Annotated in this window: 88 protein-coding genes, 1 other RNA gene and 3 pseudogenes (1 of these 92 running past the window's edge); 56 read left to right on the forward strand and 36 right to left on the reverse strand. The window is 68.7% G+C overall.

Annotation, left to right across the window (positions count from 1 at the left end; genetic code table 11):
- Nucleotides 1-136 precede the first annotated feature (136 nt).
- A complete protein-coding gene (locus Q0937_RS08790; protein ID WP_299302528.1) occupies nucleotides 137-1,054 on the forward strand; it encodes a M23 family metallopeptidase in 918 nt (305 codons plus the stop codon).
- Nucleotides 1,055-1,209: 155 nt separating this feature from the next.
- Here Q0937_RS08790 and Q0937_RS08795 read toward each other — a convergent pair whose 3' ends face one another.
- Nucleotides 1,210-2,256, reverse strand: a complete 1,047-nt coding sequence (locus tag Q0937_RS08795; RefSeq protein WP_299302531.1) for a hypothetical protein — start codon at nucleotides 2,254-2,256, stop codon at nucleotides 1,210-1,212.
- 440 nt (nucleotides 2,257-2,696) lie between these two features.
- Between Q0937_RS08795 and Q0937_RS08800 the strand changes: the two genes are divergently transcribed.
- From Q0937_RS08800 to Q0937_RS08830, 7 genes are all read left to right on the forward strand, one after another.
- The gene (locus tag Q0937_RS08800) at nucleotides 2,697-3,950 is read left to right on the forward strand and encodes a glycosyltransferase (protein WP_299302533.1); all 1,254 of its coding nucleotides are present in this window, start codon (nucleotides 2,697-2,699) and stop codon (nucleotides 3,948-3,950) included.
- A 34-nt stretch (nucleotides 3,951-3,984) separates the two neighbouring features.
- The gene (locus tag Q0937_RS08805; protein ID WP_299302535.1) at nucleotides 3,985-5,697 is read left to right on the forward strand and encodes a heparinase II/III family protein; all 1,713 of its coding nucleotides are present in this window, start codon (nucleotides 3,985-3,987) and stop codon (nucleotides 5,695-5,697) included.
- A 261-nt stretch (nucleotides 5,698-5,958) separates the two neighbouring features.
- Entirely contained in the window at nucleotides 5,959-7,212 is a 1,254-nt protein-coding gene (gene wecC / locus Q0937_RS08810; RefSeq protein ID WP_299302538.1) for a UDP-N-acetyl-D-mannosamine dehydrogenase, read from the forward strand.
- 271 nt (nucleotides 7,213-7,483) lie between these two features.
- Nucleotides 7,484-12,178, forward strand: a complete 4,695-nt coding sequence (locus Q0937_RS08815) for a glycosyltransferase (protein WP_299302541.1) — start codon at nucleotides 7,484-7,486, stop codon at nucleotides 12,176-12,178.
- A gap of 44 nt (nucleotides 12,179-12,222) precedes the next feature.
- Nucleotides 12,223-13,956, forward strand: coding sequence for a heparinase II/III family protein (locus Q0937_RS08820; RefSeq protein ID WP_299302544.1), 1,734 nt, complete (start codon nucleotides 12,223-12,225; stop codon nucleotides 13,954-13,956).
- Nucleotides 13,957-13,999: 43 nt separating this feature from the next.
- Nucleotides 14,000-15,835, forward strand: coding sequence for a hypothetical protein (locus Q0937_RS08825; RefSeq protein WP_299302547.1), 1,836 nt, complete (start codon nucleotides 14,000-14,002; stop codon nucleotides 15,833-15,835).
- Nucleotides 15,835-17,535, forward strand: a complete 1,701-nt coding sequence (locus Q0937_RS08830; RefSeq protein WP_299302550.1) for a DUF6270 domain-containing protein — start codon at nucleotides 15,835-15,837, stop codon at nucleotides 17,533-17,535. The genes Q0937_RS08825 and Q0937_RS08830 overlap by 1 nt, the downstream gene beginning before the upstream one ends.
- Before the next feature lie 145 nt (nucleotides 17,536-17,680).
- Here Q0937_RS08830 and Q0937_RS08835 read toward each other — a convergent pair whose 3' ends face one another.
- Nucleotides 17,681-18,445 carry a hypothetical protein gene (locus tag Q0937_RS08835; RefSeq protein WP_299302553.1) on the reverse strand — a complete coding sequence of 255 codons (765 nt, stop codon included), beginning with the start codon at nucleotides 18,443-18,445 and terminating at the stop codon, nucleotides 17,681-17,683.
- 445 nt (nucleotides 18,446-18,890) lie between these two features.
- Between Q0937_RS08835 and Q0937_RS08840 the strand changes: the two genes are divergently transcribed.
- From Q0937_RS08840 to Q0937_RS18010, 4 genes are all read left to right on the forward strand, one after another.
- Complete coding sequence (locus tag Q0937_RS08840; RefSeq protein ID WP_299302555.1) at nucleotides 18,891-20,957, forward strand: hypothetical protein; 2,067 nt, start codon at nucleotides 18,891-18,893, stop codon at nucleotides 20,955-20,957.
- 584 nt (nucleotides 20,958-21,541) lie between these two features.
- Nucleotides 21,542-23,431 (forward strand): FkbM family methyltransferase, encoded by a 1,890-nt coding sequence (locus Q0937_RS08845; RefSeq protein WP_299302558.1) that lies wholly within the window; start codon nucleotides 21,542-21,544, stop codon nucleotides 23,429-23,431.
- 2 nt (nucleotides 23,432-23,433) lie between these two features.
- The gene (locus Q0937_RS08850; protein ID WP_299302561.1) at nucleotides 23,434-26,724 is read left to right on the forward strand and encodes a glycosyltransferase; all 3,291 of its coding nucleotides are present in this window, start codon (nucleotides 23,434-23,436) and stop codon (nucleotides 26,722-26,724) included.
- A 73-nt stretch (nucleotides 26,725-26,797) separates the two neighbouring features.
- The gene (locus Q0937_RS18010; protein WP_363323220.1) at nucleotides 26,798-27,382 is read left to right on the forward strand and encodes a hypothetical protein; all 585 of its coding nucleotides are present in this window, start codon (nucleotides 26,798-26,800) and stop codon (nucleotides 27,380-27,382) included.
- 100 nt (nucleotides 27,383-27,482) lie between these two features.
- On the opposite strand, the gene Q0937_RS08860 is transcribed toward Q0937_RS18010, so the two are convergent.
- From Q0937_RS08860 to Q0937_RS08900, 9 genes are all read right to left on the reverse strand, one after another.
- On the reverse strand, nucleotides 27,483-29,180 hold the full coding sequence (locus tag Q0937_RS08860; protein WP_299302567.1) for a heparinase II/III family protein: 1,698 nt from the start codon (nucleotides 29,178-29,180) through the stop codon (nucleotides 27,483-27,485).
- A gap of 46 nt (nucleotides 29,181-29,226) precedes the next feature.
- Nucleotides 29,227-31,200 carry a DUF6270 domain-containing protein gene (locus Q0937_RS08865; protein WP_299302570.1) on the reverse strand — a complete coding sequence of 658 codons (1,974 nt, stop codon included), beginning with the start codon at nucleotides 31,198-31,200 and terminating at the stop codon, nucleotides 29,227-29,229.
- A gap of 19 nt (nucleotides 31,201-31,219) precedes the next feature.
- On the reverse strand, nucleotides 31,220-32,368 hold the full coding sequence (gene wecB, locus Q0937_RS08870) for a non-hydrolyzing UDP-N-acetylglucosamine 2-epimerase (RefSeq protein WP_299302573.1): 1,149 nt from the start codon (nucleotides 32,366-32,368) through the stop codon (nucleotides 31,220-31,222).
- Between the two features lie 11 nt (nucleotides 32,369-32,379).
- A complete protein-coding gene (locus tag Q0937_RS08875) occupies nucleotides 32,380-33,471 on the reverse strand; it encodes an ABC transporter ATP-binding protein (RefSeq protein ID WP_299302576.1) in 1,092 nt (363 codons plus the stop codon).
- Nucleotides 33,452-34,261 (reverse strand): ABC transporter permease, encoded by an 810-nt coding sequence (locus tag Q0937_RS08880; protein ID WP_299302579.1) that lies wholly within the window; start codon nucleotides 34,259-34,261, stop codon nucleotides 33,452-33,454. The genes Q0937_RS08875 and Q0937_RS08880 overlap by 20 nt, the downstream gene beginning before the upstream one ends.
- A gap of 76 nt (nucleotides 34,262-34,337) precedes the next feature.
- A complete protein-coding gene (locus tag Q0937_RS08885) occupies nucleotides 34,338-36,146 on the reverse strand; it encodes a glycosyltransferase (protein WP_299302582.1) in 1,809 nt (602 codons plus the stop codon).
- Between the two features lie 151 nt (nucleotides 36,147-36,297).
- Complete coding sequence (locus Q0937_RS08890; RefSeq protein WP_299302585.1) at nucleotides 36,298-37,107, reverse strand: ABC transporter ATP-binding protein; 810 nt, start codon at nucleotides 37,105-37,107, stop codon at nucleotides 36,298-36,300.
- Complete coding sequence (locus tag Q0937_RS08895) at nucleotides 37,104-38,192, reverse strand: ABC transporter substrate-binding protein (protein ID WP_299302588.1); 1,089 nt, start codon at nucleotides 38,190-38,192, stop codon at nucleotides 37,104-37,106. Before Q0937_RS08895 ends, Q0937_RS08890 begins: the two co-directional genes overlap by 4 nt.
- A gap of 5 nt (nucleotides 38,193-38,197) precedes the next feature.
- On the reverse strand, nucleotides 38,198-38,941 hold the full coding sequence (locus Q0937_RS08900) for an ABC transporter permease (protein WP_299302591.1): 744 nt from the start codon (nucleotides 38,939-38,941) through the stop codon (nucleotides 38,198-38,200).
- A 3-nt stretch (nucleotides 38,942-38,944) separates the two neighbouring features.
- Here Q0937_RS08900 and Q0937_RS08905 point away from each other — a divergent pair, with 3 nt between their 5' ends.
- The 3 genes from Q0937_RS08905 to Q0937_RS08915 all read left to right on the forward strand — a co-directional run bounded on the left by Q0937_RS08905 (nucleotide 38,945) and on the right by Q0937_RS08915 (nucleotide 41,414).
- Complete coding sequence (locus Q0937_RS08905) at nucleotides 38,945-40,357, forward strand: amidohydrolase (RefSeq protein ID WP_299302594.1); 1,413 nt, start codon at nucleotides 38,945-38,947, stop codon at nucleotides 40,355-40,357.
- A 281-nt stretch (nucleotides 40,358-40,638) separates the two neighbouring features.
- Nucleotides 40,639-40,764, forward strand: coding sequence for a hypothetical protein (locus Q0937_RS08910; RefSeq protein ID WP_299302597.1), 126 nt, complete (start codon nucleotides 40,639-40,641; stop codon nucleotides 40,762-40,764).
- Complete coding sequence (locus Q0937_RS08915; protein WP_299302599.1) at nucleotides 40,764-41,414, forward strand: DUF6338 family protein; 651 nt, start codon at nucleotides 40,764-40,766, stop codon at nucleotides 41,412-41,414. Before Q0937_RS08910 ends, Q0937_RS08915 begins: the two co-directional genes overlap by 1 nt.
- Nucleotides 41,415-41,427: 13 nt before the next feature.
- Here the strand turns inward: Q0937_RS08915 and arr are convergent, their stop codons facing one another.
- On the reverse strand, nucleotides 41,428-41,853 hold the full coding sequence (gene arr / locus Q0937_RS08920; protein WP_299302602.1) for an NAD(+)--rifampin ADP-ribosyltransferase: 426 nt from the start codon (nucleotides 41,851-41,853) through the stop codon (nucleotides 41,428-41,430).
- Nucleotides 41,854-42,002: 149 nt separating this feature from the next.
- On the opposite strand from arr, the gene Q0937_RS08925 reads away from it, so the two are divergent.
- From Q0937_RS08925 to Q0937_RS08935, 3 genes are all read left to right on the forward strand, one after another.
- On the forward strand, nucleotides 42,003-42,722 hold the full coding sequence (locus Q0937_RS08925; protein WP_299302605.1) for a hypothetical protein: 720 nt from the start codon (nucleotides 42,003-42,005) through the stop codon (nucleotides 42,720-42,722).
- A 766-nt stretch (nucleotides 42,723-43,488) separates the two neighbouring features.
- On the forward strand, nucleotides 43,489-45,756 hold the full coding sequence (locus tag Q0937_RS08930) for a LuxR C-terminal-related transcriptional regulator (protein ID WP_299302608.1): 2,268 nt from the start codon (nucleotides 43,489-43,491) through the stop codon (nucleotides 45,754-45,756).
- Nucleotides 45,757-45,768: 12 nt separating this feature from the next.
- The gene (locus tag Q0937_RS08935) at nucleotides 45,769-47,025 is read left to right on the forward strand and encodes an MFS transporter (RefSeq protein WP_299302611.1); all 1,257 of its coding nucleotides are present in this window, start codon (nucleotides 45,769-45,771) and stop codon (nucleotides 47,023-47,025) included.
- Nucleotides 47,026-47,119: 94 nt separating this feature from the next.
- Here Q0937_RS08935 and Q0937_RS08940 read toward each other — a convergent pair whose 3' ends face one another.
- Nucleotides 47,120-47,359, reverse strand: coding sequence for a hypothetical protein (locus tag Q0937_RS08940; RefSeq protein WP_299302614.1), 240 nt, complete (start codon nucleotides 47,357-47,359; stop codon nucleotides 47,120-47,122).
- Nucleotides 47,360-47,733: 374 nt separating this feature from the next.
- On the opposite strand from Q0937_RS08940, the gene Q0937_RS08945 reads away from it, so the two are divergent.
- Nucleotides 47,734-48,216, forward strand: coding sequence for a DUF4383 domain-containing protein (locus Q0937_RS08945; RefSeq protein WP_299302617.1), 483 nt, complete (start codon nucleotides 47,734-47,736; stop codon nucleotides 48,214-48,216).
- Nucleotides 48,217-48,331: 115 nt separating this feature from the next.
- Here Q0937_RS08945 and Q0937_RS08950 read toward each other — a convergent pair whose 3' ends face one another.
- Together Q0937_RS08950 and Q0937_RS08955 are read right to left on the reverse strand one after the other, a co-directional pair.
- Nucleotides 48,332-48,568, reverse strand: a complete 237-nt coding sequence (locus tag Q0937_RS08950) for an acyl carrier protein (protein WP_299302620.1) — start codon at nucleotides 48,566-48,568, stop codon at nucleotides 48,332-48,334.
- Between the two features lie 113 nt (nucleotides 48,569-48,681).
- Nucleotides 48,682-48,972: a stress protein gene (locus tag Q0937_RS08955; protein ID WP_299302623.1), complete on the reverse strand. Its 291-nt coding sequence runs from the start codon at nucleotides 48,970-48,972 to the stop codon at nucleotides 48,682-48,684.
- Between the two features lie 245 nt (nucleotides 48,973-49,217).
- Between Q0937_RS08955 and Q0937_RS08960 the strand changes: the two genes are divergently transcribed.
- The 10 genes and pseudogenes from Q0937_RS08960 to Q0937_RS09005 all read left to right on the forward strand — a co-directional run bounded on the left by Q0937_RS08960 (nucleotide 49,218) and on the right by Q0937_RS09005 (nucleotide 58,769).
- Nucleotides 49,218-49,523: a hypothetical protein gene (locus tag Q0937_RS08960; RefSeq protein WP_299302626.1), complete on the forward strand. Its 306-nt coding sequence runs from the start codon at nucleotides 49,218-49,220 to the stop codon at nucleotides 49,521-49,523.
- Between the two features lie 246 nt (nucleotides 49,524-49,769).
- Nucleotides 49,770-51,548, forward strand: a complete 1,779-nt coding sequence (locus Q0937_RS08965; RefSeq protein WP_299302629.1) for a thiamine pyrophosphate-requiring protein — start codon at nucleotides 49,770-49,772, stop codon at nucleotides 51,546-51,548.
- Nucleotides 51,532-52,176 carry a hypothetical protein gene (locus Q0937_RS08970; protein ID WP_299302632.1) on the forward strand — a complete coding sequence of 215 codons (645 nt, stop codon included), beginning with the start codon at nucleotides 51,532-51,534 and terminating at the stop codon, nucleotides 52,174-52,176. The genes Q0937_RS08965 and Q0937_RS08970 overlap by 17 nt, the downstream gene beginning before the upstream one ends.
- A gap of 8 nt (nucleotides 52,177-52,184) precedes the next feature.
- Nucleotides 52,185-52,466: a hypothetical protein gene (locus tag Q0937_RS08975; protein WP_299302635.1), complete on the forward strand. Its 282-nt coding sequence runs from the start codon at nucleotides 52,185-52,187 to the stop codon at nucleotides 52,464-52,466.
- 352 nt (nucleotides 52,467-52,818) lie between these two features.
- Entirely contained in the window at nucleotides 52,819-53,307 is a 489-nt protein-coding gene (locus tag Q0937_RS08980) for a DUF4383 domain-containing protein (protein ID WP_299302637.1), read from the forward strand.
- A 118-nt stretch (nucleotides 53,308-53,425) separates the two neighbouring features.
- Nucleotides 53,426-54,307 carry a manganese catalase family protein gene (locus Q0937_RS08985; RefSeq protein WP_299302640.1) on the forward strand — a complete coding sequence of 294 codons (882 nt, stop codon included), beginning with the start codon at nucleotides 53,426-53,428 and terminating at the stop codon, nucleotides 54,305-54,307.
- 85 nt (nucleotides 54,308-54,392) lie between these two features.
- Complete coding sequence (locus Q0937_RS08990) at nucleotides 54,393-54,635, forward strand: hypothetical protein (RefSeq protein WP_299302643.1); 243 nt, start codon at nucleotides 54,393-54,395, stop codon at nucleotides 54,633-54,635.
- 221 nt (nucleotides 54,636-54,856) lie between these two features.
- A complete protein-coding gene (locus tag Q0937_RS08995) occupies nucleotides 54,857-55,723 on the forward strand; it encodes a YqjF family protein (protein WP_299302646.1) in 867 nt (288 codons plus the stop codon).
- A 213-nt stretch (nucleotides 55,724-55,936) separates the two neighbouring features.
- Nucleotides 55,937-58,290, forward strand: a pseudogene (locus Q0937_RS09000) (nitrate reductase).
- A complete protein-coding gene (locus tag Q0937_RS09005) occupies nucleotides 58,287-58,769 on the forward strand; it encodes a hypothetical protein (protein ID WP_299302649.1) in 483 nt (160 codons plus the stop codon). Before Q0937_RS09000 ends, Q0937_RS09005 begins: the two are co-directional and overlap by 4 nt.
- Before the next feature lie 46 nt (nucleotides 58,770-58,815).
- Here Q0937_RS09005 and Q0937_RS09010 read toward each other — a convergent pair whose 3' ends face one another.
- Complete coding sequence (locus Q0937_RS09010; protein ID WP_299302652.1) at nucleotides 58,816-59,523, reverse strand: GAF and ANTAR domain-containing protein; 708 nt, start codon at nucleotides 59,521-59,523, stop codon at nucleotides 58,816-58,818.
- Between the two features lie 279 nt (nucleotides 59,524-59,802).
- Between Q0937_RS09010 and Q0937_RS09015 the strand changes: the two genes are divergently transcribed.
- The 4 genes from Q0937_RS09015 (at nucleotide 59,803) to Q0937_RS09030 (ending at nucleotide 62,429) form a co-directional block, all read left to right on the forward strand.
- A complete protein-coding gene (locus Q0937_RS09015) occupies nucleotides 59,803-60,585 on the forward strand; it encodes an ANTAR domain-containing protein (RefSeq protein WP_299302655.1) in 783 nt (260 codons plus the stop codon).
- A complete protein-coding gene (locus Q0937_RS09020; RefSeq protein WP_299302658.1) occupies nucleotides 60,582-61,277 on the forward strand; it encodes a GAF and ANTAR domain-containing protein in 696 nt (231 codons plus the stop codon). Before Q0937_RS09015 ends, Q0937_RS09020 begins: the two co-directional genes overlap by 4 nt.
- Before the next feature lie 148 nt (nucleotides 61,278-61,425).
- Nucleotides 61,426-61,743: a hypothetical protein gene (locus Q0937_RS09025; protein WP_299302661.1), complete on the forward strand. Its 318-nt coding sequence runs from the start codon at nucleotides 61,426-61,428 to the stop codon at nucleotides 61,741-61,743.
- The gene (locus Q0937_RS09030) at nucleotides 61,740-62,429 is read left to right on the forward strand and encodes a TetR/AcrR family transcriptional regulator (protein WP_299302663.1); all 690 of its coding nucleotides are present in this window, start codon (nucleotides 61,740-61,742) and stop codon (nucleotides 62,427-62,429) included. Before Q0937_RS09025 ends, Q0937_RS09030 begins: the two co-directional genes overlap by 4 nt.
- A gap of 21 nt (nucleotides 62,430-62,450) precedes the next feature.
- On the opposite strand, the gene Q0937_RS09035 is transcribed toward Q0937_RS09030, so the two are convergent.
- Nucleotides 62,451-63,290, reverse strand: coding sequence for a sugar nucleotide-binding protein (locus tag Q0937_RS09035; RefSeq protein WP_299302666.1), 840 nt, complete (start codon nucleotides 63,288-63,290; stop codon nucleotides 62,451-62,453).
- On the reverse strand, nucleotides 63,287-63,487 hold the full coding sequence (locus tag Q0937_RS09040) for a hypothetical protein (RefSeq protein ID WP_299303204.1): 201 nt from the start codon (nucleotides 63,485-63,487) through the stop codon (nucleotides 63,287-63,289). Before Q0937_RS09040 ends, Q0937_RS09035 begins: the two co-directional genes overlap by 4 nt.
- Nucleotides 63,488-63,625: 138 nt before the next feature.
- On the opposite strand from Q0937_RS09040, the gene Q0937_RS09045 reads away from it, so the two are divergent.
- The 7 genes and pseudogenes from Q0937_RS09045 (at nucleotide 63,626) to Q0937_RS18015 (ending at nucleotide 70,753) form a co-directional block, all read left to right on the forward strand.
- Complete coding sequence (locus Q0937_RS09045; protein ID WP_299302669.1) at nucleotides 63,626-64,900, forward strand: AI-2E family transporter; 1,275 nt, start codon at nucleotides 63,626-63,628, stop codon at nucleotides 64,898-64,900.
- A gap of 298 nt (nucleotides 64,901-65,198) precedes the next feature.
- A complete protein-coding gene (locus Q0937_RS09050) occupies nucleotides 65,199-65,930 on the forward strand; it encodes a CoA transferase subunit A (RefSeq protein WP_299302672.1) in 732 nt (243 codons plus the stop codon).
- Nucleotide 65,931: 1 nt separating this feature from the next.
- Entirely contained in the window at nucleotides 65,932-66,573 is a 642-nt protein-coding gene (locus Q0937_RS09055; protein WP_299302675.1) for a CoA transferase subunit B, read from the forward strand.
- A gap of 144 nt (nucleotides 66,574-66,717) precedes the next feature.
- Nucleotides 66,718-67,833 (forward strand): annotated as a pseudogene (locus Q0937_RS09060) (thiolase family protein); the annotation flags it as partial.
- 379 nt (nucleotides 67,834-68,212) lie between these two features.
- Nucleotides 68,213-68,731, forward strand: a complete 519-nt coding sequence (locus Q0937_RS09065; RefSeq protein WP_299302677.1) for a gamma carbonic anhydrase family protein — start codon at nucleotides 68,213-68,215, stop codon at nucleotides 68,729-68,731.
- Nucleotides 68,732-69,442: 711 nt separating this feature from the next.
- Nucleotides 69,443-70,555, forward strand: a complete 1,113-nt coding sequence (locus Q0937_RS09070) for an adenosine deaminase (protein WP_299302680.1) — start codon at nucleotides 69,443-69,445, stop codon at nucleotides 70,553-70,555.
- Nucleotides 70,556-70,603: 48 nt separating this feature from the next.
- The gene (locus Q0937_RS18015; protein ID WP_363323221.1) at nucleotides 70,604-70,753 is read left to right on the forward strand and encodes a KUP/HAK/KT family potassium transporter; all 150 of its coding nucleotides are present in this window, start codon (nucleotides 70,604-70,606) and stop codon (nucleotides 70,751-70,753) included.
- Here the strand turns inward: Q0937_RS18015 and Q0937_RS09075 are convergent.
- The 5 genes from Q0937_RS09075 to Q0937_RS09095 form a co-directional block, all read right to left on the reverse strand.
- Nucleotides 70,717-72,003, reverse strand: coding sequence for a glycosyltransferase family 4 protein (locus tag Q0937_RS09075; protein WP_299302683.1), 1,287 nt, complete (start codon nucleotides 72,001-72,003; stop codon nucleotides 70,717-70,719). The genes Q0937_RS18015 and Q0937_RS09075 overlap by 37 nt on opposite strands.
- Entirely contained in the window at nucleotides 72,000-72,605 is a 606-nt protein-coding gene (locus tag Q0937_RS09080; RefSeq protein ID WP_299302686.1) for a PRC-barrel domain-containing protein, read from the reverse strand. Before Q0937_RS09080 ends, Q0937_RS09075 begins: the two co-directional genes overlap by 4 nt.
- A 373-nt stretch (nucleotides 72,606-72,978) precedes the next feature.
- Nucleotides 72,979-73,869: a TetR/AcrR family transcriptional regulator gene (locus tag Q0937_RS09085; protein WP_299302689.1), complete on the reverse strand. Its 891-nt coding sequence runs from the start codon at nucleotides 73,867-73,869 to the stop codon at nucleotides 72,979-72,981.
- A gap of 21 nt (nucleotides 73,870-73,890) precedes the next feature.
- Entirely contained in the window at nucleotides 73,891-75,003 is a 1,113-nt protein-coding gene (locus tag Q0937_RS09090; protein WP_299302692.1) for an aspartate-semialdehyde dehydrogenase, read from the reverse strand.
- Nucleotides 75,000-76,382, reverse strand: a complete 1,383-nt coding sequence (locus tag Q0937_RS09095; RefSeq protein WP_299302695.1) for an aspartate kinase — start codon at nucleotides 76,380-76,382, stop codon at nucleotides 75,000-75,002. The genes Q0937_RS09090 and Q0937_RS09095 overlap by 4 nt, the downstream gene beginning before the upstream one ends.
- An 831-nt stretch (nucleotides 76,383-77,213) precedes the next feature.
- Between Q0937_RS09095 and Q0937_RS09100 the strand changes: the two genes are divergently transcribed.
- Entirely contained in the window at nucleotides 77,214-78,401 is a 1,188-nt protein-coding gene (locus Q0937_RS09100; RefSeq protein WP_299302698.1) for a hypothetical protein, read from the forward strand.
- A 91-nt stretch (nucleotides 78,402-78,492) separates the two neighbouring features.
- On the opposite strand, the gene Q0937_RS09105 is transcribed toward Q0937_RS09100, so the two are convergent.
- A complete protein-coding gene (locus Q0937_RS09105; RefSeq protein ID WP_299302701.1) occupies nucleotides 78,493-80,073 on the reverse strand; it encodes a mannitol dehydrogenase family protein in 1,581 nt (526 codons plus the stop codon).
- Between the two features lie 38 nt (nucleotides 80,074-80,111).
- Between Q0937_RS09105 and Q0937_RS09110 the strand changes: the two are divergent.
- A pseudogene (locus tag Q0937_RS09110) lies at nucleotides 80,112-80,300 on the forward strand (ABC transporter permease subunit); the annotation flags it as partial.
- 118 nt (nucleotides 80,301-80,418) lie between these two features.
- Here Q0937_RS09110 and Q0937_RS09115 read toward each other — a convergent pair.
- Entirely contained in the window at nucleotides 80,419-82,929 is a 2,511-nt protein-coding gene (locus tag Q0937_RS09115; protein ID WP_299302703.1) for an NAD(+) synthase, read from the reverse strand.
- A 284-nt stretch (nucleotides 82,930-83,213) separates the two neighbouring features.
- Here Q0937_RS09115 and Q0937_RS09120 point away from each other — a divergent pair, with 284 nt between their 5' ends.
- The 5 genes from Q0937_RS09120 to Q0937_RS09140 all read left to right on the forward strand — a co-directional run bounded on the left by Q0937_RS09120 (nucleotide 83,214) and on the right by Q0937_RS09140 (nucleotide 89,158).
- Complete coding sequence (locus tag Q0937_RS09120) at nucleotides 83,214-84,077, forward strand: carbohydrate ABC transporter permease (protein WP_299302706.1); 864 nt, start codon at nucleotides 83,214-83,216, stop codon at nucleotides 84,075-84,077.
- A 14-nt stretch (nucleotides 84,078-84,091) separates the two neighbouring features.
- Nucleotides 84,092-85,063, forward strand: coding sequence for a carbohydrate ABC transporter permease (locus Q0937_RS09125; RefSeq protein ID WP_299302709.1), 972 nt, complete (start codon nucleotides 84,092-84,094; stop codon nucleotides 85,061-85,063).
- Between the two features lie 102 nt (nucleotides 85,064-85,165).
- Nucleotides 85,166-86,524, forward strand: coding sequence for an extracellular solute-binding protein (locus tag Q0937_RS09130; RefSeq protein ID WP_299302711.1), 1,359 nt, complete (start codon nucleotides 85,166-85,168; stop codon nucleotides 86,522-86,524).
- 436 nt (nucleotides 86,525-86,960) lie between these two features.
- The gene (locus Q0937_RS09135; RefSeq protein ID WP_299302714.1) at nucleotides 86,961-87,884 is read left to right on the forward strand and encodes an ABC transporter ATP-binding protein; all 924 of its coding nucleotides are present in this window, start codon (nucleotides 86,961-86,963) and stop codon (nucleotides 87,882-87,884) included.
- Entirely contained in the window at nucleotides 87,884-89,158 is a 1,275-nt protein-coding gene (locus Q0937_RS09140) for an ABC transporter permease (RefSeq protein ID WP_299302717.1), read from the forward strand. The genes Q0937_RS09135 and Q0937_RS09140 overlap by 1 nt, the downstream gene beginning before the upstream one ends.
- Before the next feature lie 35 nt (nucleotides 89,159-89,193).
- Here Q0937_RS09140 and Q0937_RS09145 read toward each other — a convergent pair whose 3' ends face one another.
- Both Q0937_RS09145 and recR read right to left on the reverse strand, forming a co-directional pair.
- On the reverse strand, nucleotides 89,194-90,894 hold the full coding sequence (locus Q0937_RS09145) for a hypothetical protein (protein WP_299302720.1): 1,701 nt from the start codon (nucleotides 90,892-90,894) through the stop codon (nucleotides 89,194-89,196).
- Between the two features lie 18 nt (nucleotides 90,895-90,912).
- Nucleotides 90,913-91,506 (reverse strand): recombination mediator RecR, encoded by a 594-nt coding sequence (recR, locus tag Q0937_RS09150; RefSeq protein ID WP_299302723.1) that lies wholly within the window; start codon nucleotides 91,504-91,506, stop codon nucleotides 90,913-90,915.
- Between the two features lie 174 nt (nucleotides 91,507-91,680).
- Here recR and Q0937_RS09155 point away from each other — a divergent pair, with 174 nt between their 5' ends.
- On the forward strand, nucleotides 91,681-92,211 hold the full coding sequence (locus tag Q0937_RS09155) for a transcriptional regulator (protein WP_299302726.1): 531 nt from the start codon (nucleotides 91,681-91,683) through the stop codon (nucleotides 92,209-92,211).
- 107 nt (nucleotides 92,212-92,318) lie between these two features.
- Here the strand turns inward: Q0937_RS09155 and Q0937_RS09160 are convergent, their stop codons facing one another.
- Together Q0937_RS09160 and Q0937_RS09165 are read right to left on the reverse strand one after the other, a co-directional pair.
- Nucleotides 92,319-95,831, reverse strand: a complete 3,513-nt coding sequence (locus Q0937_RS09160; RefSeq protein WP_299302728.1) for a DNA polymerase III subunit gamma and tau — start codon at nucleotides 95,829-95,831, stop codon at nucleotides 92,319-92,321.
- 32 nt (nucleotides 95,832-95,863) lie between these two features.
- Nucleotides 95,864-97,246: a hypothetical protein gene (locus Q0937_RS09165; RefSeq protein WP_299302732.1), complete on the reverse strand. Its 1,383-nt coding sequence runs from the start codon at nucleotides 97,244-97,246 to the stop codon at nucleotides 95,864-95,866.
- A 150-nt stretch (nucleotides 97,247-97,396) separates the two neighbouring features.
- Between Q0937_RS09165 and Q0937_RS09170 the strand changes: the two genes are divergently transcribed.
- The 3 genes from Q0937_RS09170 to Q0937_RS09180 all read left to right on the forward strand — a co-directional run bounded on the left by Q0937_RS09170 (nucleotide 97,397) and on the right by Q0937_RS09180 (nucleotide 101,119).
- Nucleotides 97,397-97,819, forward strand: a complete 423-nt coding sequence (locus tag Q0937_RS09170; RefSeq protein WP_299302735.1) for a VOC family protein — start codon at nucleotides 97,397-97,399, stop codon at nucleotides 97,817-97,819.
- Nucleotides 97,820-97,906: 87 nt separating this feature from the next.
- Entirely contained in the window at nucleotides 97,907-99,400 is a 1,494-nt protein-coding gene (locus Q0937_RS09175; protein ID WP_299302737.1) for a dicarboxylate/amino acid:cation symporter, read from the forward strand.
- A gap of 396 nt (nucleotides 99,401-99,796) precedes the next feature.
- The gene (locus Q0937_RS09180; RefSeq protein WP_299302740.1) at nucleotides 99,797-101,119 is read left to right on the forward strand and encodes an MFS transporter; all 1,323 of its coding nucleotides are present in this window, start codon (nucleotides 99,797-99,799) and stop codon (nucleotides 101,117-101,119) included.
- Between the two features lie 32 nt (nucleotides 101,120-101,151).
- Here Q0937_RS09180 and Q0937_RS09185 read toward each other — a convergent pair whose 3' ends face one another.
- Together Q0937_RS09185 and ffs are read right to left on the reverse strand one after the other, a co-directional pair.
- On the reverse strand, nucleotides 101,152-102,546 hold the full coding sequence (locus tag Q0937_RS09185) for a TIGR01777 family oxidoreductase (protein WP_299302743.1): 1,395 nt from the start codon (nucleotides 102,544-102,546) through the stop codon (nucleotides 101,152-101,154).
- Nucleotides 102,547-102,798: 252 nt separating this feature from the next.
- An RNA gene (gene ffs, locus Q0937_RS09190) (signal recognition particle sRNA small type) lies at nucleotides 102,799-102,895 on the reverse strand.
- 303 nt (nucleotides 102,896-103,198) lie between these two features.
- Between ffs and Q0937_RS09195 the strand changes: the two genes are divergently transcribed.
- A complete protein-coding gene (locus Q0937_RS09195) occupies nucleotides 103,199-104,770 on the forward strand; it encodes a sodium:alanine symporter family protein (RefSeq protein WP_299302746.1) in 1,572 nt (523 codons plus the stop codon).
- A 95-nt stretch (nucleotides 104,771-104,865) separates the two neighbouring features.
- On the opposite strand, the gene Q0937_RS09200 is transcribed toward Q0937_RS09195, so the two are convergent.
- Nucleotides 104,866-105,870, reverse strand: a complete 1,005-nt coding sequence (locus tag Q0937_RS09200) for an aldo/keto reductase family protein (protein WP_299302749.1) — start codon at nucleotides 105,868-105,870, stop codon at nucleotides 104,866-104,868.
- A gap of 209 nt (nucleotides 105,871-106,079) precedes the next feature.
- Here Q0937_RS09200 and Q0937_RS09205 point away from each other — a divergent pair, with 209 nt between their 5' ends.
- Entirely contained in the window at nucleotides 106,080-106,511 is a 432-nt protein-coding gene (locus Q0937_RS09205; protein ID WP_299303196.1) for a DUF779 domain-containing protein, read from the forward strand.
- The gene (locus Q0937_RS09210; RefSeq protein ID WP_299302752.1) at nucleotides 106,495-106,761 is read left to right on the forward strand and encodes a hypothetical protein; all 267 of its coding nucleotides are present in this window, start codon (nucleotides 106,495-106,497) and stop codon (nucleotides 106,759-106,761) included. Before Q0937_RS09205 ends, Q0937_RS09210 begins: the two co-directional genes overlap by 17 nt.
- 76 nt (nucleotides 106,762-106,837) lie before the next feature.
- Here Q0937_RS09210 and Q0937_RS09215 read toward each other — a convergent pair whose 3' ends face one another.
- Entirely contained in the window at nucleotides 106,838-107,677 is an 840-nt protein-coding gene (locus tag Q0937_RS09215) for a hypothetical protein (RefSeq protein WP_299302755.1), read from the reverse strand.
- A gap of 452 nt (nucleotides 107,678-108,129) precedes the next feature.
- Between Q0937_RS09215 and Q0937_RS09220 the strand changes: the two genes are divergently transcribed.
- Nucleotides 108,130-108,699: a dihydrofolate reductase family protein gene (locus tag Q0937_RS09220; RefSeq protein WP_299302758.1), complete on the forward strand. Its 570-nt coding sequence runs from the start codon at nucleotides 108,130-108,132 to the stop codon at nucleotides 108,697-108,699.
- 240 nt (nucleotides 108,700-108,939) lie between these two features.
- A complete protein-coding gene (locus Q0937_RS09225) occupies nucleotides 108,940-110,316 on the forward strand; it encodes an NAD-dependent succinate-semialdehyde dehydrogenase (protein ID WP_299302761.1) in 1,377 nt (458 codons plus the stop codon).
- Between the two features lie 47 nt (nucleotides 110,317-110,363).
- Here the strand turns inward: Q0937_RS09225 and Q0937_RS09230 are convergent, their stop codons facing one another.
- The 3 genes from Q0937_RS09230 to Q0937_RS09240 all read right to left on the reverse strand — a co-directional run.
- Nucleotides 110,364-111,530, reverse strand: a complete 1,167-nt coding sequence (locus Q0937_RS09230; RefSeq protein WP_299302764.1) for an FAD-dependent oxidoreductase — start codon at nucleotides 111,528-111,530, stop codon at nucleotides 110,364-110,366.
- A gap of 199 nt (nucleotides 111,531-111,729) precedes the next feature.
- Nucleotides 111,730-113,733: an ABC transporter ATP-binding protein gene (locus Q0937_RS09235; RefSeq protein WP_299303198.1), complete on the reverse strand. Its 2,004-nt coding sequence runs from the start codon at nucleotides 113,731-113,733 to the stop codon at nucleotides 111,730-111,732.
- 143 nt (nucleotides 113,734-113,876) lie between these two features.
- Nucleotides 113,877-115,343, reverse strand: partial view of an ABC transporter ATP-binding protein gene (locus Q0937_RS09240; RefSeq protein WP_299302767.1) — the 3' portion only. The gene runs 297 nt beyond the window's last position; 1,467 of the gene's 1,764 nt are visible here — the last part of the coding sequence; the start codon falls outside the window, past its right edge — the gene reads right to left on this strand; it ends in the stop codon at nucleotides 113,877-113,879.

Raw genomic sequence — 115,343 nt, forward strand, 5'->3', positions numbered from 1 at the left:
CAGCACCACCCATCGTGCCGGTCAGGGACCCGTTCCTTCATCCCCGCTCCGTGACTACAACGTCATGACCCGCAACAGCTAGGTCTGCGGCACGTACGGTGCAGGGAGCCCGCTCTTCTCGTGACAAGGAACCCCTGTGGCTCTTCTGCTCCGCCTCTCCGGTCCCGCGATCGGGCTCGGCGCGGTGCTGATCATCGTGACCGTCTCCTTCGGTCATGGGATCGGGCCGCTGTACCTGGCGGGCGTTTCGCTGCTGGTGCTGGGGATGGCGGGGCAGGTGCTCCGGGCCCGGCGCCAGCGCCCGACCGAGGAGCGGGATCCGCTGCTGATCGGGACGCCCGTCACCGGGCGGTGGCGGGGCCTGAACTCCCCCGCCTCGAAGGTCCCCTCGCACATGCACGGCCTCGCCCAGACCTACGCCCTCGACATCACGCACGAGCCGCCCGGCGCCCCGCCGCGGGCGATGGACTGGCTGTGGCCGCAGATGCGCCGCCCGCAGGAGTTCCCGTCCTTCGGCCGGCCCGTGCTCGCTCCCTTCGACGGCGTGGTGGTCGCGGCGCGAGGGACGAGCCGGGACCATCGCACGCGCCTGTCCCCGCTGGGGCTGATCGTCATGCCCCTCGAGGGCTTCGTGCGCAGCCTGGGCGCGCCCCGGCATTTGCTGGGCAACCATGTGCTGCTGCGCGCGGACGCCGACAGCGCCAGCAGGGCAGCGGGGGCCGACGGGCCGGCGGGTGGGCCGGCGGACGGCTCGGCCGGCGACAGCACACCAGACGCCAGCACGCCCGCCGACACTGTGATCGCCGTGCTGGCGCACCTGCGTAGCGGCTCGCTGCAGGTGGCGCCCGGCGAGCGGGTGGTCGCGGGGCAGCAGATCGCCGAGTGCGGGAACTCCGGCAACTCCTCGGACCCGCACGTGCACTTCCAGCTGATGGACGGCCCGGACATCACCACGGCGCACGGCCTGCCGTTCGAGTGGGAGTACCTCGGCGAGGACGGTGCCCCGAGGCGCGGGGTGCCGGCGAACGAGGAGCTGTTCGACGCGAGAGGCTGACTCCCCTCACCGCCCGCGGGCGAGCTGCTGATCCCGAGGCTCCACGCCGAGATCGCGGCAGAGCACGGGGCGCAGCGGGAGGTTCTCTTTGGGATCTGAGCCGAGGGATGCGGCCGAGGGACGCGGCCGACGGACGTGGAGGAGGAACGCCGGCGCTACTCCCCCACTCCGACGAGCGACGAGTTCGAACGATGCACGACCACCGGCGCGGGCCCCTCGTTGTGCACGCTCACACTCAACCGCACGATCTCTCCGCACGGATCCTGGCGCAGCGACTCGACGAGCTCGAGCGACAGCATCCGGTGATGCCTCCAGATATCGATGTGGTCCGGCGTCGTCGACTCGGTGCCCAGGACACCACACACCGCTCCGCTCGCATCGACCAGCGCAGCCTGCAACTCGGCGCTGACGGTGCTGCCGTCCTCATCGAGGGTGGCTTCCGAGCACCAGGCGCGACCGTCTTCGCGGGAGCCATTGAGGCCGGTGCAGGCGGTCAGGTGGAGCGTGGTGAGTGCCTGCAGCTCATCCTCATCAGCGGCCTCCAAGGGCAAGTCCACCGTCATGACCACTTCGTCGGCTCCGACGGCGATGGTGCGGGGAAGCCCCTCCTCCGAGTTCTCGAGCGCCTCCCCGTCCACGGGTTCGGCGCGCCAGGTGCCCTCGATTTGGAAGGTGGTGCCATCGGAGGCGACGTCATCGTAGGGGGCGGAGGCCTTGATGCTGCAGTCGATCGCGCCGTCCTCGGGCACGCTGATGATCCCCTGATTGCGGTACGTCGTCTTTTCGCCGGTGAGCATGTTCTGGGTGCCGCCCACGGAGATACCGGGACCGCCCGCCTGTGGTGAGCAGCTCAGCGTGATACCCAAGTACATGGAGCGGCCGCCGCTGCCCTCAGGTTTCATGCTTTCGAGGTCCATGGTCACCACGTAGGTGGCGCCGGTCTCTGCCCAGAAGGTGTTCTGCGCGAAGCGGGTCTCCTCGGGCACGGTGAGCGTGGCGTCGTCCACGGTGGAGACGGGGGCGAGGGGAAAGGGCGGCGGCGTGACCGGAGCAACCGACGGTTCCGGAGCGGTCTGCAAGGCGCCGTCTCCCTCACGGTTCAGCATCACAGCGAGAACCACCAGGAGCGCCACCACGAGGAGTCCTCCGAGGAAGTGCCGAACCCGGCGGCGACCTGCGGCGTGCGGGTCGACCTCGGTCATGGCCATCCTTCGGGGAGTCTGGGCTGCTGGCCCGTGCCACAGTACTGGGGCGCATGCTCGCGAGCGACGTCGAGGCGCTCACGATGCCCTCTAAGATGAGCGCCAGCCCATTCCCACCTCGGAGGTCCGCTGTGCCCGTCCCGTTATCCAAGAGCATTGCGTCTCTCCGCAAAGCCTTCTGGCATTTCCGGCATGGTGGTGCCGCACAGGTCAAGCTCTGGTGGAGCCGTGAAGATTCGACGAAGCTGGCCTCATTCCGCAAGGGTCTCTGGCATCTTCGTCATGGCGGCATCTCGGGGTTCCGCACCTGGCGAAGCCGTCAGTCCACGCGGCGCGCACAGCCGTCGGGAGCGGAGGGAGAGCGGTCGGGAGCGAACGCGAGCTCGGGATCTGGAGTCCGCAACTCCGACCTGGCACGTGAGGGGTTCCCCTTCCCCGAGATGCGCCCCGAGCCGGAGTACGCACCGCGGCAGGACCACGTGCTGTACATGCTGCACAACGCCCTCCCCCACCACTCCGGTGGCTATGCGACCCGCACGCACGGTCTGCTCACCGAGCTGAACCGTGCTGGCTGGGATGTGGACGGCGTGACGCGCCTGGGCTACCCCTATGACATGCCGAAGATGGCGGATGTCCCCGATCTGCCGCTCCACGAGCGCGTGGGCGACGTCGACTACCACCACCTGCTCACGGGTCGCCAGATCGAGAAGAAGAACCCGATGTTCGACTACACCGAGCGGTACACGGAGGCATTGCTCCCTCTCGCCCGGGCGGAGCGCGCGGCGATCCTCCACGGGGCCTCGAACCATTGGAACGGTCTGGCCGCGGTGAAGGCCGGCCGCGTCCTCGGGATCCCGTCGGTCTACGAGGTGCGCGGGCTGTGGGAGGTCACCCGAGCATCGCGAGATCCCGAATGGGGTCGCAGCGACCAGTACAAGTACCTCGCACGGATGGAGGCGGACACCGCTCGGGGCGCCACTCGGGTACTCGCGATCACCGAGGCGCTCAAGGCCGAGCTGGTGGACCGCGGCGTCGACGCCGACAAGATCACCCTCGTCCCCAACGGCGTGGACTCCGAGCGCTTCACCCCCATCCCCCGCGACGAGGAGCTCGCCGCTCAGCTCGGGGTCACTGGCAGGACAGTGATCGGCTATGTGGGCACCGTCGTGGACTACGAGGGCCTGGACCTCCTGCTGGACGCCGCCCGCGCGCTGCGCCGGACCCGCGAGGACTTCCATGTCCTGATCATCGGTGACGGCGCCAAGCTCGAGGAGCTGAAGCACCGAGCCGCAGCTGATGAGCTCGACGATGTTGTCACCTTCACCGGGCGGGTGCCGCACGAGGACGTGGAGCGCTACTACTCGATCATCGACATCACCCCGTTCCCCCGCCTCCCGCTGCCGGTGTCCGAGATGGTCTCCCCCCTGAAGCCCTTCGAGGCGATGGCGATGGGAAAGGCAGTGGTCGCCTCCGACGTGGCTGCGCTGGCTGAGATCGTCACCCCAGGAGTGAATGGTCTGCTGCATGAGAAGGGCAGTGCCGAGTCGTTGACCGAACAGCTCTCGACCTTGCTCGACCAGCGGGACCAGGTCCAGCTGCTCGGCGAGCGGGCCCGTCACTGGGTCGTGGAGAACCGCGACTGGCGGCAGCTCTCGGCGCGAATCGCCGAGGTCTACTCCGAGGTGACCCGCTGAACATCTCGATGCTCCTTCGACGGACGGCTGGCCGATGACTCTTGATCTACTCGCGGCGACCCGCCAGGACTTCGTCACCTCGTTCCGCCCGGCAGATGTGAAGCAGCTGCTCGCTGGGCGACTTCATATGTCACCCCATCCGGCGTGGACCCTCCCAGAGGAGCCCACCTGGAAAGAGGACCCGTTCACAGACAGGAACTGGACCTTCCAGTACCACATGCTCCGTTGGTTGGACCCGCTGCGTCGCGCCGCGGCGAAGGGTGACCAGCGGGCGTACGCGATGTGGTGGCGATGGACAAAGGACTGGGTGGAGAAGAACCCTCGTTCAGCACCTCAGTCGCCATGGGCCTGGACTGACATGTCCGACGGGATCCGCGCGCAGCAGCTCTGCCTCGCCTCTCCACTGATCGCGAAGCAGGACCCACAGCAGCTGGGGTGGCTCGAAGCCGCGATCCGTGACCATGCCGAGCACCTCGCCGACCCGAAGTTCATGGGAAACGCGAACCATGCCCTGCACCAGCAGGAATCGCTCTTCGTCTGTGGCCGCGTGCTGGGAGACGAAGACTTGTGGACGCTCGCCGCCGACCGCATGAGCGCTCTTCTGCACGAGCAGTATGACGAGCAGGGCGTCAATGCCGAGGGCGCCGTCGCGTATCACTACAACAACTACCTGTGGTGGGAGCGTGCGCTCAAGCGCTTCGATGCGGAACGGATGCCCCGCCCAGATGGCGCGGACCGTCACCTCCATGCCCCCGAGGAGATCGCCCACGCCACACGGCCCGACGGGACGCTGGTCTCCATCGGGGACACCGATCTTCAGAATCCGAAGATGATCGAGAGCCCGTTCACAGCGTTCGTGACGACCAACGGCAGATCAGGCACCGCTCCCAAGGACCGGGTGAAGGTCTATGACGCGGGCTACGTGTTCGGTCGCAGCGGCTGGGGCACTCGATCGAGACCCTACGCCGACCAGGCCTTCTACTCTCTCCGCTTCGGACCGTCGCGCCGAGTGCACGGTCACCCCGACGGAACGTCTCTCACCTATTCGGCAAGCGGCGTGAACTGGATTGTCGATCCCGGGAAGTACCAGTACGACAAGAGCGCAGCGCGTGCCCACTTCACGTCTCGCGCCGCCCACTCCGTGCTCACGATTGAGAACCGCAAGGTCTTCAAGAACGCCGATGTCCAGCTGATACGCCAGTTGACCACGTCCCGGATCCACGACTTCCTCCTCGAGGACAACAGCTTCTCCGGCGTCGAGCTGCGCCGCCGGGTCCTCTTCTCCGTCACCGGGGAGTACCTCGTCGTCATCGACCACGTGGCATCGAAGCGAAAGGTGACCGGGACCCAGCGTTGGCAGCTGGGCCCGACTGTCGATACGACGTTGGGGGACCACCGAGTCGAGCTCGCCTCGGGCGATCGCCGCGGGGCTCTGTGGTTCGACCAGGAACCACTCGAACTGTCGACGGTCACCGCTCAGGATGAGCCGTTCGATGGGTTCGTCTCGACCGGGTGGAAGAAGATGGCGCCGGCGACGGCCGTCCTGGCTCGACGCTCCGGCACGGAACTCCGCTTCATCACCGTGCTCGCTGCTGGCCCGGGCGGCACACCGACTGTCGAGCCCGTGCCCTTCGGCCAACCTGACTGGATCTGCTTGGATATTGATACCGGCAGGCTCCGCGAACGGATCCTGATCTCCCCGACGGCGGCGTCCTTCCCCGCCGTCCCGTCGATCACGCGGCTGTGAGACGACATGACACGGTCAACGGGTCGCGCGCCAGGTATCCAGTGGGCAAGCTCAGAAATGACCGTCCCTCGGGAGAGCGCGTTTCCTGCGGAAACGCGAAGGAACCCCCATTCCACGGTTACCTCGCAGTCATTTTTTGTGCAGGTGTCGCGATGATGTTGTCTAGATGACAATCGACCCGCTCCAGGCCGCCCGGGTACGTCCGCAAGATACGGTGCTCTGGTCAAGCCCTGTCCCCACCCTCATGTCCAGGAGTTCACGATGAGCCCGAACGCTCCCCTCGATACCGTCAGCGTCATCGGCCTCGGCTATATCGGCCTGCCGACAGCCGCAGTCCTCGCGCAGGCAGGCAAGACGGTCATCGGGGTCGACGTGAAGCAGTGGAACGTCGATGCGATCAACGCGGGCACCGTCCCCTTCGTCGAGGAAGGACTCGAGACCGTCGTCGCAGGAGTCGTCGCTCAGGGCAAGCTCTCTGCACAGCTGGAGACGCCGAAGGCTGATGCGTACATCGTCTCTGTGCCCACCCCGTTCAAGGGTGACCATGACGCGGACCTCTCCTACATCGAGGCTGCCGCTCGCGGGATCGCCCCTCAGCTCTCCGGTGGTGAACTGGTGGTCCTCGAATCCACCGCCCCTCCCGGAGCGACCGAGCACATGGCCCAGGTGATCCTCGATGCCAGGCCCGAATTCACCCTCGAGCCGAATCTCACCAACTCCCTCTACTTCTCACACGCCCCTGAACGGGTTCTCCCCGGTCGCATCATGATCGAGATGGTCGAGAACGATCGCATCATCGGCGGCATGACCAAGGAAGCCGCGGAGATGAACCGCGAGCTCTACGCGAGCTTCTGCCGCGGCGAGCTGCTGCTCACGGATGCGAAGACGGCAGAGATGGCGAAGCTGACCGAAAACGCCTTCCGCGACGTGAACATCGCCTTCGCCAATGAGCTGTCGATCATCGCTGATCGTCAGGGCATTGACGTGTGGGAGCTCATCGAGCTCGCCAACCACCACCCCCGCGTGAACATCCTCCAGCCCGGCCCGGGCGTGGGTGGACACTGCATCGCCGTGGATCCGTGGTTCATCGTCTCTGCTGAGCGCGAGCACTCCAATCTCATCCGCACGGCCCGCGAGGTCAACGACTCCAAGCCCGAGCTCGTGATCGAGAAGGTGCTCGAGAAGGCTGACCGCTTCAAGAACCCGACCGTCGCGGCCCTCGGCATTGCGTTCAAGGCCAACATCGACGATCTGCGCGAGTCCCCGAGCCGCAACATCGCCGGGGCTCTCGCCGAGAAGCTCACCGATGGCACCGTTCTCGTCGTGGAGCCGAATGTGGATGAGCTCCCCGCTGAGCTCGCCGCGAAGGACAACGTCGAATTGACCGAGCTCAGCTCCGCCCTCGAGCGCGCTGACATCGTGCTGCTGATGGTGGATCACACTCCCTTCAAGGAGGTCGACCGCGATCTCCTCAAGGAGAAGATCGTCATCGACACCAAGGGCCTGTGGCGCTGACTGCCACCGCTCCTCCGCGGCCCGCCCCTGCCTCAAATTGATGCGGTCTCCGCGCATCGTGGGGCAGTGGTGTGCCCCGCTGCCTGCAAAGCGCCGCTCTGCAACTTTGAGCGCTGTCACTTGCGGTCCTCCGATGCACTGTCAGCCTGGACAGTAGATTCAGACCTATCGCGCTCTGCTCACGAGACCTGAGGCCTCGGACGATGCGTCCGATCATCGGCCGCTGACGCCTGCCCTTCCCACCGCTCCCTGGACTGATACGGAACGAGTCATGAACTACGACGAGACCCGCCCTGACGATGAGATTCAGCTCCTCCGCGCCCAGGAAGCGATGTCCGATCCGGTCTCCTTCCTCCGTCGTTTCGAAGAACTCGCCGCTCACGACCGCCGCCAGAGGCAGCAGATCAAGACTCTGGAGACGCAGCTCAAGTCCGCTGCGAAGACGGCGGAGACTGCCACGCAGCAGAAGGTGACGATTCGTCGGCTCGAGCAGAAGCTGCAGAAGCTCGAGCAGATGCATCGCACCAAGCGGGACGAGCTCCTGGAGCGACTGACAGACGCACAGAAACGACACGTGGAGAGCGTGCGGGAGAGCCGACGGCTTCGTGAGGACCTCGAGCGGGTGCGCGGGTCACGGACATTCCGCGTCGGCAAGGCCGTGCTGAGCCCCACCAAGATCTTCCGCGGATCTGCGGCGGCACCGGTCGAGGACCAGCCTCCGGAGCTGCTGCCCGCGACGGCTGTGGGCGATGCAGCACTCATGCCTGCGTCTGAGGCGATGGCGCCTGGGGCTCCGCAGCCTGCTGTCATCGAGGCTGCTGACCAGCAAACCACTTCGCCACGGGCCGAGATCGTTGCGCAAACCCCGCAAGTTACGTCTCCCTCGATTCCCGCCGAGGCACCGGCAGCGGAGGAACCCGCGTGTGAGTCCAAGCTCCCGGTGGGTCAGCGCGATCTGGAGACCCTGCGCCATGAATTCACGGTCAATCCGGATCCGGTGACCTTCTATCGGGTCCTGAACCGCAGCTGGTACGGGCACGGCATGATCGACGAGCCCGCGCAGCTGATCCTCGATCACCCCGAACTCGTCGATGCGCTCGCTGAGCGGGAGCGGTCGATCACCGACCGAATCCTCGGCGACCATCGGCTCCGCCATGTCGGCGTCCCGGTGCCTCCACGCACGGAGGGGATCGCCTACCTGCCCGAGCCCGAGCGGGTCATGTACTGCGTGCACTCCACTCCGGCGTTCAACTCCAACGGGTATTCAACGCGCACCCGCGGCGTCGCGAACGGGTTCCACCATTCAGGCACCGACGTGCGCGTCGTCGCACGCGCCGGCTATCCATGGGATACCCGCGCCGATGTGCCCAAGCCCGCCGCGGCGCGCACGGTGCGCACCCTCGATGAGGTGCCGTACGTGCATCTCCCCGGCACCGGTCTCGGCACCGTCCCCATGGATCGCTATCTCATCGAAGCCGCCGATGCTTTCACCCGCGAAGCACTGCTCCAGCGCCCGTCAGTGATCCAGGCCGCGTCGAACTACCGGACCGCGATGCCCGCCCTGATCGCAGCCCGACGGGTCGGCGTTCCCTTCGTCTACGAGATCCGCGGCTTCTGGGAGATGTCGCAGGCTGCGGATAAGCCGGCGTGGGACGGCAGCGAGCAGTACCGCACCATCGAGCAGCTCGAGACTCAGCTCGCAGGGGAAGCGGATCACCTTCTCGCGATCACCCGCCAGGTGAAGGACGAGCTCCTGCGCCGAGGGATCCCCGAGCACAAGATCACCGTCGCCCCCAACGCTGTGAACACGGACGAGTTCGTGCCGCTCCCCAAGGACGCCACCTACGCGAAGTCCCGGAAGATCCGCACTGACGTCCCGGTGATCGGCTTCGCCGGAAGCATGGTCGGGTACGAAGGTCTCGCCACCCTCCTCGAGGCGTCCTCCACCCTCTCGAGCCAGGGCGTGGAGCATCAGGTGGTCATCGCCGGCTCCGGCCCGGCGGATAAGGACCTGCGTGCGCTGCGCGCAGAGCTCGGCGCGCAGGACGTCATGTTCGTAGGGCGGCGTCCGATCGAGGAGATGCCGCGCCTGCTGAGCACCTTCGACATCGTGCCGTTGCCTCGCCTCTCCCTGCCGGTGACCGAGATGGTGTCGCCGCTCAAGCCGCTCGAGGCGTTCTCCACCATGAAGGCGGTGCTGCTGTCCGATGTGGCGCCGCATCGGGACCTCGCCGGGGAGGCAGAAGGCCGGGCACGACTGTTCCGAGCTGGCGATGCGGAGTCCCTCGCCGACGCTCTCGCGGAGATGATCTCCGATGCGGATGCACGGCGGGACCTGGGACGTTCGGCCCGTCTCTGGGTCCTCGACGAGCGCACCTGGACCACCGTCGCCCGCACGATGAGCAGTGCTCACCGCTCGGGCGTTGCCGACCATGCGGCCTCGGTCGCGCCGATGAGCGTTGGCCTCGGCGACGTCACGATCGGCCTCATCGCCGATGAGTTCACCACCAAGTCGATCTCCGCCTCGGTGAACACCGTCGCCATCGACCGTGAACGTTGGCTCGCCCAGCTCGAGCAGGATCCGGTCGATCTCGTGCTGGTCGAATCCGCCTGGTCCGGGAACAACGGGCAGTGGCATCGTGCCGTGGGCGCGTACGAGCCCCATGAGCATCAGGACATTCAGGATCTGCTCGGCTACTGCCGCGAGAACGGGATCCCGACCGCCTTCTGGAACAAGGAGGATCCGATCCACTTCCAGCGGTTCGAGGCGACCGCTGCGCTGTGCGATCACGTGTTCACCACCGATGGCGGAATCATCGGCCGGTACCTGGCCACCCCGGGCTCAGTCGCACGCACTGTCTCCTCGATGCCGTTCTACGCGCAGCCCGCGATCCACAACCCGCTGCCCACCGAGCGCCCCTACCGCCACACGGTCGCCTACGCGGGCACCTATTACGGTGACCGGTACAAGGAACGCTCACGGGATCTCTACCGCATGCTGGAGGTCGCAGCAGGGTTCGGACTCACGATCTATGACCGGCAGGCCGCCTTCCCGGACTCCCCCTACAAGTTCCCGCCGGAGTTCGCCCGCTTCAGCGACGGGGCGCTGCCCTACGACGAGGTGATCGATTCCTACAAGTCTCACCTCGCCCATCTCAACGGCAACTCGGTGATGAACTCCCCCTCGATGTTCTCGCGGCGCGTGGTCGAGATCGCCGCGTGCGGCGGCATCGCACTCTCCGGCCCGGGCCGCGGCGTCGAGGAGACCTTCGGCGGGCTCATCCCCACCTCGAAGGACGCCCTGTTCTGGCGTGCCCTCCTCCACTCGTGGTCCACGGATCCGGTGGCGCGGGTGCGCGAGGCCTGGCGGCAGATGCGGGCTGTGCACCGTTCACACACAGTGCTGACTGCGATGACGCTGCTGCTGCGCACAGCCGGGGTACCGGTACGGGCACCACAGCTCGACGACTACGCCGTGGTGCTCACCGCGAGCTCGGCCGAGCTCATCGACGGGATCCTCTCGCAGTCGTACCGCCCGCGTGAGGTGTTCGTCCCCGGCGGCCCTTCCGAGACCACGCTGCGGCTGGAGGATGCCGGGATCACCGTTCGCGACTCCTCCGAGGCAGGCCAGTCGAGCTCTCGCTGGATCGGGCTGATGGATGCTCCGCTCCCCCGCACCTGGTTCGAGGATCTGCTCCTGTCCACCCGCTTCGGGACCTGGGCCCGCATCGACACGGAGAGTGCCGGCGCTGATTCCGTGGGCCGCACCCTCGCCGCGCCCGGCAGCTCGGAAGGCTCCGCCACGGGACTGGTGGCCACAGAGATCTCGAACGGATATCCCACGGTGGAGGCGGCATTGCGTGCTCGCGCCGAGGATGCCGTCACGCTCCTGGTGGCCTCGCCCCGCGCAGAGGAGCTCACCGTCCACGCCGCAGCGGACAGCCCGGCGTTGGACGCTCCCCCCGTCGCGCCCCAGACGATCATCGTGGCAGGCCACGACCTGAAGTTCGCCGGGCCGCTGATCGATGCCCTCACATCTGCTGGCCATACGGTGCTGATCGACCAGTGGGAGAGCCACACCCATCACGACGAAGAGCGCTCTCTCGAGCTGCTGGCCCAGGCCGACACCGTCTTCTGCGAATGGGGGCTCGGCAATGCCATCTGGTACTCGAAGCATGTGCGACCCCAGCAGCGGCTCGTCGTGCGGGTGCACTCCCAGGAGCTGTTCCGCCCCTATCTGAGCCGGGTCGATCACTCCCACGTGGACCGTTATATCTTCGTGGGAGAGCTGATCCGCCGCGCGGCGGTGCAGGGGCACGGGGTGCCGGCGGCGAAGACTCAGCTGGTCCCGAATTTCGTGCGCACCGAGGACTTCCACCTCGAGAAGCACGCTGGCGCTGCCAAGACCATCGGGTTCGTGGGCATCGTCCCCCGTGCCAAGCGGCTGGACCTCGCAGTGGATGTGCTCGCGAAGCTCCTCGAGGAAGATCCGGAGTACCGCCTGGTGATCAAGGGGCGGCGCCCGGAGGAGTTCCCCTGGATGGTGAACCGCCCGGAGGAGATGGACTGGTATCGCCTGCAGTACTCCCGTATCGAGGAGATCAACGCCGCTCATCCGGGGGCGGTCATCTTCGACCCGCAAGGTGATGACATGGCCGAGTGGTATCGGAAGATCGGGATCGCGCTCTCGGTCTCGGACTTCGAGTCGTTCCACCTGACCATCGCCGATGGCGCCGCCTCCGGAGCACTCCCTGCCTCGCTGGCCTGGGCAGGAAGCGACTTCCTGTACCCACGGGAGTGGCTGAGCGCCACGATCGACGAGACGGTCGCGTCGATCCGAGCACGCCAGGACCTGGTGCGCAGCGAGCGTGAGGAGATCGTGAAGCGGTATGCGATGAACGCCTCGATGCCCGCACTTCTGGACGCCCTCGGCGCAGCTGATGCACAGACAGGGCATTCCTCATGAACGGCACGGATCCCGCGGCTCCCACCCGGCGCTTCTCTCGCGAGATGGCCACGCACCTCGCCTTCGGCGCGCCCTTCGCACCGACATCTCAGGATGCGCAGAAGGTCGCTGCCCTGGTCGCCGGAACTCTTGACCTCCCGCCGAACAAGTCCTGGAAGATGCCGGCGGAGATCACCTGGTACGAGAATCCGTTCAAGGAGCCGAACTGGGTCGCCCAGTTCCACATGCTCCGCTGGATCGATCCATTGCGCCGGCAGGCGGAGAAGGGGAATGTCGCCCTCCTCGACCTCTGGCTGCGTATCGCGGAAGGATGGATCGAGAAGAACCCTCCAGGTCGGGGACGCGCCAACTATTCCTGGGCCGACATGATCGAAGCTGCGCGGGCCATGACGTTCGCCTTCGCCCTCCCCGTGCTCGAGGACCATCACCCGGAGAAGCTGCCGATCTTCCTCGACTCGCTGGAGCAGCACGGTGAGTGGCTGGCGGAGGAGAAGCACATCCGCACCGGCAATCACGCGCTGCAGCAGCACCAGGGACTCCTGGTCATCGGGGCCGTGCTGGAGCGCCCGGAATGGGTCGAGCTGGCGGTGCAGCGAGCAGAGCAGATGCTCCATGAGTCGTATGACGATCAGGGGATCAACGAAGAGGGAGCAGTCCAGTACCACCAGATCAACTTCCTCTGGTGGAACGGCCTCGGGAAGCGGGTGCAGATCGCGACCGGCTCCACCCCGGACGCTTTCCAGCGGGTGGCCAAGGCTCCGCTCGCGATGGCCCATGCCACTCGCCCGGACGGCAGGTACGAGCTGATCGGTGACACCGAGGAGTTCACCCCTCGCGCGCTCGGCCATCCGGCGATCGACTACGTGAGCAGCGCAGGCACCAAGGGCATCCCCCCGTTGGACAGGGTGGCGGTGTTCGACTCGGGCTACGCCTACGGACGCTCCACCTGGGGGGACGCCCGCCAGCGGTTCAAGGACGCCTCCTTCTACAGCCTCCGATTCGGGCCCCAGAACAGGATCCACGGGCACGCCGACGGGATGGCGCTCACGCTGTGGGCCGGGGGCGAATCGCTGCTCGTCGACTCGGGAAAGTACGCGTACGACGCGAAGGATCCCTACCGGGCCCATCTGCTGAGCCGCGAGGCCCATAACTCGCTCTCGATCGCCGATGCTGAGTATGACAAGACCGCCGCCGTAGAACTGGTCACCTCGAGCACGCACGACGACTTCGAGCATTACCGCTTCGACGATCACGGCTATGCGGGCGTGCACCTCACACGGAACGTGCTCGTCTCGCTGCGCTGGCAGGTCGCGGTGCTGGTCGACTCGTTCACTGCCGACCGTGACGTCACGATGAGCCAGTGGTGGCACCTCTCCCCCGAGGCGAGCCACCGGCGCGAGGACCCTGCCATCATCGCCCGCACTCCGACCAACGAGCTTCGCCTCGCCTGGCTCGAAGACACCACCTCCCGGATCACCCGCGGCACGAAAAACCCCTACCAGGGCTGGTTCTCACCGACCTGGCGCAAGCTCGAGGAGACCCGCACCATCGAGGCGACAGCATCAGGGCGGTCGGGCCGCCTCATCACGGGGCTGAGCTTCTCCACTGCCGCTGCTCCTCGCTCCTTCAAGATCACGGCGGCTGATGAGCAGGAAGGCCTGCTCCTTCGCATGCAGCGTGGAGATAGTCAGATATTCACCGCGCTCGTCCAGGACTCTGCCGCAGCACTCACCCTCGGGGACCACACCGCGCCCGATATCGCGCTGGCCCTGAGATAATCGTTCACCCCTCCTGCGCCGCAGGGACCTCTGAGGAGTATTGATGCGTCTTTTCGTCGGAATTCGGACCAAGAACGATGTTCCTCGTTCCGAACGCGGTCCTCTGCGTGATGCTGTCCGTGCGGCGCAGGCCGCACTCGCTGCCGTGCAGCCATGGCCGGAGGAGAATACGACGCAGGATCTCCGCTGGATCCCCGGCGAGGGGAAGGTCGCCACGCTCTTCCGCTCCAACGAGGAGCCGCCCATCCCCGAACGGGAAGGGTGGATCGGAAACAAGGCACGCATCTGGTCCTGGTCGGGGATCATGGGCAGCGACCTGCATGCCGGCCTGAAAGCATCGAAAGCGGACTCCGTCGACGATGTCGCCGTCTGGTCGGGCATCGGCAGCTTCGCCCTGCTCGGCGCGACACCGGACACCCTGGTGGCCTTCACCAACCAGCATCGCTCCGAGGGGCTGTACTGGATCTCCACTCCCACGGCCGTGGTGGTCTCGAACTCCGCGGCCCTCCTGGCCGTCATGCGCGGCAATGGGACTCCGGAGTACAGCCGTATCGGCACTGCGGCGTTCCTCATGCATGGCCTGCCGTTCGCGGATGCGACGCCGTTCGCCGGAGTGCGCACGCTCGAGGCCGCAGCCAAGCTGATCTTGGACGACCGCACCGATGCCCGGATCGAGTTCGACGAGGTGGAGCAGGATGCCGCTGCCATCGACGTCCACGCCACAGCGGAGAAGATCGCAACGGGCCTCGTCGAATACGCGCGCATCCTCGCCGCCGGGTCCGGGGAGGTTGCTGCAGCGATCACCGGAGGCAAGGACAGCCGCTTGGTCGTCTCCACCCTGCATGCCGCCGGCATCGACTTCTCGACCTATACGAATGGGTTGCCCGAGAGCGGCGAATCAGCCGTGGGGACGCGTGTCACCGAAGCACTGGGCGTGGAGCACACGCTGCACACGCCGCCCGTGCGACGATCGGCCAGCGGGAAGTCGATCTTCGAGGCACGCCCGGAGGCCCAGGCATGGGCAACGCTGCGCTCCACCGGAGGTATGGGCAATGCCTTCACCGTGCTCCCGGACCCGTCTCGCGCGCATCTGTCCGTCACGGCGAAGACCAACTTCGGTGGTCAGGGTGGCGAGATCATCCGCGGGGGCTTCGCTCGGGAGCTTCCCACCGATCCGAGCAGCAGCGACGCCTTCACGGCGTTGACCTCGCGCTGGTTCAACAACAGGGACCTGCTCACTCCGCTTGCAGCCGAAGCCGTCATTGCTGACGTGCAGGAGCACCTGGACATCGCAGATCGCGACCCGGTCCAGGCCGCGTTCCTCGCCTATGTCACCAACCGCACCGGCCGCTGGCTCTCGACCATGCGACATGGAGAGTCCGTGACGGCATCGCACACGACCTTGCTGATCAACAATCAGATGATCCGCCAGCTGCGTTCGCTGCCCTCCTCGATGCTCCTCGGGGAACGGATCGCCCACGAGGTGATGTCGATCCTGGCTCCCGAGATCGTGGACCTGCCGTTCTTCCGGGATCGCTGGGCGTTCGAGAAGAACGGACCGGACGCGACGTACAAGCCCGAGAGCTGGGACGAGCGTGCGCCGTACACCGCGCACGATCAGCCCCGCGCGAACTTCAATTGGCGCGTCGCGTACAGCCAGCCGCTGAGCGCGTACTTCAAGCAGTTCGTCCTCTCCAAAGAATCGACTCTGCTCGATGACATCATCGATCGTGCCGCAGTGAGCGCGATGTTCGACGGCAAGAAGTACCGCGCACCCGCCGCCTGGGCGCTGTTCTCCGCGAAGTTCATGGCGAACGATCAGTGGTTGAGCACGGCCGCTCCCCAGGGTCAGATGATCGAGATCGAGGTTCCTTCCTGATGAGTTCCGAGTCCGAGACCACCTCCGCCGCTGAAGGTGACGACTCCGCGGCCCCGACGAATGTCTTCATCTGGGGAAGCTGCGTCAGCCGAGACACCTTCGGTTTCCTGCCCGAAGAATTCACCCTGACGCGATACGTCGCCAGGCAGTCGCTCATCAGCGCGGGCACGAATGCGAATTCTGTCCGCTCGCAGATCACGGATCCGGCGTCGAAGTTCCAGGCACGGATGATCCTCGGCGATCTCACGGGAGATCTGTACCGATCGCTCGAGCAGCATGCTGCGGAGACCGACATCGTGCTGGTGGATCTCGTCGACGAGCGCGGTGGAGTCATCGATTTCGGCGACGCCTATGCGACGAAGCTCAGCGAGTTCTGGGGTGCCGGCGGGCGTGATGCGTCACGCGGCGCGTCGCAGTTCCCCTTCGGCAGCGACGAGCACTTCGCACTCTGGCAGGAAGGGGCACGACGATTCGTCGGCGCGCTACGCGCCGCGGAGCTGCTGCCCCGCACACTTGTGCTCCACGCGCCGTGGGCCAGCGAGTTCGACACCGGCGAGCAGCTCGAGATCCAGAGCTGGATGAAGGACCCCGCCACCGCGAACCAGGAGTACACCCGGTACGTCACCTTCCTCCGCGATTGCGGACTGCAGGTGTCCGAGCTCCCCCCCGAACTTGCGAAGACCTCCAAGGACCACCAGTGGGGCCCCAGCCCGTTCCACTATCAGAACAGCGCCTACGAGTACTTCGCGAACGCCATCACCTCGGTGGCCAGCTCGGCTGCGGAGACCGCTCGACGAGAGCCATCCCCACGCCGCGACACGTCCGCGTGGGGCGATGGCGACTTCACCGATGTCTCCTCTCCGAGCGAGATTCCCGAGACGCTGCCGGAGTCGATCTATCTGACGATCTGGCACAACGGCTTCCCCCTGGACCTCTACGTCGAAAATCTCGGTGCTCCGACCACCCTGGTGAGCTTCCATGCGGCGCTCGGTGGATCCGGTCTCAAGCCGCCCATCTTCACGGGCCGCGCCATCAGCGCGGGCAGCGGGATGAACAGGATCTTCGTCTCGGATCCCGGGCTGCTCGCGGCAGACGACCTCGGCCTGGCCTGGTACCTGGGCACGAACTCGCTCAACCTCACCGCACTGCTCACAGAGGTGATCCGCGAGCTCCAGTCACGTATGAGCGCTAAGCACCTGGCGTTCTTCGGAATGTCCGGGGGAGGTTTCGCAGCGCTGAACTACTCTCTCGAGTTCCCGGGATCCCTCGCCATTCCCGTGAATCCGCAGACCCGCATCCTCGACTACGCCGAGATCCACTGGGATGCCATGGCTCGAGCGTGCTTCGGAGCGACGGACGTTGCGCAGTCCCGTGCGGCCCTGGAGTCCCATCCGCGGGCGGACCAGCGCACGCTGTACGCAGCTGGATTCGCCAACTCAGTGATCTACGTGCAGAACACCGCCGACGCGCACGTCTCCACGCAGCTCCTCCCGTGGTTCGAGGCCATCGGATGGCGGGAGAACGCCATGGTGCTCTTCGGCGACTGGGGGACAGGGCATGTCCCGCCCCCGGCTGCTGTGCTCAAACAGCTGCTCGCCACCATTGCCGCAGCAGACGGTGATTGGACTGCGCTGGCAAACACGTGGCGAGCTAGTGCACACCCGACGCGTGAGCTCGTGAAAGAGCGGACCGGGCGGTAATCACCGCTCGCCATGCCTGCAACGCCGGGAGCATCTCCCGGGACGCACGCATGCCCGACCACTGCAACGCCAACGGCGATGGGTGAGAACAGTCAGCCACCGCTGCTGCAGGCGTGATTCCCGGTAGGGGGCGGAACCAGCAAGATCACGGTCGATCGAGCGCTTCACGGATGAGGACTGTTGCGACGTCCTTGGCCAGCACCTGATGCCCCTGCGTAGCAGCGGTGATCACAAGCTCCGCCCGCGTCTTGCCGTAGTGCGGATGCTCACGCACTTGACCGATCAATGCGAGCTGTTCCTGAAACGACTTGTCGAGCTCGTTGGTGACGATCGTGAACGACGGGATATGGCCTTCATGGAGAAACCTTTCCCAGACGTCTACGCGTTCCGGATGCACCGCGTGCAGATCTCCGACCGACCCGTGAAGGACATGCTCCTCCACCTTCTTGATCGCGCCGGGGAACCAGCGTCGGAAGTCGATCTGAGGAACCTCCACGACAGCGCGGGAGTGCGTCACCGCTGCAGCACAGAGTGCGGCGAACCCTCCGAGAGATGAGCCGTAGAAGACGACACGGTCAAGCGGGACACGTCGCTGTTCTGCTTCCGCGGCGACGACCTCCGCGATCGCACGAATCGAATCTCGCTGGGCGTCGAGGTACCACGCGCCATCAGGAATGGTGCTTTTACGCAATGCCGGGTCAGCGAAAGCGAGGACGTGACTCTCAGGCCATGCCGTCGCCCAGGACCAGCGATGGAACGCCGGGAACCGGCGGTCCTCACGACCAGGGACGAGCGCATTCGACATCAGGACGACCATGCTGCCCGTCTGATCGTTCATCGACATGAAGTCAATGTCGAGACCGCTGCTTGTCGTCGTCGTTTCGTACGGCAGATGGGGCTGGGTTGTCACGCTCGAATCGTAGACGAAAGAAACTCAGGTAGGCCAAAGGCTGGCGTCACCTCCCCCGTCAAATGCGTGACGTAGGCCTTTTCACAACGACTGCCGGTGCCGAGTCATGCCGATCGTCAGCTCCATCCGCTCCTAGATGAGAGCCCTTGGCCGATCCCGTGCGCAGATCCGGATGGCACTCCGCGAAGTACCCCTGGAGTGGGCACCGAACTGGCCGTGGCTGCGGCACGAGACACTGGCCACAGGCGGGACAGAAGCGCCCAAGCATGTCCGCATTCGCTCACTACGCTCAGCCGTACGATCGAAGAATCCTCAAGCTCAGAAGGGGCCACCAGTGGACGATGAGCGCCGGCAGGGGCCACGCCGCCTCCCCTCTCGCCGTGCTCTCCTGACCGCTGGCGCAGTTGTCGGCGGAGGCGCTATCGCTGGCACCGTCGTCTCCCTTATGCAAAGCCAGCGCAGCCAGGACGACTCCTCGACACCGGCGGCCCCTGCACCATCGACCGCCACCGCCACTCCTTGGGCACCTCGTGACGAGCGCTTCCTGGCAACGCTGCAGGAGTCAAAGGGAGCTCTGTCGATTGCGCGAGAGTACCGTGGCGCGTTCCCTTCGATGAAGGTCCGTGATGTACTCCCACTGGGCGGGCTTGGTCAGGCAGACGCGCCATGGACGGCCGCTTCCATCATCGGGCCGTCGCATCAGCTCCAGATCACTCGTTCCGGTGAGTCCTCGCCGCATCTCCTGCTGGACATCCCGTTGGACCCACCTGCAGAGATCTTGTCGATGGCGTGGGACCCGGCGGCACGCACGCTGTATCTCTCGGCGCGCGGAACGCTCTGGGCCTGGAGATACTCGGCACCGAAAACGATCGAACCTCTCGTCGACATCCCTGGAGCGACGGCGCTGTACGAACTCCTGATCGATCCTCAGGGACTGATCTGGGGCGGGACGTTCCCCTTGGGAGCGGTCTTCTCAGTGGACCCAGCCACGAAGTCCGTCCACGTCTCCTCACAATTCGCCAGCGACTCCGAGTACGTCAGGCGGCTGACGATGGACGCCAAAGGACAGCTGTGGGCGGGCACTGGCGCCCTCAATCCCAGAATCTTCATGTTCCCCCGCACGGCGACCGCGTCGAGGATCGAGATACCGCTTCCAGAGCCGCTCGAGAGCGGGTTCATCACGGCGATCCGTGCTGGAACATCCAAGGTGCGCGTGACCACGGACGGCCGGCCCGACGTCTTCGAGCTGAATTCGAACTCCCGAACCTGGACTCGCAAATTCAGAGCCTCTGGCTGGGTCCGTACACCGTCGTCCACCATCCTCCACGACGACACCTACTACATGGCTCAGGGCACCGATTTGATCGCTTACCGCGGCGATGGCACCGCCAAGGTTGCCGAAGTCGCCACCGCCGTTGGCGCGACGCTGCACCTCTCCGATTCGGGACCCCTCCTCTCCGCGGCAACAACCGACGGCTTCTCGCTCTCACCGATACCGGAGGCTTCGGAGCGCGGCGAGCAGCCGGCCGACGTAAGTCTCGAGCCCGGGCGGTTCAAGGTGCAGAGCATCCTCGCGCCCACGGACTCCACCCTCTACGTCGGCGGGTTCATGGGGACTGGGATCGCCGGGATCGATCCCGATTCGGATGCGCGATGGCACTCCCCTGATGCTCTCGACATCGTCCATCAGGTCGAGAACATGATCAGCGTCGGAGCTGATCGTCTGTACCTCGGAACTTATAGCTGGGCCGATGTCATCAGCTGCGACACCCGCCGTCGGGACGACGTCTCGAGCTACGAGCGGATCGCCCGGTTCAGCACCAATTACGACCAGTCCCGGCCCTTCGGGCTGGCGACGAACTCGAGCAGCCTGTTCGTCGGGACCGTTCCGAACTACGGGCGTTCCGGGGGAATCCTTGCGAAGATCGACACCCAATCGAACACTCCCGAGTGGGTGCTCGACGGAGGCGGCAAGGGGTTCGTCGAAGGACACTCGATCGTCGGACTCGTGGCGGATGACGAACACGTCTACGGAACGACGTCGGTGCGGAACGGATCTGGCCTGGACGACACGGCCGGGCCTGCCCAGATCTTCATGCTGGACATCGCCGCCAAGAAGAAGATCTGGCAAACATCGCCGATCCCGAGCACTGGCGCGCTCTACACGCCGAAGCTCGTCGCCGGCTGGCTCCTCGTCGCCGATCTCGAGGGAATCAACATCATCGATCCTCGTACCGGCCTGCTCGAAGCGAAACATCAGATCAGCCCTGTCCTGAACTCCTCACAGCGCCCCGGCTGGAACTCGGCATCGCTCGAGATCATGGGCGATGGACACCAGGTCGCGCACTGCGCTGGTGGGACCGTCACGATCGCGGACTTCATCACGGGTGCGAGCTCACGGGTGGAACACGGTGGAGAGCAGGACGACAAGCTCGGGCCCAGGATCGCAGCGTCCCCCACCGGACGACTCTTCGCCGCGCGGGGTGCCGATGTAGTGGAAATCAGTCTCTAAGCATCGATCCACCGATGGGCTGGGTGCGGATGGTTGGCGCAAAAAAATAAGAATGCCCTTTTAGACAGGAAGGACATAATTTACATAAGACTCATATCGCCCACTCAAAAATGGCCTATCACAGATGCAGCTCTCTCCACTCCGGAATTTCCGAATTCTAGTATGACAGTGCGTCGAGAACGCATTGAGGGTCGTCGGGGAGGTCGGGCTCGGCGGGGATCCGCTGGCAGGAGAGGTTGGCGGTGATGTTCTGCAACGGGCGCGAAGTACGGATGATCTTGCAGATACTGAGCCCGTCCCTGCCCTTGCCTCTTGCAGAGGATGAACGACTTCAGCACCGCCCATCATGCTGGCCAAGAACCCGTCCCCCCATCACCAATCGGTGACCGCAAATTCATGCCCCTCAACGCCTAGACGTGCATCAGCCCATGTCGTCCTCTAAGCGGGCATCACACACCCCGGAGTCCCTGAACCGCTACCATCGAAACCGCATCCCTGGCAGTTGCGCGTTCTAGCTCTGACCAACGCACCTTCACCAGCCGCATCCCACCGGCTACGACACCCTTTCCTGGAGGTTCTCTCCGTTGGACTCCACATCCTCGTCGACAACGAGCCTCACCAACATTGAGGTCGACGGCACGACGTACTCGATCGACCTTCCGTTCGCGGGTACGGACCACATCCAGGGATCGATCCGGTCGACAGGGTCGCCTTATGAGCTTCAGATGCTTCGTGCCATGGCGGCCACCCTCAGTGAGGGCGACCTCGTCCTGGACGTGGGGGCCAACATCGGGAACCACACCCTGTTTCTCGCGACCGTCTGCGGAGCAGAAATAGTCGCGTACGAGCCGGACTCTCGACTGACCGAGGCACTGACAAGGTCGGTACAGGCCAACAGCCTGGGAGAGCGCGTCACCGTCCGCGCGGTCGCCGTGGCGGAAACGGCTGGCGAACTCGTCTTGGTCGACGACGTAGAAGGCAACCTCGGGGGACAGCACCTCGTCGCCGATTCGGATGCCAAAGGGCAACTTGTCCCTGTGGTTCGCCTGGACGACGAGATGCCAGACAGCACGGTGCGTGCTATGAAGATCGATGTCGAAGGCTTCGAGCTGAACGTCCTAGAGGGTGCACGAGAACTGATCGAACGTGATCACCCAGATCTGTGGATCGAATGCCTGGATGCCGATCACTACCGAAGCATCTCTGCGAAGATCGCACCGCAGGGATACCGATTCAACGGAGTTTTCAATCCGTCGCCGACGTACCACTTCGTCTATGATCTGCATCCGAGTGCGGAGAACGTCACCGCCGCAGTGGATCGGGCGGTTGAGAGGTTCTACGCCGATCACGCTTTGTTCGTGAACACCCGCGAATCGCTCCTGGCTGCGAACACAAAGTATCGAACCGTGACACAGCAGTACGTGGATCTCAGGGACCGCTTGTTCGACGAAGGCCAGGCGGGGCCGACTGTCGAAACGTCGAGTCTGGTCGCACTGCGCCAGGCCGAGGAGCGCTCCGCCGAGCTGCAGGTCCAGCTCACTCATCTTCTTGACGAGAAGCGTCGAATCATCGAGAAGAGTCGGGATCTGGAGGAGAGTCTCGCGGACGAAGCACGTCGGCTCCGGGTTGAGAAGAAGCGTCTCACCCGCATCGCTCGCCGCCGTGCCCGTCGTACCCGAGAGCGGCACCAGGCGGAGGTCGCCACCGTCACCGCCGCGGTCAACCAGCTTGCTGCAGATCTCACGGATGCGACTGCCGCCGGAGAATCCAGCGCAAAGGAACGGCTGGAAGCAGACCAGCGATCCAAGGAGCTTGCCCGCCTCGCAGCGCACAAAGACCGCCAGATAGCGGACCTGACCGAGAAGCATTCGCGGTATCGCGCCGACTTCAATTTCCTACGTGATCACATTTCCCGCACAGACTTCGCTCTTGAGCAGGTCGAAGCGAATCTCGAAGAGCAGACGGAGAAGTGCGCGGACTTGGAGGGGAGCCTCGAGAGCACGCAGAAATCACTAGCGGACTCCACCCGCCGCGTCTCCGATCTCGAAAAGAGAGGTGCGACTCTGATAAGGGCACGGGATACGCAGATCAAACTTGCGGAATCCCACGCCCATAGAGCTCTTTCAGAGACCGTTGAGAGGGAAGCTCTTCAGGGAGAGCTCGCGTCAGCCAAGAATCAGCAGCGCATCCTCACCCGGGCACGAGACGCCCAACGCAGCATGGTCGATGAACTCCGCGAAACCCTTGCTGAGCGCGACGACGCGCTTCAGCGGACGTCTGAAGAGGGGGCCGGCCACCGCGCACGTGCTGATGCTTTGGAGGTCAAGTTGGCGGAGGCAAGTACTGCACTGAGCCAGCTCCGGGGAAGTCGCACGTACCGTGCGGGGAAGGCATGGCGGGATGCGGCGACCTGGAGCGGATTCTGGTTACTGGTGCCGCGACTAATGAAGATCGCCTTCGAGAGGAGCCACTGACGATGACCGCTTCCACCAGGATCAGTGATCGGCCCGAGCCTGTCACACCCCTAGACATCACGGCCCGCCGCCGCGAGGGCGCGACTGTGCCCACCCGTCGGCGCACTGGCCGGGCCGGGCATCTCGTCGTTGCCTGCATCCTTGACGAGTTCTCGTTCGCGGCATTTTCCGGTGAGGTCGACCTCGCCCCCTTGACCATGAAGAACTGGCAGGTGGAGCTGACCGCTGCGCAGCCGGACCTTCTTCTTGTCGAGTCGGCGTGGCGGGGCCACCGCCAGAAGTGGTGGAACACCGTGCATCACCACGGCCCCGAACTGACGGGGATCATCCGCTGGTGCCAGGACCGCGGGATCCCGACCGCCTTCTGGAACAAAGAGGATCCGGTCCACTTCAACACGTTCCTCACCACAGCGGGCATGTTCGATGCGGTCTTCACGACGGACCTCGACTGCGTCCCGTTGTATAAGAAAGAGCTGGGGCACGACAACGTCCATTTCCTCCCGTTCGCGGCACAGACCGCCGAGTCCAATCCACTCGAGGTGTTTGACCGTGTGGAGGGCTGCGCATTCGCCGGCGCGTACTACGAGAAGTACCCCGAGCGACTCGCTGATCTCGCCGAACTCTCCACGGAGCTCGCCGCCGAGGGACGTCGATTCGACATCTACGACCGCAACCACGGCTCGGACATGCCGGGGTATATGTTCCCCGAGGAGTACCAGGCGTACATCGTGGGCGGCGCCCTCACCCCGGACTTACTGGACATCCCCTACAAGGGATACACCTCCAACCTCAACCTCAACTCTGTCAAGCAGTCGCAGTCGATGTTCGCCCGGCGCGTCTTCGAACTCATGGCATCGAACACCCTCGTGGTCAGCAACTTCTCGCGCGGCCTTCGCCTGATGTTCGGCGACCTAGCAATCACCACGGACTCCGGTGCGGGGATGAGGCGTCGCCTTCGAGCGATCGAGGACGAACCCAATGGAGGCGAGCGCCTGCGAGCAATGGCACTGAGGAAAGTGCATGAAGAGCACACCTATGCCGATCGGCTTGCCCTAGTCGCTGAGAAAGCGGGGATCGATCTCGGGCACAGCGACACTGAGAAGATCGGCCTGATCGCAGTGATCAGGGAAGACTCAGATATCTCTCGTGCCGAACGTGTGGTTGATGATCAGACGTTCCGCAACCTTCATCTCGTCCTTCTCCGTCCAGGCGCTAATCTCGACGAAGACGATGGGACCGACACAGTCCCCAGCGTCAGTGATGCCCTAAGCGTCCTTCAATCAGCGGGCTGCACGGCGATCGGCGTCCTTGATCCGCGTGACCACTACGGGACGAACTACGTCCTCGACCTCGTCCACGTGCTCCGCTGGGCTGATGTGCCAGCTGCGGGTCACTACGAGTACTTCAGTTCTCACAGCGACGGGGATCAATCCTCAAAACGTCACCACCCAGGGGCCGCGTATAGCGCACAACTCGACCTCTCGTTCTCGCGGTCCTTGGTTCGGACGGAATGCATCGCCGGTTGGACCGATGGCCAGCCCGAGTTGCTCCACCCCGAATTCACGGGACCAGGTCTCGCTGTTGGAACGGCCGAATATTTTCAGGACGGGGCAAACGCAGATGCCGCAACTCTAGCGCCCTGTCTTCCGCTCGAGATCGACACCGGCATGCCGCTCCGAGTTCTGCGTGACTTCGCGGATCAGCAGACTATCGACCAGTCTGAGAAGTCAACAGGAGCAACGCTGGATGTCGCGGCCCTCCTCGGCTCGATGACCCCGAGCTCGAAGGTCGAGGTAAACACCGATGACGAGGGACGACTCATCATCACCAGCGACATCGAGACGGGCAGCCACGCCTACGTCCTCTTCCAAGAGGACCTCCCCCGGGAAGTACTCCCCCCGTGCGAAACAGCGACGCTGTACCTCGACGCTCCGCCCGGCCTCGACCTTCTCCTCGTCATCTACTACATGGATGACGATGGGAAGCGCCTTTCCCACAGCTTCGTCCGTCCGCGGATGAACAATGATCTCGCGATACCACGCGGTGTCTCAACCATCCGTTTTGGCCTACGGATTTCTGGTCCTGGATCCACCGTGATCAAGAACGTCTTCACTGAGCGCTACGAACGTCCACGTCAGCCGCTCTTAACCCGCTCTCGGACAATAGTGGCGACCAACGTCTACCCATCTTACGAAAACCTGTACCGAAACGGATTTATCCATTCGCGCACGCGCTCCTATTTGGACACCGGCCATAGGACCGACGTCCTCCGAGTAGGGCCTTATCCGGACACCTCTTTCGCCGAGTTCGAGGACATCGACACTGCCTGGATCGATGCCGAGACATTTGACCGGACGCTTTCGCGAGGCATCGCCGATCGTGTTCTCGTGCATTTCCTCGATCAAGGGATCTGGCAGGCGGTGAAAAGTCACCCAGAGATCGGCCAAGTAATTGTGTGGATTCACGGTGCCGAGGTGCAACCGTGGTGGCGCCGGGAGTATAACTACTCGACGCCCGAGGAGCTTGAAGCGGCCAAGCCAGCATCAGACGCACGCTTGGCTTTCTGGCAGGAGGTCTTCACCGAGCTTCCCGACAATTTCCACTTCGTCTTCGTATCCCAGTACTTCGCGGACGAAGTCTTCGAGGACGTAGGCATCACGCTCGACAAAGCCCGGTACTCGATCATCCACAACCCGATCGACACCGACATCTTCACCTACGCGACGAAGCCCCTGGCGCAGAACCGCAAGGTTCTGACTATCCGCCCCTACGCCTCGGCCAAGTACGCAAACGACCTAAGCGTCGCGGCCATCCTCGAACTGAAGGATCGACCCGGTTTCAGTGAAATCGACTTTCGGGTTATCGGTGACGGTGCCCTTTTCGACGAGATCCTCGACCCCTTGCGGGACTTGCCGAATGTGAAGATCGAGCGGGGCTTCCTCACCCACTCGGAGATCGCTGAAATTCACAAGGAGTACGGGATTTTCCTGACACCTACTCGAATGGATGCCCAGGGCGTGTCCCGCGATGAAGCGATGTCCTCAGGGCTGGTCCCGATCACCAGTGCGGTGGCAGCCATTCCAGAATTCGTCGATGAGGAATGCGGGTTCCTCGCCCCGCCCGAGGACCACATTGGCCTGGCAGACGCGATCTGGGCAATCGCGCAGGACGGCAATTTGTTTGAACGACTCTCGAAAGCCGCAGCGCGCCGCGTGCGTGAACAGACAGCCTCATCGGTCATCCTCCCCTTGGAGCTGTCTCTGATCTTCGGAGACACCGCTGCTGGCCGCTGAAGAGCCCCCGAACTTCTAGACCAGAGAGAACCCCATGGATTCACCTGACGCGTCAATCTACTTGGACCCGTCGATGCATGCCCGCTATGGGCGACTTCTCGCTACTCCTCTGCTTAGCGACCTCTCCCGCGTCGCAAACCTCACCGCCGAGAACCTATACCGCTACGGGCGACAGTCACTTGACGAAGGTGACGTCGCGGCGTCGTCTCAATGCGAGATCCTGAACCGCATCCTGAACAACTGCAGGATAAGTTCGTCCTGCCGGATTGGTGAAGGGACTTCGATCGCATATGGAGGAATTGGCGTCCTTATCCACAGCAAAAGTTCCATTGGTAGACACTGCACCATTGGCTCGAATGTCACCGTAGGTGGTGCATCGACGATCGGTGATCATGTGTATGTCAGCACGGGGGCGCGAATCATAGGGGACGGCATCAGTATCGGAGACTTTTGCATCATAGGTGCCAACGCCGTGGTCACTAAGGACGTTCCGCCGTGCAGCGTCGTCGGTGGGGTGCCCGCACGCCTGCTCAAGCGGCTGGACCGCAGCAATGTCGGCCCGTACATGGGATATCTGCTCGGGTCCAAGAGAGCGGCTCATGACTACCACGACACGTTCAGGTCGGCTTTCACCACGGCCTCCGCGCCTGGCGTGTGAGCCGTCGAGCCTCTCAAGGACTAAATTGGAGATGCTCGGGCCACCCGGTCGGGTGCTTCCGGGCGGCCCTCACGAGGCGTCAATCACTCCACCGGGCCTTTCAGACAGTTGTCACGATGATCCTTCCTTCGGCAGCCATCTTCATCCGGTACCGCACGTCTCCTCCCGCATAGATCACGGCCTGGTCCCCTGAGCTCTCGCCAGTGATATTCCCAGTCGAGAGCAATGTCAGGAACGTCGCGACGTTTCCCCGCTGGCGGAAGCGGACCACCTCCGCCGGCCTCCTGTCGTCCGGAGCTCGCGATTCCCAGCCGTCGATGAGCGGATCTACCTGACCGCGGAGAAAGTCTCCCCGCTCGGCACCCAGCAGCTCTTGTATCTCCATCCGGGTGCTACCGACAGTTGCTCGGAAGGTCGAAGCCGGTGAGTCATCGTCGGTGACGGCATCGGAGTTGATCAGCCAGCGTTGCACCGCTGTGGCATGCGCTCCCAGAACCACGTGATCGTAGATGGCGAGTGCGTGCTCGGCCCTCAGGTAGACGAGGGTGCGGGTCCTAAGCACCTCCTCGTACGGACGGTCCTGCACGGAGTACAGGCTCCATGCAGAGGATGCTGAGTACTCGAGAAGTGTGCACGGAGCGTCCCGAATGAAGTCTCCAGCACCTTCGACGAGGACCATACTGTGTCCACGTTCCGACTTCTCGGCCGTATGCTGCGCGCGATCTCCGTACCCACCGAAGGCTGCATCGATCACAAGAGGTGAACCTCCGGAGAAGTAAGTAACGGAGGACTGATCGACGTGGCCGTGGTCCATCTCGGACTTCCCGGGTCCGAAGCGGAGGCTGAAGAAGGTCTCCTCCTCGAAGGGTGTCTGCCCGCCCCAACCGGAACGGCCGAACACCCATCCTCGATCGAAGATGATCTCCTTGCGCGGTGGTACGGCACCTTGCGCACCCTTCGTCGCTGCCCACGTGCTGATTCCCTCGGCATTGAACGCGGCGACCGGCGACGTATCGCCGATAGGCACATATCGTCCATCCGGCTGGGTCGCATACGTCAGGAATTCAGGGATCGCCTGGTATCGAAGGATCTCCTTCGGGACCGGAAGGTTCTGCAGTTCTGCGTTCCACTTCAGTTGGCGGAGTAGGCGCAGGACATAGAACGAATATCCGACAGCCTGCTCGGCTGTAGCGCCTTGTTCATCCACCATCACCATGGCGCTCTTAGCTGCTCGAGTCATCGCGAAGCGACCCCAGTCTTCACGCCCGTGAAGTCCGGCAAGTGCAAGGAGCCCCAGGTCCTGGTCGAGGCCGTGATTATGCCCGAGCTCATACACATCCTCTCGCATGAGCTCTTCGGCATGTGCTTCCACCAGAGCGTCCTGCCACTCCCCTCGAGGAAGATTGACCCAGGCGATCAGCTGGGCGCGCAGACCAACGCAATGTCCCCGCCAGCTGTATGGCGATGGTTCGATCTCGCGGTCCGCATGCGATGCCCACCAGTCCTCAATAAAGGAATGTGCGAGCAATACGCGTTCTCTAACGGGGCCCGTCTCGGCAGTCACCGTCGCATTCACCAGCGAGTAGAGCGGCTGGAAGCTGTGTAGCGCCCACCGCCAGGTGTTGTCCAGTGGATTGACCGACCAGTCGATGGGCCACTCGAACTCGACGCGGGGGTAGTGGTAGAAATCGAAACTGCCCTGCAACAGCCCGACTGCCGTGTCCACTTGCCTCGGAGCGCTATCCCGCGCCCCGAACGGCCCCAGCGCGACGGCACCTTCTTCAAGCTTCTGAGTCACACGATCACTTCTTTCAAGTCCTCACACTGCGACGGTTAACAGCAGATCAACGAGCCATGTATTCATCTTCGAATGCGTCGAATATGCTCGCAATTGTCCTCTCGTAAAACGGATCGGCGTAATGGAAGGGGGCTGCCCCCCAACGGTGCCCAGCGCTTGCCACCAAAAGATTTGAGGGATACTCGATCCAGCGAACCGGGAATTCCGAAACAATGCGGTAGAGTCTCCGGAGGCCCGAGTTCGCCTCAGCGATCCGCTGCTGATCGGGAAGCAGCTCTCCATCCTCTTTCACATGAGCCCAAAATACCTTGGAGACCAAAATGTTCCCTGGATCTACGACCTCTGTAAATCGTTGGAATCCACGCCGAAATCGACGGACATGAGCGTCGCTTCCCGGGGCGTCTCGAACAAGTCGGAAAAGATCGGCGTCACAGCGCTGCAGTTCTGGGGAGCCCGTGACCACGGAGCCCCCGACGTGAATCTGGGAAAAGCGCTCATCAATAAGGTCAACCAGAACTATTCCGTCACGATGCTCAAAAAGCTTTCGCTCGAGTGTCTTCTGCCAATCTCCCTGGACCATCCTCTGCTGGAACTTGGATGGATTTTTCTCAAGATCGGGCATCTCTCGATCGGGCACGGGCTCGAAGGAACTCGCGAAGCTAGATCGAGCAACATAGTCCGCGATGTCGGGAACGCCTGGGAGGTTGAAGGCGTCCCGCGAGACACAGCTCCCAATGATAAAGACTCCTACGGCGCCGTTTGCCCTCTGACGTGCCCCTACAGCCACTGGCAAATCAGCCGCTCGGGCAGTCCCGTCACAGATCAACCGCCCAAAGCCGTCCCTCGCTGTGGCGTAGACGCTATGCAGCCGACGGTTCGGGAAAGTAATGACCGGTCTATGCTGCGCTCCGGCCCCTACCCTATTGCCGTCAACATCGCGTCCGGAGACGTTGTAGAGAACGTCGCTCGGCCACCCTCGCGATGCGTGCATGCCAGTGAGCTGCAAGTGGACCCTCGATCCCCCACCCTGCTCGGAGAGATCGATGGACAGCTCTGTACCCCCGCTGCCTGCTTCGGCCAGTTCCAGGCGAGGAAGAGCCGGGGGTGCTGTGTGATCCCACAGGCCGGCGTTCTCGGCCGCAGCAATCAGGTTCTGCTTCGATGTGGCCGATCCGGTCAGCTGCTCGATCAGTCGATGCAGGATGTTCTGAGGGGGAACAGCGTGTCCGACGCCGTAGTTGGCGATGAACACCTGGAGCGCCGAACGCTCATACACTCCGTTGCTTGCGTCTTGAAAGTCCTGGTCCTGAAGGAATCCCAGAAGATGGTCCTTGACGTGCCAGTCGCCGAGGTTTTGCAGGTACACCAGGGTTTTGTCGTCACCGATACGCGGAACTTTCCACAGAAGCTCTGCGGGCTCCTCGGCATCAGTGACCGAGCCGTCTTCGACAGCCATCCCGAGGCCTTTGACCATGTAGTCCCGGACCGTTTCCTTGACATATCTGCGTATGTCCCACTGCGAGTTCCACACGAGTGCACGAGCCGGCCGTGACGAAAGGGCAAGCGTAATAAGAGATGCGAAACCTCCGCCGGAACCGCCTACGAAGAGGATCTCCCGACTTAACCTCTCCGAGAGCGCGTCCGCAATCCGCGCTACCGACGATTGGACAGAATCGCCCGATCTTCCCGTATACCACGCAAGTGGGAAGTCATCGCTCTCCGAAAGCACAGGATCCGAAACGGCTATCCACGGCATTCCGAGGGCCGCAGACATCCGCTCGCCTGAGAAATAGGGAGGTCGTGTTTCTTCTCGGTGAGGAAGGGCGCCCGAAAAGTACATGGGAACAGCAGCGAGATCACCGGCGTCGCGAAGCCCTCGGTGCACGATCTCCAACCGATGCCCTGATGGAAGTGCTATTGAATTGATCGCATCGTCGAGCGTGAGGTCACGCAAGAAGATGTCTATCGTCCCCCACTCGACGACCGGGAGGTCAATCCGCGAGTAGTCACTGCTTAGCATGAGCGCGGCCCCTTGCTGATCAGTCGCCGAAGTCGACGGGACGCGCTTCTCCCGAGAACTTCCACTTGATTGCTCCGAGGGTGCGCTCGGCGGCGGCACCGTCCCCGTAGGGGTTCACAGCGTTCGCCATGCCGGCGTAGGCCTCCGCCGAGTCGAGCAGGAGCGAGACCTCGTCGACCAGACGCTGCTTGTGCGTACCGATGAGCTTCACCGTACCTGCGACCACAGCTTCGGGCCGCTCAGTGTTTTCACGCATGACCAGCACAGGTTTGCCGAGGCTCGGTGCCTCTTCCTGCACGCCGCCGGAGTCGGTGAGCACCACGTCAGCAAGACTCAGCATCTGCGTGAATTCTGCATAGGCGAGCGGTTCGATGAGGAACACGCTGTCTAGTCCCTCGACGGAAGGTGCGATGGCAGCTCGGACCTTCGGGTTCTTGTGAATCGGGAACACCACTGTGATATCCGGGTACTTCTGTGCCAGCTCGGCCACCGCCTGGCCGATGCCTTCCATGGCGGCTCCGAGGTTTTCGCGCCGGTGGGCCGTGACCAGGAGAATGCGGCCCGCGGTCCCGCCTTCCTTCGCGGCACGGAGGGACTCGAGCCGGGGATCCTCGAACGGAACGCGCAAACTCTTAGTAGCGAACATGAGCGTGTCGATCACGCTGTTGCCGGTGATGACGATGTCGTTCTCGCTGACATCTTCGCGGGTGAGGTTTCCCTTGCTGGTCGAGGTGGGTGCAAGGTGCAGCGCTGCGATCTGGCTGGTCAGCTTCCGGTTCGCCTCTTCGGGGAACGGTGAATTGATATCACCGGAGCGAAGACCGGCCTCGAGGTGGATCACCGGGATCTGCCGGTTGAACGACGCAATGGCTGCGCCCATCACCGTCGAAGTATCGCCCTGGACGATCACCGCGTCCGGGTTCTCCTCGGCGAGGATCTCGTCGATACCCGAGATCACCTTCGCAACGATGGTATTGAGAGACTGTCCGGCGCTCATGATGTTCATGTCGTGGTCCGGCACGATCCCGAACATCGTGTTGACCTGGTCGAGCATCTCGCGATGCTGCCCCGTCACCACGGTGATGCTTTCGAGTTCTGGATCGGCCTCGATCGCCTTGATGATCGGGGCGACCTTGATCGCCTCGGGGCGTGTGCCGTAGATGGTCATGATGCGGAGTGTCATGAGTGCCGTCCTCGTTTGTCGGTGGTGGGTGTGGTGGCAGGTGCAGGTCTGGTGGCGGCACGGCGTCCACGGGGTTGCAGTGTGCCGGGGAAGCTCTGTGCGCGCATTTGTAGCTCGAAGATCGAGGTGAATGGGTCGGGCTCGAGCTCCGGGACGTTATCTGGTGCGACGGGAGCGTGATCTTCCGGGAGAGTGAGTGCAGAGGCTGCCCGCTGTGCCTCACCGTGCTCGATCGCTTCACGGAGAATGGCCATTGCCTCGTCCTCGCGATCGCGTGCCATGCGATACGTGAAGGAGCGATACATGGCGGAGACCTCCTTCGTGTCCCCGTCCATCACGACCCGGCCCCTCTCCATCCAGATCACGCGAGAGCACACGTTCTCGATCGCGCGCGGTGCGTGGTTCACCATGAACACGGTGCCGGCATCCTCCAGGAGCTCGTCCATCTTGGATTTAGAGCGTTTGGAAAACGTCGCGTCACCAGTGGAGAGCGCCTCGTCGACCATCAGGATCCTGGGCTGTGCCATCACGGAAATCGCGAACTTGAGGCGAGAGGACATACCGGACGAGTACGTACGCATCGGCAGGTCCACGGCCTCACCGAGCGCGGAGAGCTCGGCCGCCTGCGGCACCAGCTCTTCCGCCTTCTCCGGAGTCATCCCGAGCGCCAGGAAGCCTAGCTTTATGTTCTCGGCGCCGGTGAGGTCGCTCATCAGCGCGGCACTCACACCTAGCAGTTGGGGCCTTGCGCTGGTGTAGATCGATCCGGATGTCGGCGGCTCCACGCCAGCAAGCATTCGCAGCAAGGTGGATTTCCCGGAGCCATTTCGGCCGATGATCCCCACGAATTCGCCTTCGCGCACCAGCAGGTCCACGCCCCGCACGGCGGAGACGGAGACCATAGAGCGACGGGGGGCGAGCCTGCCGAGAAGGCCGGACCGCGGTGCACGATCGGTGCGCGGCACCTTGTAGCGCATGCGCACCCGGTGAGCGACGACCGTCAGCGGCGACTCCTCCGGGGCAACCCACAAGGTGTCGTGATGGTCGTCGTCCTCGGCCAGAGCCGGATCAGCCGAGTTCTCGGCCATAACTCTCCTCCGCTCGCCAGAAGTAGATGAAACCGACCACCAGGATCCCGACCGCCGACACTATCGAGATGATCCATGCCCGCAGATCGGGTACCTGTCCGTCCAGCAGAACCGTGCGCATCATGTCGATGATCTGGTACAGAGGATTGAGGGTCACAATGCTCAACGCGGTCTCGTTGTCCAAGAAGCGCTCGATCGGGAACATGACGCCGGAGCCGTACATCAGGAATCGGCTCACTACGGCGAGCACATTTGCCATGTCTGGAACATGGAATCCGATTCGTGCAGTGATGAGCATGAGTCCCAGATTCAGCACCGCTTGGATCAGGAAGATTGGGATGACCAGCACCCAGGAGATCTGTGGGAGGGCGAATGGGGGAATCACCATGATGGCGAAGCACATCACCATCGTCGTGAAGACAGCGGTCATCGTCGCCTGCAGGACGGCTGAGATCGGAATCGACGCCCGCGGGAATGTGAAGGCCTTGATCATCGCCTTGTTGCTGCGCAGAAGGCCCGTCCCGGAGGTGATCGACGTGGCCGTCGAGCGGTACAGCAGGATTCCGATGATCAGGAAGGCAGGGAAGTTCTCCATCCCCTTGCCGATCTTCAGCACCAGCCCGAAGATGACGAAGTAGAACGCCGCGTCGATGAGCGGGCGGAGGAAGAGCCACACGTTCCCTAGATGCATTCGGGAGTTCTGGGTCGAGGCACGGTGTCGCGAGTCGTACCAGATGAAGTGACGGCGCTGCCAGAGCTGCTGGAGGTACTCCCCCAGCGAGGGGCGCACTCCGATCCGCGCGAGTCCGCTCGGGTCGAGACCCTTTGCCTCGAGCGCGCGTTTCACCTCGGAGGTGCTCTTCACCTCATTCACCACTGCGGTTCTCCTCGGCCTTCTGGTGCGACACATTCGTGTACACCTGCTCATATCGTCTCACCAATGCACTCCAGGTACGTTCTCGGGCCATGCGCTGACCCTCGACGGAGTGACGCACACGAAGTTCGCCGTCGGCCGCCAGACCGGCGATCTCCTCGGCGAGCTGCTCCGCAGAGCCGGCCTTGATGAGAGTCGCGTGGAGAGCACCGTCCGGTCCCGTGACGGTCTCCCGCAGGGCAGGCAGGTCGCTGAGTATCACCGGGCGTCCGAGGGCGAGCGCCTCGACCGGCTTCTGCGGAGTGACCGAGCGGGAGACGGCGCGGTCCAGGCGGGGCACGGTCACCACATCGAGCGACTCGACCCAGCGTCGCGCCTCAGCAGCCGGAACGCGTCCAGGAAGGTGCACACGATCCCGGATCCCGAGCTCCCGAGCGAGCTCGGCGAGGCCGGGGGCGGCTACGCCGTCTCCCACAAGGACCACGTGAAGCCGCTCCCGAAGTTCACGATCGGTCTCGGGGCTGTGCAGCAGCTGGCCAACGGCGCGGAGCACGGTCTCGAAGCCTTCATAGTCCACCAAGGCGCTCACCGCGCCCACGGCAAACGCTTCGTCAGGCAGATCCAGGCCCACACGACGTCGAGCTTCGGCAACCGCGAGGTGGTCCGTCAACAGACTCTCGTCGACCCCATTGGGGACCAGAGTGATGCGCGCGGGGTCCACGCCGCGCTCGATGAGCTGCTCTGCCATGGTGGCGCTCAGCGTCACCACCGCCGAGGCCGCGGCCGCCAGCTCCCCCTCTCGCGCGCGCACCAGCCGTACCTTCTCCGAGGCCTCGGCCGCGGCGCGCGCCTGTTCAGTGTGGCGGGCAGCGATCCAGGTCTGCTCCATCAGCCCGCGAACCTCCAGCACCCATGGGATGCCGGTCGCCTCACTGACCGCCTGGGCCACCATCGCGTTGCGGTAGTCGGTGGTGGCATGGAGGACATGGGGGCGCAGCTCACGCACGATGTTGAGTGCGGCTACGACCTCCTGCTCGAGGCGCCGCTGGGGGGTCGCACCGAGCGAGGCCGGCAGAGTGCGGCGGTACTCGACTCCGTCAATTCCGTCGGAGTCCCTGGCAAGCACCTTTCCGATCATGACCGGGTAGCCGGTGCGGGTGAGCGCCACGGAGCGCACGCCGCTGTCGGCCAGGGTTCGCAGGATCCGGTGGGTGCGCAGGGAGTACCCGGACTGGGTGTGAGGCAAGGAATTGGTGATCAGGTGCAGTACCCGCAGGCCCTCGCCCTCGGTACGACCCGGGCTCAGGGCAACGTGCCCTTCGGGGATCGCTAGTCGGTGACCGGGCTGCAGGAGGTCCAACTCGCTGCGCAGGCGTCGCGCGTAGGCGGAGGATCCCTGGCCGGCGGCCTCGAGGATCCCGACGGCCTCACTCATCTCACCGCGCGACCAGGCGGAGCGCGCACGGGTGGCCGCAGGCGCCTGGTCGGAGAGCAGCTCTGGCCGGTCGAGAAGCACGGAGACCTCTCCATGAAGAGTGGAGCGGGAGTGAGGGTCCGCGGCAAGTCGACGCTGGGCGTCGGCGGTTTCCCCCGCCATGAAGGCACCGAGCGCCGAAGCGCCGGCGAGACCAGGCAGAGTAGCGGCGATGGTGCGTAGCCACTTCCCGGCCCGCACTCGGGTCGCGAACGGCAGCCGTCGGCTGACCTGCACCACGAGCAGAGCGGGATCATCCATCGCATGCTGGACTGCGGACTGGAGCAGGAGGCGCGCGTTGAGCGCCACGCGTCGTGTGCTGGGCACGGGCCCCCGCTCGGTCAGGGATCGACCGGTCGGCCGATGCATTCCCGCGATCTTAGCGAGACCTGGAAGAAGTGTGTCATTGGGCTGCGGGGGACGTGACGTTCGTACCTTCCGCCGCAGCTGTGCGTCGATCGCACCTCAGCCCCCGCTTTCAGTGCTCGATCGCCCCGGCGACCCTCTCCCGCAGCTCGATGAACTCCGGCAGTCGCCGCATCTCCTCACCGAGCACCCGGCCAGCCTGCGAAGAGAGCGTGACCTCTTGGTCCAGCACTACTCTCCCTGGCCGCGCGCTCATCACGAGGACGCGGTCGCCGAGGAACACCGCCTCGTCGACGTCATGGGTGATGAAGAAGACTGTGCGGTGCTGCTTCCGCTGGATGCTCAGCAGGTCCGCCTGCAGCCGGGCCCGGGTGATGGCATCCAGTGCGCCGAACGGTTCATCCATGAGGATCACGTCGGTCTCGTTGGCGAGCACGCGGGCGATCTGGGCGCGCTGCTGCATGCCGCCGGAGAGCTCGTACGGCTTCGCTTCGCCGAAGTCGCCGAGCCCTACCAGGTCCAGGTACTCCTGGGCCTTCTGTGAGCGTTCCTTCTTGCCCACCTTGCGCATCCGCATGCCCAGCGCCACGTTCTCGCGTACGGAGAACCAGGGGAACAGGTTCGGCTGCTGGAAGACCACGCCCCGTTCGGCGCCGGGCTCGGTGATGTCTTGCCCGCGGTACCGGGCGGTGCCGCCGGTGGGTTCGAGGAAACCGGCAATGATCTTCAGCAAGGTCGTCTTGCCACATCCGGACGGGCCTACGACGCACACGAACTGCCCTTGGGGGATGGTCAGGTCCGTCTCGGCGAGCGCGTGCACCACGTCCCCGGAATCGGTGACGAAGCGCTGCGAGACGCCGTCGAGTGAGACGACGGCGGAGTCGGCGGCGGAGTCGACGGAGTCGATGGCGGTGCGGTTCACGGGGTTACCCCCTCGATCGCGTCGCCGTAGGGCATCTCGCGGTAGGCGCTGCCCTCGGCGAGGGCGTCGATCCCGTCCTGGGATACGAGGAACTCCGCAGTGCTGGTCAGGGCTGTGGCGAGCCCGTCGCCGCCGAAGTAGTCCGCGCCGGCCTGCTCTTCGAGTGTGGGATAGATGTACCCGTCCAGCAGGTCCTGCGCGTCCTCCTGCTCCACACCAAGTTGGACGGCGATGGAGGTCGCGGCGAGTTCGGGCTCCTCGTTGAGCAGGCGCGTGCCCTCGGCCTGCACGAGGGTCCACATCCGCATGAACTCGGGATTCGCGGTGATGAAAGCATCGGTGCCCGCGATGAGGTCGAAGGTCGGAGCGCCCAGCCCGGCGCTGTCCTCGCTGGAGAGGATGGTGTGCCCCTGCTCGGCCAGGAGTTCGCTGAGGGTGGGTTCCCAGACCCACGCGGCGTCGATCTCATCGCGTTGCCAGGCCGCCAGGATCGCGTCGGTCGCAAGGTTGATGACGCCGACGTCATCGCTGAGGCCCTCCTCGCCCAGTGCAGTGAGCAGTGAGTAGTGCGCCGTCGAGCCGAAGGGCACGCCGATGGTCCTGCCGGACATGTCGGCGAGTGACTCAATGTTCGGATCCTTGACGACCAGCGACTCCGCGTCCCCAATCACGTCGCTGATCCAGATCACCTTGAGATCCTTGGACAACGGCGGGGAGGCTGCCTTCACCACTGGGCTCGATCCCACTTGCGAGATGTCCAGCGAGTCGGAGCCGAATGCCTGGATCACGTCGCCGCCGGAGTTCATCTTCAGCCAGGAGATGTTCGCCTCCGGCATGCAGGCCTCGAGCAGTTGGAGGTCCTTCACGACCAAGTCGCCATTGGGGATCGCCTGCCAGGCGATACGCGCCGAGGTGGTGATGCTCGGGTCCGGCTCGACCGGGCAGGCGAGTTCACCGGAGAAGTTGTCGGGATGAGTGGTGCGGCCGGACTGCACGCAGCCGCTGAGCGCGAGAATCACGCCGAGGGAGGCGGCGGCCAGGCGCAGCGCCGTGCCGCGCCGACGGGTCGGGGTCAGGGAGTTCACGGCGTTCAGACCTTTCCGTGCCAAGGCACCAGGCGATCGCCGACCCATCGGATCGCACCATCGAGCGCGAGTGCGACGAGGCCGATCACGATGATGCAGGCGATGGTGAGAGCAGTGTTGAGCTGGGTGCCGGAGATGTAGGCGAGCCCGCCGATGCCGGGGATGCCGTTGTTGAGCTCCGCAGCGACGACCGTAGTCCAGGCGAACCCGACAGCTAGCCGCACCCCGGAGAATATCGAGGCGGTGGCGGCCGGCAGCACCACGAAGCGTGCCATCTGCGGGGAGCTGGCCCCCATGCTCCGGGCGGCGGAGAGGTAGTCCTCGCGCACCCCGCGCACGCCGTCGATGGTGGCGATGACGATCGGCGGGAAGGCTGCGAGGAAGAGCAGCAGGTACTTCGAGGTATCACCGATGCCCACCCACACGATGATCAGGCCTATGTAACCCAGCGGCGGCAGCGCCCGCAGGAAGTTCAGGAATGGGGCGAAGGCCGTGTTCGCCGGCTCCCACATGCTCATCAGCGCCCCGAGAGCGATGCCCAGCACCGCGGCGAGCGCGACTCCGACGCCGATGCGCTGGAGGGAGGCGATCAGGTGCTCCCAGAGGTAGTAGTTCTGCACGCCGCACACGGTGCGTCCGGAGTTCTCGTCGACGACCAGGCAGCGGTTGGCATCGATGAATGCCCCGAGCACGGCCTGGGGGCCCGGCAGGTACAGCGGGTCGACGAGCTCGGCCATCTGCTCCAGCACGGCATGCTCGCCTCCCTCGTGGACCTCGAGAACGCCCGCAGCATCGAGGAGATCGTCACTGCCTTCCGCGACCGCCTCGCCGAGCGCGAGGCGGGTGACCGCACGCCGCTCGTCGGGGCGAAGTACGACCCGCAGCTGCTGGCCGAGGGCCGCCATCCCACCCGCGCGGACCTCGACGCCGTCACCACCGAACTGCCCGTCTTCGCCCTGCACCGCAGCATGCACGTGGCCGTCGGCAACTCCTTCCTCGTCGACGGCGCCGGTCTCACCACCGAGACGCCCGACCCCGAGGGAGGGCGCTTCGGCCGCTTCGCCGACGGCACGCCGGACGGGTACGTCGAGGAGCATCCGGCGATGTCGGCCTTCGCCGCGCTGCTCTCCCCCGGCGGCGGAGGAGGGCTGCTTCCCGCCGGCGTCGCCGATCCGCTGCGGGCCGCCGAGCTCGCCGTCGCCGACTACCTGCGCCACGGCATCACCACCGCCCAGGAGGGCGCCGCGGACCCCGCCACCATCGGCGGGCTCGTGGCCGCCGCCCGCGCCGGGGCACTCGGCCTGGACGTCGTCGTCTATCCCGTGGTGCAGTCCGGGACCACGGCCTTCGACGAGCATCCCGAGATCGCGGACGACTACGTGGGCGGCCTGCGGCTGGGCGGCTACAAGATGATCCTCGACGGCTCCCCGCAGGCCCGCTCGGCCTGGATGAGCGAGCCCTACGAGCCGATCGAGGGCGATGAGGAGCCGGGCTGTGCCTACCCGATCCACACCCCAAAGCAGGTCGAGGCCTTCACCCGCGCCGTCGCCGAGCAGGGCCGTCAGCTCATCGTGCACTGCAACGGGGATGCCGCCGCGCAGCTGTGGGTCGAGACCGCCGAGCGCGTCGGCGCCGAGCATCCGGCACTGCTCGAGGCACGCCCGGTGATGATCCACGCCCAGACGGTTCGCGACGATCAGCTGGATCGGATGGCGCCGCTGGGGATGATCGCCTCGATCTTCTCCTGCCACACCTGGTTCTGGGGCGATGTGCACCTGCGGAACTTCGGCACCGAGCGCGGGCGCCGCGTCTCCCCTGCCCGCTCCGCCCTTGACCGCGGTGTGCGGGTCACCCTCCATCAGGACACCCCGGTCACTCCCCCGGACATGATGCTGACCCTCTGGGCCGCCGTGAACCGGATCAGCCGCACCGGGCAGCCCGTCGGCCCCGAGCAGAGGATCTCAACCTGGGAGGCGCTGCGCGCCGTCACCTGCGAGGCCGCGTACCAGTACGGCGAGGAGGACTCCAAGGGGCAGATCCGCGAGGGGATGCGGGCGGACCTGGTGATCCTCTCCGGCGATCCGCTGGCGACGCCACCGGGCGACCTGAGGGACATCGCAGTGCTCGGGACGATCAAGGACGGCGCGGTCGTATTCCGGGCGTGAGAATCACTCGATGCTGTCGTCCCGCCCGATTGCGCCGCAGCTGCTCGAGCCCTTCCCGCATCGCGCACGCTCTCCCTGCTTATGGGGGTGCCACACCGACTCGCTGGAACCACTCCGATTCCGCGCAGTCGTGGTCCAGGTCTGAGCCGTAGCGAGACCGTAGACGGCTGCCCGTTATGCGGCTTATGCTCTGCGACACCGGCTTCACTGCCGTGCTTGCCGGCTCGTCGACGGCGTCATCCGCAGCGACGCCATCGCTGGTCACCCTCTAGGAGGGGAAGATGGTCATCAAGGATCCCAACGCTGAGAAGTACCTGCAGGCCACAGAGACTCAGGCTGTGGCGAAAGCCGACAAGGTGAGCACAGTGGACGGTGGCCCTGAGGACCTGGACCCTCTCGAGGACTGATGATCCCCGACAGCGTGGGGACGGTCATCGCCTTCCTACTGCTCATCGCACCCGGGTACGTCTGGCAGACGAGAGCCGCGAAGTACCTGCCTGATCTCAAGACCACGGCGTTGCGGGAGGCGACGAGGATCGTCTTCTCCTCGCTCATCCCCAGCATCCTCGCTGCCGTTGTCGTGCTCTTCCTCCTTCGCAGCTGGGTGCCCGTGCTCCGCGCCGGCGCCAGTGCACCCCACCTGGTCATCGCCAGCCTCGCGACAAGCACCCTCGCTTGCCTCATCGCGTTCCTCTGGTCCTATGTCTGGTTCCGCAAGGAACGCAGATGGGCGAGCCAGATCAGCGGCGGCTCCGCTCTGTTCAAAGCACTGACACAGCTGCCCGAGAACTCCGGTGCAGCGCACGTGATCGTGACGGCCAGGTTGCTCGACGGCACCGTGTGGCGCGGCGAGCACATGGCCCACGATGTGGAGTCCGAGGAATCGTTCAGAACCCTCTTCCTCGCCCCGCACCTCTCTCGCAGGAGCGGCAACGGCGGCAAGGTCACCGAATACGGGGCGGGCGACTACGTCGTGATACCGCTGGACCAGGTGAGCTCGCTGCAGCTGAAGTACCTCTCGGGGTCTCGCAAGTCTGAAGACCTCCCCGAGGGCTGACGGGCCGTGAACATCAGTCGATGATCTCGCCCTCGCCCTTCGCGCGCAGCTTCGCGAGCCCCTCCCGCATCGCGCGCACGCTCTCCTCGCTGTGCCGCGGCCAATCCTCCAGCTCTCGCACCACGCGCACCGGCTCGGCGGTGCGGTAGGAGCGCGTGGGGTTGCCGTGGAAGCGCTTATCGGTCACGTTCGGATCGTCCTCGATCTCCCCCGTCGGCTCCACGACGTAGACCCGGGGCTCTCCGTCGCCGCGCGCGAGCTGCGCGCCCCAGGCCGCGGCGTGCATCGTCTGGGTGACGTACACATGCCGCAGCGGGGCACCCTCGCGGTAGTTCGAGGGCTGCGCCGGGGAGAGGAGATCTCCCGGCGTCAGCACGGCCCTGGTGCCGTGGAGGTAGACACCCTCCTCGTACACCTCGAAGGGGACAGGCTCGCTCATCGCATCCTCGCTCTCCGTCGGGCCCTCACCCGGCCGGCCCTCATCCTCCTGCATGCGAACCCCTCGCGCACCGCCTCGCGGGAATCCCCCACCCCGCGTTGGGGTCTGCCCCATCGTCCCTGCATCGCGGCCTCTCGTAGCCTTCCGGCATGACGTTCGCCGGGATCCTCGCCTTCTTCGGGCTCGCCGTGGTGACGATGGATGTGCTGGGCGGCGTCATCGCGATCGGCGTCATGCTGCGCGGCGGCACGGTGCGGCACCTGCTCGCCTTCGCCGGCGGGTACACGGTGGTCATCATTGCGGCAACGCTGATCCTGCGTCCGCTGCTGGAGCTGATGAACCGGTGGCTGCGGCCCGTGCTGGATTCCAACAATGCGATCGGCGCCGTCGAGCTCATAGTGGGGCTCGCCTTGGTCGCCTTCAGCGTCCACCAGTTCCGGGCCGCGTCCCGGCCGCCCGTGCCGCACGGCCGGCTCGAGCAGCGCTCCACCCCGAAGCGCCTGGCCACTGCTCCGCTCGTTCTCGCGGGCGTCGGCTTCTCGGCGACGGCGCTCGCCGATCCCGGTTTCACGATCGCCGTCGGTATGGCGTCCCAGGAGCAGCACCTCTCCCTGCATGTGGGGCTGCTGGTGCTGTGGAACCTCGTTTACCAGCTGCCGCTCGTCGCCGTGCTCACCGCCGCCGCGTTCGGCCGGCACGAGCAGCTCGCCACGCGGGTCATGGAGGTCGTCGGCCCCAGGCGCCGCGCCCTGCAGACAATGCTCGCTGCCCTGCTCGCCCTCGCAGGCATCGCTGTACTGGGCGACGGCGTCATCTCGCTGCTCAGCGAGCACGTGCCATGGCTTCGCCAGCTGCTCCTGCTGCGGTGAGCCCGGGGCGCCGCGGCGGGCCCCCGTGAAGGCCCGAGGGGTACGTCCCCACCCCGCGCCCCGCCCAACCTTGGTCCCGGTCGGCACCCAGCGAGCTCCGAAAATCGACACATGTCGGCAAGGCCACAACTGATTTCCGAGTCAAGTGTCTTACCGATAGCTGAAGATGTAATCACTCGGAGCTCCTCCTCAAGACAGGGGCACCGATGCTCATGGCTCGTCCCGCTGCTCACCGGTTTGACCGACCCGCGGCTGGCGACCTGGGCACTCTTCCACCCTCTTCGGGCAACGTCACCGCGCCCGAACCCATGTACAGGAGCAACCCGTGACCTCGATGGACCCGCAGGGGGGTGCTTTACTTTTGGGTAAGCGCTGGCCTGCCAGTGCCCGATGTGCGTGCGCCCGCGCCCCATGCCTCATCCCGGGGTTCGCCGCCTCTCGGCCCACCGACCATCTCGACGGGAGTGCCCCGACATGCTGACGCCAGATGCCGCCGCCGATCTCCAGCACGTCCCCCGGTTGACCTCCCGGGTGCTCCCCCGCCCCTCCCTGCTCGCGCGCCTCGACGGGCCGGCCCCGCTGACCGTGCTGCGTGCTCCCGGCGGCACCGGCAAGACCACACTCATGGCCCAGTGGGCGGTCGCGACCTCCCCCGACCAGCGCGGCACCCTGATGTGGATCGAGGCCGACAACGGCACCCGCACCCGCACCGGGTTCTGGATGCGCGTGCTGGGCCGCTTCCACGCCCGCGGGCTGCTCGCGGATCGTGCCCTGTGTCGTGGTCGCGGGCCGTTTCCCCACCGTGCTGGAGTCCGCCCGCATCCACGCGGTCCTGGACATCCAGGTGCTCACCGAGGAGCATCTCGCACTCAGCCCCGAGGAGATCTCGACTCTCCTGGACCTGGCCGTCCCCGCCCTGCAGGGCGATCCACGACGCGCAGGAGTCCTGCACCAGCTCGGAGCGGTGCCCTCCTCCCGCCGGCTCGCCTCGATGCGCTGGTCGCTCGGGGTGCTGCAGCACGCCCTCGAGACCCGGCCCACCGAGGAGGATCTCGATCTGGATGACCTGCTGGTCACGGCATCCCGCCACGAGCTGGCCGCCCGCCCCGGAGACCCCGTGCTGCGAGAGTTCCTCGAGGTCACCGCGCAGTCGCCGCTCGTGGACGTCGACCTGGCACGGCAGCTGAGCGGCCGCCACGACGCCGAGACGCTGCTGGGCACGCTCGAGCAGCTCGGTTCCGGGCAGTGGCTGCGCGGCCCGGAGGGCAGCGCGCCCGTCTTCCAGTACAGCCACCACCTGCGCCTCGCCGCCGCGGCGAACTTCACCCCGCCTACGCCGGCCCGGCTGCGCGCGCTGCACTCGACGATCGCGCACTGGCTGGCCGAGGTGCGCGGCGAGAAGCTCGCAGCGATCGAGCACGCGCTGCGGGCCGAGGACATGGCCCATGTCGAGCATCTGCTGATGCGCTCCCATCCCCTGCCTGCGGAGGACGCCCGGCACCTCTCCCGCCTGCTGCAGGCGCTCCCCGCGGCCCGCATCCATCGCCACCCCATGCTGGCGCTCTGGCACGCGCTGGTGCTGAACCGCTCCGCCGACACCCAGCCGAGGGCCCTGAAGTTCTTCGTCTCCGCGGCGATGATCGGTCGCGTCCGCTCCTCCTCCATCCCGCCGCTGGACCGTGCGATACGCCAGGGGATCCAGTCCGCTGTGCACCGGATGCTCGGCCAGTCCCGGTCGATGAAGGACCTCGCCCTGCGCGCCCTGCCCGTCCTCGAGAGCGCCGCGGAGGATCCGCAGCGCGATCGCCAGCTGGACGGGATCCTGATGACCGCGATCAGCCAGACCGCGACCACCCTGTTCTACGCCGACGACTTCGCCGCGGCGCGCGATGCCCGCTTGCTGCAGGCCCGGTTCGCGGAGACCGTGCACCGGGCGCACCATCGCAACGTCGCTCACGCGCATCTGGCTCTGATCCACGCGGTGAGCGGGGACATCACCGCCGCGGTCGCCTCCCTGGACCGGATCGATGCCGAGGACTGGCCGCACTCCTGGCGCAGCGGATACCACGACGCTGTGGAGATCATCGCCCGCGCCTGGGTGTCGCTGAACGAGGCCCGCCCCGAGGAGGCGCTCGCGCAGCTGGCCCGCCTTGATCCGCACTTCGCCACCATCGAGTACTGGGATCTGATCACCGCCGTCCGCAGCCTCGCGCTGGCCCAGCAGGGCCTCCCGGACGAGGGAGAGGCATTCCTCGCTCGCACCACGGCCGAGCGCCGCTCCGAACGCACTCTCCCGTCGGCGCTCCAGCGCCTGGAGTCTGCGGCGGCGATGCTGCGGATCCTCGCCGGCGGCGTGCCCGCCCGTCGGCCCGCGGGCGGGCGGGATGCGCCGGTGGCCGCGATGCTGTCGGCGCTGTCGGCGCTGACCGTCCTCGCCGAGGGGCGCCCCGAGGAGGCGCTGCCGCTGCTGGCACGGGCCGAGCTCGCCGCGACCACCCCGCTGCACCGGATGATCACCGCGATCGTCGGGGTGCACGTGGCCCGCCGTTCCTCGCACGGCCTGGACCTGGCCGGCTACGGGCTGCAGATCCGCGAGCTCACCGGCGGCCATGCACTGCGCTGGCCGCTCGTGCTGCTCTCGGAGGGGGATCGCGAGGCACTGCTCGGGGCCCTCACCGACTCCGGCCGGGAGCAGACCGCCGCACTGCTCGAGGCGGACTTCTCCCAGATCTCGCCCGGCACCCGAGTGGCCGAGCCCTCCCGCGTCCCGCAGCTGACCGCCCGGGAGCGCGAGGTGCTGACGCTGCTGGCCGAGACCGACCGGCGCAGCGAGATCGCCGCGCGCCTGTTCGTCTCCCTCAACACCGTCAAGGCCCAGCTGCGCAGCCTCTACGCCAAGCTCGGCGCCTCCACCCGCGAGCAGGCACTGGCCAGGGCGATCAGCGCCGGCCTGCTGCACCCGGCGGACCCGCCCGGCGAGGACCGACCTCATGCGGACCGGCCTCACGCGGACCGACCCCGCGAGGACCGATGAGGCGATGAGGCGATGAGGCGGATCCTGCAGCTGGCGGTGATGCAGTGCGCGGCGCTCGGCGCCCTCACCGCCCCGGCGGTGGTGGCCGTCTCCGTGCTGGTGCGGCGCATGGTCGGTGACGACTCCGCGCCCGACGTGTACGCGCTCACCGATGCGGCTGCCGCGCTGACCGCGATGATCGCGGCGCCCCTGTGCGGCCTGCTGGCCGATCGGACGATGAGCCGCCTCGGCCGGCGCCGCCCCTGGCTGCTCGGAGGCTCGGTGGTAGGGCTGCTCGGCAGCGCCGCCATGGCCTGGGCCCCGGGCCCGCTCGCGCTGGCAGCGGCCTGGATGCTCACCCAGGCCGGTTACAACGCCGTGTTCGCCGCGATCAACGGCCTGCTCGCCGAGGGTCTCGCCCCCACCGACCGCACCCGCGCCGCCGGCATCTTCTCCGCCGCCGCCTTCCTCGGCACCGGCCCGGGGCTCCTCGTGGCAGCCCTGCTGGCCGAGAACATCCGCGCGATGCTGCTGGTGGTCCCCGTCGCGGCCCTGGCGGTGATCGTGCCGCTCGCGCTGCGGGTGCCGGATCCGCCGCTCACAGCGCGGCGTCCTGCGGCTCCGCGCACGCCCCAGCGATGGCTCCGCGCAGCCGCCGCATCGGACCTCTCCACCCCGCCGTTCCTCGCCGTGCTCGCGATGCGCTTCCTCTTCTCGGTGCAGCTCTCGGGCGGTCTCACCTTCGCGCTGTACCTGTTCCTCTCCCGCTGGTCCCTCGCCGAGGGCGCGGCCGTGCGCGCCACCTCGCTGACCACCTTCACCGGCGTCGTGGGGGTGGTGGCCGGCTCCATGCTGCTCACCTCCTCGCGGTGGCGCAGCCTCCGGATGACACCGGTGCTCGGTGTCGCACTGATGCTGCTCGCCGCCGCGATGCTCGGCCGTGCCCTCGCCCCGACGCTGCTGGTCTTCCACGTCGCCACGGCCGTGGCGGGGCTCGCGATCGGGCTGGGCATGACCGCCACCCGCTCCCTGGCCTACGCCCTGCTGCCGGCGTCCGCAGCGGGCTTCGGGCTCGGGCTGGTGGGCGCTGCCGGGAGCCTCGCAGGGCTGATCGCGCCGCTGGCCGCTGCCGCACTGCTCACGCTGAGCACGAGCTGGGGAGCGGCGGACCCCTACGCCGGGATGTACACGCTGCTGGCCCTGCCGGCGCTGCTGGGCCTCGCCCTGCTCCCCCTCACCCGCGCACCGAGCGCTTCCCAGCGGCTGCCCGCGGAGGTCGTTCCGTCCTGAGCCGGGGCGCGCGGCGGCGGGGACGCACGACGACTGCTGGCGCAGCGCGCCGGGGGCGGACACTTCCCGCTGCATCGCGTGCGGTGACGTGCCGCTATGCGGCGCGGGTGTAGGCACCGAGCACCTTCAGCGCATCTTTCAGGGAGTCGGCGGGGAACGGGCCGACGGTGACTTCCTCCCCGTCCGTCGTGCAGGTGAACCAGATGCCCCCGGCGTCCGTGGTGAGGGTGAGAGCGTCGCCCTCGGGATCGGTGAGCTCGGCGACGTCGAACGGGCGCATGCGCCCGGGCGCCGCACCGAAACGGTGGGCGGTGAGGGGTTCCACGGGGGTCACAAACTTCTCCAACGACGAGCGGGGACGGAGCCCCGCAGACGGGCGTGCTGCCTGATGCCGTCAACGGACAGGCGGGCAGCAGTGCGGTGAAGTCAGTCTTGAGGAGGAATCGCGCCCGCGTGCTCCGTGCGCCGCCGAACCGCGCCTTTTCACCCCCGGCTCACCCCCGAGGGCCATCGGCCGCAGCGCACGTGCCGAGGGGAGGCCCGTGATCGCGCGGCCCGATCGGTCGGCCTCCTTCTCAGCGCCGGGCCGATCTGCGTAGCGTGGGAGCGGGCGCACCACCACGGACAACGCCCCAGCAGTCACCCCGACCGGCGCATTGCGGCCCCGGCTCGCCTCGGGATGAAGCCCTCGTGATCGGAGAATCGCTGATGAACATTCCTGACCCTCTTCCCACCTCTCGACACATCGCCCATTCCCCGGTCCGACTGGTCACGCTCCTCTATGGGATCGTCTTCCTCCTCGTCGGCGTCGCCGGCTTCGTTCCCGGGCTCACCACCGACTTCGGCGCCCTGAGCGCTGTGGGCCACCACTCCGAGGCCCTGCTGCTGGGGATCTTCCAGGTCTCGATCCTGCACAACGCCCTGCACCTGATGTTCGGCATGGCGGGCATCGCGGTCGCTCTGGCGAGCTGGCCGCCCGCCTCGCAGTGGTATCTGCGAGTGGGCGGCGCCCTCTACCTGGGACTGTGGATCTACGGGTTGATCATCGACAAGGATTCGGCGGCGAACTTCGTTCCGCTGAACATGGCCGATGACTGGCTGCACTTCGTGCTCGGCATCACCATGATCGCCCTGTCCTTCCTTCCCCGGTACTCGCGGCGAGTTGCTCCGGGAGCCCGCCGGAAGGTGTGAACTCGCCGTCTCTCCGTGCGCCGCACACGCGGCCGCAGCGTCACGCACGAAGACCCCCGGGGTCCCAGAGTCCCCGAGGGTCTTCGCGCGGTGCGCGCGGTGTCCGCGCTGAGCGCTACTGCGGACTGGTGTTGTCGATGCCGCCGAGCTCCCGCAGGAACTCGTGGCACTTCCGTGCGCGCTCGGCGTCCTGCGCCATGACCTCTTCGAAGAAGGCGGCGATCTCCGCCTTCTCGGCATTGCGTGCATCGCGCACGTACTGCCCGTAGTCATGACCTGCCTTGAGGGCGTGGTACTGCACGGAGATCAGATCGAAGGTGACGTCATCGAATCCGGTCTGTCCAGCGGGCATGGTGACCTCCTCGAGATCAGTGGAACCGTGATCAGTGGAACCGTGGCGGGTGGGGTTCGCAGCGCACCGCGCTCCTCAGGAGCGGGCGCTCGGCGACCCTCAGGAGCTGACCCTCAGGAGCTCTGGCCACCCTTGCGGCCGGCCTGGCTGGGGTCGGCGGAGTTCTCCTCGCCGAAGCTGCCGGAGCTGGCGTGGCCGCCTTCACGGCCGGCCTCGCTCGGATCGGCGGCGTTCTTCTCGCCGAAGCTGCCCGAGCTCTGCTCGCCGCCCTCACGGCCGACCTGGCTGGGGTCGGCGGCGTTCGTCTCGCCGAAGCTGCCGGTGCTGGCCTCGCCGCCCTTCTGGGCCTGCTTCTCGGTGTCGTTGCGGTTGCCGAACTGTCCGGGGTTGTTCTGATCAGCCATCGTGGAACTCCCTTGCTGTTCACCGATCGGTGCGATCGGCCGAGCGCCTTGCTCGTGATCTCGACCCTAGGCAGGCACCGCACGGCTTCTCAACAGTCGGAACCGACTGGTCCGTCATCGCGCCGGAGCCCGTTGCCGAAGCATCCGATCGGTCGGACTCCTTGGCATCAGCCCAGGTCCGGAGGTAGCGTCCCGGTCACCGTCCAGCGAAGGGCGGACATCCACGACGACGTGCGGAGGCGCTCATGACGCCGCACAAGATCTCCATCTTGGTCCGCGCCGACGTGGGCCGCGGTGCGATCGAACTTCTGGTCACGGGCTGCCTGACGGCCCCCACGGCCAGGATCCTCTCCGCCCAGATCGCCAGGGCGCGGGACCTTCAGCCGTACGAACCGATCCTGGTGGACCTGACAGGGGTCCAGCATCTCGAGCCCGCTGCGCTCGAGGAGCTGCGGGCCGCAGAAGCCGCCCTCACCGCAGACTCCGCGGTACCGCTGCGCTTTGCCCTCCCCGAGGTGGCCACGCCCTGCCCCCTCTCGAGCGTCGGCTGAGAGCGGTCCGCAGCGCGGCTCCCGGAGCGGTCCGTCCGTCCGGTCGGGCTCGGCGCATCGCAGGCTGCCCCGCGGGAACGCCCCGGTCAGCCCCGGGATGCTGGCCGTGGCAGCGACCCGTCGGTGCCGGTCCCCGGGCAGCTGCCCTGTCGCTCGCCCCCGGGGCACTGCCACAGTGGCACCCACACGCGGGCCCTGGCGGCACCGGCCGCTCCGTGGCGGCTCGCCGAGCGAGAGGCGGCCCCCATGCGCAATGTCGCAGACGGAATCATCGAGCGAGCCCAGGCCTGGGGAGTCCAGCGGATCTTCGGCTACGCCGGCGACGGCGTGGACCCGCTGCTGGGCGCGCTGCGGCGCCGGGAGGACCAGATCGAGCTGATCACCGCCCGGCACGAGGAAATGGCGGCGTTCATGGCCACCGGCCACGCGAAGTACACCGGCGAGGTCGGGGTGTGCCTGGCCACCCAGGGGCCTGGCGCGGTGCATCTGCTGACCGGGCTGTACGACGCGAAGCTCGACGGGAAGCCCGTGGTCGCGATCGTGGGTCACGTGGTCACCACCGCGCTGGGCAGCGGATACCAGCAGGAGGTCGAGCTGCCCACGCTGCTGAAGGACGTGTGCAGCAGCTACGTCGGCGAGCTGGTCTCCCCCGAGCAGCTGGACCAGGTGGTGGACGACGCCTTCCGCACCGCGCTCGCGACCTCGAGCCCGACCTGCATCATCGTCCCGCACGACATCCAGCAGGCGGAGCTGCCCGAGATGGAGCACGCCCACGGCATCGTGCCCAGCGCTCCGGTGACGGCCGCGCCCCGGGTGCTGCCCCGCGAGGAGGACCTGGACCGTGCCGCCGAGGTGCTGAGCGCCGGGGAGCGGGTCGCACTGCTCGTCGGACAGGGTGCCCAGCACGCCACCGCGGAGGTCCAGGAGATCGCCGAACGGCTCGGCGCCGGGGTCACCACCTCCCTGCTGGGCAAGCCGTTCGTGGACGAGTCGCTGCCGTACGTGTGCGGGACCATGGGCCACCTCGGCACCACCGCGTCCGCGGATCTCCTGGCCGGCTGCGACACGCTGCTGATCGTGGGCAGCAACGATCCGTGGACCGAGTTCTACCCCGCTCCCGGGCAGGCGCGGGCGGTGCAGATCGATCTCTCCGCCGCGCAGCTGGGCCGGAAGTACCCGATCGAGGTGGGGCTGGCTGGCGACGCGTCCGAGACTCTGCACGCCTTGCTGCAGCGGCTGGAGCCCGCGACGGACCGGCCCTGGCGCGGCGAGGTCGAGGAGATGGTGCGCACTTGGCGGCGGATCCGGGCGGAGCGCAGCGCCGAGGTGACTGAGCCGATGAACCCCCAGAGCGTCATCGCCGCCCTCTCGGAGCAGTTACCGGCAGAGGCTCAGGTCTCCGTCGACGTCGGCTCGGTCGTGTACTGGTACGCCCGCCACCTCGAGCTGCCGCCCGGGGTGCCCGCGCATCTGTCCAGCACCCTCGCCTCGATGGGCTCCGGGCTCCCCTACGGGCTGGCGGCGAAGTTCGCCGCCCCGGACCGGCCCGTGGTCGCCCTGTGCGGTGACGGCGCGATGCAGATGAACGGGAACTCCGAGCTCATCACCCTCGCCCACCACTGGCGCTCCTGGGACGATCCCCGCTTCGTGGTGCTGGTGCTGCACAACCGCGACCTGGCCGAGGTGTCCTGGGAGCAGCGCGAGATGGAGGGCGAGCCCCGGTTCCCCACCTCGCAGGAGGTGCCGTGGTTCCCCTACGCCGAGTACGCCCGCCTGCTGGGCCTCGAGGGGATCCGGATCGAGCGCGCCGAGCAGATCGGGGAGGCCTGGCAGCAGGCTCTGTCCGCAGAGCGTCCGATGCTGATCGAGGCCGTGGTCGACCCGAACACCCCGCTGCTGCCGCCGCGCGCCCCGCAGGAGAAGGTCGAGAAGATGTTCTCCGCCCTCGCCCAGGAAGACGCCGATGCGACTATCACGGCGCTGCGCCGGCAGCGGGAGCAGGAGGCGCATGACGACCGACGGTAGGAACGATCCCCCCGGCCCGGTCCCCGGGCTGCAGGCGGATCCCGGGGTTCCGGCCCGGCTCGCCGCGCGGATCGCCGAGGACCTGGCCGCGCAGCTCTCCCGCGCCACGGACCGGCCATGGCGGGTCGACGTCAGCGCCGGTGAGCTGCCGCTCGGACCCGACGGCAGGATCCCCCTGCTCACCTCCGCGCCGCGGCTGCTGGAGGAGCACGGCTGGGAATACGTCGTCTACCTCACCGACCTGCCGCGGTACCTGGAGGGCAGGCCGCTGCTCAGCGAGGTCAGCGCCGATGCCCACGCCGCCCTCATCTCGCTGCCCTCCCTCGGAGCCCTCCGAGTCGCAGGCCGCACCCGGGCCCTGGTGGTGGAGCTGATCGACGCAGCGTCGGCGGCCCGCAGCCCCGATGCCGCGGCGATCGAGAGCGCCCTCGGGGGTGCCGCGGTCCATCAGGAGCTCGCTGAGGAGGAGTCGCTGACCCTCACCGCGAGAGCGGACAGGCTCACCGCACCGCGGATGCTGGCCGGCATGCTGCGCAGCAACCGTCCCGGCCGCCTGCTGCCCGCCATGACCGGCTGCATCGCGGTGGCCGTCGCGAGCGGCGCCTGGACAACACCTCCACGCTGGTGACGGTCGGCGTGAGCGTGCTGCTGATGTACGTCATCCTCGTGGCCGTGATGCTCGTGCTCTCCCTGGCGGTGATCGATGAGAGCTTCCTGCGTTCCGAGGTGATGCACCCCGTCGGGTTCGGCGACTACCTGCGCCTGGCCTGGCTCAGCGCCTCTATGGGCACGCTGGCCGGTGCGCTCGGCTCGAACTTCGACAGCGCCGACGCGGTGCGCGAGGCCACCTACAGCCGGCGATACCACCAGCGCCGCGAGCTCTTCGAGACCTACCAGGAGGAACGTTCGGGGGCGTGACGCACCGCGAGAGGGAGCGGCATCGCCGTCCGACGACGATCAGCGCCACGGTGCCGCGGATCGCGGCGCACCTGAGGTATCCGATCTCCGACCTCATCGCCATCCTTCCGCTCAACCCCGGGGTGCCATCGTGGCCCGCCCGGTGGCGGCGCGCCTCCTTCCCATCCAACCGGTCTGTCTCCTTCTCACCGCAGCGGCCGGGTGCCTACCGTGTGATCCACGGCACCTCGGGAAGCCCCTCGCAGAGCCCCCTCGGACGACTCATTCGGAATGCTCCCGGAACGCCCAGCACACCTGCGCGGTGCGTGCTGACCGGCGCAGACAAGCAACCCATTCGATCGGAGGATCACCGATGAACGCGACGCACCCCGACCGCGCGACCCTCAGCAGGAGCCACCCGGAAGCACGCTCGCCCGTGCGGCTCGCCGCACTGCTGTACGGGATCGTCTTCCTCCTCGTCGGCGTCGCCGGGTTCATCCCCGGCGTGACCACCAACGTCGGCTCGATGCAGCTGGGCGGGCACCACTCCGAGGCGATGCTGCTGGGCATCTTCCAGGTGTCCGTGCTGCACAACATCGTCCACCTGCTCTACGGCATCGCCGGCCTCGCCCTCTCGAGGCGTGCGGGCTCGGCGCGTCTGTACCTGCTGATCGGCGGCATCGTCTACGCGGTGCTGTGGATCTACGGGCTGGTCATCGACAAGGACTCGATGGCGAACTTCGTGCCGCTGAACACCGCGGACGACTGGCTGCACTTCGGGCTGGTGCTGACCATGATCGGCCTGTCCTTCCTGCCGCGGCGCGCCGAGCCCACCGCGGAGGAGGCCGCCCACCGCGCCTGACCCCTATCCGGTGTTCCGCACACGCGGCCGCACCCTCCTTCGCTTCGTCGGCGACGCATCGCGCGGATCGCCCTCGGCGTGAACCGAGCAGTACTCCGCAGGAACGAAGGAACCAGACATGTTCTTCCACAAGCAGGAACTGCAGTTCAAGTCCACCCCCGACAAGCCCGACGCCGTCTATGCCCGCAAGCTCCAAGAGGTCCTCGGCGGGCAGTACGGCGAGATCACCGTTGCCATGCAGTACGGATTCCAGGCCTGGAACGTGCACATCCCGGGCAAGTACAAGGACCTCCTCTACGGGATCGGGGCCGAGGAGTTCGGGCACGTCGAGATGCTCGCGACGATGATCGCGCAGCTGCTCGAGAAGGCACCGATGGGCGTGACCGAGGACGCCGTGCAGTCCGATCCCACGATCGCGGCGATCGTCGGCGGCACCGACGTGCAGCACGCGATCGTCGCCGGCGCCGGCGCGCGCCCCGTGGACAGCAACGGCAACCCCTGGTCCGGCAGCTACATCACCGCGAGCGGGAACCTGCTGGCCGACTTCACCTCCAACGCGAACGCCGAGATGCAGGGCCGCCTCCAGGTCGCCCGGCTCTATCACATGACCGACGACAGCGGCGTGCGTGACCTGCTCTCCTTCCTGCTGGCGCGGGACACCATGCACCAGAACCAGTGGACCGCCGCCGTGCGGGAGCTGCAGGAGGAGGGCAGGGAGACGATGCCGGTGCCCAGCAACTTCCCCCTGAAGAAGGAGCACCGCGAGGTCTCCTACCAGTATCAGAACTTCTCCGACGGCCCTGCCGCGGCGGAGGGTTCCTGGGCCAGCGGCCCGTCCCCCGACGGTCACGGGGAGTTCACCTACCACGACGGACCGACGACCTCTGCCCCGATGCCGGCACCGACCCGTCCGGATCCCCGCCTGTACGGGACGACGGACAAGCCCAACCCGGTCGAGAAGGTCACCGGGACCGTCAAGGACGCACTCAACAAGCAGTGACCCGGGCCCAGGCCCAGCACGCCACCCACCCTCCGACCTGCACCACCCACCTCTCACCAGCCACCCCATCACTGAGGAGAACATCATGCTCACCATGCTCAAGGTCGTCGGGATCACGCCGAACCACATGTACGCCGCCGGATTCGCCTCCATCGGCCTCACGGTCGCCAAATGGGGGATGTCGAAGATGAAGCCCAGCGACTCCCGCGCGCAGGCGGACCGGTGGGGCCTGTTCGTCGGCGAATGGGCACCGACCTTCTTCGCCATCGGCATCGCCCTGAAGCTCGAGGAGCAGGGCAGCCTCCCCCGCCTCGGCAAGAAGGGCTGACGGACCCGCGACAGGGGTTCTCGCACGGCACGGTCTTCGCACGGCACGGTCTTCGCACGGCACCGTCTTCGCACAGCGCAGTCTGCGCACAGCGCAGTCTGCGCACAGGACGATCGTCGCGAGACCGTCGCTCGTCTCCCGCGCTCCACCCTCTCCCCCGAGGGTGGAGCGCGTCGTGCTGCAGCGGGCGAGCACCATGCGGCGTGCCGGAGAATAGGGGCATGGATGCTGAGGTGTTCCCCGCGCAGCCGCCGCCGCTCGGTCGGCGCGTTCTCCTGCGCCAGCGCTGGAGCCAGGTGTCCTTCCTCCACTGGCGCGTCGACCCGGCGCTGGTCGCCCGGCACATGCCGCCGGGCTGCACTCCGGACCTCATCGACGGCAGCGCATGGATCGGGCTGATCGCCTTCCAGATGTCCGACAGCGCCTTCCTCCGCGGTCCCCGCATCCCGTGGCTGGGGGACTTCCCGGAGGTGAACGTGCGCCTCTACTCGATCGACTCCCTCGGTCGGCGCGGAGTGGTGTTCCTCAGCCTCGAGGCCTCGCACCTGCTGCCGGTGCTGTTCGCCCGCGCCGTCTTCGGCCTGAAGTATCAGTGGGCCTCGATGTCGATCCACGGCCGCGGCCCCACCGACGGCACCACCGATCCCACCGCCGACGGACCCATCGACGGCACCGCCGACGGAAGCACCGATGGAAGCACTGACGGCGAACTGACGTATCGGACCCGCCGAATCGGGCACCCCGCCGCCCGCTCCCGGATCACCGTGCAGTCCCTGGAACCCTTCGCCCCGGAACCGGGTGGGGCCGAGGACCGCATCGCGACCGGGCTGACTGCGAGATGGGCATTCCACCAGGCGCACCTGGGCCGCACCCTGTACTGCCGCAACCATCATGAGTCCTGGTCACTGCACCGTGCGCGGTTGGTGAGCCTTGATGATCACCTGCTGCGCGCCGCAGGCTTCGGGGACCTGGCCGAGCGCCCTCCGGATTCCGTCCTCACTGCGAGCCCGGTGGACACGGTGTTCGCAGCGCCCTCGCGCCTGCCGCGAAGGCCGGCGCGCGGGCACGCGGACGGCCCCTCGACCTAGTCACGGACAGCGATCGTCCGGCACGGGGGCGTCCTGCACGGGGAACGTACCGCGCTGCGAGCGTCCTGGCACACGCCGCACGGCGGGGCCACCACGGGAGAGGGCCCGCCGGTCCGCTCGGTCCGATCGGTCCGGTGCCTTGCCGCCTGCGTCGGGCGTCCGTACGGTCGATTCTGGATCACGGACGCGTCACGAGGGCGAGGGGCGACAGCGATGTCAACGACGGACCACACCGACCATCGGATCTCCCACCCGTGGGGAGACCGCACCCCGTACGGATCGGGCGAGGAGTGGCCGGTCCGCGTCGACCAGCATCTCAGCGACGGCATTCTCGAGGCCCAGGTGGACCGCTGGGTCCAGACCGCCTCGATCCTCCACTCCAACGGTGACGCCCTCGACATCGCCGTGAAGGACGAGCGGATCGTGGGGGTCCGCGGACGCGCCGAGGACCGCGTCAATCACGGCCGCCTCGGGGTGAAGGACCTCTACGGCTGGCAGGCCAACAGCTCCCCCGACCGCCTCTCCCGCCCGCTGATCCGGGTGGACGGCGAGCTCGTCGAGACCGACTGGGACACGGCGATGGAGCGCGTCGTCGGCCGCACGAACGAACTCCTGGACGAGCAGGGACCGAGCGCGCTGGGCTTCTACACCACCGGTCAGCTGTTCGCCGAGGAGTACTACACCCTCGGTCTCATCGCCCACGGGGGCCTCGGCACCAACCACGTCGACGGCAACACCCGACTGTGCACGGCGACCGCGGCGGCGGCGCTGAAGGAATCCTTCGGCTGCGACGGCCAGCCCGGCAGCTACACCGACATCGACCACGCCGACGTGATCGCCCTGTACGGCCACAACATGGCCGAGACCCAATCGGTGCTGTGGATGCGCATCCTGGACCGGCTGGCCGGCCCGAACCCGCCGCAGCTGATCTGCGTGGATCCTCGGCCCACCGAGGTCGCCCGCCACGCCGCCGTGCACCTCGCCCCGCGGCCGGGCACGAACGTGGCCCTCATGAATGCCCTGCTGCACGAGCTCATCGTCCACGACCAGGTGGACCACGACTACCTCGCCGCCCACGCCGTCGGCTTCACGGAGCTCGCCGAGCGCGTCGAGCCCTATACCCCGGAGTTCGCGGCGGACATCTGCGACGTCCCCGCGGAGCAGATCCGGGAGGCCGCCCGGCTCCTCGGCGGCGCCCAGCGGCTGCTGTCCACCGTGCTGCAGGGCTTCTACCAGTCCCATCAGGCGACCGCCGCCGCGGTGCAGGTCAACAACGTGCACATCGTGCGCGGGATGCTGGGCCGGCCCGGCTGCGGGATCCTGCAGATGAACGGCCAGCCCACCGCGCAGAACACACGCGAGTGCGGCGGCGATGGGGACCTGCCGGGATTCCGCAACTGGTCCAACGACGCACACGTCGAAGACCTCGCGCGGGTGTGGAACATCGACCCGATGCAGATCCCGCACTACGCCCCGCCGACGCACACGATGCAGATGATGCGCTTCGCCGAGGAGGGGTCGATCCGCCTGCTCTGGGTCAGCGGCACGAACCCGGCCGTCTCCCTGCCGGAGCTGCACCGGATCCGCTCGATCCTCTCGCAAGAGCGCCTGTTCCTCGTGGTCCAAGACATCTTCCTCTCCGAGACCGCGCAGCTGGCCGATGTGGTCCTGCCGGCGGCGACCTGGGGAGAGAAGACCGGCACCTTCACCAACGTGGACCGCACCGTCCACCTCTCCGAGAAGGCTGTCGAGCCGCCCGGGGAGGCCCGCGCGGACCTCGAGATCTTCCTGGACTACGCCCGTCGCCTGGACCTGCGGGATAAGGACGGTGACCCGCTGGTGAAGTGGACCGACGCGGAGGGCGCCTTCGAGGGCTGGAAGGAGTGCTCGCGCGGTAGGCCCTGCGACTACTCCGGCCTGAGCTACGACACGCTCCGCGGCGGCTCCGGCATCCAATGGCCCTGCACCGAGGACGCTCCCGAGGGCACCGAGCGCATCTATGTCGACGGTGCTTTCTGGAGCGACCCCGAGTACTGCGAGAGCTACGGCCGTGATCTCGTCACCGGCGCACCTCTCGAGCCCTCCGAGTACAAGGCGCTGAACCCGGAGGGGAAGGCCGTGCTCAAGGCCGCTGAATACCTCCCCGCCCATGAGGTGCCCACCGCGGACTATCCCCTGCACGTCATCACCGGTCGCACGCTCTACCACTTCCACACCCGCACGAAGACGGGCCGCGCCCCGAGCTGCAGCGAGCCGCCCCCGAGGTGTGGGTCGAGCTCTCCGCCGCGGACGCCGAGGCCGCCGGGATCGCCGACGGCGATCTCGCTCGGGTGCGCACCCCGCGCGGCGGGGTGCAGGCGACGGCGCGCATCACCGGCATCCGCCCCGGCGTGGTGTTCCTCCCGTTCCACTACGGCTACTGGGATGGTCCGGGCGGCTTCGAACCGGCCGACGAGGAGGGCACGGGCACAGCCGCCAACGAGCTGACCATGACGGACTGGGACCCGGCGTCCAAGCAGCCGCTGTTCAAGACGGCCGCCGGGCGGATCGAGAGGCTGACGCGATGAAGTTCGACCTGGTGCTGAAGGAGCTGCACCGCTCCGAGCACGATCTGGGGACGCTGCTCATGCACGCCTCGGATCGCCACACGACCGACCACGAGATCCACCACACCGGCCGCGAGCTGGCGACCTGGTGTCGACGCCACCTGCGGGAGATCGCCGAGATCGGGACCGAGTTCGACCTCGACCTGGACCCGGAGCCGTCGCTGGACTCCGGCCCCCTCGAGGCGCTGCAGCAGGAGATCAGCCGACGGACCGGGCGTCGCAGTGCCCCGGCGCTGCTGCTGCTGACCGATCTGCGGGAGATCTACGTCAGCGCCGCCGGGGTGTCGGTGGACTGGGAGATGCTCGCCCAGGCCGCGCAGGGTGTGAAGCGCCACGACCTGCTCGCGGTCACGAAGCGCTGCCACCCGGACACGCTGCGCCAGATGACATGGGCGAACGCGATGCTCAAGGCCTCGAGCACGCAGATCCTGGTCTCCTGAGCATCCTCGCGTCCGAGGCGCTCCTCCCTCAGCCTCGGGTCCTCCGTCAGCTCCCTTCGCTCGCGAAGGATCCGCCCTGATCGACCATCTCCGCGGCGAGGTCGCGGAGCCTGATGTTGCGCTCCTGCGAGAGGCGGCGCAGGACCTCGAAGGACTGGTTGCGGGTCAGACCGTAACGGCTCATCAGCAGCCCCTGGGCGATGCCGATCGTGTTGCGGCTCTCCAGGGCCGCCCGCAGCCCGGAGGTCTCCTCCGCCGCGAAGAGCACCTCGGAGGCGATGCGCGCGTAGACGGCGCCGATGTCCACGGAATCGTCGTCGAACGCCGCGCGGTGCCGGCTGTACAGGTTCAGGCTTCCCAGCACCCGCTCGGGTGTCGCGAGCCGGATGCTGAGCACCGAGGCGATACCGGCCGCAGCCGCACGTGGCGACCATGCGGGCCACCGGGTCTCGGTGGCAAGATCGTCGGACTGACGCACTGCGCCGTCATCCAGCGTGTTCACACACGGCCCGTCGTCCGCCTCGTACTGCCACCGGTCGAGAGTCTCGGCAAGGGGCTCCGTCGCCGCCGGCGTCTCGACGTCGCCACCACGTGCCCTCACCGTGATCCCGGCCAGGGAGCACCCGGGCACATGCTCGACGGCCAGTCGCACCACTCGCGCCGGAGTGATCTTCTCGATGGAGTCGGACAGCAGCTCCTGCGCGATCCGCGCAATGCTGCTCGCCGGGGACTGGTCGGCGGAAGTCACCGTCATGTCCTCCTCGTCTCTCCCTGACCGTGCGGACCTCTGCGAGGTGGAGCACCGGCCACCGCGGCTCGTGCATCGGGACGTTCCTCTGCCCCGGGCGTTCCTCGCGGCTGCATCATAGCGAGCGGGTGAGGAGCCCGCCGTGCTCCTCCCAGGCTTGCGCAGAGCTCCTCGCGGACCCGCGCAGCGCGAGGCCGGGCCACCGCCGGGCAGGCAGGCAGAGGCCGCTTCCCGGGGTCGTGAGGTTCGTGCTCCAGCGGGGGGGAGGAGTACTGTGGGACTGCCATGGAGCCACGGAATTCCGCAGACGGGCCGAGCAGGGCCGATGACTCGGGCCGTCTGATGCGGGCCCGGATGATGACGCTGCTGACTCGGGCGCTGTCCTCTCCCGACTCCTCCCGTGGCGATGAGCCGCCTGAGCCGCTGCTGCTGAGGATGTGTCGCGCCTTCGTCGAAGCCACCGAAGGGACGGGTGGCACCCTGACCCTGGCCCCGAACGAACTCCACCGGGTGACGCTGTGCACCACCGATGACACGGCGGCGCGGCTGGAGAACCTGCAGGAGGTCATCGGGGAAGGGCCGGTCTCCGACGCCGCCGGCGCTGGGCACGTGGTCGCAGCGGAGCTGGGCTCCAGCCCAGGCACCAGCAGATGGCCGATGCTCTCCGCCACGGTCGCCGACGCTATCGGCGCTGTCGTCATGTACGCCTTCCCCCTCCACCCGGAACCCGGCAGCATCGGTGTGGCCAGCGTCTACCGTCGGCCCGACGGCACCGCATGGCGGCCCTCGCTCGAGGAGGCGTCGCTGCTGGCCGACATGATCGGTGCCGCGATCGTCTCCTCCGGCCTCGACGCGGACACGGGGCTGGACTGGCACGAGCCGGACCGGATCAGCCAGGCCACCGGTATGGTGATCGCACAGCTCGGGATCGGCCCCGATGATGCCGTCGCGCTCATGCGGGCCGCCGCCTTCAGCGACGGCCTGGATCTGGGGCAGATGGCGATCGAGATCCTCGAGTACCGCCGGGATTTCCGCACCGACCCGGAGCACAGAGGAGATCTGACATGAGTCGCAGAACAGCTGTCGAGGCACTGGCCGAGGCGACCGGCTCGGTCAACGGGCAGCGCGACGTGCACGACACCCTCGCGCAGCTGATGAACGATTGCCATGATCTCCTGCCCGCCGCCGGCGCAGGGGTGCTGGTGGCCTCGCGACCCGGAGTGCTGGATCTCCTGGCCGCCACCTCCCACCACACCGCCCAGCTCGAGCTGTTCCAGCTCCAGAGGGAGACGGGACCCTGCCCGGAGTGCATCGCCACCGGCACCGCGGTCACGGTGATCGGCGCCGCACAGATCCGAGCCCGCTGGGGGACCGTCGGGGACGCGATCGTGAGGGCTGGCTTCGACGCGGTCCATGCCTTTCCGATCCGGTGGAACGACACCACCCTCGGCGCGCTGAACGTCTTCGGCAGCTCTCCGGAGAGCGACCATCCCGACACGACGCTGGGGCAGGCATTCGCCAATCTGATCGGGATGCTGCTGGTGCGTCGACTGGACCTGGACAGCGATCAGATCTCCTCTCGCCTCCGCGACGTCCTGCAGGGGAGGTCTGTCATCGAGCAGGCCAAGGGACTCCTGGCCTACCAGCGGAGCATCCCTGCGGACGTCGCCTACGAGCAGCTGCAGCAGCTCGCCGCGGAGCGACGGCAGACCCTGTCCACCGTCGCCGCCGGCCTCATCCACGACGCGCAGATCAGATAGACCACACGTCCGATCGCCGCGCCTTCAGGACTCCTGAACGCGTCGCGACGAGAAGGAACGTGTTGCCACGAGGAGAGCGGAGTCGTAGACTTATCGCAGGTCCAGCCAGTGGCCGCTCGGAGCTCCACTGTGCGAAGGACCCGCTCCCATGGGACACACCCTGTCTGTCATCGTTCGTGCCGACGTCGACCAGAACGAGATCCGCATCGCCGTCGAGGGGTGCGTCACCGACCAGAGCCAGACCGCCCTGCATGCCATCCTGAGGCGAGCCCGCCAGCTCGACCCCCGTGCACCCGTCGTCCTGGACCTGCAGAACACCCGGCACTGCGACGAGTCCGCCGTCGCTCTCCTGCGGATGACGATCGACGACATCGATCCCTTCCATCGCCAAGTGCGGATCCTCTCCCCCGACCCGATGCCCGCGTGCCCGATGCTGGTCGGCGCCGATGCCGGGGAGGCGTCATGATGTCTGTCGCGGCTCCCACGAGCCCCTCGCAGCGGGTCGATGCCGCGCCGGAGCGCTCGCTCCTCCACCCCGCGCCCCACGGCAGCCGTCGCGAACGGATCCTCGACGGCGCCGCGGAGATGTTCAGCGAGTACGGGTACTACGGGGCGAGCATGCGCGACATCTCGCGCCGGGTCGGCGTCTCCCATTCCGGCATCTTCCATCACTTCGACTCGAAGGAGGCCCTGCTCGGCGGGGTGATCGACCGCCTGGAGGCCCATGCTCAGGAGGCTCTCGATCACAAGGACGGGTTCTGCACCGACCTGCAGGCATTGCAACAGGCTCTGGTCGAGAGCTGGGACCCCACCTCGCCCGAGATCCGATTGATGGCGACGCTGGATGCCGAGGCGGTCAGCGAGGGTCACCCGGGCAGATTCCGCATGGCCCGGCTCCGCCGGGTCCACGAGCACATCCTCACCCATTGCTTCGCGGCGCTCGCCGCACAGGGAGCGCTGAGGGAGGACATCGCTCCCGGCTTCGCCGCGCGGGCGATGCTCTCGTTGATCCTGCGTCATGCCGTGCGGGAGCGGACCGTGGGCACCTTGCAGGCCCACCACGAGGCAGATGCCTCCCAGCGGGACCTGTGCATGCTCGCTCGCACGTTCCTGGGCGACCCCGCCCCCCTCGGAGCGGACGTGCCCGACTGACACGACGCGGGGCAAGGGGGCTCAGCGCGCCGGCCCGTCGAGCATCGCGTCATAGCCGGAGCGGAAATCCGGGTGCACGAGCGCACCGAGGAGAGCGGCCATCCGTGACCCGTCCAGCACCGTGCCGTGGCCGGGGTCCGGCTCCTCGGCGGGCGGGACGGGCAGCGCGAGTCGGCCCGCGAGGTGGGTGACCACCTCCCCGAGACGCACCGGCGCACCGTCGACGGCGTGCAGGAGCGGAGGCGGATCCGGATGCACCAGCAGGGTGAGGAGCACTCGCGCGAGATCCTCTTCATGGATACGGTTCGTGCGTCGGCGGTGCGCGACGGGGCGTCCCTCGCGCACCGTGCGCAGCAGCCGATCCCGTCCCGGGCCGTAGATCCCGGCCGGTCGCACCACGATCGCGCCGAAGAGCTCCGCGGCGACCTGCTCTCCCCGCAGGAGGCTCCGGGCCCGGGCCGTGAGCGGCTGCGGGGAGTCCTCCTCGGTGAGCACAGGAGCGGGATCGGCCTGCTGCGCATATCCCTCGAACACCCGGGTGGAGGAGACGAACACCGTGCGCGCCGGCCGATGGGGCAGCGCGGCCGCCAGATGGCGCAGCGGTGTCTCGTACCCGTCGGCCCCCTCCGGCGGAGGCAGCGTGATCACCATCGCGTCGCACGCGGGCAGGGACTCCTCCAGAGGCGCGGACAGGTCCGCGGCGACAGGGCGGAAGCCGCGCGGCACGGCGTGGGGATCGCGGCGGAGCGCGAGCACCTCGCCACCGCCGTCGACGAGCGCTGCGCCGGCACGTCGGCCGAGACGTCCACAGCCCACCCAGAGCGTGCGAGCTGGGACGCGGGGCGGTACCGGTTCCGTCACTTCTCCTCCTCCTCGGTGTACACGCGCTGCCGCTCGCGCTGGCCGTGGGTGAGGCTGCGCATATCGGTGCCCTTGTCGAAGCTCGAGCCCAGCGCGCCGGCGACCACGCCCCTCGCCGCGCTCAGCCACGCGATGTCCAGATACCGCGCGCCGCTCGCGGAGACCGGCGCCGACGGCCGGTTCTGTGCATGATCCATGGACCACAGCCTCCCAGATCCTGTCGGCACCGACAGCACACCGCTGCGCAGGGTGCTCCCCGGTCCTAGAGTGAGCGGTGTCCCACGCCGCCCGCCGCGAGCGCTCCCGGCACCGTCAGCACCATGAGGAGCGAAGACATGACCACCCGCTTCCCGCCTGCCGCAACCGAGAGAGCCCCGTCCCCGTGGTCCGGACCGCTCGGTCGGGCCGGTGCTCGTTGCGCACAGGTCCTGCTGATCGCCGCGGTCGTCGTCGGCGCCGCCTGGCTCCTCCGCCGGGTCATGGTGGTGGTCGTCGCCGTCCTCGTGGCATGGATCCTCGCCACCGCGGTCGCCCCACTGGTGCGCTGGCTGCTGGCCAAGGGCTGGCCCCCGCTGGCCGCCACCGCCGTGTCCTTCCTGGGCATCGTGGTCGTGGCCGCCGCGGTGCTCGGCGGTGTGGTCCTCGCGTTCCGTGCCGAGTGGGACACCCTGGTGAGCTCGACCGCGAACAGCACGGAGGAGCTGCGGGCCTGGCTCCTGTCCGGTCCCCTGCCGATCGACGACTCCCTCCTGAGCTCGGTCACCCAGGGGGTCACGGAGCGCCTCTCCAGCGAGGCCCTCGCCAGCAGCACCCTCACCGGTGTCTCGGCCGCGACCGAGGTCCTCACCGGCCTGGTGCTGATCGCCGTGCTGCTGTTCTTCTTCCTCAAGGACGGGAACCGGATCGCGAACTTCGCCCTGCGCTGGTTCCGCGGCGAGACCCGGGCCAAGCTCGCCGAATCCATCGACCGCTCCTCCGCCGTCCTCGGCGGCTATGTGCGGGGCACCGCCACCGTCGCCCTCGTCGATGCGGTGCTGATCGGGGTCGGCTTGGCGGTGCTCGGCGTGCCGTTGGCGGTTCCCCTGGCGGTGATCGTCTTCATCGGCGCATTCATCCCCGTGCTCGGCGCCACCGTCGCCGGCGTCCTGGCCGCCGTCGTCACCCTGGTGCTCAACGGCCCGATCGACGCCGTCATCGTCATCGCGATCGTGGTCGGGGTCAATCAGGTCGAGAGCAATCTGCTCCAGCCCGTCGTCATGGGGCGCACGCTGCGGCTGCATCCACTGATCGTGCTCCTGGCCCTCGCTATCGGCACGATCGTCGGCGGGATCGTGGGTGCGATCCTGGCGGTCCCCTACACGGCGCTGGCCTGGACCCTGATCCGGATCTGGACAGACGGATACCAGGGCGGGGACGACCCCGTCCTCGGCAAGGACCCCTTGGATCCGCGCCCCCGCTCCACCGCCTCCCAGCTCGTGAAGTACCAGCTCATGCGGCTCTCTCGACAGCGACGGCCGAGCCCCGGCGACGTCGGACGGCCCGCACCCGAAGGTGACGCCGGCCCGGAGCCCCGCCCGCCTCAGGACCGCGCGGACGACGGGCCCAGCTGAGACCCCGGACGCCTACTCACGACTCCTCCTCACGACCCCGCCTCGCGTTCGGTGATCTGCTCCCGGGAGCGGGCGAGGCGGTTCAGGAATCGGCCGATCACCGCTCGCTCCTGCGGCGTCAGCTCCTCGGCGACCGGGGGTGGAAGATCTGCACAACTCCCGTCGGCCGACGCTGTCCCCAGATCCGAGGCGCAGCTCACCCTGCCGGGTCTAGGCTCGAGGTCACCCTGCCCTTCCGCTGCCCGGCATCGCCGCCGGTGGCCGCGAGGGCTGATACCAGCCGACAGGAGGGACAGCGATGTCCAAGGTCTCGGAGGACGCCGCCGCCCAGCTCACGGAGCTGCTGCGCGACGGCATGACCATCGCGGTGGGAGGCTTCGGCCTGTGCGGGATTCCCACCGATCTGATCACGATCGTGCGCGACAGCGGGGTCACGGGCCTCACCGTCGCCTCGAACAACCTGGGCGTGGACGGCAAAGGCCTGGGACTGCTGCTGGAGAACGGGCAGATCACCAAGGTGCTCGCGAGCTATGTCGGCGAGAACAAGCTGTTCATGCAGCAGTACATCGACGGGCAGCTCGACGTGGAGTTCGTCCCCCAGGGCACCCTCGCCGAGCGGATGCGCGCCGGCGGCTCCGGGATCCCCGCCTTCTACACCCCCACCGGCTACGGCACCCCGATCGCCGAGGGCAAGCCGACGGCCGAGTTCGACGGCCGCACCTATGTGCTCGAACGCGCGATCAACGCGGACCTCGCGCTGGTCCACGCGCACACCGCGGACCACTACGGCAACCTCCGCTACCGCCTCACCGCCCGCAACTTCAACCCGATGGCCGCGATGTGCGGGGAGGTCACCTTCGCCGAAGCCGAGCACATCATGGAGCCCGGCGGGATCGACCCCGACGACATCCACACCCCCGGCGTGTACGTGCATCACCTGATGCAGGCCACGGCCGAGAAGGACATCGAACAGCGCACCGTGCGCCCCCGCCCGGAGGCGCCCCGCACCGAGACGCAGGAGGTGGCCTGAGATGGCCTGGACCCGTGACGAGATGGCCGCCATCGCCGCCGCCGAGCTGCGCGACGGCGACTACGTGAACCTCGGCATCGGCATGCCGACCCTGGTCGCCAACAACCTGCCCCCGGGCGTGAACATCACCCTGCAGTCCGAGAACGGCGTGATGGGCATGGGCCCCTGGCCCTATGAGGGCGAGGAGGATCCCGACCTCATCAACGCCGGCAAGCAGACCATCACCCTGCTGGAGGGCGCGACGATCTTCGACTCCGCGACCAGCTTCGGCATGATCCGCGGCGGCAAGATGGGCACCGCGATCCTCGGCGCCATGCAGGTCACCGGCAGCGGCGACATCGCCAACTGGCAGATCCCCGGCAAGCTCGTCAAGGGCATGGGCGGCGCGATGGACCTGGTCGCCGGCGCGCGGCGGGTGGTCGTGATGATGCAGCACGCCGCCAAGGACGGCTCGGCGAAGATCGTCCACGAGTGCTCGCTGCCGCTGACCGGCGTGGGCGTGGTGAACCGCATCATCAGCGAGCTCGCCGTCTTCGACGTCACCGAGCACGGGCTCGTGCTCACCCAGCTCGCCCCCGAGGTGACCGAGGACGAGGTCCGCGCGCTCACCGAGCCCGACTTCACCGTCGCCCTCACCGCCTGAGCAGCCGGCCCGTCGGCGGCGCGCCGGCGGGTGCCCGGCCCGCCGGCGGCGCGCCCCGCGGTGCCCTGCCACTGCACCCTGCCACCACACCTCGCCGACGCACCCGTCGGCTCTCTCCCCCGCACTCCACCGGAAGGCACCCCCATGCGCTCCAGCGAAGATCCGATCGTCGTCCTCGGCTATGCCCGCACCCCCGTCGGCTCCTTCGGGAAGTCCCTCGCGGGCGTGCCCGCCCACGTCCTCGGCGCGACCGCCGCGAAGGCCGCCCTGCAGCGCGCCGGCGTCGCGGCCGACGAGGTCGACGAGTGGGTGATCGGCTGCGTCGGCGCGACCGGGCGGGACGCCTACATCTCCCGCCGGGTCGCGATCGAGGCGGGCGCCGCGGTCACCTCCAGTGCGATGACCGTGAACCGGCTGTGCGGCTCCGGCATGCAGGCCATCGCGCTCGGCGCCGCCGAGCTGATGATCGGCGAGAGCGACATCGTGGTCGCCGGCGGCACCGAGAACATGTCCGCCCAGCCGTTCCTGGACTACTCCGCGCGGAAGGGCTACTCCCTCGGCGACCGGGTGCTGATGGACGGCACCTCGGCGCTGATCACCGACCCCTTCGACGAGGTGCCCATGGGCGTGACCGCCGAGAACGTCGCCGCGCGCTACCACGTCACCCGCGCAGAGCAGGACGAGTACGCGCTCGAATCCCAGCGCCGCGCCCAGGCGGCGCTGGCGTCAGGAGCCGTCGCCGCCGAGATCACCCCGGTGACGATCAGCGGCCGACGGGGTGAGACGGTGGTGGACACCGACGAGCACCCCCGCGAGGTCACCCTCTCGGCACTCGCCGCGATGCGCACCGTGTTCCAGCGCGAGGGCGGCACCGTCACCGCCGGGAACGCCTCCGGCATCAACGACGCCGGCGCCGCGATGGTGCTCACCCGCGCCTCGGTGGCTGAGGAGCGCGGGCTGACCCCGCTCGCGGAGCTGGTGGACTTCACCAAGGTGGGCATCGACCCGAAGGTCATGGGCTACGCCCCGAAGCCCGCGATCGAGAAGATCCTGCAGCGCAACAGCCTGCAGAGCAGGGATCTGGGCTGGATCGAGCTCAACGAGGCCTTCGCCGCTCAGGCCGTGCCGATCGTGCGCGATCTGGACCTGGATCCGGCGCTGGTGAACCCCCTCGGCGGAGCGATCGCCTGGGGCCACCCGATCGGTGCGACCGGCGCGATCATCTCCGCCCGCACCATCGAGAACCTGCGCGTGAACGGCCGCGAGCTGGGCCTGGCGACCATGTGCATCGGCGGCGGCCAGGCCGTGGCGAGCCTGTGGCGCGCACTGGGAGCGGCGCCTGACCCCCGAGCGGGCGTCGCGCCCCGCGCCTGCGCCCGCGTCCGCTCCCGTTCCCGCTCCTGCGCCTGCGCCTGCTCCCAGAGCGGTAATGTCGCCTCACGACCGATGGTGAGGCGAGCATCGGTCGCGGGGCCACAAAATCTGGCCCAACCCCCTCGCGTCCCGTGCGGGACGCGGGCCGTGCTTCGGCGGACGGGCGGACGGGCGGACGGTGCTGCGGCGGTTCGATGCACTGCCTGGCGGGGAGCACGTACCGTCGTGCCTGAGAACCTCACCCATCGGACGAAGGAGTACCGCTGTGACCACCATCGACTTCGAGGGCGCCGCGCCCCAGATACCAGGCTCCGCCTGGGTCGCCCCGAACGCCACCCTGATCGGGAAGGTGACCCTCGGCGAGAACGCGAGCGTGTTCTACACCGCCGTGCTGCGCGGGGACATGGACTCGATCAGCATCGGCGAGGGCTCCAACATCCAGGACGGCTGCGTCGCCCACACCGACGAGGGCTTTCCCGTGGTGGTCGGCACCGGGGTCTCGGTGGGCCACCGCGCCGTGCTGCACGGATGCACCGTCGAGGACGACTCCCTGATCGGCATGGGTGCCGTGGTGCTCAACGGCGCTGTGGTCGGGGCGGGCAGCCTGGTCGCCGCGGGCGCCGTGGTCACCGAGGGAATGCAGATCCCGCCCGGCTCCCTGGCCGCGGGAGTGCCCGCGAAGGTGCGCAAGGAGCTCGACGAGGACGCCCTCGAGGCGCTGCGGCAGAACGCCCGCACCTACGTCGAGCTCGCATTGAAGCACCGCGCGGCGACCGCCGGCTGAACTGCGGACCGGCGAGCCGGGAGCCGGGGTCTCGACCTCTTCCCCGGGCTCCTACTCCCCCGTCGGGGGCGGGGCAGAATTCTCCGGCGGCACTTCGGGGTCTTCCGGCGGCAGTTCGGGATCGACGGGGAGCCAGAGCGGCGCGCCCCCTCCGAGAAACGGCGGATCCGGGGGCGGAGGCGGAGTCGGCGGACCGGTGAGGGTCCCCCGAGGAGCGGCGGATCCGGGACCTCGGGTGCGGCCGGCGTGCTGGACGGCTCACCCCCGATCTCCGACGGTGCCCCTTCGACAGCACCCGGGCCGTCACCTGGTTCCAGCACGAGATCCGGTGCGGGCGGGGTCTGCGCCGAGGGCGGGCCTCCACCGCCGGGCAGCTTCTCGTCGGTCATGGAGTCCTGACGCGCAACGGTGTCGTCCTGGCCGGGATGCGTCATGCCCCGAGCCTTTCTCGAAGGAGGATCTGCCGACGCGATCGAGGAACGCGGGAATCGTCGCGTCCGCGAACTCCACGCACAAGGGAATTCCGAGTACGTCGCGAGAGCGATCCCGGTCACTGGTTCCGGGCCGAGAATTCACGTGCGTCACCTCCTGCGTCAGCGGTGTGCGGGATGCGGCTCCGCAACGCCTCGGTATCGAGCCCCTCACGACGGCGGCCGCGAGGGAGACTCCGACGGCGCGGACCCGCGGCGAACTCCCGCGTATCCTGCCTCGATGGACCTCACCCCCGTTCTCATCGGCGCTCTGCCGAAGGTCGCCCTCCACGATCATCTCGACGGCGGCCTGCGCCCCGAGACCGTGCTCGAGCTGAGCAGGGAGCTGGGCCTCGAGGTGCCCGGCAGCGAGCCCGCTGCCCCGTCGGCCCAGGCGGTCGCCGACTGGTTCCAGGCCGCGGCCGATTCCGGCTCGCTGCCCGCCTATCTCTCCACGTTCGACCGCACCCTCGCGGTGATGCAGACGGCCCCGCAGCTGCGCCGCATCGCCCGCGAGTTCGTCGAGGACATGGTCGCCGATTCTGTGGTCTACGCCGAGACCCGCTGGGCACCGCATCAGCACACCAGCGCCGGGCTCACCCTCGACGAGGCCGTGCAGGCCGTCCAGGACGGGCTCGACGACGGGGTCGCCGCCGCCGCACACGACGGCCGGCGGATCGTCGTGGGCCAGCTGCTGTGCTACCTGCGCCACCTCGAGCCCACCGACGATCTGGTCGAGATCGCGGAGGCTCGTCGTGACTCCGGGGTATTGGGGCTGGACCTCGCCGGCCCCGAGGCCGGATTCCCCGCCTCCCGCTTCCGGGCCCAGTTCGAACGCGCCCGAGCGGCCGGGCTGCGGGTGACGATCCACACCGGCGAGGCCGACGCGCCCTCCTCGATCGCCGACGCGATGGACTGCGGCGCCGAGCGGATCGGCCACGGCGTGCGCCTGCTCGAGGACATCACCGGCGAGGAGCTCGGCCCGATCGCTGCGCGGGTGCACCGCGAGCAGATCTGTCTCGAGGTGTGCCCCAGCTCGAACCTGCAGACCGGCGCCGCAGAAGACCTCAGCTCCCACGCCGTCGGCCCTCTGCACGCGCGCGGATTCGCCCTCGCCCTCAGCAGCGACAACCGCCTGATGAGCCGCACCAGCACGTCGCGGGAGATGACCCTGGTCGCGCGGGCCTTCGGCTGGAGCCTCGAGGACCTCGAGCAGGTGGTCCTCACCGGGCTCGAGAACGGCTTCGCCCCGGCGGAGCAGCGGCACGCGCTGCGGGACGAGGTCGTGCTGCCGGCGTTCCGGGCCGCGGCGCTCAGCGGTGAGGTACCCGGTGGCGAGGCACTGAGCGAGTAGGCCGCTTTCGCAGGGCGAGGAGGCGTCGATCGAGGCGCGCGCACGACCATCACCGGGGCCGAGGCGCTGTATGCGGCCATGGGCCTTTTCGGCCACCGTCCGCTCGCGCTGGCATGGGAGTGCCTGGTGCTGCCCGGTGGCGCGAAGCAGGTGGGACGGGGTCAGGCCCCGGTAACGCCGTGGAGGATCTCGAGGTAGCGGCGGGCGAGCACGTCGTCGTCGGCGTGCTCGGCGACCCAGTCCCTGCCGCTCGCGCGGACTCCGGCACGCGAACGCTCCGCGGCCAGCTCCCGCCACAGGTTGGTGAGTGCGTCGTCGTCCTCCGGCGGGAGCACATCGCCGGCACCGGCCTCGCGGACCACGTCGGCCGCCTCACCATCCAGCAGCGCGGTGATATGCCGGCCGGTGGCGAGCATCTCGTAGAGCTTCGAGGGGACGGTCCAGGCGAACGGCGCCCAGTCCCGCAGGGACACGACCACGGTGTCGGCCCAGGCGTACTGCGCACCGACCTCTCGGTGCGGGATCCTGGGGATCACCTCGACCGGGGCGCCGAGTTCATAGGCCAGCGCGGCGAGCGTGGGCGCCTCGACCCCATGGCCCACCATCCGCACCCGCACGTCCACGCCCTGCTGGTGCAGCGCCGCGGCCGCACGGACCACCGTATCCAGGCCCTGGGAGCGGCCCATGTTCCCCAGATACAGGCAGCGCAGCTCCGGATGATCCCCGGGCAGATGATCATGCTGCGGCCGGACCGAGGAGAGGTCGGTGCCGTTGCGCACCACCCGCACCGTCTCCACGCCCCGCTCCTGCAGCACCTCCGCGAAGCGTCCGGTGGTGGTGACGACGGCGCGAGCTCCGCTCTGCCAGCCGGTCACCTGATGATGCACCTCGCCCTTGACCAGTGCCACCGCCCAGGACAGGGCGCGGCGCAGCGCGCTGCGATGCACGGTGTGCGCCACCTCCGGGCTGAGGGCGCCGACGGGGCCGACGTGGGTGACCAGATCCGGCCACGCATCCCGCATCTCGACCACCAGGGGCACACCCCACAGCGACGCGAGCGTGCGCCCCACCATCAGGGTGGGGATGGCCGGGGCGGTGGCGATGATGACGTCGGGGCGGGTGCCGGGGCGGGAATAGCGGTGCCGGAGCCGGCGCAGCGCATCCGCTGCCGCGATCAGGTGATCAGCGGTGCGGGAGGCGATGTCCGCGCGGTGCGGGAGGAAGGCGGTGCGCAGGATCGTCTCGCCGTGCCGACCGGTCTCGACACCGCCCACCCGATGCATCCTGCGCTGTGTGGGCGTGGGGCGCCCGCTCGGGTAGTGAGGCACAGGGGCGGCGACGGTGACGCTGTGACCCGCGGCGATGAACCGCTGCACGAGCGCCGACCAGCGGCGCTGCGGCGCCCCGAACTCCGGGGCGTAGTAGTGGGTGAGCAGCAGCAGTCTCATGCGTCCTCGGCCGCCTTGCGGGCACCTCGGGTGGCAGGAGCGTCGACGTCGGCGTCATCGGTGGCGAGCCCGAGGGCCTCCGCAGCCGCACGCAGCATCTGCGGGGTGGCATGACCCGTGTCGGGAGGCCGCAGCCCGGACGTGGCGGTGGCGGTGTCGATCCGCAACCGCACCACGTCCGCAGGCTGAGAGCCCGCGGCCTCGGCACCGTCGGCGGGGGTAGTGGGGCGGGCGACAGTGGGCCCGGACGGGTCGATGGGGTCTTTGCCGTCGGCCGGGTCAGCGCCGTCGGCCGGACGTTCGGCGGGCAGAGCGGCGATCGCGGCCGACGGGATCAGGACGCTGCGAGCGCTGAGCTGACGCGGCATCACGGTGATCGCGGCGAGCTCCCCACCGGAGTCCTGCTGGTAGATGTCGCGCACGCGGCCCACGGTCTTCCCGTCGCTGCCGAGCACGGTCATCCCCGCCAGTCCCTGCAGGCGCAGGCGCCGTTCGGCCTGGCTGGTGCGCTCTGGACCGTCGGCCGCGGCCCGCTCTTCGGGGCGGCCTCCCGGCACCAGCGCGGCGGCACCGTCCTGCGTCCGGGCGACGCCCTCACGCACGGCGGAGTCGGCCCCTGGCGCGGGAATCCGAGGGTCTGCCGGACCGGAGGCAGGGTCCTCCGATGTCGCGCCAGGCCTCATCGATTTCTTCCGCAGGAGATCACAACCTGGGAGTCTACCGACCGGTCCCTTCCCGCCGCGACGTCCCGGCGAGATTGTTACCGCTCAGCATCCTGCCGCAGCAGCGTCACCCCTCGCGGACCTGCCCTCAGGAGCGTGAACTTCTGCGCCGCTCAAGACCGGTGTGGGTGGCCACACCAGTCGTCTGCGGCGCAGAAGTTGGACAGGAGCGGGGCGAGAGGGCGGCAGGCGCCGGCGGGAGGGCGCAGGCGCGGGCAGGAGAGCGGTGCCGCTGGGCCGATGCGCCTGCGGGTCAGCCGACCACCCAGCGGCGGACGAACGCCTGCACGTCCTGGATCGGGTCCGCGTCGGCCCGGTTCTGCAGCTCGCGCACGGTGTGCTCCCGCACCGCGAGGCTCAGCAGCAGCGAGACGATCGTGCGCGCCAGCATCTTCGGATCCGCGCCGTCGACCAGATGGCCGTGCTCCGCCAGACCCGTCAGCGCCTGCTCCAGCACATGCTCATGCACCAGGCGCAGCCGGGCGATGCGGAAGCGGCCCGGATGATCCGGGTTCACGATCTCTGCCGACAGCGTGGCCAGCAGCGCCATCGAGTGCTGCCGAGGATCCCAGGGGCCGGACAGCGCCGCGATCAGCGACTGCGGAGAGGTCTGCAGTGCGTCGGCCGAATCCAGCAGGCCCTGCGCGCTCGCCTCGAGACGATCGATCACGGCCCCGAGCAGCACCTCCTTCGAGGAGAAGTGGTGCAGCATCCCCGGATGCGAGATGCCCACCCGTCGCGAGATGTCCCGCAGGCTCGCCCCGTGATAGCCGCGCTCGGCGAACAGGGCCGAGGCGCTGTCGAGGATCGCCTCACGGCGTGAGGACCCCGTCGCCGGTGCCTCGCGCGAGGGCTCGCCCGGAGCGTCGGCCGTCTCCTCGTTCAGAGGCGTCCGCGGCGGGAGCGTGCCCACCGGAGCGTCGATCACCGGAGCGTCGATCACCGCGCGCAGTTCCTCGCCGATGCCCAGCTCGGTGGCGGCGATCGTGTCGAGGGTGCGCAGGGCGCGGGCCAGCGGATCCATGCTGAGGTTCAGGGATCCGCCGCCCGCAGCTTCCTCACCTGCACGGTCGGAGAACATGGCGGAAAGTGGTGCCGGTCCGGTGCCCATTCCGGGAGGGCCATTGGTGGCAGCGAGGGTCATCGACGTCTCTCCTTGATCATGTCAGCGCGCAGCGATCAGCTCCGCGATCTGGATGGCGTTCAGGGCAGCGCCCTTACGGAGATTATCCGCCACCGCGAACAGTACGAGGCCCTTACCCTCGGGCACCGACTGATCCTGGCGGATACGGCCCACGAACGTGCCATCCTGACCGGCTGCCTCGAGCGGGTTCGGCAGCTCGACCACGTTCACACCAGGAGCCGCAGCGAGCAGCTCACGAGCGCGCTCCGCCGACAGCGGCCGGTCGAACTCGGCATGGATCGCCAGCGCATGACCGCTCATCACCGGCACCCGCACGCAGGTTCCCGCGACCGGCAGCTCCGGCAGCCCCAGGATCTTCCGGGACTCGTGGCGGAGCTTCTGCTCCTCGTCGGTCTCACCGGAGCCGTCGTCCACCAGGCTTCCGGCGAGCGCGACCACGTTGAACGCGATGGGCTTGGCGTAGATGCTCGGCTGCCCAAGATCCACGGCCGAGCCGTCGATCGCGAGCTTCTCGACATCATCGACGCCCTTGCGGACCTGACCAGCAAGTTCCTTGACACCCTCGACCCCGGAGCCGGAGACGGCCTGGTAGGTCGCGACCTTCAGCCGGGCCAGGCCCGCCTCGTCGTGGAGGACCTTCAGGCTGGGCATCGCGGCCATCGTGGTGCAGTTCGGGTTCGCGATGATCCCGCGCGGCGGGTTCACCAGCGCCTCGGGGTTCACCTCGGAGACCACCAGCGGCACCTCGTCATCACGGCGGTAGGCCGAGGAGTTGTCGACCACGGTGGCGCCGGCGGCCGCGTACCGGGGGGCGAGGGCCTTGGAGGTCGAGCCCCCCGCGGAGAAGATCGCGATGTCGAGCCGGTTGCCGTCGGAGGTGATGTCCGCGGTCTCGGCGTTCTCGATGGTCAGCTCATGGCCGGCGTACTGGACGGTTTTGCCGGCGCTGCGGGCCGACGCGAACACCCTGATCGCGGAGTGCTTGACCGCCCGGTCGGCGAGCAGGGTGAGCATCACACGGCCCACCTGCCCGGTGGCGCCGACCACACCGATGACGGGCCCGTCGGCCGCATAACCGGGGGTGAGGGTGAAGTCGGGAGTGCTGGTGCTGGTGTCGCTGCTGCTGGTGTTCATCGTCCGGTCCCTCCGTAGACCACGGCCTCGGTCTGCTCGGCGTCGAGGCCGAACGCCGTGTGGATCACGCGCACCGCGTCGCTCAGCCGAGCCTGCTCGGTGACGACGGAGATGCGGATCTCCGAGGTGGAGATCATGTCGATGTTGATGCCGGCCTCGCCGAGCGAGCGGAACAGCAGCGCCGAGACGCCCGGGTGCGAACGCATCCCGGCGCCGACGATGCTGACCTTGCCGATCTGGTCGTTGTAGCGGACCTCGGTGTAGCCGATCGCCTCGCGCGCCTCCTCGATGGCCTTCAGCGCCGCGGGGGCGTCGGCCTCCGGGAGCGTCAGCGAGATCGCGACCGTGTCATCCACGGTCGAGGAGTTCTGCACGATCATGTCGATGTTCGCGCCGGAGCTGGCGACCACGTCGAACAGCATCGCCGCGCGGCCGGGGAGGTCCGGCACCTCGACCACGGTGATCTTGCCTTCGCTGCTGTCGTGCGCGACGCCCGAGATGATCGGCGCCTCGAGGCCGGGGGCTGCGAAACCGTCTGCTGCGATGTCGTCCATGGGGAGCTCCTTGGTCGGGTCGGCGGCGTCGCGTCGAACGACATCCGCGGTACGGAGGGTGACGTCGGGGTCGAGGGGGATCTCGCGCTCGGGATCGTCGGCGACGATCGTCCCCACGCGGCCCGAGTACGAGGAGCGCACATGCAGCGGCACCCCGTAGCGGCGCGCGTACTCGACGCTGCGGGCCATCAGGATCTTCGAGCCGTTGGCCGCCATCTCCAGCATCTCCTCGCTGGAGATCAGCGGCACTCGGCGGGCCGACGGCGCGATGCGCGGATCTGCGGAGAACACACCGTCCACGTCCGAGTAGATCTCGCACACGTCAGCACCCAGCGCCGCGGCGAGCGCCACTGCGGTCACGTCCGAGCCGCCACGGCCCAGCGTGGTGATCTCCTTGGAATCGTGCGAGACGCCCTGGAAGCCGGCGACGATCGCGACCGCGCCGTCATCCACGGCGTCCTGGATCCGGCCCGGGGTGACGTCGCGGATCTGCGCCCTGCCGTGGTCGCCGTCGGTGATCAGGCCGGCCTGCGAGCCGGTGTAGGCACGGGCGGTGACGTCCACGTTGTTCAGCGCCATCGACAGCACTGCCATCGAGATCCGCTCCCCCGCTGTGATCAGCATGTCCATCTCACGCGGCGGTGGATTCGGGGTCACCTGCTCGGCAAGGTCGATCAGCTCATCGGTGGTGTCCCCCATCGCGGAGACCACGACGACCACCTTGTGGCCGGCCTTCGCATAGAGGGAGATGCGCTTCGCGACACGCTTGATCGAGTCGGCGTCAGCGACGGAGGATCCTCCGAATTTCTGGACGACCAGGCTCATGGGGCAGGTTCCTTCACGGTTGGCGGCAGTCGGGGTGGTGCAAGCGGGGTGGTGCGGGCGAGCCTGCCGTGGGGCGGGCCCGGGCGGGACCGCTGGTGGGCGGGCCGTGGGTGGGCCTGCCGTGGGGCGGGCCCTGGGTGGGACCGCTGTGGGGCGGACCGGTGGGCCTGCCGTGGTGCGGGCCTCAGGCTGGATCGGTGCCGCAGGAATGCCCTCGTACCGCCGTACCGATGGGCGCTGCTCTCGCTCGCCCCGCACGGCTCCGGACCCCTGCAACCGGGCACCAGCCGCCACCCAGTCTACGAAAATGCCTGGTCCTGGCCACAGTGACCTCGACATCCGAGACAGGCCCCCTGGTCAGCGCGATTCAGCGCCGTGACCAGCACAACATCCCGCCGGGCGTGGCGGGCGAGGAGCCAGCACCCCGGATGCGCTATCCCCTCCTGCACCCCTCCCGGACGGCCCTCACCTCACTCGGGTGCAGCCCGGGTGCGCCCGGGCTGCGCAGCAGGTGCGCCCCGGGTGCGCAGCAGCCACGTTCTGTCGCCAGGCGACTCATGTCAGCAGACGGATCGGTCCTCTGCCGCGCAAAAGATCGCCGCGCTGCGCCGTGGGCCGCGTGGGCGGCCCGAGGGCGTGCCCGTGGGCGGCACTGGGGCGCGCCTCTGGGTGAGCTCGAGGGCGTGGCTGGGGCACCCGCGGGCGCTGCACACGCGGGTGCCGTTGCGGCGGGCGTCGCGCGGTCGCCACTGTTCCTCCACAGTGCGGAGTCGTCCCCACTGCGGGTCGCCCCGCAGCGCCGGCACCGGCCGAGCACTACTGTCGGGCGCCATGCGAGCCACACCGCTCCCGCCAGGAGCCCTTCTACCCCGCGCCGAGTGGCGTTCCCTCGGAGTGTCCTCGAAGCGGCTCGCGGGCCCCGCACTGACCACGATCTTCCACGGCTACTCGACGCCCACGGCCGCTCCGGCCACGGTGAACACGATGTGTCGCGTGCTCCAGCAGAGCGTGGTGCCAGGTGCGGTGATCAGCCATACGACCGCCGCGTCGCTGATGGGAATCGCCCTTCCGTGCTGGATAGATGGCGCGATCGGAGCTCTGACCAGCGCCGCGTACCTGGATGGCGGCGTCTTCACCGTGCCGAGCACTCTGCCCCTCGTCCCGCACCTCGCGGGAGAACTCGCGGGAGGACAGGTTCACGACACACCGTCGGCCTGGACCGAGCGCTTCGAGTCCGGCCTCCCGCTCCAGGGCCCCGGCCCTTCCTTCGGTCCACCAAGGGCGTCCAGGCCCTTGAAGGCACCGCCGGTGCTGCATCTCCGGGTGGACTCGGGAAACCAGAGATCCGCCGGCCTGTACGTGACCGTGCACCGGACGTCTCCCCGCCCTGCGTTCGCCTGCGGCGGTCTCGAGCTGTCCCACCCCTACATCGTGCTCCTCGAGCTCGCCCGCCTGCTCGAGCACGATGACCTCGTGATCGCGATCGATTCCCTGGTCTCCCGGGAGCCGCACGTGCGGGGTGCGACTCTCGACGGGATCATCGCCGCGGCCGAGACCTACGGTTCGCTGTGGGGAATCGCCGCTCTTCGGAAGGCGCTGCGCGTTGCGCGCCCGGGCACCGACTCTCCCGGCGAGACGCGAACTCGGCTCCTGCTCATGCGCGCCGGCTTCCCCGAACCGGTCATCAATCACCCGGTGCGCGACTCGGACTCGTCCACGATGCGGTACCTCGACCTCGCCTACCCGGAACTGAAGATCGCGGTCGAGTACGACGGCGACTATCACCGGCTCAGCAAAGATCAGTGGCGCGAAGACGAGGCCCGCAAGGACTCGCTCGCTTCCGAGGGATGGACCATTCGCACGCTCACCGGCCGGGATATCAAGGCGCCGTCGCGACTGCTCTCCGCCCTGCATCGCTCGTTCAGCCAAGCGGGGGCGCCAGCGCCTCCCGAGAGCAACTGGGCGGGGCGGGCCGGAGCACGGCTCGGCCGTTCACTCGCCCCGCCGAGCCGCCGCTGACCCCGCCCCCACCTCACGAAGTTCTGCGCCGCGGGCGACCGATGCGGGTCCCGGCATGAGTCGGGGGAGGCGCAGAAGGTGACCCTCAGCCTCAGCCGGCGACGAGCTCCGTGAGGAGAGCGCGGGCGCCGCGGCTGCGGAGCATCTCGAGAGCGTGGAGGTAGGGCGTGGTGAAGGCGTCGTGCTGGACCAGGTCGCCGAACAGCTCCTCGTCGCGGAGGAAGGCGAGCGGGTCCACGGCGTGCCGGGCGGCGGCGGCCATCACGCGGTCGTGGAGGCGATCCACCACGGGCCACTGCTCACCGTTCTCGCCGGTGCCCTCGGCGTAGCGCGCCCAGGAGGCGACGATCGCGGCGGAGGCGGAGACGTCCCTGCCGGCGGCGAGGTTCTCCTGGATGACGGGGACCAGCCAGGTGGGGATGCGGTCCGAGGACTCGGCGGCCAGACGGGCCAGGGTGTCCTTGACCTCGCGGTTCGCGAAGCGGGCCATCAGCTCGTCCTTGTAGGCGTCCAGGTCGATGCCGGGCACCTCGGGCACCGCGGGCGTACCTTCGTGGTCCATGTACAGCACCCTCGTGAACGGAGCGAGGTGCTCATCGACCGCGGCTTCATCGGCATAGGTCAGTCCGAGCAGCAGACCGAAGTAGGCGATGGCCTGGTGGGAGCAGTTCAGCAGGCGCAGCTTCATCAGCTCGTAGGGCTCGACATCCTCGACCATCTGCACCCCGGCCTCCTCATAGGCGGGGCGGCCGGCAGGGAAGTGGTCCTCGAGCACCCACTGCACGAAGTCCTCGCTGACCACGGGCCAGGCGTCCTCGATGCCGTAGTCCGAGGCGATCCTCGAGATGTCCTCGGGCGCGGTGACGGGGGTGATGCGGTCGACCATGCAGTTGGGGAAGGCCACCTCGGACTCGAGCCAGTCGGCGATCGGGGCGTCACCATGCAGTCCGTTCTCGTCGCGGCGGCGGGCGTAGGCGAGGATCATCTGCTTCGCCAGGTCACCATTGCCGCGCACGTTGTCGCAGGACATCACGGTGAACGGCGGCACCCCAGCCTCGCGACGGCGGCGCAGGGCCTCGACCACGTAGCCGAACATGGTGCGCGGGTGCCCGGCGCGGTGTGCGGTGTTCGCACCGGCGCCGTCCTCGCCCGCGCTCCCGGCGGCCGCGGCCCCTGCGCTGTCGAAGCGGGTGGAGAGGTCCGCGGCGACCGCCTCGGTCCCGTACTGGAACTCTCCCGTGGAGGGGTTGTAGTTGTACCCGCCCTCGGTGACGGTCAGCGAGACGATCCGCACCGCCGGGTCGGCCATCTGGGCGAGCACGGCCTCGGGGTCGTCGGGGGCGAAGAGGTACTTCGCGATGGAGCCGACGATGCGGGGATCGCGGGTCCCGTCGGGGGCCTTGGTCACCAGCGTGTACAGGCCGTCCTGCGAGGTGAGGGCATCGCGCATGCGGGAATCACCTGGCAGCAGGCCCACGCCGCAGATCGCCCAGTCACGGTCGCGGCCGGCGTTCATCAGCCGGTCGAGGTACATCGCCTGGTGCGCGCGGTGGAAGCCGCCGACGCCGAAGTGGACGATGCCGATCCTGCGCTCATCCGGTGAGTACCCGGGCACCGCGACGTCGCCGCGAGTACCGATCTCGGACAGGGTGGAGGCGTTCAGCGCGGTCATGGCTCATCCTTCTTCGGCGAGTGATGTGGGGGCCGACGATACCGATCGTGGTGTGGATGATGCGCTCGTTCTTCCTCGAGGTGCCCGGTGAGGTGCTCGAGGCCGCCTCGATCGACGGGGCCTCGCTGCTGCGCACCGTGGGCACGGTGCTGCTGCCGATGGTCGCGTCGGGCATCGCCGCCATGACGCTGATCTGCGTGATCTTCGCGTGGAACGAGTTCTTCTTCCCCGGCGCACACACCCGGCCGCTTTTGCGCCGCTGAGGACCGATGCTGATGCCCGCATCGGTCCTCAGCGGCGCAAAAGTGCGCTTGGCCCGCGGCGGCGGCAGCGGGGGCCGCCCCGTCAGTCGCCGGGCACCTCGCGCTCGATCTCGGCCAGCCAGGCCTTCGCCGCCGCGTCGGACGGCATCCGCCAGTCGCCGCGCGGCGAGAGCGAGCCGCCGGCGAGCACCTTCGGGGCGTTGGGCAGGGCGGAGCGCTTGAACTGGTTGGCGAAGAACCGCCGGGTGAACACCGTCAGCCAGTGCTTGATCTCGCCGCGGGTGAAGGAGCGCTTGTCCGCCTCGATGTACCCGGCCGGCCACTCTCCGGCGTCGACGTCCCCCCACGCCTGATGGGCGAGGTAGGCCGTCTTCGCGGGACCGTAGCCGCGACGCAGCAGGTGGTAGAGGAAGAAGTCGTGCAGCGCGTAGGGGCCGATGGACCCCTCGGTGGTCTGCGCCTCCTCGCCCTCGCGGGTGGGGATCAGCTCCGGGGTGATCTCGGTGTCGAGCACCGCCTGCATGACGTCGGTCGCCTCCTCGCCGAAGATGCCCTCGGCGATCACCCAGCGGATCAGGTGCTGGATCAGGGTCTTGGGCACACCGGCGTTCACGCCGTAGTGGGACATGTGGTCGCCCACCCCGTAGGTGCACCAGCCCAGCGCCAGCTCGGAGAGGTCGCCGGTGCCCACCACGATGCCGCCCTGGTGGTTGGCGAGGCGGAACAGGTAGTCGTAGCGGAGCCCGGCCTGGACGTTCTCGAAGGTGACGTCGTAGACCTCCTCGCCGCTGCCATAGGGATGGCCCATGTCCTTGAGCATCTGGGTGGCGGCGGGGCGGATGTCGATCGTCTCGAAGCTCGCGCCGACCGCGCGGGAGAGCAGCTCGGCATTGGAGCGGGTGTTCTCGCTGGTCGCGAAGCCGGGCATCGTGTAGGTGAGGATCTCGGAGCGCTCGCGGCCCAGCAGATCCATCGCCCGCGCACACACCAGCAGCGCATGGGTGGAGTCCAGGCCGCCGGAGACGCCGAGCACCGGCTTCGTACCGCCGGGCTTGTCCCCACCGATCGCGCTCAGCCGACGCACCAGCCCCGCGACCTGGATCGAGAACGCCTCATAGCAGTCCTGCGCCAGGCGGGCCGGGTCGTCGGGCACGAAGGGGAAGCGGTCCAGCTTGCGGCGCAGCGGCCCGGTCGCGGGGCGGCCGACGAAAGCGGAGCCCTCCTCGTGATCCCAGGCATCGAAGGAGATCCCCTCGGTCGAGCGGGGCGAGCGGGACGCGAGCATCCCGTCCTCACGGGGAGCGCCGGGCGCGTCGGCCCCGTCGGTCCCGCCGGCTCCACTGGCGTCACCGGCCTCGTCGGTCCCGCCCGCTCCACTGGCGTCACCGGCCCCGCTGGCTCCGCTCCCGTCGGCCCCGGCGGCCGTCGCCGTCCCGAACAGGAGCCGCTCGCTCCCGCCGGCGTATTCCTTCAGCCGCTCGGCGTGGGTGCGGCGGTTGTCGTCGAAGGTGTTCATCCGGCGACGTTCGGCGACGATCCGGTCCAGGTCGATGTCGGCGATCGTGGCGCGCGGGCCCTGCGGGAAGCGCTCGGTCTCCCCGAGCAGGTCACCGCATTCGAAGATGAAGGTCTGTCCGTCCCAGGCGAGATCGGTGGTGGACTCCCCCTCGCCGGCGGCAGCGTAGACGTACGCGGCCTGGGAGCGGGCGGAGGCGGAGCGTGCCAGCAGCTTGCGCTCGTCGGCCCGACCGATGGTGATCGGGGAGCCGGAGAGGTTCGCGATCACGGTGGCGCCGGCGAGCGCGGCCTCGGCCGACGGCGGGATCGGCACCCACATGTCCTCACAGATCTCGACGAACAGCGACAGGCCGGGCAGATCCGGCACCGTGATCAGCTGGTGCGGAGTGAGGGTGTGCTCGACGCCGCCGATGCGCACGCTCTCCCAGCAGGCGTCGTCCCCCGAGGAGTACCAGCGGCGCTCGTAGAACTCGCGATAGGTGGGCAGGTGCTGCTTGGCGTGGATGCCGACGATCCGGCCCCGATGGATCGTGATCGCGCAGTTCAGCAGGCGGTTCCGGGACGGGACCCGCAGCGGTGCGCCCAGCACGATGATCGGCATCAGCTCACGGCTGGCCTCGACCACGGTGGTGATCGCCTGCTCGGCGGCGTACAGCAGCGGCTCCTGGAGCACCAGGTCCTCGAGCGAATAACCGGTCAGCGACAGCTCGGGGAAGACCGCGAGCCCCACCTGCTGCGCGTGCAGGTCCCGCAGCACCTCGAGATGGCGCTCGGCGTTGGTGGCCGGGTCGGCGAGCGCGACCGGGAGGGTCACGGCGGCGGTGCGCAGGAAGCCGTGGTCGAAGACCGAGGCGTGAGGATCCGAGGGGTCCTCATGGGTGATGGTGGGCAGCGCGCGCTCCAGCTGATGGTCGCGGTCAGGCGCCGCCGGCACATGCCCGCCCGGCACCGGGGCAGAGGTCGCGGCGTCGTGCTGGTGCGCCGGGGCGGGGCTCGACGGCTGGTTCTGACCCGGGGGCAACGACCGGTCCTGACCGGTGGGCTGCGGGGCTGTGGGATGCGACGCGGAGCTCATGGTGCCGAGCGTAGTGGAGCACCGCGCCGCCGTGCCGCTCTGCGTCCGTTCGGTCGGCCCCGCCCTGCACCGCTGCCGCCGGTGCCGCCGCTGCCGCCGGTGCCGGCCCGTCGGCCCGTCGGTCTGTGGGCCGGCCACCCGGCGGCGCATCGGCCCATCGGCCCATCGGCCCATCGGCCCATCGACCAGACCCCATCCCTGGGCACAGGGCACGGGACATGCCGCTCACCTGCTATACGTTGTGCGATGGACTCGAGCACGACACGGCACACGTCAGGGGCGGCATGAACTCTCGCAGGCCCCTGCTGGGCTGGCTGCTCATCGCCCCGAGCCTGATCGGCGTGAGCGCGTTCCTGATCCTGCCGGTGGTGCTCGCCTTCATCGTCTCCCTGTTCCGCTGGGACCTGCTGGGCACCCGCCGCTTCATCGGGCTGGAGAACTACCAGGCCCTGTTCACCGACGGCGCGCTGTTCAACTCGCTGCTGGTCACCGGGATCTTCACCCTGATCTCTGTGCCGGTCTCGCTGGCGCTGGGCCTGATCCTCGCCACCCAGCTGGTGCGCGCCCTGCCGGGCTCGGCGATCGTGCGGGTGATCGTGGTGATCCCCTGGGTGTGCGCGCCGCTCGCGCTCGGCGTGGTCTGGAAGTGGATCTTCCAGCCGTCGGTCGGCGCGCTGAACCAGATCCTCGGTGTGCGCATCGAATGGCTGACCGATCCGTCGCTCGCCCTGCCCGCGGTGGCGTTCGTGGCCATCTGGCAGAACGTCGGCTACATCTCGCTGTTCTTCCAGGCCGGGCTCACCCGCATCCCGGACTCGATCTACGAGGCCGCCCGCATCGACGGCGCCGGGCCCGCCCAGCAGCTGTGGTTCATGACGGTCCCGCTGCTGCGGCCCACCACCTTCTTCCTCGCCGTCACCCAGGTGGTGGCGAGCTTCCAGGTGTTCGACATGGTCTTCGCCCTCACCGGCGGCGGCCCCCAGCACCGCACCGAGGTCATCGCCTCGCTCATCTACAACGAGGCCTTCGTCTCCAGCCGCCTGGGCCGCGCGAGCGCCGTCGCGGTGATCCTGTTCCTCCTCCTGGTGGTGATCACGGTGGCCCAGCAGCGCTGGTTCTCCCGCCGCATCACCTACGACATGAGCTGAGAGGAGCCGACGAGATGACCGCACCGCACAGCACCCCCGGTACCTCCGATGCACGCCGCGCGAACGCCGGCAGATCGGCCGACGTGTCGCGAGCCGGCACCACCGCGGCCGACGGCCGCAGCCCGGCCCGTCGATCGCGCCGCCTCACCGGCTCGCTGCTCGCCCGGCGCCTGCTCGGACACGGCGTCACCTACCTGGTGCTCGCGGTCGCCGCGGTGCTGACCCTGGGCCCGTTCCTGTTCTCCGTGCTCACCGCGTTCACCTCCACCCGGCAGTTCGCCCAGGAAGGACCGCTGTCCATCCCGGCGCCGCCGGTGCTGGAGAACTTCATCGGGCTGTTCACTGGGACCGACGGCTTCGTCACCCCGGTGGTCGTCACCGTGCAGATGGTCGCGGTGATCCTGGTGGGCCAGATGGTGTTCTCGGTGCTGGCCGCCTATGCCTTCGCCCAGCTCCGCTTTCCCGGTCGCGACCTGCTGTTCTGGGTGTACATCGCGACGCTGATGGTGCCGCAGGTGGTCGTGGTGGTGCCGCTGTACCTGATGATGAGCGAGGTGGGCCTGCGCAACACCTTCTGGGCCCTGATCCTTCCCTTCGTGCTCGGCTCCCCCTATGCGATCTTCCTGCTGCGGGAGAACTTCCGCGGCGTGCCCAGCGAGCTGATGGACGCGATGCGGATCGACGGCGCAGGCACCCTGCGCCTGCTGTGGCACCTGGTGGTGCCGCTGAACCGGCCGATCATCGTCACCCTGGTGCTGATCACCGTGGTCACCCACTGGAACAACTTCATGTGGCCGATGGTGATCACCTCGGGCCCCGAGTGGCGGGTGATCACCGTGGCGACCTCGGCGCTGCAATCGCAGTACAACAACAACTGGACCCTGGTCATGGCCGGGACCACGCTCGCGATGCTGCCGCTGGTGATCCTGATGGTGGTGTTCCAGAAGCAGATCACCCGCTCGGTCGGCGACGCGACGCTGCGCTGACGCCTGCGGTCCAGCGCCGACGTCATCCGAGGACAGAGGTCGCCCCATCACCAGCACCGATGATCGACAATGGGAGCAACCGTGCTCCCGGAAGGACATCACATGCTGAACCGTCGTACCCTCCTCTCCTCCTTCGCCGCCGCAGGCCTGCTCACCACCGCGGCGGCCTGCTCCCCATCGAGCGATGGCGGCGGCGACGGGGGCGGCGCGAGCGATGCGGGCGGCACCACCGGTGGGGACAAGGGCACGCTGACCTTCCGTCTGTGGGATGAGAACGCCGTGGCCGCGTACGAGGAGTCATTCCAGGCGTTCACCGCCGAGAGCGGCTGGAACGTGACCATCGACGTGGTGCCGTGGGCCGATTACTGGACCCGCCTGCCGCTGGATGTGGCCAGCGGTGACGCGGCGGATGTGTACTGGATGAACTCCGCGAACTACATCCAGTTCAAGGATTCGGACGCGCTGCTGGACATCAACGAGGTGATCCCCGACGGCGCCGCCCAGTGGGAGAAGTCCGTGGTGGACCTCTACACCCGCGACGGCGGGCTGTGGGGCGTGCCGCAGATCTGGGACTCGATCGCCCTGTTCTACAACAAGGCCCTGGTCGAGGAGGCGGGCGTGGACCCGTCGGCCCTCGCCTTCGACCCCACCGCGGAGACGGACTCGCTGCGCGACGCCGGAAAGGCGCTGACCCTGGACGGCGCCGGCAGACATCCGGGCGAGGACGGCTTCGACGTCGACGCCCGCGAGCAGTTCGGCTTCAACTCGCAGGCCGACCGCCAGGCGATCATCGGCCCGATGCTCGCCGCGAACGGCGCGACCTGGCAGGAGGACGACCAGTACACCTTCGCCTCCCCCGAGGGCATCGAGGCGTTCCAGTACATGGCCGACCTCATCAACGTGGAGAACGTGGCCCCCAGCGCCGCCGACACCAACGAGAACGGCGACTTCACCCGCGATCTGTTCACCCAGGGCAAGCTCGGCCTGTTCCAGTCCGGCCCCTACAACCTGCTGGCGATCTCCGAGGGTGTGGCCGACTCCTTCGAGTGGGCGCTCGCCGCGCCAGTGGCCGGCCCTGCGGGCGCGAAGTCCCTGGTCCACGGCGTGGTCGCGGTGGGCAACGCGCAGGCCGACGAGGAGCAGCAGGCCGGCATCACCGAGCTGCTGACCTGGCTGGGCAGCAAGGACGGCCAGCTGCCGCTCGCCGAGAAGGGCGTCTCCTTCCCCGGCCACGTGGAGGCGCAGGACGCCTTCATCGCGTTCTGGGACGAGAAGGGCGTGGACGTCAGCGTCTTCGTCGACGCCGCAAAGGACGCTGCCGAGGCCGACACCGGCGCCCGGGCGAACGCCGGCCTCACCGCCGCGATCCCGGTCTTCCAGGAGGTCTTCATCGGCCGCCTCACCGCCGAGGAGGGTATCCCGCAGGCCCAGGAGGAGGGCAACGCCGCCATGGCGGAGTGAGCCCACCGGCCCTTCGGTGCACCGGCCCGGCTGAGCGGATGTCGAGAACTGGCGCTGGGGAGCACGCTGCGGACATATGACCAGAGCGTGCTCTATGGCGCCAGTTCTCGTTGCTCAGCCCGGGAAGACCCTCCACCACTCCCCCACGATTCGTGCCCGAAATGTGCCCGCGAAGGCCGGCCCGTGAAGGGTTCCGGCGTGCCAGTCTGTGCACATGACGCACAGCACACCCGCGGCCGGGGGCACGGGCCGGGGCTCGCAGGGGGAACCGGGACCGCCGCCCACGCCTGCCGCCTACGACCAGTGGCCGACCCAGTCCGGCGGTCCGACCCAGAGCATTCCCCCGCGGAGCCTTCCCCCGCACGGCGACCCGCCGCAGAGCGGTCCGACCCACCCAGGGTCGGCCGGCGCTGGCCCCGGGATCGTCGCCGAGCATGTGAGCCGCTCCTTCGGCAGCGTGCAGGCGGTGCATGACCTGAGCTTCACCGCACCGCGCGGGGCAGTGACGGCGCTGGTGGGTCCGAACGGCTGCGGCAAGTCGACGCTGATGCTGATGCTCGCCTCGCTGCTGGCACCGCAGTCCGGCCGGGTGCTGATCGACGGCGTGGATCCGTCGGCCGATTCCCCGGCGGTGCGGGCGAGCGTGGGCTGGATGCCGGACCAGTTCGGGGCGTGGGACTCGCTGCGGGTGGCGGAGGTGCTCGAGGTGATGGGCCGGGCCTACTTCCTGCCCGGGGCGGAGCTGCGGCAGCGGGTCGACGAGCTGCTGCAGCTGCTGGACCTCGCCTCCCTCGCCCAGCAGCCCGCGCATGTGCTCTCCCGGGGGCAGAAGCAGCGGCTGGGCCTGGCCCGTGCGCTCATCCATGGCCCCTCGGTGCTGATCCTCGACGAGCCCGCCTCCGGCCTCGACCCAGCATCGCGGCGGCGCCTGCTGCGGGTGGTCCGCTCGCTCGCGTCCGCGGGCACGACGGTGCTGGTCTCCAGCCATATCCTCACCGAGCTCGAGGAGATGGCCGATCACGTGGTGTTCATGGATTCCGGGCGGGTGGTGGATGCCTCGAGCGTGCGCGATCTGGCCGCCCGGCCGCGACCTTGGAGGATCAGCTCGCTGGACCTGCAGGCCCTGGCTGCGGCGCTGGGACGGCTCGGGGTGCACCACCGCGGGGTGCTGGGCCCGGAACGCACCACCAGCGGTCACGCGGAGGTGATCGTGGAGCTGCCCGACGAGGCCACTGCCGCCCGCCTGCTGGCCGACCTCGCCGCCGCGAGAGCACAGGTCATCGCGTTCGGTCCGGCGACCGGTCGGCTCGAAGCCGCCTACCTCGCCAGCGATGCCGCCCACCGTGAAGGAGCCCTGTGATGAGCGCACCCACCTCTGTGCCCGGGCCGCCCCCGACGGCGACCCCCGGCGGCCCCGGATCCAGCGGGCCGCCGCCTGCTGGACGCCCACCCGGCGGGTCGACACCCGGCGGGCCGACACCCGGCGGGCCGACACCCGGCGACCCCGCCCCCGACAGCCCCGGACCCGACGGCCCCGCGCCGTCCACCCGGCGCCGCCCCCTCAACGGGATCCTCTCGCTGCGTCCGCGCGGGCTGTGGCTGGTCACCTCCCTCGAGCTGCGCCAGCGGATCCGGTCGGTGCGCTGGTACGTCGCGCTGGCGGTGTGGACCCTGGTGCTGCTGGGCATCGGCGGGCTGGGGCTCGCGCCCACGCTCTACACCGCGCAGTGGGATTCCCTGCAGCCGGTCGCGGCGGTGATCTTCAGCCTGCAGGTCATCCTGGTGCTGTTCGCGATGCTGCTGGTGGTGCCTGCGCTGTCCGCCGGATCGATCAACGGCGACCGCACCGCCGGAACCCTCGCCACGCTCCAGGCGAGCCTGCTCAGCCCGCTGGAGATCGTGCTGGGCAAGCTGCTGGCCGGCTTCCTCACCGGCCTCGCCTTCCTGGTGCTGGCCCTGCCCTCGGTGGTGCCGATCGCGGTGCTGGGCGGGATCGGGTTCTTCTATTTCCTGCGGATCGTGCTGGTCATCGCGCTGCTGACGCTGTGCGTGACCGCGGTGGGGCTGGGCCTGTCCGCGGTGACGAACCGTCAGCTGGGCTCGGTGGTGCTCGCCTACGTGATCGTGTTCGGCGTGTCCGTGGTGCTGCCGATCGCCTGGGGCTCCACGGCGATCTTCCTGCAGCAGGAGCGCGAGGTCACCGAGTACTACTCCACCTACGAGACCGATGGCACGAGCCCGGCACGCTGCGTGGCGGAGCAGGAGACCCGGAGCGTCCCGCGGATCGATCTGACGATGCCGCTGCTGTGGGGCAATCCGGTGGTGCTGCTCGCCGAGGCGTCGCCCCCGCTGCCGTCCGACTACTGGGCCGAGGAGGAGGAGAACGCGGATGCCCTGCGAGTCCTCAAGCTGGGCATGCGCGAAGTCGCCACCATCGCCCATCCCGCCCACCAGAACTTCTGCGACCCCGGCCAGGAGGGCTATCCCGAGGAGCTCGCCGCCCCGCCGAACCGGCCGATCTGGCCGATGGGTCTGGCGCTGTGGATGTTCGCCGGCGGGATCTCGCTCGCGGTGGCGACCTGGAGGCTCGCAGTGCCGATCCGGCACCTCGGCAGCGGCACGCGGATCGCATGAGCCCGGGCTGCGGGCCGACGCCGGCCCGCAGCGCCCTACAGCTCGCGCAGCCCGGTGACGGAATCGGGGATGCCGTGCCGCGGCGGGGCATCGCCCCCGCTGACCTGGCCGCCGCCGGTGAAGGAGGAGCCTTCGCCGCCGAAGTCCGGGAGGGTGCCGCCGGCGAGGTCCGCCTGGCGCACGGCGGTGTCCTTCGCGCCGGGCTCGGAATCATCGACCCAGAGCCGTTCCCCGGCGGCGTCGAGGTCGAAGATCTCCAACGTGTGGTCGCCGCCCGCGGCCTGGAGCCGCTTGCGCAGCGCGGCCCGCACAGCGGGATCCTTGGCGCGATCCGCACGGGTGCCGATGTCCGGGGCGACCAGCGCATACGGGCTCTCCCGGCGCACATAGTCCCCGGCCTGGCCATAGAGCAGATCCCGCAGCCCGCTGCGCATCGCGGAGGCGGCGGCTAGGCCCAGCAGGGGCACCAGAATCAGGGCTCCGGCCACGATCCACACCCAACTCAGGGCCGTCGCGACCTGCACGACCTGCAGGACCACGGCGAGCAGGACGGCGCCCAGCAGGCCCCATCCAGCGCTGATCCAGCCGGTCAGGCCTGCCACTCGTGCCTCCCACGGGTTCACCCGGGCGCGATGGCTCCAGTCCTCATAGGTGCGCTGGTCGGTGACCTGGTCGCGCTGCCCTGCGGAGAGCATCATCGCGGTCGCGGGGGCCAGGGCGAGCCCGAGCAGCACCACCGCAGCCACCGGCAGGGCGAGCAGCAGCTGCAGGAGGGGCAGGGCCGAGCCGGCGTCCACGAGATCCATCGTGGTGAAGCCGACGATCACGGTGACCAGGTCGGTGATCCCGAAGATGATCCAGCCGAGCCCGGCGGCGGCCGGGATCACCCAGGTCAGGCTCGCCCGGTACAGCAGCGCCAGTGTGATGACCGCACCGCGGGGGGTGAAGGCTGCACTGGCCGCCTCGGTGCCGGGATCCGGCGGGAGGTGCCGACGATCCTGGACCAGGACCTGCTTGGCGGCCTCGCGTCGCTCCTCGGGATCCCGGCCGATGCGGGCCGTGGTGCGCAGCGCCTCGGCATCGGGGACGCCCAGCAGCTTCGGCGCGGTGACCGTGCGCCGCACCAGCACCCAGGCGAGCTGCAGCGCGAGGATCGCCAGGCACAGGGAGGACAGCGGTCCCGCACCGAGGCCGGTCCACGGCTGCGGCACGCCCAGCAGCACGGTGAGGGGCAGGGCGAGCACCACGAGCAGCGGCGGGAGCATCAGCATCGCGGTGATGCCCGTGGCGACGGCTCGCTGGAACCCCTTCTCGCTGAGGAAGCGGCGCGGCTGGAGGCCGGCGATCACGCTGGGGGCCAGGGGCACCAGCGCCAGACTGAGCAGGGTCGCTGCGGCGGGGACCAGCAGGAAGGCGGAGCCGAGTCCAGCACTGGTGAATCCCAGATCGATCAGAGCCGCCCGCAGGAAAGCAGGTTCCGCGAGCGCGGACAGCAGCGAGAGGAACCAGAACGTCGGCGAGGCACCGAGGACGTACAGGGTCAGCAGCACGTACCACAGGCCCAGCAGCACCAGGGCGGGGGCCCAGAAGATCTGCAGCAGACGCTTCCGGATCGCGCCCTTGGACTCGGCGATGATCTCGCCGGGCGGGATGAGGGTGGTGGCCTCGCCCGGCAGCCGCCGAGGCTCCGGAAGGTCCGTCAGCGGCGGCAGCGAGCGGGCATAGGGCGAGGTCATCGGGGCTCCTGACAGGCCTCAGACGGAGCGGCGGCCCAGGAAGGCACGACCCAGCGTCATCTCGTCGGCGTAGTCGAGGTCGCCGCCCACCGGCAGGCCGGAGGCGAGGCGGGTGACCGTGAGGTCCAGAGGGCTCAGCAGGCGGGAGAGGTAGGCGGAGGTGGCCTCGCCCTCGATGTTGGGGTCCAGCGCGAGGATGACCTCCGTGGTCTCCCCCGAGCCGAGCCGGCTCATCAGCTGGGTGATCCGCAGATCGTTCGGGCCCACCCCGCCGATCGGGTCGATCGCGCCGCCGAGCACGTGATAACGGCCCTTGAACTCGCGGATCTTCTCGATCGCGACGATGTCCTTGGACTCCTCGACCACGCAGATGATCTCTTCACTGCGGCGGGGGTCCGAGCAGATGCGGCACTCGTCCTCGGCGGAGACATTGCCGCACACCTCGCAGAAGCGCACGGTGTCCTTCACCTTGACCAGCACTTCCGCAAGGCGGCGCACCGCAGCATCGTCGGCGTCCAGCAGATGGAATGCGATCCGCTGCGCCGACTTGGGGCCGATGCCCGGCAGCCTGCCGAGCTCGTCGATGAGGTCCTGAACGATGCCTTCGTACACGTGCCCAACTGTAGTTCCCGGGGCCGACGGCCGGTCCCTCGGGGTGACCCACCCGCCACCGGCCGGCTCATCGCTCTGCCGGAGTGGCGGCGCCCGGTGAGGAGCGGTACGGTCATCCTCGGGTCGTCGCGTCCTTGCACGGCCCTTTGTCGACTCTGAACAGGACCAGGATCGATGTCCTCGATGCCCTACCCCTACGACTCCGCGGAGCCCGCCTCCGACTGCCGGGTGGCACAGGCCCCGGAGGTCCCCACCGCCGTGGTGTCGAAGCGGGACTTCCCGATGTACGAGATGCCCGCCCTGATGGATGGCACCTTCTCGCATCTCGTCGAAGTGCTGGAGGCCGCGGGACTGCACCCGATCGGCCCCGCCTTCGCCCTGCACCACCGCGCCCCGGTCGCGACCAGTGATCTCGAGGTCGGTTTCCCGATCGACGCTCCCCTGACCGAGTCGCTCTCCCTGCCCAGCGGCTATGAGGTGACCGGCTCGGTGCTGCCTGCAGGCCGCGTGGGCTGGATCTCCCACATCGGCGGGTATGGCGGGCTGGCAGAGAAGTGGGGGGAGTTCACGGAGCACATCGGCGAATCCGAGGAGCAGATGATCTATCCCTTCTGGGAGTTCTACGTGACGCCCCCGTCCCCGGAGATGAACCCGGCGCGACTGCGCACCGATCTGTTCAGCCTGCTCGAGCCGCGCGACGTCTGAGCATCGCTCCCGCCGTCTCCGGCTCAGGAGGCGGCCGTCTCCTGCGAGCTGATCCCCGGTCCGAGTCCGACGGAGATCGGCTCTGCTGCCTGACTCACGCTGCCTGACTAGCGGGGCCGGTTCTCATCGATCACTTCGAGGACCTTGCCGCCGAGCAGCTTCTCGATGATCTCGCGGCCGTTGCGGTTGGCGCCGGTGGCGTCGGCGTCGTCCCGAGTCGCGCCGCCGGTCGGGTCGGCGTCCGCCGCAGAGTCGTCGGACTGAGCACCGCGCGCGCCCCGGAAGCGCTGACCCGCCGGCCTGGACGCCTGCGCGGCCTGTGCCGCTTCACGCACCATCGCGGCGCCGCTGCGAGCAGGTGCGGGCTGAACGGGTGCCGCAGCTGTGGAAGCGGAGGCCGACGGGTCAACCGCCGACGGGGCGGGTCCCGACGAGGCCAGCCCTGACTGACCTCGCCCTTGCGGACCTGGCCGCGACGTATCGGGCCCCGAGGTGCCCGTGCCGGTGCCGGTGCCGGTGCCGGTGCCGGTGCCGGTGCCGGTGCCGGTGGTCGACGCTGCCGTGCCCCAGGAGGCCGCGGCCCGGTCGGCGGCGGAGCCGGCTGGCGCGTCGGCGGAAGACGGCGCGGCATCAGCGGGAGCGTGCGGGGGGACATTCGCGGAAGCCGCACTCGCGGCCGAGTTCCGCGCCCTCGGCGGCACGGCGTGCAGACCGGGCGCACCCGGCACCTCGGCGACATCTCCTGTCGCAATACCTGTCGTCGCGGCGTCAGCGGGCGCGACGTCAGCGGGGGCTGCGCCGGGCGGGGCGAGGGCGTCGTCGGCCGAGGCGGCACCGACTGGAGCGCCGCCGGGTGCCGCCGGCGAAGCAGCGTTCTGCGCCGGGCGGGAGTGGACGACGCGGCCTTCGGCGATCGCTCGCTTCAGCGCTTTCTGCCCGTAGGTGCGAGGTTCATCAGGCGGGACGGAGTCACGGCCCTCATCATCCACCACGGGGATCTCACCACTCGGTGCAGCGCCGCCAGGCGCGGTGCCGGCTGAGGCCGCGCCGCCCGGTGCAGAGCTCCCCCGCGCGGCGTCGCCAGGCGCGGTACGGGCTGTCGCGCCACCCCCCGGATCTGCCGGGCGCAGTGCATCGGACCAGGGCGCGGGGCTCTCCGCCCTGGTGGCGCTGCTCGGGCCCTGCGCGAGAGCCTGCTGCGGCGGTGCGTTCCGCGCCACGTGGTCGTCCGGTGGGTACTCGTCGTGAGGGTCCGGCGGATAGGGGTCATCAGGCTCCGGGGCGAAGTCCTCGACACGTTGGGCGACCGAGCCGCCCCGGCCCGCCTGGGCTGCGCGGGCCGCGGCCTGCATCGCCCTGTCCGAGGCTCGCTGGCCCAGGGAGACGGTGGGTTCCTCCCGAGGGGCCGGTGGTGCAGCGCTCGCTGTGTCGCGTGATGCGGGGTTCGCTGAGGTGCCCGTGGCCGCCTTCGCTGCGGTGCCGCGCGGGGGCACGGACGCAGCCGCGTCTCCCCACCGAGCCGGGCTGGAGCGGTTCACGTCCGGCTCAGGGCGTGCCGTCTGTTCACGCATCGACCCTCCGGACCCGCTGGCATTGCCCGAACCGCTCGGCCCGCCCTGCCCTGCCGGACCACCGGGTCCGGCCTGTCCACCCGGTCTGCCCTGTCCACCCGGCCCGGTCTGGCCGCCCTGCCCGCCGCCGCCAGAGCCGGGGCCGGGGTCCTCCCCGACCACGGCCTCGATGGAGACGTCGGTGTGCAGGATGCGACGCACGGCGTCGGCCAGGTTCTCCCCGGCGGTGCCGCGGTGGAACGCATTGACCAGCCCCTCCGTACGGAAACCGATCACCAGGGTGCTGCCGTGAGCTCCGTTGACGTGTCCGTTCTGGGACACCAGCGCCCAGCTCGGGCGCCGGATCTGCTGGAGCTCGTCCAGGATCGCGGACCAGTGCCCGCGCACGTGATCCGCATCGAGACCGTCCGGCACCGCAGCGGCCGGGGCGTCCTGCTGCGTCGAGCCGGCGTCCTGCCCCGCCGAGGGCTCCTGCACCGACGGGGAGCGCTGTGCGAGGGGAGGTTCATGCGCGGCGTCGGGCTGCTGCGCCGACGGCTGATCCTGCGCCGCTGGTGTCGGCGCCCAGGTGGTGGGCGCCTGCGCGGTGGAAGCCTGGAAGTTCCCGCTCTGAGTTTCTCCGTGCTCGGGCTCGGCCGGGGTGGCGGCCGGAGCCGATGAGGCTGGAGCTGATGAGGCTGGACCCTGCGCCTGCTGCGGGGCGGGCTGCTCCCGCGGCTCCGTCGGCGCCGGGGGACGGCCGCCGCGGGCTTGACGCGCCGCCTCGACCTTCTGCTGGGCGATGCGTCGCGCCTCTTCACGCGCGCCCGAAGGACCAGCAGCGCCTGCGGCGCCGGGGGCGCCGGGGGCGCCGGTGCTCTGGGCCGGACCCGCACCCGAACCTCCAGCCCCCGATGGCGCCCCTGCCCCGACCGGTGCAGGTCCGTCACCGGCGGCGAGGGCGGCCCGCTCGTTGCGCAGCACCAGTCGGGCTGCGAGCAGCTCGAGGTGGAGCCGCGGCGAGGTCGCGCCGCTCATCGTGGAGAGGGTCTCGTGGACCAGATCGCCGCACAGCGACAGATCCGCCGGGGAGAACTGGGTGGCCTGGCCGCGCATCTGCTCGAGGTCACCGGCCGGGACCTGCGGCAGCAGATCGGCGGCCTTGTCCGGCACGGCGGCCAGCACGATCAGATCGCGCATCCGCTCCAGCAGATCCTCGACGAAGCGCCGCGGCTCATGGCCGGTGGCGAGCACATGCTCGACCGCGCCGTACAGCGCGGCGGCATCCCGCTGGGCGATCGCGGTGACCGCGGTGTCCAGCAGTGCGGTGTCGGTGAAGCCCAGCAGAGCGATCGCGGTGGCGACGTCGAGCCCGCCGTCGTCGGCCCCGGCCATCAGCTGATCCAGCACCGACATCGAGTCACGCGCGGAACCGCCGCCGGCGCGCACCACCAGCGGCATCACGCCTTCGCCGACCTGCACGGACTCCGCGGCGCAGACCTCCTCGAGGTAGGGGCCCAGCACCTGCGGCGGGATCAGCCGGAAGGGGTAGTGGTGGGTGCGCGAGCGGATGGTGCCGATGACCTTGTCCGGCTCGGTGGTCGCGAAGACGAACTTCACGTGGTCCGGCGGCTCCTCGACCAGCTTCAGCAGCGCGTTGAACCCCGCCGAGGTGACCATGTGGGCCTCGTCGATGATGAACACCTTGTAGCGGTCCCGGACGGGGGCGAAGGAGGCACGTTCGCGCAGTTCACGGGCATCATCCACACCACCGTGGCTGGCGGCGTCGATCTCCACCACGTCCAGGCTGCCGGCACCGCCGGTGGCGAGGTCACGGCAGGAATCGCACTGCCCGCAGGGGATGTCCGTCGGCCCCTCCGCGCAGTTCAGGCAGCGGGCGAGGATGCGCGCGGAGGTGGTCTTGCCACAGCCGCGCGGGCCCGAGAACAGGTAGGCATGACCGACCCTCCCGGCACGCAGCGCACGCCGCAGGGGCGTGGTGACGTGGTCCTGGCCGATCACCTCGGCGAAGGACTCCGGGCGGTAACGTCGATACAGAGCTATGGCCACTCCGACAGGCTAGTCGAGGGTGCCCACCTTCCTCACCGCAGTGGACGGAGAGGATCTGTGGAGGAACGGTCCTCGGGCGCTGTCACGCCCTCTGCTCCGTGCACGTCGGCCGCAGCCCCCGGCCTCGTGTCATCGCCCTCGGTCGGGGACGACGCGGAATGAGCAGGTCCGACCGACGAGGCCGCCTCCTTCCCCCTCGCAGCCTTCGCCGCGGCGAGCTTCTCCCCGCGGCTGTGCAGCCCCCGGCGGGTCGCCAGGAACACACTCACCACCACGATCACCGGCACCAGCAGGTCCGGCAGCCAGTCGGGGATGTCGAAGGGCAGGCCGATGTCCGGCAGCAGCCCCAGCAGCCAGGCCAGCAGGTCGCGCACCGGCCGCAGCAGCATGGCGAAGAACTCTTTGATCGGGGAGACCACCGCTTCGAGGAACTCCTGGATCGGGCGCAGCAGCTGTGCGATCCACTCCCGCGGCGGTGCGGTCATCCGCGCGATCGCGTCGAGCGCCGGTCGCACCCGTGCCTCGAGCCAGTCGATCAACGGGTCGAGCAGGCCGCTGAACAGGGCGCCGAGGCCGAGCAGCGGCAGCAGGTAGCGCGCTGACTTCGTGAGCGCGGCGACCAGCGCATAGCGGGTGGGATGGGCGGTGCGCTTCTCCTCGCGGGCGGCCGACGGGGAACCGTCCGCCGGGACCAGCACGATGCGCTTGAACCCTTGACGGATGTCGACCTCCCCGGCGCCCCCCAGGCCGACGGTGCGGATGGTGATGTCCTCGGAGTCCACATATACGCCCCCGTCCCTGGGGCGGCGCACCGTGCAGAGCAGAGTCGCGAAGCCGTCCTTGACGGTGAAGCGGAGGTCGTCCTCCGCCCAGGGTTCGGCGCCGGCGCTCTCGTCGGGCTCCAGGGAAGAGTCCGCGCCGGCGGCCGAGTCCTCGCGCCCATCGTGAGTCGGGCCGTCGGCCCCCGCGGCACTCATGCCGTCTCCCGACTCAGGGGCCATTCCGGGGTCCTCTTCGACGCTCTTCTCCGGCGGCCTCGCCTTCGCCTCGGCCTTCGGGTCGTGCTCGATGCCGTCGATGACCACGGTGAACGTCGTGTCCAGGAGCCGGTGGCGCACTCGGACCAGGTAGTCATGGCGGCCGGTGCTGCCGCGGTATTCGACGTCGGCGGCGAAGCGGTGCGAGGTCTTCTCCCCGAAGGCCGGCTCGTCCTCATTCGTCGGGGCCGCGTTCGTCGGGGTCTCGTCCGTAGGGACCGCGTCCGTCGGGACCGCGTCCGTCGGGACCGCGTCCATCGGCGCCGCCTCCGTCGAGGTCCTGCCCGTCGGGAGCGGAGTCGTCGACTCCTGACGCGCTGCCGTCCGATCCGTCATCGACGATGCGTCGCGGTGGCGATCCAGGCGGTGCTCAGGCATGCCCCTACGATGCACCGCCGCACACCCCTCCCGCATCCGCCGCCCGGAGGGGAATCGCCGGCCACCCATCCACCGATCGGCGGACCCTGGATCACGGATCGACAGTCCGCACCTGTTGCCTGCACAGCCCGCGCCGCGAAGACTGAGCGCATGAGCGTCTTCGTCTCCCACACCAGCATCGACTGCCACGACGCCTACGCCCTCAGCGAGTGGTGGCGCAGGATCCTCGACTACGGGACGGACCCGGAGGATCCGAACCTTCCCGGACATGAGGAGTGCGCGATCTTCGACCCGGACACCGGCCACACCCTCCTGTTCCTCGAAGTGCCTGATGCCGAGCTGCCGGCCAAGCGCATCCACTTCGACGTGCGTCCGCGCGAGCGCACGCAGGAGCAGGAGATCCGCTGGCTCGAGGAGCAGGGCGCCACCCTCGTCGCCGACCACCGCGGGCAGTACGGGCCGGGCACGGGCTGGCTGACCATGGCTGATCCGGAGGGCAATCAGTTCTGCGTGCTGAAGTCCCTCGCCGAGCGCGCCCACGTCCCGAGCCCCGACCCCCAAGCCCCTCAATGACCCGCCTCGAAACTCCCAAGAAGCTCTAATGTGACCGCATAGCGGTTTCATTGAAAGTGCGATCAGGTCGGCGTAGCGTCACCTGCCGTGAGCACCTCGACCACTCCCTCCTCCACGGCCGCGACGCGCCAGCGCAACCCGCTGCGCGCGATCCTCGGCATCTCCTTCGGCTGGCAGGTCCTGATCGGACTCGTCCTCGGCATCATCCTCGGTCTCGTCGCCGCGCAGATCGGCCCCGTCGCCGAGACCGACGCGAACCCCGACGGCGCCAACTGGCTGACCACCGGCCTCGACACCATCGGCACCATCTTCGTGACGCTGCTGAAGGCCCTGGTCCCGCCGCTGATCTTCCTCGCGATCGTCACCTCGATCGCCAACCTCCGCAATGTCACCAACGCCGCGCGCCTGGCCTGGAAGACCCTGCTGTGGTTCGCGATCACCGCCCTCATCTCGGTCGCAGTCGGCATCACGCTGGGCGTGGTCACCTCCCCCGGTGAGAACTCCGGCGTGGACCGCTCCGCCGAGGCCGCCTCCTCCACCCAGGGCGGTTGGATGGACTTCCTCACCGGCCTGGTGCCCGCCAACTTCCTCGGCATCGCCGGGAAGGCCGGGGAGGACGGCTCCGTCTCCCTGAGCTTCAACGCCCTCCAGATCCTGGTCATCTCGATCGCCGTCGGCATCGCGGTGCTCAAGGTGGGCGAGAAGGCCGAGCCGTTCCTCAAGGTCACCGGCTCCGCGCTGGAGATCGTGCAGAAGCTGCTGTGGTGGGTCATCCGCCTGGCGCCGATCGGCACCGTCGGCCTGCTCGGCAACGCCGTCGCCTCCTACGGCTGGGAGGCCATCGGCCAGCTCGGCGTGTTCACCGTCGACGTCTACGTGGGCATGCTGATCGTGCTGCTGGTCGTCTACCCGGTGCTGCTGAAGCTCAACGGACTCTCCGTCGGCTCCTTCTTCCGCGGCGTGTGGCCCGCGACCTCGCTGGGCTTCGTCTCCCGCAGCTCGCTGGGCACCATGCCGATGACCCAGACGGTCACCGAGCGGATGGGCGTGCCCCGCCACTACGCGAGCTTCGCGATCCCGCTGGGCGCGACCACCAAGATGGACGGCTGCGCCGCGATCTACCCCTCGCTGGCCGCGATCTTCGTCGCGAACTTCTACGGCGTGCCCCTGGGCATCACCGACTACCTGCTGATCGTGCTGGTCTCGGTGCTCGGCTCCGCCGCGACCGCCGGCATGACCGGCGCGACCGTGATGCTCACCCTCACGCTGTCCACCCTGGGACTGCCGCTCGAGGGCGTGGGCCTGCTGCTCGCGATCGATCCGATCCTGGACATGGGCCGCACCGCCCTGAACGTCACCGGCCAGTCGCTGGTGGCCGTGATCGTCGCCAAGCGCGAGAAGATCCTGGACCAGGGCACGTACGACGCCACCCGTCGCACCTCCTTCCAGGTCATCCAGGCCGAGGAGACGGCCGAGGCCCAGGGCGCGCCCGACGCCGCGGCCGAGGCGGGCGAGTCGACCGAGGCAGGCGACTCGTCCGAGGTCGCAGACGGCACCGGGAAGCAGCCTGCCACCGCCTGACCAGCCCCCACGAGCCGCCTGAACTGGCTGCTCCACGGGCCGGGACGCGTCGAGCACTGGCGCTGGGCAGCACGCTCTGGCTATATGGCCAGAGCGTGCTCTCTGCCGCCAGTACTCGACGCTCACCCTCCCGACACTCGGCACGCGAGGCGCTCGGGGCACTCGGGGCACTCGGGGCGCCAGCCACCAGGCACCAGGCACCAGGCACCAGCCACGCAGTCCACATCTCGCGCCTGGTGAACCCGCGCACCACCGGCACCGCAGCCCTGGTCGGGCGCGCCTCCGGCCCCTACAGTGGTGCCGTCAGACCGGCCCGCTCACCCGGGCCTCAGCAGTGCATCTACCTCGGGTCCACCAGTGGATCGTCCAAGGCGGCACCCACCGTCCGGAGCAGTGATGACCACTCAGCAGACCTCCCCCGCGCCGCAGGCGCCCACCACCCTTCGCCGCGTCGCCGGCACCGCCTACTTCCCCATCGCGTTCGTGGCCCGCTTCCCGTTCGCGATGATGGTCGTGGGCACCCTGACCCTGGTGGTCTCCGCTCGCGAGTCGATCTGGCTGGGCGGCGTGAACTCGGCCGTGGTGGGGCTGGGCTCGGCCCTGGTCGGTCCTCTGCTCGGCGCCGCGGCCGACCGGATCGGGCAGCGGCCGGTCATCCTGCTCTCCGGGATCGTGAACTCGCTCGCGCTGCTGGCGATCGCCGCCGTGGCCTTCAGCGACCTGCCCGACATCGCGGTGCTCGCGGTCGGCTTCGTCATCGGCGCCTCCTCCCCGCAGATCGGCCCGTTCTCCCGCAGCCGCCTGGTGCATCTGATCCTCACCCGGCTTCCCAGCGGCCGCCGGGCCCACAGCCTCAACGCCACCATGGGCTACGAATCCGCCGCCGACGAGACAGCGTTCGTGTTCGGGCCCGTGGTGGTGGGCCTGCTCGCGACCACCCTGAGCCCCGCCGCGCCGATGATCGGTGCGGCGGTGCTCACGCTCCTGTTCGTCACCGCCTTCGCCCTGCACCCCACGGCCAAGGTCGCCGCGCCGACCGCCGAGGAGCCCGTCGCCCAGGCCCCCGCCAGGGAGCTGCGCACGCTCCGCGTGCTGGTGGTCGTCGCCGGCGCGCTCGGCGTGGGACTGTTCTTCGGCACGGTGCTCACCTCGCTCACCGCCTTCCTCGCCGACACCGGGAACGGCGACTCGGCCGGTCTGGTCTACGGCGTGATGGGCGTCGGCTCGACGATCCTGGCGCTGTCCGTCGCACGCTTCCCCGAGCGTTTCCGCCTCTCGGCGCGGTGGCTCAGCTTCTCCGCGCTGATGCTCGCCTCGATGATCGGCTTCGGACTCGCAGGCGGCCTGAGCGGCCTCATCGTGGCGATGGCGATCGCCGGGATCGGGATCGGGCCGACGATCGTGACGCTCTACAGCCTCGCCGCCGAGCGCAGCCCCCAGGGCCGCTCGGCGACCCTGATGACCATGCTCGGCTCGGCCACGATCGTCGGCCAGTCCGCCGCCTCCGCCCTGACCGGCGCGGTCGCCGAAGGCGCCGGGTCCCCGGTGGCGATGTGGCTGCCCGTCGGTGCGGCCGCCCTGGTGGTGCTCGCCGCCGTGGTCAACGCGCTGGTCTGCCGGGCCGCGGATCCCAGCCTCCTGCCGAAGCACGAGCTGAGCGACCAGGAGCTCCGCGAGGAGGCCCGCACGCTCACGGAGCTCCCCACCGAGCATCTCTGAGCAGCCCCGAGCTAATCCGAGCTGCTCCGCGCTCACCTCCGCAGCACGTGGCGCAGCGCCTCCTCGAGGGTGCGGTGCGCGGGCTCGAAACCGCTCGCCCGCAGTCTCGCGTCGGAGACGTTCTGATCGGTGCGGATCAGCTCGTCCGCTGCCGGGCCACCGAGCACCAGGCGGGGTCCTGACGGGGGCACCGGCAGCAGCGAGGGCCGGTGCAGCACCGTCCCGAGGGTGCGGGCGAACTCCCTGGCGCTCACCGGCTGCGGCCCGACCCCGTTGACCGGTCCGTGCAGCTCGGCGCTGAGCGCGGCGTGCGCGAAGCTGCGCACGATGTCATCCAGCGAGATCCACGAGGTCATCGCGTCCCCGTCGGTGAGCCTGCCGCCCGCCCCGGCCAGGAACAGCGGCAGCTGGGGCAGCAGCGGGCCACCGCCGTCGCTCAGCGCGATCCCGGTGCGCACGTGCGCGACCCGCACCCCGGCCTCCGCGGCCGCGTGGGTCGAGCGCTCCCAGTCCCGGACCAGATCCGCGAGGAACCCCTCGCCGCCGGGGTCCGCCTCGGTGAGCAGCTCGTGGGGACGGCGCGGGCCGTAGAGCCCGATCGCGGAGGCCTGGACGAGCGCCGCAGGGCCCTCGCGCATCCCGGCGAGGGTGCGGGAGATCAGCGTCGTGCCGTTCACCCGTGAGTCGCGGATCTCGCGGCGGGTCGTCGGGGTCCAGCGGGTCGCGATCGAGCGGCCGGCGAGATTGACGACCACGTCCACGCCTTCGAGGTCGGCCGGATCCAGCGCCCCGGACTTCGGGTCCCAGGAGATCTCTCCCGGGCCCACCTGGTTCTCGCGGACCATCCGGCGCACCGTGTGCCCACCGGTCTCCAGCAGCGCCGCGAGCTGGGTGCCGATCAGGCCGGAGGAGCCGGTGATCGCGATCGTGCGGCGCGGGGTGTCGACGAAACGGGCGTGGAAGTCGAGGTCGTCGTGCAGCTGGCGGGCACGGAAGGCGAGCAGGCGGCGAATCTGCGACTCGGCGAGCGGGGTCAGACGCTCGAGCCTGCGCGGGAGCTCGAGCTCGATGCTGTCGTGGAGCGCGGTGGCGCTGCCGCCGGCAGCGTCGGCGGTGCCGGCGTCGGCCTCGATGCGGTGCTCGTGACGCCAGGTGCGCCAGGGCCCGCGGACCTGCTGGTCCACGAAACGGCCCTGCGGGTCATGCTCGAGATGGCGCAGGATCCAATGCGGGCGCAGTGCGGTGGGCAGCGCCGACGGGCCGAGACGCACCCCGACGAGCCGGCCGACCTGCACCCCTCCGGCGTCCGGCGCATCGGCCGAGGCGAGCCCGGGCGGGGTGAGCCGCACCAGGGCGCCGGGGCGGTCATGCCAGGCGAGAACCTCGGACGGCGGGTGCGCAACCCGGTGGACGGTCTCGACCCTCATAGCGTTTCCTGACCTCGACGAACGGGTCCCCTCACGGTACGCATCGCGGGACTGCGAGGGAAGGGGCCGCGGGCTCGCATCGGCCGCTCGCGGCGCGAATACGCCTCCGATGCGCAGCACCATCCTGGCCACCGTGAGCCACAGCGTCCAGGGGGTGAGGTCCAGCAGCCAGGCGACCCCCGGGTCCGGGGCCCGTGGTGGGGCGATCTCCCGCAGGGAACCGGGGGCCGAGGACGGCACCGCCTCCGGGCAGAGAAGGACCCCTCGTGCACCTGCCAGAGCTCACCTGCCCTTGCTGCCGTCAAGCCCTGGGGGAGTTCAGCAAGATGACACCGCACGAGGGGTCGCAATAAGTGTAACGGCTCTCCAGCCCCGATTTCGAGTCCCTGCTGAGCGACTCCGGTCACGACGCGCCGGAAGGGGCGGCGAGGTGTCATCCCACCGACTCCCCTCGGCGCCGCACGACAGCTCCACCTGGACGACTACAAGCACCCGGAATACGAGTTGCATAACGACCCGGCCACGGGAGGCTGAAAGAACCCTCAGAGCCCTGGGTGTCCGGTATGTTCCATCCAGCACTAAGAGGTGACTGCAGTCACCCCTGCACGCGACGCCAAGGGTGCCGTCGCTTCCCCTATTCCCAGGAGCCCTCATGATCGCCGAAATGATCAACGGCGCGAACAACCTGATCTGGTCCATCCCCCTGATCGGGCTCTGTCTTCTCGCCGGCCTCTACTTCACCATCCGCACCGGCCTCCTCCAGGTGCGCAACATCCCCGACATGCTCGCCCAGCTGAAGAAGGGCGAGACCTCCCCGGACGGCACCTCGTCGTTCCAGTCGCTGATGATGTCGCTCGCCGGCCGCGTCGGCATGGGCAACATCGGTGGCGTCGCCACCGCCATCGCCTTCGGCGGCCCCGGCGCCGTGTTCTGGATGTGGGCCTCCGCCTTCCTCGGCGCAGCCACCTCGTTCATCGAGTGCACCCTCGGCCAGATCTACAAGGAGAAGGACCGCGACACCGGCGAGTACCGCGGCGGTCCGGCGTATTACTTCGAGAAGGCCTACAAGCACAAGGCCCCGGGCCTGTCGCTGTTCTACGGGATCCTGTTCTCGATCGTCACCATCCTCGCGATGAGCTTCTTCCTGCCGGGCGTGCAGGCCAACGGCATGGCTTCCGCGATCGACAACGCCTGGGGCATCCCCACCTGGGTGACCGCCATCGGTCTGGTGATCGGCCTGGGCTTCATCGTCATCGGCGGCGTCAAGCGCATCGCCCACTTCGCGGCGTTCGTGGTGCCGGCCATGGCGATCCTCTACATCATCATCGCGCTCGTGGTGCTGTTCATGAACTTCACCGAGATCCCCCGCGTGTTCGGGCTGATCTTCTCCAGCGCGTTCGGCGTCCAGCCGATCTTCGGCGCGATCGTCGGTCTCGCCATCAAGTGGGGCGTCCAGCGCGGCATCTACTCCAACGAGGCCGGCCAGGGCACCGGCCCGCACGCCGCGGCCGCCGCCGAAGTGTCCCACCCCGCCAAGCAGGGCTTCGCGCAGTCGTTCTCGGTGTACATCGACACCCTGTTCGTGTGCTCAGCGACCGCGTTCATCATCATCTCCACCGGCATGTTCAACACCTTCTCGAACGAGGAGTGGGCCGACGGCACCTCTCCGGTGATCGGCAGCGGCACCGCCGAGATGAGCACCAGCGTCGAGCCCGGCCCGGGCTTCGTGCAGAACGGCCTCGACTCGATCTTCCCGGGCCTCGGACCGTCGTTCATCGCCGTCGCGCTGGGGTTCTTCGTGTTCACCACCATCGTGGCCTACTACTACATGGCCGAGGTGAACCTCAACTACCTCACCCGCAAGATGAAGAACCGCGTGCTCGCCCGCGGGATGCTCCGTCTGCTGCAGGCCCTGGTGCTCGTCTCCGTGGCCTACGGAGCCGTCACCAGCGCCGGTGCGGCGTGGGGCCTGGGCGATATCGGCGTGGGCTCGATGGCCTGGCTGAACATCGTCGGCATCCTGGTCATCCAGGGCCCCGCCCTGAAGGCGCTCAAGGACTACCGCGAACAGAAGAAGGCAGGCCTGGACCCGCAGTTCGATCCGCGCAAGCTCGGCATCCAGGGCGCCACGTTCTGGGAGATGCGGGCCGACGGCCACGCCCTCCAGGGCAAGACCGGCGAGGAGCTGCCGCCCGCGCAGCTGGGGATCGACACCAAGAGCTGATCCCTCGACACGCACCGCAGCGAAAGCCGAAGGGCCGGACCGTCATCGCGACGGACCGGCCCTTCGGTCATTGCACCATCGTTCCGGCCGACAGCTCAGCTCAGCCGCGCCCCGGGCGCCTGGGTCAGCGCCGCGTCGGTCTCGGGGATCTCGCCGAGCACCTCGTCGATGCGGGCCTTGACGTCGGCATCGAGCGTGATCCCCACAGCCTTGACGTTCTCGGTGACCTGCTCGGGCCGCGAGGCGCCGATGATCGCGCCGGCCACGTTGTCGTTGCTGAGCACCCAGGCCACGGCGAGCTGCGCCGGGGTGAGGCCGAGCTCCTCCGCGATCGGGAGCAGGCCCTGCACCGCGGTGAGCACCTCGTCGTTCAGGAAGCGCTTGATCATGTCGGCGCCGCCCTTCTCGTCGCGGGCGCGCGACCCCTCGGGCGCCGGGGTGCCGGGCTTGTACTTGCCGGTGAGGATGCCCTGGGCGACAGGGGACCACACGATCTGGGAGATGCCGAGCTCACGCGAGGTGGGGACCACGCGCTCCTCGATCACGCGCCACAGCATCGAGTACTGGGGCTGGTTGGAGACCAGCTGGATGCCGAGCTCGCGGGCCAGCTGATGGCCGGCGCGCAGCTGGTCGGCGTTCCACTCGGACACCCCGATGTACAGCGCCTTGCCGGAATGGACGACGTCGGCGAAGGCCTGCATCGTCTCCTCGAGCGGGGTCGCGACGTCATAGCGGTGTGCCTGGTAGAGGTCCACATAGTCGGTCTGCAGGCGGCGCAGCGAGGCGTCGATCGACTCGCGGATGTGCTTGCGGGACAGGCCGGTGTCGTTGTGCCCCTTGGGACCGGTGGGGAAGTACACCTTGGTGAAGATCTCGAGCGACTCGCGACGCTCACCCTTCAGCGCCTCGCCGAGGACCACCTCCGCGGCGGTGTTCGCATAGGTGTCGGCGGTGTCGAAGGTGCTGATCCCGGCGTCGAGCGCGGCGCGCACGCAGGCGCGGGCACGGTCGTCCTCCACCTGGGAGGCATGGGTGAGCCAGTTCCCGTAGATGATCTCGCTGATCTTGAGGCCGGAGCGGCCGAGGTGACGATGTTCCATGCGGAAACCCTATGGCCGCAGAGGAGGTCTATCGTGGTGAGCCACGACACATTCCCATCGGCCCCTCGAGCGAAGGACTCGCCATGACCGACCTCTCCGCCTCCGCTCCCCCGCAGTTCACCCGCACCGCGGCCCCGCCCGGCCCGCAGGCGGGCCAGCCGCCCGCGCCGCCGCTGCCCGAGCCGTCCGCCTCGGACGACGTCCTCGAGATGGCGCCGACGGTCGAGGACGAGGACTTCTCCCGCGTCGCGTTCACGGGCGCGGCGGTCGCGCAGATCCAGCGCCTGATCGACCGCAACGGGCCGCTGATGTTCCACCAGTCCGGCGGCTGCTGCGACGGGTCCTCGCCCATGTGCTTCCCCGAAGGCGACTTCCTCACCGGGGACGCCGACGTGAAGATGGGGCACGTCGAGGTGCCGCTGCCGGACGGCACCACCAGCCCGCTGGACTTCTGGATGAGTCGCGAGCAGTTCGCCTACTGGCGCCACACCCACCTCACGATCGACCTCGTGGACGGCCGCGGCGGCGGCTTCAGCCTCGAGACACCCGACGGGAAGAGATTCCTGACCCGGTCGCGGATGCTCGAGAACCGAGAAGCAGCAGGAGCAGGAGCAGGAGGCGCAGATGACACCGCCGGATGACCTCACCGCCGGGGGAACCCTGCCCCCGCCGAGCGAGCCTCCGCTGACCCCGCCCGGGTATCCGCCCACGGACCCTCCCACCGAGCCGCCGACGCAGCCGCCGGGCGCCCCGCCCACCGGTCCCCCGATGCCGATCCCGGGCCGTCCGCCCGAGCCGAGCCCCGAACCGGCCCCGGAGCCGCTGCCCCAGCCCGAGCAGCCTCCGCCGGTCGATCCGCCGCCCGACGCGCCGCCCTCGACGCCGTTCTGAGGGGCGGGTCTGCCGGACGGGACCCAGCCGGACGGGACCCAGCCGGACGGGACCCAACGGCCGAGGGGAAAGGCACTCACATCGGCACGTTCGCAGCGACCGCGCAGGCGAGCAGCCATTGCCGGGGTCCCGTCTCGGCCGCGCGGGCGACGACCTCATGCCCGACCTCGTCCTCGAGCTCAGCCAGCTCCAGCACCCAGCGCCGCGCGATCTCGTCCTCGGGCTCTCGCCTGGGACCTGCCCCGGTCCCCGCCACGGTCGGGATCTCCCGCTCGAGATCTCGCGCGTCGCGGTGCGAGGATCGGACCCCCTCGTACCAGGCGGCGAGGGGTGCGTCGCGAGTGCGCAGCACGAGCAGCCCGACGGCGAGCAGGTGGCCCACCGCGGCGACCGCCCACACCCCCGCCGCGGAGACGCCGTCAAGCTCCCCGACCTGCCCGCTCTGCAGCAGGAGGACCAGGCCGGCGAGCCCCGTGAGCACCGCTCCGGCACCGCTGATCCACCAGCCCGCGGCCGGGGCGCGGCGCGGGGAGGGCACGCACAGCGCCGCGAGCAGCTGGAGACCCGCGACGGCGATCAGCAGGATCGGCGAGACCTCGAGGAACAGCGCGAGATCCGGGCGCTCGCGGAATTTGCTGGGCAGCAGGAACGAGGCCGCGGCTATCGCACCCAGGAAGACCGCCCCGAGCACCACCCACCACAGGACGACGTGAAGACGCCGCCAGGGAGAGCGCACCAGGGCGTCCGCGGAGCGCAGCGCCGCGAGTCCGTGCGCGTCCATCAGCGCTCTGCGCCGGCTGCTCAGTGCACTCGTCCGCTGCCTCCACCGCTCATCGTGACCGTCGAGCGCACGCTTCGCCGCCTCGGCGACACGGCCGTGCTGGCGGGCACCGCCGACCGAGAGATCGGCTCCCACCTTCACGATCCTGACCTCACAGTCACAGTCCCGTCCTCACCGTCGCACAGCCCCGTCCCCACCGTCCCGTCGCCGGCGAGGTCCGCGTCGCAGGATCGCACGAACCTCCCGTCCGACGGGACGCGAGCTCATTGACTACAGTCGTCCCCCCTATCCTCTCGGGCCTCCCTGCCCTCACCGACCCCGCGCTCTTCGGACCGGAGCGCACTCCCCCGCTCGCCCGCTGATGCGGCCGCGACGGCTCGCCGCGCGCCATGGACGAGGGCGAGACCGACGAGCGTGAGGATCGCGCAGGCGAGGACTATGCTGCGCTGGCCGAGCAGAGGGAGGGCGCCGAAGGCGATCACGGTGGCTCCTCACGTCGCAGAAATCCCTGGAGCGGCCGACAGCTCCTGCCGTACCGTCGCCCCCACGGCAGGCGCGAGGGTCGCGCGCCGGGAAGGAGCCCGACGATGCGTGAGCTCGTGTACTACGTGGCCGTGAGCCTGGACGGATACATCGCCGGACCAGAGGAGCAGTTCGACGACTTCCTCGTCGAGGGTGACCACATGGCGGGGATCAACGACGAGTTCGCCGACGCGATCCCCACTGATATCGCAGCCCACCTCGGCATCGCCCAGCACGGCGACCGGTTCGGCGCCGTGGTGATGGGGGCGAACACACATGCCGTCGGGTTGCCCGCGATGCCGAGCCCGTATCGACATCTCGAACAGGTCGTGTTCACCCACCGGTCGCTCGAGCCCGGGGAGAACCTCACCATCACCGATGCCGAACCCGTCCAGGTGGTGCGGGGGTTGAAGCAGCGGCCGGGAGCCGACATCTGGCTGTGCGGGGGCGCGAACCTCGCCACCCAGCTGCGCGGCGAGATCGACCGCCTGGTGCTGAAGCGGCAGCCGCTGCTGTTCGGCGGAGGGATCCCGCTGTTCGCCCCCGGGGACTACGCCCCGCTTCGCTGGGACCACGTGCGCACCCGCAGCTTCGAGAGCGGTGTGAACGTGACTGAGTACGTGCGCCGACGCTGACCTGGACCCGGCGACCCCTCCCAGGGCCATCACACCGATGTTCCTGAGCAGGCAGATGTCACAGATCCGGCACGGCCGGTGTCTCCGGGTGTGATCCGCCGTCCAGGTGACGGCGCGAGTGCAGAGGGCCAGGCCACGGCGTGAGCACAGAGGGCGGAGGGCAGACACTCCCGTCGCGCTCCTTCAACCGGTCGGAAGGCCCAGCTTTACAGATCCGCACGTCGGGACGAGGGTGGAAGGATGGCTGAATACACCACGACCAACCCGACCACGGGACGGACCGACAAGGAATTCACCACGCTGGACAGCGCGGAGGTCGAGCGCGTTCTCGATCGCTCCCATGCCGCCTTCGCCGACTGGCGCGCCACGTCGACGCAGGAGCGCGCCTCGCTCCTGGAGCGGGTCGCCGACGCCTACGCCGAACGCTCGCGGGAACTGGGCGAACTGATCGCCGTCGAGATGGGCAAGCCGCTGCAGCAGGCCATCGGCGAGGCCGAGCTGGCGGGCTCGATCTACCGCTGGTACGCCGACCACGGGCCGGAGCTGCTACAGCCCGAGCAGCTGGATCCGCAGGGCGCGCAGGAATCACGGGTGCAGACCGAGCCGATCGGTCCTCTCGTCGGAGTGATGCCCTGGAACTACCCCTATTACCAGGTGGCGCGCTTCGTCGCCCCGAACCTGATGGTGGGCAACACGATCATCCTGAAGCACGCGGAGATCTGCGCCGGCTCCTCGGAGGTCATGGCGCAGATCCTCCATGACGCCGGGGTGCCCCGCGATGCCTACGCCAACGTCTTCGCCTCCCACGACCAGATCGCCGACATGATCGCCGACCCGCGGGTGCGAGGGGTGTCGCTCACCGGCAGCGAGAAGGCGGGTGCGGCGGTCGCGGAGACCGCCGGCAAGCACCTGAAGAAGTCGGTGCTGGAGCTCGGCGGGTCCGACCCGCTCATCGTGCTCGACGATGGCGACCTCGAGCAGGTCGCCCGGACCGTCGCCACCGCCCGGCTGTCGAATGCGGGACAGGCCTGCAACTCCCCGAAGCGCATCATCGTGCCCACGGCTCGTCTCGAGGCGTTCGTCGCGACCATCGTCGAGAGCTTCGAGTCCGCGACCCTCGGCGATCCGTTGGACGAGGACGTCGACGTCGGCCCGCTCTCCTCGGTCGGTGCGCGCGACGGCGTCGTCGAACAGGTTCGACGCGCCGTCCAGCAGGGCGCGACGCTCCATACCGGCGGGCAGGCGCTCGACCGCGACGGGGCCTTCATGCAGCCCGCCGTGCTCACCGGGGTCACCGAGGACATGGACGCCTATGCCGAGGAGATCTTCGGCCCGGTGGCTGTGATTTACGGTGTCGACTCGGAGGACGAGGCCGTGACGCTGGCCAACGACGTCGACTTCGGGCTGAGCGGGTCCGTCTGGAGCACCGATCTCGAGCGCGCCCAGGCAGTCGCCGATCGCCTCGACGTCGGGATGGCGTACATCAACGAGCACGGGACCACCTTGCCCGGCCTGCCCTTCGGCGGCGTGAAGCGCTCCGGCTTCGGCCGTGAGCTCGGCCGGTGGGGCATGGGAGAGTTCGTCAACGTCCGGCTGCGGCGCACCTCGGCCGCCTGATCCCCGGCCGTCGTCGCCTGCAGCCGGGAGGGCCGACCCGCCCGGCCTCAGGCGGCGATGAAGGTCCGCGTCACCAGGCGGCTCACGCCCGGCAGGCCGAGCGTGCGACGGCCGATCTGCTGCAGCCTCAGCTGCGCGGGGCTGGACGGAGTGAAGAACGAGGCGCTGCGCCGCCCCGAACGCTGCACCTTCTCGACCGTCGGCCGCCACCGTCGCTCGTACTCCGCCAGCCCCGCTTCGACGTGCGGGCCCGTCGCGCGCAGGCTCCGGGCCAGCGCCTCCGCTCCGGCGATCGCGACCGAGGTGCCCTGGCCCGCCAGCAGGGACGGGGCATGCGCGGCGTCCCCGGCCAGCGCAATCCGGCCACGGCTCCAGCGCGGCGCGATCGCCTGGGCGACGAGGTCGTCGTAGAAGCTCTCCGGGGCATGGGCCAGGGCCCGGTCCACCTGCGGGTGCAGCCCCGTGAAGTCCCGCTGGAGCCGTTCCCGGTCCGGCTCGGGACGCTTCGTGCCCGCGGCGCCCTCGACGCGCTCGGCGAGCATCACGCCGACCCGGGTGTCGTCGGCCGCATACGCCCAGCCCACGCGGCGCACGGTATCGGTCATCAGCATCCGCTCCCCCAGTTCGGCGGCGAGTTCCGGGTCCTCGTAGAGGTAGCTCGCGACCCGGTAGCCCATCGGCACGATCGCCCCGTGACCGGGTGAGACCTGCTCCCGCACCGGGGAGCGCACACCGTCACAGGCCACCACCAGATCGGAGTCCAGGATGGTGCCATCCGCGAGCTCGACCACGGCGCGGCGGGCACGGGCCGCGCCCTCGAGCCCGGCATCGCGCACCGCCACGACCTGCGCGCCGTAGCGCAGATCCACCGAAGCCGGCAGCACCGCGAGCAGCCCCAGCTCCACCTCAGGACGCAGGATCGAGAAGTAGCGGCCGCCCGCCGCCTGGACCAGGGGGCCGACGTCGATGCGGCCGGAGTCCACTCCGTCAGGCGTCCCGTAGCGCACGCCCTCGAACTCATGGCCCCGGGAGCGGAGCTCCTCGAGGATGCCCATCCGCTCCGCGGCGTAGAAGCCGGGGCCGAAGAAGTCGATCATGTAGCCGCCGCCGCGCGGGCCCGGGGAAGATTCCAGCACGGTGACATCGTGGTCGGGGGCGAGTTCGTGGGCGAGGGCGAGGCCGGCGATGCCGCCCCCGATGATCGTGACGTCCATGGCCCGACGCTACCCGCTGGGCCAGCACCCGCCCTCCCCAGCCAGCCCAAGACTATTGCGCCGGTGACGACTCATGCGCGGGTCACCATCGGTCCTCACGGTCACAAATTCTGACCGTCTCCGGGCTGACGCCGGGTGGCGCCGGGCTCGCACCGGGTGGCGCAAGGTCGGCACCGGGCGGCACGGGGGCGGCGCCGGGCTAGGCTCCGGCCGCCGGCAGCTCCCCGGTCTCAGCAGGTGCCGCCCCCGCACCGTCCCGCGTCGCGGCGACCTCGGGGATCGCACCGGTGACGGTCATGGATTCCTCGACCACCGCGTCGTCCGCATCAGGGTCCGTGCCCGCAGCGAACTGCGACCAGTAGAGCCGGTGATAGGCGCCCTCGGCCTCGAGCAGCGCGTCGTGGGAGCCCTGCTCGACGATGTCGCCGTGCTCCATCACCAGGATCACGTCCGCGTCACGGATGGTGGAGAGACGGTGGGCGATCACGAAGGAGGTGCGGTCGCTGCGTAGCGCCGCCATCGCCTCCTGCACGAGCACCTCGGTGCGGGTGTCCACGGAGGAGGTGGCCTCGTCGAGGATCAGCAGTGCAGGGTCGGCGAGGAAGGCGCGGGCGATGGTGATCAGCTGCCGCTCACCGGCGGAGACATTGGCGCCCTCGTCCTCGATGAGGGTGTCGTAGCCGTCGGGGAGGGTGTGCACGAAGCGGTCCACGAAGGTCGCGGTCGCGGCGGCGGCCACCTCCTCGTCGGTCGCCTCGAGCCGGCCGTAGCGGATGTTCTCGCGGATGGTGCCGCCGAAGAGCACCGCGTCCTGCAGCACCATGCCCACGCGACTGCGCACTGCGCCGCGGTCCAGGGCGCGGATGTCCACGCCGTCCAGGCGGATCTGCCCGCCGTCGATCTCGTAGAACCGCATGATGAGGTTCACCAGCGTGGTCTTGCCGGCGCCGGTGGGGCCGACGATCGCGATCGTCTGGCCGGGTTCTGCGACCAGCGACAGGTCGCTGATCAGTGACGTCTCCGGGGTGTAGGAGAAGGCGACGTGATCGAACTCGATGCGTCCGCGGGTGGGACCGGTGAACTCGGCGCGCTCGATGCGCTCCCCGCGCCCCTCGCGGTCCGTCTCCCCGTCGGTGTTCGCCGCGCCTGCGGTGATCTCCCCGTCGGCCTCCTGCTCCTCCGCATCCAGCAGCTCGAAGATCCGCTCGGCGGAGGCGACGCCGGAGATGAGCATGTTCGCCATCCCCGCCACCTCGCCCAGCGGCGAGTTGAACTCGCGGGAGTACTGAATGAAGGCGGTGACCTGGCCGAGCGACATCTGGCCCGCGGCGATCCGCAGGCCGCCCACCACGGCGATGCCGACGTAGCCGAGGTAGGTCACCCACTGCATGATCGGCATGATCATGCCGGAGTAGAACTGGGCCTTGAACGAGGCTTCCCACAGCTCCTCGTTGCGCGTATCGAACTGCTCGCGCATCGAGTCCTGCCGGTCGAAGACGGTCACCAGGTCGTGGCCGGTGAAGGACTCCTCGACGTGCCCGTTCAAGCGCCCGGTGTTGCGCCACTGCGCCGTGAACAGCTTCTGGGACTTCGCCCCGATGACGCCGATGACCACGGCGGAGATCGGCAGCGCGATCAGGGCGATGAGCGCCAGCTGCCAGGAGAGCCAGAACATCATGATGGTGATGCCGACGATGGTCAGCACCGCGTAGACCAGGGATGCGAAGGCCTGCTGGAGGGCGGACTGGACGTTGTCGACGTCGTTGGTGGTGCGGGAGAGCAGGTCGCCGCGCTGGCGGGTGTCGAAGTAGGACAGCGGCAGACGGTTGACCTTCGTCTCGATCTTCTCGCGCAGCACGTAGACGATCTTCATGACCACGTCGTTCAGCAGTCGGCCCTGCAACCAGTCGAACAGCGCGGCGACCAGGTACATGCCCAGGACGATCAGCAGGAGGCGCCCGAGAACGTCGAAGGCGACTCCCTCACCGCTGAGGAAGCCATCGAAGATGACGTCCATCGCGTCGCCCAGGATGCTCGGCGCCCAGACGGTGAGCACCGTGGAGATCAGGCCGAAGCCCAGCACCACGGCGAGGCCGAGCTTGTGGTCCCTGAAGGTGCCGGCGAGCCGCAGCGCCGAGGGCCAGAAGGCCTTCGCCTTGCGGGGCGCCGATTCACCCCACTCGCTGGTCATGGAGTCCTGCATCTCGAGGATCTCGGACTCGGTGAGGTCGGCCAGCTCCGCGGCGGGCGCGCCGGACTTCTTCGCACCGGACTTCTCCGCACCGGACTTCTTCGCGTTGGACCTCTTCGCGCCGGTCTTCTCCGCGGCGCTCTTCCTCTTCGCGTTCATGCCGTCGCCTCCGCGGTGATCTGGGAATCGACGATCTCCCGGTAGGTCTGCGAGCTGACCAGCAGCTCCTCATGGGTGCCGCGGCCCACCACTGCGCCCTCCTCGAGCACCAGGATCTGGTCCGCGGAGGTGATGGTGGAGATGCGCTGGGCGACGATGATCGTGGTCGCGCCCTGGGTGTTCCGCGCAAGGCCCTCTCGCACCTTGGCGTCGGTGGTGACGTCGAGCGCCGAGAAGGAGTCGTCGAAGACGTACACCCGCGGTGCGGCGACCAGGGTGCGGGCGATGCACAGGCGCTGGCGCTGTCCGCCGGAGACGTTGGTGCCGCCCTGGGAGACGGTCGACTCCAGGCCGGTCGCCGCGCTCTCCCCCTCGCCGGTGCTGCGGTCCTTGACGAACTCGGTGCCCTGGGCGACCTCGAGCGCGCGCCACAGCTGGTCGTCGTCGGCCGTCGGATCCCCGAAGCGGAGGTTGTGCGCGATGGTGCCGGAGAACAGATAGGGCTTCTGGGGCACGAGGCCCACCACGCGGGAGATCGTGGCGCGGGCCAGGTCGGTGACGGGGACGCCGTCCAGCAGCACCTGGCCGCTGGTCGCGTCGTGCAGGCGCGGGATGAGGCTGACCAGGGTGGTCTTGCCCGAGCCCGTGGAGCCGATGATGGCGGTGGTCCTCCCGGCCTCGGCGGTGAAGGAGACTCCGTCGAGCACGGGCGAATCGGCGCCGGGATAGGCGAAGGTGACGTCGCGGAACTCCACGGTGGCGCCGCCCCCGGCTGCCTCGAGGGCGACGGGCTGCGCGGGCTCGGCGAGGGTCGGGGTGGTCTCCAGGACCTCACCGATGCGCCTGCCGCTGATGATCGCGCGCGGGAACATCATGAACATGAAGGTGCCCATCATGACCGCCATCAGGATCTGCAGCAGGTACTGCATGAAGGCGGTCAGCGCGCCCACCTCCACCAGGCCCGCATCCACGCGGTGGCCGCCGAACCAGAGCACCGCAGCGGTCGCGAGGTGGAGCACGACGGTGATGGCCGGGCCCATGATCACGAACAGGCGGCCGATCCGCACCGAGGTGTCGGTGAGGGTGGCGTTCGCGCTCTCGAAGCGGGCGGTCTCGTGCTGCTCGCGCACGAAGGCGCGCACCACGCGGATGCCCATGATCTGCTCACGCATCACGGAGTTGATCGAGTCGATGTTGTCCTGCATCCGCTGGAACAGCGGCATCAGCTCCTTGACCAGGAAGCCCACGATCACCATCAGCAACGGCACGGACACCCACACCAGCCAGGACAGCCCCGGATCCTCCTGGATCGCCATGACGATCCCGCCGATGGACATGATCGGCACCATCACCATGAAGTTCAGGGTCATCAGCACCAGCATCTGCACCTGCTGGACGTCGTTGGTGGCGCGGGTGATCAGGGTGGGCGCGCCGTAGCGGCCCATCTCCTCGGTCGAGAAGCG

Source organism: uncultured Brachybacterium sp., from assembly GCF_947500705.1.
Taxonomy (GTDB): domain Bacteria; phylum Actinomycetota; class Actinomycetes; order Actinomycetales; family Dermabacteraceae; genus Brachybacterium.

Excerpts from the sequence above, each read along its gene's own strand:
- Q0937_RS09105 (WP_299302701.1), bottom strand. The coding sequence starts at position 80,073 with ATGACCGCGCTGAACGCCTCCACCCTGTCCGAGATCGGTACTCGCGGC.
- Q0937_RS08950 (WP_299302620.1), bottom strand. The coding sequence starts at position 48,568 with ATGCCCGCTGGACAGACCGGATTCGATGACGTCACCTTCGATCTGATC.
- Q0937_RS09180 (WP_299302740.1), top strand. The coding sequence starts at position 99,797 with ATGACCACTCAGCAGACCTCCCCCGCGCCGCAGGCGCCCACCACCCTT.
- Q0937_RS08865 (WP_299302570.1), bottom strand. The coding sequence starts at position 31,200 with ATGCTAAGCAGTGACTACTCGCGGATTGACCTCCCGGTCGTCGAGTGG.
- Q0937_RS09125 (WP_299302709.1), top strand. The coding sequence starts at position 84,092 with ATGACCGCACCGCACAGCACCCCCGGTACCTCCGATGCACGCCGCGCG.
- Q0937_RS09230 (WP_299302764.1), bottom strand. The coding sequence starts at position 111,530 with ATGGACGTCACGATCATCGGGGGCGGCATCGCCGGCCTCGCCCTCGCC.
- Q0937_RS08970 (WP_299302632.1), top strand. The coding sequence starts at position 51,532 with ATGACGACCGACGGTAGGAACGATCCCCCCGGCCCGGTCCCCGGGCTG.
- Q0937_RS09185 (WP_299302743.1), bottom strand. The coding sequence starts at position 102,546 with ATGAGGGTCGAGACCGTCCACCGGGTTGCGCACCCGCCGTCCGAGGTT.
- Q0937_RS09170 (WP_299302735.1), top strand. The coding sequence starts at position 97,397 with ATGAGCGTCTTCGTCTCCCACACCAGCATCGACTGCCACGACGCCTAC.
- Q0937_RS09195 (WP_299302746.1), top strand. The coding sequence starts at position 103,199 with ATGATCGCCGAAATGATCAACGGCGCGAACAACCTGATCTGGTCCATC.
- Q0937_RS09130 (WP_299302711.1), top strand. The coding sequence starts at position 85,166 with ATGCTGAACCGTCGTACCCTCCTCTCCTCCTTCGCCGCCGCAGGCCTG.
- Q0937_RS18010 (WP_363323220.1), top strand. The coding sequence starts at position 26,798 with ATGCATGCCCGCTATGGGCGACTTCTCGCTACTCCTCTGCTTAGCGAC.
- Q0937_RS09015 (WP_299302655.1), top strand. The coding sequence starts at position 59,803 with ATGGAGCCACGGAATTCCGCAGACGGGCCGAGCAGGGCCGATGACTCG.
- Q0937_RS09120 (WP_299302706.1), top strand. The coding sequence starts at position 83,214 with ATGAACTCTCGCAGGCCCCTGCTGGGCTGGCTGCTCATCGCCCCGAGC.
- Q0937_RS08965 (WP_299302629.1), top strand. The coding sequence starts at position 49,770 with ATGCGCAATGTCGCAGACGGAATCATCGAGCGAGCCCAGGCCTGGGGA.
- Q0937_RS08910 (WP_299302597.1), top strand. The coding sequence starts at position 40,639 with ATGGTCATCAAGGATCCCAACGCTGAGAAGTACCTGCAGGCCACAGAG.
- Q0937_RS08800 (WP_299302533.1), top strand. The coding sequence starts at position 2,697 with ATGCGCCCCGAGCCGGAGTACGCACCGCGGCAGGACCACGTGCTGTAC.
- Q0937_RS09020 (WP_299302658.1), top strand. The coding sequence starts at position 60,582 with ATGAGTCGCAGAACAGCTGTCGAGGCACTGGCCGAGGCGACCGGCTCG.
- Q0937_RS09115 (WP_299302703.1), bottom strand. The coding sequence starts at position 82,929 with ATGAGCTCCGCGTCGCATCCCACAGCCCCGCAGCCCACCGGTCAGGAC.
- Q0937_RS08980 (WP_299302637.1), top strand. The coding sequence starts at position 52,819 with ATGAACGCGACGCACCCCGACCGCGCGACCCTCAGCAGGAGCCACCCG.
- Q0937_RS09140 (WP_299302717.1), top strand. The coding sequence starts at position 87,884 with ATGAGCGCACCCACCTCTGTGCCCGGGCCGCCCCCGACGGCGACCCCC.
- Q0937_RS08960 (WP_299302626.1), top strand. The coding sequence starts at position 49,218 with ATGACGCCGCACAAGATCTCCATCTTGGTCCGCGCCGACGTGGGCCGC.
- Q0937_RS08935 (WP_299302611.1), top strand. The coding sequence starts at position 45,769 with ATGAGGCGGATCCTGCAGCTGGCGGTGATGCAGTGCGCGGCGCTCGGC.
- Q0937_RS09235 (WP_299303198.1), bottom strand. The coding sequence starts at position 113,733 with ATGCAGGACTCCATGACCAGCGAGTGGGGTGAATCGGCGCCCCGCAAG.
- Q0937_RS08840 (WP_299302555.1), top strand. The coding sequence starts at position 18,891 with ATGCAAAGCCAGCGCAGCCAGGACGACTCCTCGACACCGGCGGCCCCT.
- Q0937_RS09220 (WP_299302758.1), top strand. The coding sequence starts at position 108,130 with ATGCGTGAGCTCGTGTACTACGTGGCCGTGAGCCTGGACGGATACATC.
- Q0937_RS08955 (WP_299302623.1), bottom strand. The coding sequence starts at position 48,972 with ATGGCTGATCAGAACAACCCCGGACAGTTCGGCAACCGCAACGACACC.
- Q0937_RS09010 (WP_299302652.1), bottom strand. The coding sequence starts at position 59,523 with ATGACGGTGACTTCCGCCGACCAGTCCCCGGCGAGCAGCATTGCGCGG.
- Q0937_RS08945 (WP_299302617.1), top strand. The coding sequence starts at position 47,734 with ATGAACATTCCTGACCCTCTTCCCACCTCTCGACACATCGCCCATTCC.
- Q0937_RS08795 (WP_299302531.1), bottom strand. The coding sequence starts at position 2,256 with ATGACCGAGGTCGACCCGCACGCCGCAGGTCGCCGCCGGGTTCGGCAC.
- Q0937_RS09085 (WP_299302689.1), bottom strand. The coding sequence starts at position 73,869 with ATGACCCTCGCTGCCACCAATGGCCCTCCCGGAATGGGCACCGGACCG.
- Q0937_RS09005 (WP_299302649.1), top strand. The coding sequence starts at position 58,287 with ATGAAGTTCGACCTGGTGCTGAAGGAGCTGCACCGCTCCGAGCACGAT.
- Q0937_RS09040 (WP_299303204.1), bottom strand. The coding sequence starts at position 63,487 with ATGGATCATGCACAGAACCGGCCGTCGGCGCCGGTCTCCGCGAGCGGC.
- Q0937_RS08995 (WP_299302646.1), top strand. The coding sequence starts at position 54,857 with ATGGATGCTGAGGTGTTCCCCGCGCAGCCGCCGCCGCTCGGTCGGCGC.
- Q0937_RS09030 (WP_299302663.1), top strand. The coding sequence starts at position 61,740 with ATGATGTCTGTCGCGGCTCCCACGAGCCCCTCGCAGCGGGTCGATGCC.
- Q0937_RS08875 (WP_299302576.1), bottom strand. The coding sequence starts at position 33,471 with ATGGCCGAGAACTCGGCTGATCCGGCTCTGGCCGAGGACGACGACCAT.
- Q0937_RS08985 (WP_299302640.1), top strand. The coding sequence starts at position 53,426 with ATGTTCTTCCACAAGCAGGAACTGCAGTTCAAGTCCACCCCCGACAAG.
- Q0937_RS08830 (WP_299302550.1), top strand. The coding sequence starts at position 15,835 with ATGAGTTCCGAGTCCGAGACCACCTCCGCCGCTGAAGGTGACGACTCC.
- Q0937_RS08990 (WP_299302643.1), top strand. The coding sequence starts at position 54,393 with ATGCTCACCATGCTCAAGGTCGTCGGGATCACGCCGAACCACATGTAC.
- Q0937_RS08925 (WP_299302605.1), top strand. The coding sequence starts at position 42,003 with ATGACGTTCGCCGGGATCCTCGCCTTCTTCGGGCTCGCCGTGGTGACG.
- arr (WP_299302602.1), bottom strand. The coding sequence starts at position 41,853 with ATGAGCGAGCCTGTCCCCTTCGAGGTGTACGAGGAGGGTGTCTACCTC.
- Q0937_RS09200 (WP_299302749.1), bottom strand. The coding sequence starts at position 105,870 with ATGGAACATCGTCACCTCGGCCGCTCCGGCCTCAAGATCAGCGAGATC.
- Q0937_RS09095 (WP_299302695.1), bottom strand. The coding sequence starts at position 76,382 with ATGAGCCTGGTCGTCCAGAAATTCGGAGGATCCTCCGTCGCTGACGCC.
- Q0937_RS09025 (WP_299302661.1), top strand. The coding sequence starts at position 61,426 with ATGGGACACACCCTGTCTGTCATCGTTCGTGCCGACGTCGACCAGAAC.
- Q0937_RS08820 (WP_299302544.1), top strand. The coding sequence starts at position 12,223 with ATGGCCACGCACCTCGCCTTCGGCGCGCCCTTCGCACCGACATCTCAG.
- Q0937_RS08905 (WP_299302594.1), top strand. The coding sequence starts at position 38,945 with ATGCTCGCCTCCCTCGTGGACCTCGAGAACGCCCGCAGCATCGAGGAG.
- Q0937_RS09075 (WP_299302683.1), bottom strand. The coding sequence starts at position 72,003 with ATGAGACTGCTGCTGCTCACCCACTACTACGCCCCGGAGTTCGGGGCG.
- Q0937_RS09165 (WP_299302732.1), bottom strand. The coding sequence starts at position 97,246 with ATGCCTGAGCACCGCCTGGATCGCCACCGCGACGCATCGTCGATGACG.
- Q0937_RS08915 (WP_299302599.1), top strand. The coding sequence starts at position 40,764 with ATGATCCCCGACAGCGTGGGGACGGTCATCGCCTTCCTACTGCTCATC.
- Q0937_RS09145 (WP_299302720.1), bottom strand. The coding sequence starts at position 90,894 with ATGACCTCGCCCTATGCCCGCTCGCTGCCGCCGCTGACGGACCTTCCG.
- Q0937_RS09225 (WP_299302761.1), top strand. The coding sequence starts at position 108,940 with ATGGCTGAATACACCACGACCAACCCGACCACGGGACGGACCGACAAG.
- Q0937_RS08825 (WP_299302547.1), top strand. The coding sequence starts at position 14,000 with ATGCGTCTTTTCGTCGGAATTCGGACCAAGAACGATGTTCCTCGTTCC.
- Q0937_RS08815 (WP_299302541.1), top strand. The coding sequence starts at position 7,484 with ATGAACTACGACGAGACCCGCCCTGACGATGAGATTCAGCTCCTCCGC.
- wecC (WP_299302538.1), top strand. The coding sequence starts at position 5,959 with ATGAGCCCGAACGCTCCCCTCGATACCGTCAGCGTCATCGGCCTCGGC.
- Q0937_RS09155 (WP_299302726.1), top strand. The coding sequence starts at position 91,681 with ATGTCCTCGATGCCCTACCCCTACGACTCCGCGGAGCCCGCCTCCGAC.
- Q0937_RS08850 (WP_299302561.1), top strand. The coding sequence starts at position 23,434 with ATGACCGCTTCCACCAGGATCAGTGATCGGCCCGAGCCTGTCACACCC.
- Q0937_RS09210 (WP_299302752.1), top strand. The coding sequence starts at position 106,495 with ATGACACCGCCGGATGACCTCACCGCCGGGGGAACCCTGCCCCCGCCG.
- Q0937_RS08805 (WP_299302535.1), top strand. The coding sequence starts at position 3,985 with ATGACTCTTGATCTACTCGCGGCGACCCGCCAGGACTTCGTCACCTCG.
- Q0937_RS09100 (WP_299302698.1), top strand. The coding sequence starts at position 77,214 with ATGCGAGCCACACCGCTCCCGCCAGGAGCCCTTCTACCCCGCGCCGAG.
- Q0937_RS09205 (WP_299303196.1), top strand. The coding sequence starts at position 106,080 with ATGGCGCCGACGGTCGAGGACGAGGACTTCTCCCGCGTCGCGTTCACG.
- Q0937_RS09045 (WP_299302669.1), top strand. The coding sequence starts at position 63,626 with ATGACCACCCGCTTCCCGCCTGCCGCAACCGAGAGAGCCCCGTCCCCG.
- Q0937_RS09090 (WP_299302692.1), bottom strand. The coding sequence starts at position 75,003 with ATGAACACCAGCAGCAGCGACACCAGCACCAGCACTCCCGACTTCACC.
- wecB (WP_299302573.1), bottom strand. The coding sequence starts at position 32,368 with ATGACCATCTACGGCACACGCCCCGAGGCGATCAAGGTCGCCCCGATC.
- Q0937_RS09070 (WP_299302680.1), top strand. The coding sequence starts at position 69,443 with ATGGACCTCACCCCCGTTCTCATCGGCGCTCTGCCGAAGGTCGCCCTC.
- Q0937_RS09050 (WP_299302672.1), top strand. The coding sequence starts at position 65,199 with ATGTCCAAGGTCTCGGAGGACGCCGCCGCCCAGCTCACGGAGCTGCTG.
- Q0937_RS09055 (WP_299302675.1), top strand. The coding sequence starts at position 65,932 with ATGGCCTGGACCCGTGACGAGATGGCCGCCATCGCCGCCGCCGAGCTG.